Raw genomic sequence first — 84466 nt, 5'->3', positions numbered from 1 at the left:
TGAGAGTAGGTCATCGTCAAGATTAAATTCCAGAACCCCATTTGCGAAAGCAGATGGGGTTTTGTTTTTGCGCGCGGAAAAGCTGTTAAACGGCGGTCCAAAAAAACCACCCGTGGGGTGGTCTTCATTCTCTAACGCTGATCAGTCGCCGCGATACACGCACCCGCTGGTGCATGTCTCGTGAATCCGTATGGCGGACAGCTCTGGCAGCAGCGGCTTCAACTCCTTCCAGATCCACTTCACCAACACTTCACTGGTCGGGTTTTCCAGACCGGGGATGTCGTTGAGGTAGTTGTGGTCCAGACGCTCGTACAGAGGCTTGAATATCGTCTTGATCTCGGAGAAGTCGCGAATCCATCCGGTATGGGGATCGGGTTCGCCTTGCAGGTAGATCGCTATACGAAATGAGTGACCGTGCAGGCGTCCGCACTTGTGGCCGTCTGGCACGTGAGGGAGCCGGTGAGCTGACTCGAACGTAAATTCTTTAAAAATTTCCACGGTGATATGAGCCTTGAGAAGTGGCGATCGCCAGAGCGATAAATGCAAGCGGCGAGTTTATCAGTAATGGTTTCGCGAGTGACAGGCGGAACCTGACCAGATGGTTAAGCCAAGGGCTGCAGGCGTTGAATGAGACGGCCTGTGTCGACGAGCTCCAGGAACTCGTCCCCCAGTCGCCTGCTGCTTTCCATTGCGGTCCGCCAATACCGCTGACGATCCGCATCCCTCCCGACGAACCGCTTGAAGTCGCTTCGATCAGGCAGCTTGCCACAGGGCAGCGTAGCCAGATACTCCTTTGAGGGCGCAAGCAGTACGACGTCTTGAAGCCGAGTCTGGTCGCCTCTGCGCCAGGGCAGTGCCTTGTCAAACCAGCCTGGAATTATTTTGTCGGTAAAGTGCGGATACAGCACGATGTCGCTTCCGCTGTATGGAAGATCCAGATGGTAGTCGAGCAGGCCGCCGTCGCGGAACATCCCTGCGCCGACACCGGGGATCTCTGCAACGCCCTCCATAACCATGGGAATGGAGCCTGACGCCAGCAATGCCTGGCGCAGGTTGAGCGTATTCAGTGGCAAGCAATGAGACGGAAAGTCAGTCATTGGCAGAAGGGGAGGGGCGAGGCGTGGGTCGTGCATGACCAGCCGCTCGAAATGCCGCGACAGGCGCGCGCGCCCGAGCAGGTTATCTGCGATCACGGCTCCCAGTCCCAGGCTCAACCCAGCACGATGATCTCGGGCGAGCAAACCGCGGCTTCTGACGATCATCACGTTGAGCCGATAATGGGCGTTCGTCAGGACGTGGGCATCATCCGCCTGCAAAAGCGCGTCGAGCATCGTCATACAGCTGCGGGTGACTTGAGCCATGGTCACGCCTTTGGCGAAACTCTGCTCATTGTACAGCCGACCAAGTCGCTGGATCCCTGCAACCGGGTCCGGCAAGCATGCGCTTGCAAAGCGCCACGAACCGATGGAGGCGCCAATTAACGAGCGCTCCCGCTGAGCCCGGGGCAGCCATTCGCCGAACAGCGCCAGATCCAGCCCCTGAATCCCCAGCGCTTTCGGTCCACCCGCCGCGCCCGGGATGATGCCGACATCTATCGGCGACAGCCCTTGCTCGCTGATCCGCGTTATCGCGCGCCTGCCGGCCTTGATAGTCAATGCTGGGTATTTGATGTGAATGTTGCTCATGGCCCCTCCGGGGTCTGACAGGGGAGAATCATATCGTGGATCTCGCTTACATCCGCTGGCGGCTCGCCAGGTAGTGGCACGTAGCCAGATGAATTCAGCTTCAATTAAGTTCGCCCGGTTATCGTTGGCTCCGTAAACAACCAGACCACTACGGAGATCCACCATGAAATTCCTGACTGCTTTTATCGCTGCGACTGCACTCACCCTTACAGCCGGTTATGTCCAGGCCCGGGATCTGGGTCCAGATGAGGCGCTGAAACTGCGCGATGCAGGTACTATTCAGTCCTTTGAAAAGCTCAACGCCGTCGCCTTGGCGAAGCACCCGAAATCCACCATCACTGACACCGAGCTGGAACAGGAATATGGCAAGTATGTTTACCAGATCGAACTGCGCGATGCGCAAGGTGTGGAGTGGGACGTTGAAGTCGACGCCGTCAGCGGGCAGATCCTTAAAGACCATCAGGACGCCTGATGATCTCCAGTAAGCGTCCCGCCAAGCGTTTCGTTTACTGTCTGGTGGCCGCGTGTGCGGTCACGCCGAGCCTAGCGTGTCTGGCTCGGGATCTGAATCAGGACGAGGTGCTTGAGCTGCGCAGGAAAGGCGTGATTCTGCCACTTGAGCAGTTCATTGATCAGGCACTGGGACGTTACCCCGGCTCCAAGCTGCTTGAAGCCGAACTTGAGGAGAAACACGGCGTGTTGGTGTATGAGATCGAGCTGCTCACTGCCGATCATGTGGTGCGCGAGCTGAAATTCGATGCCGGTGACAGCCGCCTGTTGCAAGACAAGGAAGACGATTGATGCGTTTGTTATTGGTTGAGGACCACGTTCCCCTGGCGGACGAGCTCATCAGTACGCTTGGCAGGCAGGGTTACGCGATCGACTGGCTGGCTGACGGCCGCGATGCGGTTCATCAAGGAGCTACCGAGCCTTACGACCTGATCGTGCTTGATCTCGGTCTGCCAGGCGTTCCGGGACTAGAGGTCCTGCAGAAATGGCGGTCCGGCGGGCTGTCCACCCCCGTACTCATTCTGACGGCGCGGGCCTCGTGGGCCGAACGTATCGAAGGACTCAAGGCTGGCGCCGACGACTATCTGACCAAACCCTTTCATCCCGAAGAGTTGCAGCTGCGCATTCAGGCGCTGCTTCGCCGTGTCCGTGGTCTGGCCAATCAGCCGAAACTTGAAGCCGCCGGCCTGCACCTGGACGAAGGGCGCCAGTGCGTCAGTCGCGGGGAAGAGGACATCCAGCTGACGGCGGCGGAGTTTCGCCTGCTGCGTTATTTCATGCTGCACCCCGGGCAGATTCTGTCCAAAAGTCATCTGGCCGAGCATCTTTATGACGGGGAGAACGAGCGGGACTCGAACGTGATCGAGGTCCACGTCAATCATTTGCGCCGCAAGCTTGGGCGGGCCGTGGTCGAGACACGACGCGGGCAAGGCTATCGTTTTGCCGGGACGGGCGAGTGAGGTCGATACAGCGACGCTTGAGCCTGGGCCTGATCAGCGTGCTGCTGATTGTGGGACTGGTCCTGGCGCAGATCAGCCTGTGGTTGTTTGAAGTCGGCTTGCAGCGTTATCTCGAGTCTGGCCTGCGCAATGAAAGCGAGCTGCTGCTGGTGGCACTGGTTCGCGGCCCTGACGGCCTGCAGCTCGATGAGCATCGGCTGTCGCCCGGCTATCAACGACCTTATTCCGGCCATTATTTCCGGATTGATTTCGACCAGGGCCATTGGCGCTCGCGCTCGTTGTGGGATCTGGAGTTGCCGCATCCGGGCAAGCCCGGTCTGCACGCCGATCTCGCGCTTGAGAAGACCGACCAATCGCTGTTGCTGCTGCACACCGATTATCGCAAGTTCGGACAGACCATCTCCATCACCGTTGCTCAGGACTACACCCCGGTGCGAGACAGTTTCGCGCTGGTCCAGCGCATCGGTCTCGGGTTGGGGCTGATGGCCCTGATATTGATTCTGGTGTTGCAGCGCGTCACGGTTCGCCGCGCATTGCGCCCGCTGGAAAGGGCCAGAGAACAGATTTTCCAGCTGCAACAAGGGCAGCGCTCGCAACTTGATGAGCGAGTGCCGGTGGAACTTGAACCGCTGGTCGCGCAGGTCAATCATCTGCTGGCCCACACCGAGGACAGTCTCAAGCGCTCCCGCAATGCCCTTGGCAATATGGGCCACGCGCTGAAAACGCCGCTGGCCGTGCTGATGAGCCTGGCCGAAGGCGACAGGCTGGCAGGTCATCCGCATGTGCGCGATACCCTGCGCGATCAGCTGCAGCACATTCAGCAGCGTCTGGAGCGTGAGCTCAATCGCGCACGTTTGTCAGGCGATGCGTTGCCGGGTGCGCGGTTTGATTGTGCTGCGGAGATACCCGGGCTGTTCTCCACATTGCGCATGATTCATGGCGAGCATCTGGAGCTGAGCAGTGAGATCGCTGCGGATCTGTTCCTGCCGTGGGATCGGGAGGACATCCTCGAGCTGTTGGGCAACGTGATGGACAACGCCTGCAAGTGGGCCGACAGCCAGGTCAGGCTGACCATTGCCAAAGGCGCTGATGGCTACTGTCTTTTGATCGACGACGATGGTCCGGGCATCCCCTCGCAGCATCGCGATGAAGTGATCGGCCGTGGCAATCGCCTGGACGAGCAAGTGACCGGCCACGGTCTGGGCCTCGGCATCGTCAAGGATATCGTCGAGGCGTGGGGCGGGCGCATTCAGTTGCTGGACAGCCCCATGGGCGGGCTGCAAGTGCGCATCGATCTGCCCGAGCGACTCAGCCCGCAACTGCCGGGGAGCGAAAGCGCGCCTCATTCCTAGTGACCTCAACTTTTTGTGCGCCGGGCCGTTAACCGTAAAGGAACCCCAACGGCTCAACGCACAAAAACAAAGGGTCATGACTGCCATGCGGCTAAATCTCAAAGCCAAAGTACTTTCGCTTGCCGTGCTTCCGGTGTTGGTGTTCGCACTGATCATCAGCGTCAGCACCGTCATCATGCTGCGTGAGCAGGGCAAGCGCGACGTCGAAGAAACCCGCCAGCACCTGCTCGCTGAGGCCAAAGCCACGTTGCAAAGTTACGTGGCCGTTGCGCTGGGCACCATCAAACCGCTTTATGACGCGTCGGCCCCGGGTGACATGGAAGCGCGGGCGCAGGTCATCAAGATGCTCTCCCAGGTCACCTACGCCAAGGACGGGTATTTCTTCGGCTACGACTCTCAGGCGGTGCGGCTGTTCAAGGGCAATAGCCCGGACGGCATCGGCAAGAGCTTCAAGGATGCCCGCGATCCAAAAGGCGTTTTCGTGAATGCCGGTCTCGTTGACGTGGCGAAAGCGGGTACTCATTACCTGGAATATTCCTCCGCGCTGCCCGGTTCGAGCGATCTGGTTCCCAAACTGGGTTACACCGAATACCTGCCGAAATGGGACATGGCCTTCGGGTCATCGATCAATCTGGACAACATCGATGCCAAGGTCCAGGAGCTGCAGAAGAATGTCGCCGAGCGCCGGCAGAACATGCTGGTCAGCATCATTGGCATCACGCTGCTGGTATTGGTGATTATCGCAGCGGTGGGTTTCTGGATCGCGGGCGGTATTCTGCGGCCGCTGCGTCTGATGAAAGCCAACCTCGATGACATCGCCGCCGGAGAGGGTGATCTGACTCAGCGCCTGGCGGTGACCTCCCAGGACGAACTCGGCGAGCTGGCCGGGTCGTTCAACCGCTTTGTGGACAAGATTCATGGGCTGGTCCGGCAGATCGCCGAAATGACCGCACAACTGACCGGGCTGGTGGGTGAAGTGACCGACCAGGCGCAACGTTCCGAGCAGGCAATGGAGCGTCAGCGTCACGAGACCGATCAGGTCGCCACGGCGATCAATCAGATGTCGGCCGCTGCGCAGGAAGTCGCGAAGAGCGCTCAAGGTGCTTCGGTTGCGGCGCAGCAAACCGATGCCGAAGGTCAGGCCGCCAAGCGAGTGGTCGACGGCAGCATCCAGCAGATTCACGCGCTGGTGAACGACATCCGCGACAGCGGTACTTCACTGGACAGCCTGCAGAATGACGTGTCGTCGATCGTCGGCGTGCTCGGAGTGATTCGTTCCATCGCCGATCAAACCAACCTGCTGGCGCTCAACGCTGCCATTGAAGCTGCGCGTGCCGGCGAAGCGGGCCGCGGGTTCGCAGTGGTGGCGGATGAGGTGCGTGCACTGGCCAGCCGTACGCAGCAAAGCACTCAGGAAATCCAGGGCATGATCGAACGCTTGCAGCAGGGCACACAGGGCGCGGTGCAGGCGATGCGACGCTCGAGCGAGGCGGGCGACGGGACCTCCGCGCGCGCCAATGAAGCCGGCGCGTCGCTGGATACGATCGGTCAACTGATCGGCACGATCAACGCCATGAACGCGCAGATTGCCAGCGCCGCAGAAGAGCAGACGGCCGTGGCGGAAGAGATCAATCGCAGCGTCCACCAGATTGCCGTGGCGGTCGAAAGCGTGGCCGATGAAACCCGCCACGGCGCCTCCACGTCGCGCAACCTCACAGAGCTGAATCAGCGTCTCGGCCAGTTGGTCCGGCAGTTCAGAATCTAGACCGGGGTGGCGGGCCTCGCTCGGGGCTCGCTGTCCGCACCTCCACCATTGACCTTGCACTTCAGCCGCGGCACTCCTGTGGCGATTGACGGACTAAGCATCAGACCGTGTGCTTGGCGCGGTGTAATGACATGGAAGAAACATGAACGAAACCGCGCTACAAAACAAAACCCTGCTGCTGTTATTGATACTGGTGACCATCGCGTTCATCTGGATCCTGCTGCCGTTCTACGGCGCGGTGTTCTGGGCGGTGATCCTCGGGATTATCTTTGCGCCGCTGCAACGCCGTCTGCTGGCCCGCTTCGGTTGGCAGCGCAACCTGACTTCTTTGTGCACGCTGACGATTTGTCTGCTGATCGCGATTCTGCCGGTGATCGTCATCGCGGCGTTGATGGTTCAGGAGGGGGCGACGCTTTACAAGAATGTGGAAAGTGGTCAGCTCGACATCGCCAAGTACCTGGCTGAATTCAAGGTCTTGCTGCCGCCCTATGTGCAGCACTGGCTTGATCGCCTGGGCATGGGAGATTTCAACGGGCTGCGCGACAAGATTGCCAAAAGCGCGATGCAGGGCAGCAACTACCTGGCCACGCAGGCATTCAGTTTTGGGCAGGGTACCTTCGATTTCGTTGTCAGCTTTTTCATCATGCTGTACTTGCTGTTCTTCTTCCTGCGCGATGGGCAGGACCTCACCCGCAAGATCCGCATCGCGATTCCGCTGGCCGAGCCGCAGAAGCGCCGCTTGCAGTTGAAATTCACCCGTGTGGTTCGCGCTACGGTGAAGGGCAATATTGTGGTGGCGGTGACGCAGGGCGCGTTGGGCGGGTTTATTTTCTGGGCACTGGATATCCCGAGCGCGTTGCTGTGGGCGGTGATGATGGCGTTTCTGTCGTTGCTGCCGGCGGTGGGGGCGGGGATTGTCTGGGCGCCGGTCGCGCTGTATTTCCTGCTCAGCGGGATGATCTGGCAGGGCGTGGTGTTGGGGCTGTTCGGGGTGTTTGTGATCGGGCTGGTGGATAATGTGTTGCGTCCGATTCTGGTGGGCAAGGACACGCGGATGCCCGATTACCTGATTCTGATTTCGACGCTGGGCGGGATGGCGGTGTTCGGGTTGAACGGGTTCGTGATCGGGCCGATGGTGGCGGCGTTGTTTATGTCGACGTGGGCGTTGTTTACCGGCGACAAGAAAACCGTTCGATTGCCCGGTTAGCGTGTGCTTCTAAGATCAAGATCTAAAGCGTCGCGTCCATGCGGCTCGGCCCACGGAGCGAGACCGGAGTGAGGGTATTCCGACGAAGGAGGAACCAAACCGAGAGCAAGCACCCTTGGTTACTTGGGGATGGTGCGACTTTCGACTTTTCCAAGTAACTCGACGAAGGCGAAATGTCTGCCGTTAGGCAGACGCTCTTGATCTTGGGAGCCACCCATAAGTAACTCGCCGAAGGCGAAACGATCTGCCGTTAGGCAGACGCTCTTGATCCTGAAGTGTGCCGAAGTACTAAATCAAAGCCATAAAAAAACCCTGCTCGAAGGCAGGGTTTTTTGTGCATCACTCAACCATCACAAACCCGCATGGCCCACCAGCGTCAGCAGCGGTTGCGGATAAACGCCCAGGAAGAACGCCAGCAGCGTAATCCCCAACAGCATCACACCACCTGCACGTTGCGCCCAGTTGAACGGGGCGTCGTGGCGCTGGATCTTCGAGTCTTGCAGGTACAACGTCACCATCACACGCAGGTAATAGAACACGCCAATGGCGCTGCCCACGACCAGGGAACCGGTCAGCCACCACAGGTGCGCTTCGACGCCGGTTGCGATGATGTAGAACTTGCCGATGAAGCCCGTCGTCAGCGGGATACCCGCCAGGGACAGCATCATCACGGTCAGCACGGCCGTAAGGTACGGACGACGCCAGAACAGGCCGCGGTATTCGAACATCGCGTCGGCATCGCGGCCGCTGTAAGGCGACGACATTAGTGTGACCACGCCGAACGCGCCCAGGCTGGTCAGCACGTAGGTGACCAGATAGACGTTGATCGCCTCGACCGCCATGCCCTTGCTCGCCACCATCGCGATCATCAGGTAACCGAAGTGCGCGATGGACGAATAACCCAGCAGACGCTTGAGGTTGTTCTGCGTCAGCGCCAGCAGGTTACCGACCAGGATCGACGCCACGGCGATGACCGACATCACGTCCGTCAGCACGCCACTGGTGGCTGCCGGAGATATCTGGAACAGGCGAACCAGCACGCCGAACACCGCGACCTTACTGGCCGTAGCGAGGAAAGCCGCTACCGGGGCAGGGGCGCCTTCGTACACGTCCGGTGTCCACAAGTGGAACGGCACCAGCGACAGCTTGAAGCCCAGACCCACCAGCATCATGCCCAGACCCAGGCTGGCGATCGGGCTTGGCATGCCGGTGGCGGCGATGGCCTTGCCGATTTCGCTGAAACCCAGGCTGCCGGATTCGGCATACAGCAGCGCCATACCGAACAGCAGGAACGCCGAGCCGGCTGCCGACAACACCATGTACTTGATGCCACCTTCCAGCGAGCGCTTGTTGAAGAACGCGTAGGCCACCAGACCGTAGACCGGCACCGACAGCAACTCCAGACCAATGAACAGGCTTGCCAGGTGTTGCGCGGCGACCAGCACCAGCCCGCCGGCCGCAGCCATGAGGATCAGCAGGTAAAGTTCTTCGCGGTTGCCCGGATAACCCGCCTTGCCTTCACCCAGGTAGGCGTGAGCCAGGGTGACGCAGGCCAGGGTCGACACCAGAATGATGCCCATGTAAAGACAGGCGAAGCTGTCGATCTGCAGCAAAGGCGTGACCACCAGCGGCGCGACTTTCAGCGCCGGGTAGATGGACAGCAAAGCCAGGTTGAGTCCCGCTACCGTCAGCAGGAATGATTGCGAGTGACTGCGACGCCATGCGATGCCCAGCATCACCACCACAACGGTGATGCTGGTAATCAGCAGCGGCGCCAGCGCAATAAAGTGTTGAATCGTCAGGTCCATAGCGCTCTTACCGGGCCGAAGCGAGTTGAGTGAAGGCGGTGCCGAGCCATTGCTGCACGCCATGCATGGTCGCCGAGGATGTGTCGAGGATCGGTTGCGGGTACACGCCCAGCAGAATCAACAACACCGCCAGACCCAGCACCATGATCAATTCCCGACCGTCCATGCCTTTGTAGACCGCGTCGGACTTGGCCGGGCCGAAGTAGGCGCGGTGGATCATGATCAGCGAGTAGACAGAACCGAACACCAGACCGGATGTAGCGATGGCGGTAATCCACGGCGCGCTGACAAAGCTGCCGATCAGGATCAGGAATTCACCGACGAAGTTACCGGTGCCTGGCAGGCCCAGCGACGCAGCGGCGAAGAACAGGCTGATGGCCGGCAGGTACGCGATCTTGCTCCACAGGCCACCCATTTCGCGCATGTCGCGGGTGTGCAGACGCTCGTACAACTGACCGCTGAGGATAAACAGCGCGGCGGCCGACAGACCGTGAGCGAGCATCTGCACGACGACGCCTTGCAGCGCCTGCTGGCTACCGGAGTAGATGCCGATCAGCACGAAGCCCATGTGCGAAACGCTGGAAAACGCGATCAGGCGCTTGATGTCGGTCTGGGCGAAGGCGAGGAAAGCACCGTAGAAGATACCGATCAGGCCCAGCACCATGGCGATCGGCGCGAACTCGGCCGACGCATTTGGGAACAGCGGCAGCGCAAAACGCAGCAGACCATACGCAGCGGTCTTCAGCAGGATGCCCGCCAGGTCCACGGAACCTGCGGTCGGCGCCTGGGCGTGAGCGTCAGGCAACCAGGAGTGCAGCGGCACGATCGGCAGCTTCACCGCGAACGCGATGAAGAAACCCAGCATCAGGATGTATTCGGTGCCGTGGGACAGCTTGGTTTTCAGCAGGTCCGCGTAGCCGAAGGTGATCACGCCGGTCTGGTTGAAGTGCACCAGTACCAGACCCAGGATCGCCACCAACATGATCAGGCCGCTGGCCTGAGTGAAGATGAAGAACTTGGTCGCTGCGTAGATCCGCGTCTTCTTGCCGTCCGCCGAGCTGTGACCCCAGAGCGCGATGAGGAAGTACATCGGCACCAGCATCATTTCCCAGAAGAAGAAGAACATGAACAGGTCGATGGCGAGGAACACGCCGACGACACCGCCCAGGATCCACATCAGGTTCAGGTGGAAAAAGCCGACGTTACGTTGAATCTCTTTCCACGAGCAGAGTACCGAGAGGATACCCAGCAGGCCGGTCAGCAGAATCATCAGCAGGGACAGGCCGTCGAGGGCCAGGTGCACGCTGATGCCGAAGCGCTGGATCCACTGAAGCTTGAATTCAAGGGCCCAGGTCGGATCGGCGCCCGGAGCGGGAGCATAGGTAAACGTACCGGTGCTCCAGACCCACAGGCCCAGAATCGTCTCGAGAGACATGGTCAACAGCGCAATCCAGCGCGGCAGGGTAGGGCCGAAGCGCTCACCTTGCCAGCACAGCAGGCCGCCGATGAAGGGGATCAGGATTAGCCAGGGCAGAATCATGACGGGCTCAATTCCTTTCGCAAAGTCGCAAGGTTCATGTCAGTTCGACTCATCAGACCAGCACAATCGCGCCGAGTACCAGTACGGCACCTGCGGCGATCGAAGCGGCGTACCAACGGAGCTGACCGGTTTCGGTGCGGGTCATCAAGCCGTTGCCGGCTTTGACCAGACGCGGAATCAGGCCGATTGTGTGGTCAAGCGGGTCGCCACGCAGCAGGCGGCTGATTGCCAGGTAAGGTTTGACGAACAGCACGTCATACACCCAGTCGAAGCCCCACGCCGCAAACCACCATGCAGACAGGAAACGACCCGGACCGCTGTTGGCGATGGCCGTGGCCAGACGACGCTTGCCGAGGAACAGCACCGCCGCCAGCAGGATACCGGCCAGAGCGATGGCGCCCGAGGCGATTTCCAGGCTGTGCTTGGCTTCGCCGCCAGCATGCCCTGCGCTTTCCGGCAGCACGCCGGCCAGTGGCGGATGAATCCAGGCGCCAATGAACGTCGACAGCACGATCAGCACACCCAGCGGCAACCAGTGGGAAATCCCGTGGCCGGCGTGGGCTTCGGTCTTCGCTTCGCCGTGGAAGGCGATGAAGATCAGGCGGAAGGTGTACAGCGAGGTCATGAACGCACCGACCAGACCGGCATAAAGCAGGTACTGATGACCGCTGGCGAACGCTTCCCAGAGGATTTCGTCCTTGGAGTAGAAACCCGCAGTGACCAGTGGCAAGGCCGACAGCGCTGCGCCGCCGACGATGAAGCTGGCGTAGGCCAATGGCAGTTTCTTCCACAGACCGCCCATCTTGAAGATGTTCTGCTCGTGGTGGCAGGCAACGATCACCGCACCGGACGCGAGGAACAGCAGCGCCTTGAAGAAGGCGTGGGTCATCAGGTGGAAAATCGCGCCGTCCCATGCACCCACGCCCAGCGCCAGGAACATGTAGCCGATCTGGCTCATGGTCGAGTAGGCGAGGATACGTTTGATGTCGGTCTGCACCAGTGCGGCGAAACCCGCCAGTACCAGGGTCACGCCCCCGACGATGCCGACCAGATGCAGGATGTCCGGAGCGAGGATGAACAGGCCGTGGGTCCGCGCGATCAGGTAAACGCCCGCGGTCACCATGGTGGCGGCGTGGATCAGTGCCGACACCGGAGTAGGACCGGCCATCGCATCCGCCAGCCAGGTTTGCAGCGGCAGTTGCGCGGATTTACCGACAGCACCGCCCAGCAGCATCAGTGTGGCCAGAACGATCCAGAAATCACCGACCTTGAAGTGCTGTGGTGCACGAACCAGCAGTTCCTGAATGTTCAGCGTGCCCAGCTGCTGGAACAGGATGAACAGGCCGATGGCCATGAACACGTCGCCGATGCGGGTCACGATGAAGGCTTTCAGTGCCGCGTTGCCGTTGTTGCGGTTGCTGTAATAGAAACCGATTAACAGGTACGAGCACAGGCCCACGCCTTCCCAACCGAAGTAGATGAACAGCAGGTTGTCGCCCAGGATCAGGAACAACATGCTGGCAATGAACAGGTTGGTGTAGGCGAAGAAGCGCGAATAGCCGTCTTCACCGCGCATGTACCACGAGGCGAACAGGTGAATCAGGAAGCCAACGCCGACCACCACACCGAGCATGGTGATGGACAGGCCATCGACATACAGGGCGAAGTTGGGCTCGAAGCCGTCCACTGACATCCAGCGCCACAGCACCATGGTCAGGTGACCGCCTTCCGGGGGTGAGACGTTGAACTGGAAGATCACGTAAGCGGCCACGATGGCCGACAGGCCAATGGAGCCCACGCCGATCAGGGCTGAGAGGTTTTCCGACCATTTGCCGCGCGAGAACGACAGCAGCAGGAAACCGATCAGGGGGAATACGAAAGTCAGAAAGAGTAGGTTCATCCGCGCATCTCGCTGGCAGCGTCGATATCGAGCGTGTGGAAGCGGCGATACAGTTGCAGCAGAATCGCCAGGCCAATGCTGGCCTCGGCTGCGGCAAGGCTGATCACCAGAATGAACATGATCTGGCCGTCAGGCTGTGCCCAACGGCTGCCCGCGACGACAAAGGCCAGCGCGGCTGCGTTCATCATGATTTCCAGGCTCATCAACACGAACAGAATGTTGCGGCGTACCAACAGGCCCGCCAGGCCGAGGCAGAACAGGATGCCGGCGACCGCCAGACCATGTTCCAGAGGGATTGCTGAGTTCATGGCTTTACTCCTTCGCCTCGTTGCGGCCGACATGGAACGCCGTCACGGCTGCCGCAAGCAGCAGCATCGAGGCGAGTTCGACAACCAGCAGGTAAGGGCCAAACAGGCTGATGCCGACGGCTTTGGCGTCCACCGTGGTGTGACCGATGGAAGCGCCGGTGGAGTTGGCGAACAGCACGTAAATCAACTCCGCCAGGAGCAGGCCGCCCAGCAGAATCGGGCCGAGCCAGATGCCGGGTTTGAGCCAGGCGCGTTCTTGTTGAACCGAGGCCGGGCCCAGGTTCAGCATCATCACCACGAAGACGAACAGCACCATGATGGCGCCCGCGTAAGCGATGACTTCCAGGGCACCGGCAAACGGTGCACCGAGACTGAAGAACGTCATGGCCACGGCTATCAGCGAAATGATCAGGTAGAGCAGGGCGTGCACCGGGTTTGTGTTGGTGATCACCCGAAGGGTGGCCACCACAGCGATGCCGGATGCGAAATAGAAAGCGAATTCCATCTTTCTTCCTTAAGGCAGCAAGCTCTTGACGTTGATGGGCTGGGCTTCGTTCTGGGCATCGCCTTTCGGCTTGCCGGCGATGGCCATCCCCGCAACGCGGTAGAAGTTGTAATCAGGGTTCTTGCCGGGGCCGGAGATCAGCAGATCTTCCTTCTCGTACACCAGATCCTGACGTTTGAACTCGGCCATCTCGAAATCCGGTGTCAGCTGGATCGCGGTGGTCGGGCAAGCTTCCTCACACATGCCGCAGAAGATGCAACGCGAGAAATTGATGCGGAAGAACTCCGGATACCAACGACCGTCGTCGGTCTCGGCCTTCTGCAGCGAGATGCAACCCACCGGGCACGCCACGGCGCACAGGTTGCACGCCACGCAGCGCTCTTCGCCGTCGGGGTCGCGGGTCAGGACGATGCGGCCACGGTAGCGCGGCGGCAGATAGACCTGCTCTTCCGGATATTGCAGGGTGTCACGCTTACGGAAGCCATGGCCGAAGACCATGATCAAGCTGCGCAGCTGGGTACCCGTACCCTTAACGATGTCGCCAATATATTTGAACATGGGTCAAATCCTCACTGAGCCGCCAAGACGACCGCAGCGGTCACCAGCAAATTGATCAGGGTCAGTGGCAAGCAGAACTTCCAGCTGAAATCCATCACCTGGTCATAACGCGGACGAGGGATCGAAGCACGCAACAGGATGAACAGCATGATGAAGAACGCGGTTTTCAGGGCAAACCACATGAACGACAGTTGCGGCAGGATATCGAACGGGCCATGCCAGCCACCGAAGAACAGGGTCACCAGCAGCGCCGAGATCAGGATGATGCCGATGTACTCACCGACGAAGAACATGCCCCATTTCATGCCGGCGTATTCAATGTGGTAACCGTCGGCCAGTTCCTGTTCCGCTTCCGGCTGGTCGAACGGGTGACGGTGAGTCACGGCGACGCCAGCGATGAAGAAGGTACAGAAGCCGAAGAACTGCGGAATGATGAACCACAGGTGATCGGCCTGGTACTTGACGATGTCGCCCATGTTGAACGAACCAACCTGCACCACGATGCCCATCAGTGACAGGCCGAGGAACACTTCGTACGACACGGTCTGCGCCGAGGCACGCAAGCTGCCCAGCAGGGCGTACTTGTTGTTCGATGACCAACCGGCGAACAGCACCGCATAGACCGACAGACCGGCCATGGCGAAGAAGAACAGCAGACCGATGTTCAGGTCGGCGACCACCCAGGTCTGGGTCACCGGGATGACCGAGAACGCGATCAACAGCGCGCTCATGGCCACCACCGGCGCCAGGGTGAAGATCACCCGGTCGACGAAGGGCGGGTTCCAGTCCTCTTTAAAGAACATTTTCAGCATGTCGGCGGCGATCTGGAACATGCCGAACGGACCGACGCGGTTCGGCCCGTAACGGTCCTGCCACCAGCCCAGCAGACGACGTTCGACGAAGCTGAGCAGCGCGCCGCAGACCACCACGGCGAGCAGCACCACGATGGCCTTGACGACGGCGATGATCGAGTCGATCACTTCAGGGGTGAACCAGGTCATTGAGCGGCCTCCTGCAGTGCGTCGACGGTTTTGCCGAACAACGCCGGAGGAATGCCCGCCAGACCGGACGGCAATGCCACCAGGCCTGCGCCCAGTTCTTCACTGATGCGCAGCGGCAGACGCAGTGTCTGTCCGGCAACGCTCAGGCTCAGCAGTGCGCCGTCGTTGACGCCCAGACGGTCCGCTTCGGACTTGGCCAGCGCCACATACGCCTGAGGAATGCGCTCTTGAACCGGTGCGGCTTTGGAGGAAGTCTCCTCGCTGCCGAACAGGTGATAGAACGGCACGACTTGCCAGGTCCCTTGTGCAGGGGAGAAGGCACGCGGGACGTTGGCGAACCAGCCCAGCTTGTCGCCGCTGCTTTCGATCAGGCGCACGCCCGGATCGCCAGCACGCAGGTGACCACCGACTTCGTCCTGGAACTTGTTCCACGCCTGTGGCGAGTTCCAGCCCGGCGACCAGGCGAACGGCACCTGGGAGCGGGGTTCGGCAGAGCCCGAGTAACCTTCCATCGAGAACGCGAACGCGGTGTCTTTGTCCTGCGGCGTACGCGGTTCATGGACGCTAATATTGGCGCGCATGGCGGTCCGGCCGCTGTAACGCAGCGGCTCGCGAGCCAGTTTCAGGCCCTTGATGCGGAACGCAGCAGACGGCGCAGCACCGACGATGCCGGCCAGTTGCGGATTGCTGGCGGCGCAGGCGGCAGTGACGTGGTCGAGCTGAGTCCAGTCAACCGGCTGATTCAACAGGGTAGCGCGCAGGGCATGCAGCCAGCGCCAGCCTTCGTGAACCAGAATGCTTGCGTCCAGGTAAGTTGGATCAAAGACCTGGAAGAAGCGCTGGGCGCGGCCTTCCTGGCTGACCAGCGTACCGTCGCCTTCGGCAAAGCTTGCAGCCGGCAGCACCAGATGCGCGCGGTCGGTGGTGGCGGTCTTCTGGTGATCGGCAACGATGACCACTTTGGCGGCCTTCAATGCAGCCTCGACCGTTGCCGCGTCCACGCGGGTAAACAGGTCGTTTTCCAGCACGACGATGGCGTCGGCCTGGCCGGAAATCACGGCCTGCAGCGCAGCGTCGACCGAGTCGCCACCGAACAGGGTCAGGCCCATGCTGTTGGCTTCCGGCACGATCAGGCTCAGCGAACCCTGCTTGTCGCGCAGCTTCAAGGCTTTGGCGATGTTCGCCGCGGCTTCGATCAGCGCGTTCGAACCCAGCGAGGCGCCGGAGACGATCAGTGGGCGCTTGGCTTCAAGCAACGCGGTGGCAATGCGCTCGGCCAGTTCCAGCGCTTCGCTGTCCAGGCCGACAACGGCCGGAGCGCTCGGGTCGATGGCGTGGGCCACCGCGAAACCGATGCGCGCCAGGTCGTCAGGCGCCGCGTGCACGCACTCTTCGGCGATGTCGTCGAGGCGGGTGTCGGTGAGGCTGGCGATGAACAGAGGGTTCAACTCGTGCTGACCGATGTTCTTCACCGCAGCGTCAAGCCATGGCTGGACTTTCATCGCAGCGGCCATGTCTTCGGCTTTGTTCTTCACCGACTGACGCAAGCCGAGGGCCATGCGCGCAGCGGTCTGGGTGACGTCTTCGCCAAGGATGAACACGGCGTCGTGCTCTTCGACTTCACGCAAGGTCGGGATCGGCAGCGGGCTGTCTTTCAGCACTTGGGCGATCAGGCGCAGACGCTCCAGCTCACCGGCTTCGATGCCCGAGTAGAAATGCTCGGCGCCGACCAGTTCGCGCAGGGCGAAGTTGCTTTCCAGGCTGGCGCGGGGCGAACCGATGCCGACGATGTTGCGCCCGCGCAGCAGGTCAGCCGCTTTATCCAGCGCAGCGTCCAGGCCCAGCTTGATGCCTTCGGCCAGCGGCTGGCGTGGACGGTCCGTGCGGTTGACGTAGCCATAACCGAAACGGCCACGGTCGCAGAGGAAATACTGGTTCACCGAACCGTTGTAGCGGTTCTCAATACGGCGGATTTCGCCATAACGTTCGCCCGGGCTGATGTTGCAGCCGCTTGAGCAGCCGTGGCAGATGCTCGGCGAGAACTGCATGTCCCATTTCCGGTTGTAGCGCTCGGAGTGGGTCTTGTCGGTGAATACACCGGTCGGGCAGACCTCGGTGAGGTTGCCGGAGAACTCGCTTTCCAGGGTGCCGTCTTCAACGCGACCGAAGTACACGTTGTCGTGGGCGCCGAACACGCCGAGGTCAGTGCCGCCAGCGTAGTCCTTATAGAAGCGCACGCAGCGATAGCAGGCGATGCAGCGGTTCATCTCGTGTGCGATGAACGGCCCCAGCTCCTGATTCTGGTGGGTGCGCTTGGTGAAGCGATAGCGGCGCTCGTTGTGGCCGGTCATCACCGTCATGTCCTGCAAATGACAGTGACCGCCTTCCTCGCAGACCGGGCAGTCGTGCGGGTGGTTGGTCATCAGCCATTCGACGACGCTGGCGCGAAACGCCTTGGATTCGTCGTCTTCGATGGAGATCCAGGTGTTGTCAGTGGCGGGTGTCATGCAGGACATGACGATACGACCACGGGTGTCGTTCTCGTCGGTGTACTGCTTGACCGCGCACTGGCGACAGGCGCCAACACTGCCAAGTGCCGGATGCCAGCAGAAATAAGGGATGTCGAGGCCCAGCGACAGACACGCCTGTAACAGGTTGTCTGCGCCATCGACTTCGAGCGCTTTGCCGTCTACGTGGATAGTGGCCATGGTTCAAAGTTCTTCGTTGGCCCGGTGTCAGCGGGCGTGGCTAATGGAATCTCGGTGCCATCCGACTCAAACAGCCTCGCGGCGTCGTCGGATGCAGGGAAGGCGGCCTTGTGAGCCGCCGACCGTTTATTGTGTTATGCGCCGACCATGGTCGGACTGATGACCTGATTGAGGTCGCCCGCACGTGTCGGTGCGATGCCTGCCTCGAATTCCGGCCGGAAGTACTTGATCGCGCTGCCCAGAGGTTCCACGGCGCCCGGTGCGTGGGCGCAGAAGGTTTTGCCTGGGCCGAGGAAGTTGACCAACCCCAGCAGCGTCTCGATATCGCCCGGTTGACCCTGACCGTTTTCGAGGGCGCGCAGCATCTTCACGCTCCACGGCAAGCCATCGCGGCACGGCGTGCAGAACCCGCACGACTCCTGGGCGAAGAACTCTTCCATGTTGCGCAGCAGCGAGACCATGTTGACCTTGTCGTCCACCGCCATCGCCAGACCGGTACCCATCCGGGTGCCGACCTTGGCCACGCCGCCGGCGTAGAACTGGCAGTCGAGGTGTTCCGGCAACAGGAAGCCGGTACCGGCGCCGCCGGGCTGCCAGCACTTGAGCTTGAAGCCGTCGCGCATGCCGCCGGCGTAGTCTTCGAACAGCTCGCGGGCCGGCAGGCCGAATGGCAGTTCCCACAGGCCGGGGTTCTTCACCTTGCCGGAGAAACCCATCAGCTTGGTGCCGTGGTCTTCGCTGCCTTCGCGGGCGAGGGACTTGTACCAGTCGTTGCCGTTGTTGACGATGGCCGGGACGTTGCACAGCGTCTCGACGTTGTTCACGCAGGTCGGCTTGCCCCATACGCCCACCGCAGCGGGGAAGGGCGGCTTGGAGCGCGGATTGGCGCGACGGCCTTCGAGGGAGTTGATCAGTGCGGTTTCTTCGCCGCAGATGTAACGCCCTGCGCCGGTGTGCACGATCAGCTCGAAATCAAAACCGCTGCCGAGGATGTTCTTGCCCAGCAGGCCGGCCGCTTCGGCTTCTTTTACCGCACGGCGCAGGTGCACGGCCGCAGTGGTGTATTCGCCGCGCAGGAAGATGTAACCGCGGTAGGCCTTCAGCGCGCGTGCACTGATCAGCATGCCTTCGATCAGCAGATGGGGCTGTTGCTCCATCAGCATGCGGTCCTTCCAGGTGTTCGGCTCCATTTCATCGGCGTTACACAGCAGGTAACGGATGTTCATGGATTCGTCTTTGGGCATCAGCCCCCACTTCACGCCCGTGGGGAAGCCTGCGCCGCCGCGACCCTTGAGGCCGGAGTCTTTGACGGCCTGGACGATTTCGTCAGGCGACAGTGTGGCGAACGCTTTGCGCGCCGCTGCGTAACCGTCTTTCTTCTGGTATTCATCGAGCCACACCGGCTCGCCGTCATCGCGCAGACGCCAGGTCAGCGGATGGGTTTCCGGAGCGCGGGTGATGAGGTTGGCGGGGCCGAAGGAAGTGATGGTCATACGTAACCCTCCAGCAGCGGGGCGACGCCCGCAGGCTGTAGATTGCCGAAAGTGTCGTCGTCGATCATGACCGCCGGCGCCTTGTCGCAGTTGCCCAGGCAGCAGGCCGGCAGCAGCGTGAAGCGGCCGTCGGCGGTGGTCTGACCCAGGCCGATGCCCAGCTTGCTCTGAATCTCGCTGACGATGTCTTCGTGACCCGCGATGAAACAGACCATGCTGTTGCAGACGCGAATGATGTGGCGGCCTACCGGCTGACGGAAGATCTGGCTATAGAACGTCGCCACGCCTTCAACGTCGCTGGCAGGGATGCCCAGCACTTCGCCGATGGCGTAGATGGCGCCGTCCGGCACCCAGCCGCGTTCCTTCTGAACAATCTTCAGGGCTTCGATGGACGCCGCGCGCGGGTCCTCGTAGTGATGCATTTCGTGCTCGATGGCCGAGCGCTCGGATTCGCTCAGGGCGAAACGGTCTGTCTGGATAAGCGTGCTGTTCATGCTTAGCGGTCCACGTCGGCCATAACGAAATCGATACTACCCAGGTACGCAATCAAGTCCGCGACCATGCTGCCTTTGATCACCGAAGGGATCTGCTGCAGGTGCGGGTAGCTTGGGGTGCGAATCCGGGTACGGTAGCTCATGGTGCCGCCGTCGCTCGTCAGGTAATAACTGTTGATGCCCTTGGTCGCTTCGATCATCTGGAAAGATTCGTTGGCCGGCATGACCGGGCCCCACGAAACCTGCAGGAAGTGGGTGATCAGGGTTTCGATGTGCTGCAGGGTGCGTTCTTTCGGCGGCGGCGTGGTCAGCGGGTGATCCGCCTTGTACGGGCCGGCCGGCATGTTGCGCATGCACTGCTCGATGATTTTCAGGCTCTGGCGCATCTCTTCGACGCGGACCATGCAGCGATCGTAGGCGTCGCCGTCGTGGGCCAGGGGCACTTCGAATTCGAAGTTCTCGTAACCCGAATACGGACGTGCCTTGCGCAGGTCGAAGTCCAGACCGGTCGCGCGCAGGCTGGGCCCGGTGACGCCCCATTCCAGCGCTTCCTTGGTGTTGTACGCAGCGACGCCGACGGTACGACCCTTGAGGATGCTGTTCTGCAGCGCTGCCTTGGTGTACTCGTCGAGACGCTTGGGCATCCAGTCGATGAAATCCTTGACCAGTTTTTCCCAGCCGCGCGGCAGGTCGTGGGCGACACCGCCGATGCGGAACCAGGCCGGGTGCAGACGGAAACCGGTGACGGCTTCGATCACGGTGTAGGCGCGCTGACGGTCGGTGAACGTGAAGAACACCGGGGTCATGGCGCCCACGTCCTGGATGTAGGTCCCCAGGAACAGCAGGTGGCTGGTGATACGGAAGAACTCGGACATCATGATGCGGATGACGTTGACCCGATCCGGCACGGTGATGCCGGCCAGTTTCTCGACCGAGAGCACGTAAGGCAGGTTATTCATCACGCCGCCGAGGTAATCGATGCGGTCGGTGTACGGAATGTAGCTGTGCCAGGACTGGCGCTCGGCCATTTTCTCGGCGCCACGGTGGTGGTAACCGATGTCAGGCACGCAGTCGACGATCTCTTCGCCGTCCAGTTGCAGGATGATGCGGAACGCACCGTGGGCCGAAGGGTGGTTCGGGCCCAGGTTGAGGAACATGTAATCCTCGTTGGTGCCGGAACGCTTCATGCCCCAGTCTTCCGGACGGAAACGCGCGGCTTCCTCTTCCAGTTGCTGCTTGGCCAGCGTCAGGCTGTAGGGGTCGAATTCGGTGGCGCGGGCCGGGAAATCCTTGCGCAGCGGGTGACCTTCCCAGGTCGGCGGCATCATGATCCGGGTCAGGTGCGGGTGGCCCGGGAAGTCGATCCCGAACATGTCCCAGACTTCACGCTCGTACCAGTTGGCGTTCGGCCAGATGCTGGTCACGGTCGGCATGCTCAGGTCGCTTTCGGACAGCGCGACCTTGAGCATGACGTCGCTGTTACGTTCTATCGACATCAAGTGATAGAACACGGTGAAGTCGGCGTCCGGCAGGCCACGGCGCTTGGTGCGCAGGCGTTCGTCGACGCCGTGCAGGTCGTACAGCATCACGTACGGCTTGGGCATCTGACGCAGGAAGGTCAGGATTTCGATCAGCCGCGCACGTTGCACCCACAGCACGGGCATGCCAGTGACGGTGGACTGGGCGCTGAAGGCTTCAGCGCCAAAACGGTTATGGAGTTCAACGACGACCTCTTGGTCGTCAGCCTTGTGAGGCGGGATGTACAGAGCGGTGTCTGCAGTCATAGGTCTCGATCGCTATCGGTCAACGTACAGAATGAACCCAGGTTCAGGCTTCTTTTTGTAAAAGAAAAACTGGATCAGACTTCGTCGGGGCTGCGCAGGTTGGTCACCGCAATACGCTGTTCGCGGCGCTGTTCCTTCTGCGACGGCATCTCGGCGCGATAAACGCCCTGATCACCGACGACCCAGGAAAGGGGACGACGCTCCTGGCCAATGGATTCCTGCAACAGCATCAAGCCTTGCAGAAATGCCTCTGGACGGGGCGGGCAGCCGGGCACGTAAACATCCACAGGGAGGAATTTATCCACGCCCTGAACCACGGAATAGATGTCATACATGCCACCGGAGTTGGCACAGGCGCCCATGGAGATGACCCACTTGGGCTCCAGCATTTGCTCATAGAGGCGCTGGATGATCGGGGCCATCTTCAGAAACGGGGTGCCGGCGATGACCATGAAATCCGCTTGGCGCGGCGATGCCCGGATCACTTCGGCGCCGAATCGCGCGATGTCGTGGGGCGCCGTGAACGCGGTGGTCATTTCCACATAGCAGCACGACAGGCCGAAGTTGTACGGCCAAAGGGAGTTCTTGCGACCCCAGTTGACCGCGCCATTCAGCACGTCTTCGAGCTTGCCCATGTAGATGTTTTTGTGGACTTGGTCTTCTAACGGATCGGAAACGACTTCGCGTTCGCCGATGGGGTACTGCTCGTTAGGAGCATCCGGGTCGATCCTGGTGAGATTATATTGCATTGCCAAAGCCTCATTGTTTTAGCTTCGCCTGCCGGTTACGACGACCAACGGGAGCCCAATCGAGCGCCCCTACCCGCCATAGGTAGACAAGACCTGCCAACAGAATTGCTATGAAAACGAGCGCTTCGGCGAAGCCGGTCCAGCCGCTTTCGCGGACGGACACAGACCAGGCGTACAGAAAGAGGGCTTCAATGTCGAAAATCACGAAGAGCATCGCGACCAGATAGAATTTTGCCGAGAGCCGCAGACGGGCGCCGCCGGTGGGCAGCATGCCGGATTCGAACGGTTCGTTTTTACTGCGGCCCCAGGCTTTGGAACCCAGCAGGCTGGAAAGGCCGAGCATGAAGGCGCAGAGGCCGACGACACCAAGGAGAAACACGGCGAAGCCCCAATTGTGGGCAATCAATCCTGTCGAGTCGGGCATGCTGGCAGTCCTTAACAGAGAGCAAAGGTCTCTGGGCTTGGAAAAGAAGTAGAAGCAGTGACGATATGTCGCAGTGCGATCAATTCCGGGATTTTATGTGCAAAAGGAGGGCAAGTAAATTTTCTGCATCAAATTTATTCGCAGGATTAATGAGATAGGTCACGGTTTTCATGCTTAGCCCCAGCGGGGACGGGCATCGAAGAGGGTTTGGAGAAATATGTTTCTTACGGCGCGGCGACAGTTCGACCTGACTTAAATGATAATAAATATCATTTGGCGGCTGGGTTTGATGTGTGTCACTGGAACGTGACGAAGTTCCCGTTTAATTAGCCGGGAGAGGAAGACGGTTATTGAGTGTGTGGTTAATTAACTTTTAGACGCTGATTTGAGTTGTCTATCGTTAATAGTTGACCAGCAACGTAGGTTTAATCCCTCACTGTCATCAGAAAGCCGCCCGTAGGCGGCCTCTGAATTCCCAATGCGTAGTGGCTTAATGGAACTGTTCTTCTTCCGTCGAACCCGTCAGTGCGGTCACTGAAGACTTGCCGCCCTGAATGACCGTGGTCATGTCATCGAAGTAGCCGGTTCCCACTTCCTGCTGGTGCGCCACGAAGGTGTAGCCCTTGGCCGCGTCGGCAAACTCCTGTTCTTGCAGTTTCACGTAGGCGGTCATGTCGTTGCGGGCGTAGTCGTGCGCCAGGTTGAACATGCTGTGCCACATGTTGTGGATGCCGGCCAGCGTGATGAACTGATGCTTGTAGCCCATTGCCGACAGCTCGCGCTGGAATTTGGCGATGGTCGCGTCGTCCAGATTCTTCTTCCAGTTGAAGGAAGGCGAGCAGTTGTAGGACAGCAGCTGATCCGGGTATTCCTTTTTGATCGCTTCGGCGAAGCGACGGGCCTCGTCCAGATCCGGCTTGGCGGTTTCACACCAGATCAGATCGGCATATGGCGCGTACGCCAGGCCGCGGGCAATCGCCTGGTCGAGGCCGGCTCGTACTTTGTAGAAGCCTTCCGGCGTGCGGGTGCCGGTCACGAACGGCTGGTCATACGGGTCGCAGTCCGAGGTCAGCAGGTCTGCGGCGTTGGCATCGGTACGCGCCAGAATGATGGTCGGCACGCCGGCAACGTCAGCCGCCAGGCGGGCAGCCACCAGTTTCTGTACGGCTTCCTGGGTGGGCACCAGCACCTTGCCGCCCATGTGACCGCATTTTTTCACGGACGCCAGTTGGTCTTCGAAGTGCACGCCCGCTGCGCCTGCCTCGATCATGCTCTTCATCAGTTCGTAGGCGTTGAGCACGCCGCCGAAACCGGCTTCGGCGTCGGCCACGATCGGCGCGAAGTAATCGATATAGCCTTCGTTGCCCGGGTTTTTGCCGGCTTTCCACTGGATCTGGTCGGCACGGCGGAACGAGTTATTGATGCGCTTGACCACGGTCGGCACCGAGTCCACCGGGTACAGCGACTGATCGGGGTACATCGATTCGGCGGAGTTGTTGTCCGCCGCGACTTGCCAGCCAGACAGGTAAATCGCCTGGATGCCGGCTTTGACTTGTTGCACGGCCTGACCGCCGGTGAGGGCGCCCATGCAGTTGACGAAATCCTTGTCGGGTCGGAAGGACGGCTTGGCGCCCTGGGTCACCAGGTTCCACAGCTTGTCAGCGCCCAGCTTTGCAAACGTGTGTTCAGGCTGAACCGAGCCACGCAGGCGGACGACGTCAGCAGCGGAGTAGGTGCGGGTTACGCCTTTCCAGCGTGGATTCTCGGCCCAGTCTTTCTCGATGGCTGCAATTTGTTGTTCGCGTGTCAGTGCCATGGGGTAAACCTCGTTGCTTGGTGTTGTGGGTCTTGAGGTGAAGCTCCTTGCTTCGCCGGCGCCGGGTTTCTTCAAGGCGCACTGATGGCTGCTCACTGAATCGGAAAGCATGGATTCTCAGTCAGATTTTTTCGCCATCAGGATGATGAGGCGATGAAGCTGCCTTTTGGGCGGAAATGACGCTAATCGGCACGAACATGCAGAGTTCGAGCGCGATCAGGAGGCGTTCTGCACGACCTCCGATCAGCGGGAGCGAGGCCATCATGCCTCGCCGATTTTGCCTCGTCAAACACTTTGTAGTGCTTTTTTGAGAGCACTACATTCTTCGTCTAATACGACTTGTCGGTCAGTTTCAGGCGTGTGAGTGCTGAGAAGGGGAAGTCAACGCGGGTACTGGGCGGTCACGGTATGGAGGCAGGATGTAGTGCCGGATTGGGCACTACATAATTGGCGGTATCTAACCGGAATAGCACGGATGGCCACGGTCCATGTGGGAGCGAGCTTGCTCGCGAAAGCCTTTTGTCAGCCACCGGAGAGCCATTGGCTGCACCGGCCTCTTCGTGAGCAAGCTCACTCCCACAATTTTGCGCAGTGGCTAAATCACCCTTGGCTTGGCATTGCGATAACGAGCGGTTCCCCTCAATCCAGGCTATCGACCTTCACCCGCAGCTGCATGTCATTGCTGCCCTGTGTCGAATAGCGTCGGACGACGCCATGCTCGTCGGCGCGGGACTGATCGCTGGCGCCGGCCAGCGTGATCCACTCACCCAGCCGACCACTGACTTGCGTGTCGGTGCTCTGCACTTTGATGGCGTCGGCCTGTTGCTGGCTCATGCGGTCGTTGTTGGTGCTGATGCTCAGGTGGACTATGTCACCGGTGACCGTCGCGGTGACGTAGAAGCCCTGGGTCACGTTTCGATACTGCGTGTTGGTCTGCGGGTAGCCATAGCCATCGGACTGCACCGTGGTGATAGGTATGCTCTGGCCCATCTGAATCAGCGCCGGCGTCCCTTCGTTGGCCTGAACCTGTTGCACGCCACCGTCGCGACTTGCGGTGCCGTAATTCTGGATGCGCGTGCGGCCGTCGGCGCTGATGCGTCCGTCCTGGGAACGCACGGTGCCATTGACCGAGTAACCCTGGTCGCTCTGGACCGTGCTGTCACTGGTGTCGACGCTGATCATGAGTCGCTTGGGCGCGGTATCGAGTTGACCGAGCAGGTCGCGCAGTTCGCTGATCTTGTCTGGTTCGGCGTTGACGATCAGCTTGTTGCCATAGGCATTGACGCTGCCTTCGTTGCCCAGAAACGACTTTACGGTGGGCAGCAGATCGTCGCTGGTGCGGTAATTCAGGGGGATGACTTCAGTGGCGGCCGCGGCCGTGAAGCTGCAAGCCAACAACAGTGAAGCGAGGAGGGTGCGTAATGACATCGATGTGGTCTCCGCGAGGGGCGCGTCTGAACGACGAGTTTGCCAGTTTGTCGGCCCGCGCAGCACCAAGTTGAATCGCAGGCAGCAAAACGCCCCGGTGCTCGCGTTTCAGCATAGACAGCTGAGGCGCGAACGCCGGGGCGCCGGGTGCAGCAATGGGCAATCAGTGCGAGTGGCGCACCATGTCCACGTGGGGCAGGCCGGCTTCGAGGAACTCGTCGCTGACCACGCTAAAACCGAAGCGCTCGTAGAGTGCCGTGGCATGAACCTGAGCGCTGAGCCGCTGCTGTTTCAGGCCGCGGCGCTCTGCTTCGGCGAGGATGGCGGTGATCAGCGCCTCGCCTACGTTCAGCCCGCGCCAGTCTTTCAGCACGGACAATCGGCCAAACTCACCGTCCGGCAACAGGCGCGCGGTGCCCACGGCGTAATCGCCTTCCAGCGCCAGAAAATGCAGAGCGTCTGCATCTTCCGAGTCCCATTCCAGTTCGGGCGGCACCGACTGTTCCGACACGAATACAGCGTCGCGAATGCGCCGGATGTCGGCGTTGTCTTTCTGCCAGTCGGCTACCCGTACGTGGATCTTATTCATCAGCAAACCCCAGACTTCCTTGTTTGACCAGCTCACAGAGCAGGTTACGTCCATCGTCATCTGCCAGCCATTGGCCCAGATTGTCGATATGCAGCGCATCGGCTGCACAGATCATTTTCAACAGTTCGCGCAGATGGCCCGGCAACAGACGGCTCTGACCGCTGGCGAACAACAGCAGGTCGTCGTCGACTTCCGACCACGCCAGTCGCGCGCTCGGGTTGCGGATCAGCACGGCGCCCTGTTCCAGACTGTCGAGCAGCTCGCTCTCGGCCAGTTCCGGGCCGACCACCAGCTCGGGATAACGCGGCTCGGTCATGAACTGGCCGAACCAGGTCAGCAGCAGGCGCTCGTCACCCATGTGCTCGGCCAGCAAGCCCTTCAGGCGATCAAGGGCATCACGCTGAATCTGGTGCGGATCGCTGACCGGTTGCGCGTCGGCATCGGTGTAGCGTTCTTCTTCAGACATGAACTGGCTGAGGAAGTCCGTGAAGTGGGTCAGCACTTCAGCGGCGCTTGGCGCGCGGAAGCCCACCGAGTACGTCAGGCACTCATCCACGGCGACGCCGCAGTGGGCCAGACGCGGGGGCAGATAGAGCATGTCGCCCGGTTCCAGCGTCCACTCGTCGGTACCCTGGAAGTCGGCGAGGATGCGCAGGTCGGCGTGCTCGAGCAGTTGGCTCTCGGCGTCGCACATCTGACCGATCTGCCAGTGACGCTTGCCGTGACCCTGCAGCAGGAACACGTCGTAGTTGTCGAAATGCGGACCCACGCTGCCGCCTGGCGCGGCGTAGCTGATCATCACGTCATCGATGCGCCAGCTCGGCAGGAAGCGGAAGTTTTCCAGCAGTTCGCTGACTTCAGGCACGAACTGATCCACGGCCTGGACCAGCAAGGTCCACTCACGCTCCGGCAGTTTGCTGAATTCGTCTTCGGCGAACGGGCCGCGGCGCAGCTCCCACGGGCGCTCGCCTTTCTCGATGACCAGGCGCGATTCAACTTCTTCTTCCAGCGCCAGGCCCGCCAGTTCGTCGGCGTCGATCGGGCTCTGGAAATCCGGAATGGCCTGACGGATCAGCAAAGGTTTCTTCTGCCAGTAGTCACGCAGGAACTCGCGCGCTGTGATGCCACCTAGGAGCTGAAGAGGGATGTCAGGATTCATGTGTAACCTATTGAAAAAACGAGTTTTTACGACGGGAATAAAAACGCCCGGCTCAGCCGGGCGTTCAGAGCGTGTGCAGTGCGGTCAGATGCGCTTGGCTTGCGCCACGGCGTTGCCGATGTAGTTCGCCGGCGTGAGCTTTTTCAGCTCGGCCTTGGCTTCGGCAGGCATGTCCAGACCGTCGATGAAGGTCAACAGTGCTTCAGGGCCGATGCCCTTGCCGCGGGTCAATTCCTTGAGCTTCTCGTACGGGTTCTCGATGTCGTAGCGACGCATGACTGTCTGGATCGGCTCGGCCAGGACTTCCCAGCAAGCGTCCAGATCGGCGGCGATCTTCTGCTCGTTGAGTTCCAGCTTGCCGATGCCTTTCAGGCTCGCTTCGTAGGCAATCACGCTGTGAGCGAAGCCCACGCCGAGGTTACGCAGCACAGTGGAGTCCGTCAGGTCACGCTGCCAACGGGAGATTGGCAATTTGCTGGCCAAATGCTGGAACAGCGCGTTGGCGATGCCGAGGTTGCCTTCGGAGTTTTCGAAGTCGATCGGGTTGACCTTGTGCGGCATGGTCGACGAGCCGATTTCGCCGGCGATGGTGCGCTGCTTGAAATAGCCCAGGGAGATGTAGCCCCAGATGTCGCGGTCGAAGTCGATCAGGATCGTGTTGTAACGGGCGATCGCGTCGAAAAGCTCGGCGATGTAATCGTGCGGCTCGATCTGCGTGGTGTAGGGGTTGAAGCCCAGACCCAGCTCGTCTTCGATGAAGGCGCGGGCGTTGGCTTCCCAGTCGATGTCCGGGTAGGCCGACAGGTGCGCGTTGTAGTTGCCGACGGCGCCGTTGATCTTGCCCAGCAGCGGCACGGCAGCGACTTGAGCGATCTGGCGTTCCAGGCGGTAAACGACGTTGGCCAGTTCCTTGCCCAGGGTGGTCGGCGAGGCTGGCTGACCGTGGGTGCGCGAGAGCATCGGCACGGCGGCGAAGCGGATCGCCAGCTCGCGGATCGACTCGGCGATTTCCCGCATCAACGGCAGCAGCACGGTGTCGCGGCCTTCGCGCAGCATCAGCGCGTGGGACAGGTTGTTGATGTCTTCGCTGGTGCAGGCGAAGTGGATGAACTCGCTGACCTTGGCCAGCTCCGGCAACTTGGCCGCCTGCTCCTTGAGCAGGTACTCGATGGCCTTGACGTCGTGGTTGGTGGTGCGCTCGATCTCTTTCACGCGCTCGGCATGCTCGAGAGCGAAATCGTTAGCCAGGGCATCGAGGAGGGCGTTGGCCTCGGCGGAGAATGCCGGCACTTCAGGGATTTGCGGGTGAGCCGCCAGGCGTTGCAGCCAGCGTACTTCCACCAGGGCGCGGAAACGGATCAGGCCGTACTCGCTGAAAATCGGGCGCAGGGCCTGGGTTTTGCCGGCGTAGCGGCCATCTACAGGGGAAACCGCAGTGAGCGAAGAAAGCTGCATGGGGTGTTCTCGGACTGTCAGGCGACGAAAAGGGGCGCGTATCATACATGAAAATTCCGGTCAGCCGAGGCTGGCTGACCGTTATGACTCGCGCGATGTCAGGTTCGGAGCGGGCTGAATGGGGTTGGCCACTCAGCGGTGAAGCAATGGATACAGTTCTTTCAATAACTTGCGGCGGCTGATGACCAGTTGCCAGCGGTGGCCGCCCACTTGTCGCCAAAGGCGCGCGCAGCGAATACCGGCGAGTAACAGCGCGCGGATTTTCGAGGCGTTGTTGGGTTGCTGCAGATTGCGCATGTCGCCGTGGACCTGAATCCGCTGACGCAAGGTGCTCAGGGTGTCCTGATACAGCGCGCCGCTGGCGGCAATGACGTTCTCGTGAACGATACCGAAATGCTCGACCTGGGATTTGATCTGCGGCAGGCGCTTGCCGATGGTGTCGAGCATGTCCTCGCGCTTGGACAGTTGACGTTCCAGGCCCAGCATCGCCAGGGCATAACGCAGGGGTTCCCGTTGCAGCGTGGCCGGATCCCGTTCCAGAGCGCTGGCGAGGGCGCGATAGCCCTCGTGCAGATTCAGGTCGTCGCCACCGAACACGTCCAGCGTGTCTTTCGGGTCCATGACCAGCAGCGTGCCCATCAGGCAGCCAACAGCCGCTTCACCGGCCTGGCCGGTCTTGGCGATGCGATCGACCAGCACAGCGGCCTGAAAGACTCCGGCCAGGGCGACAAGTTGTTCCTGAATCGGGGTCATCAACGTGCATCCCTGGTGTGCCACGGCTCGGCGATTTCGATAACGCCGCCGCCGAGGCAGACCTCGCCGTCGTAAAACACCACGGACTGGCCCGGCGTCACGGCGCGTTGCGGTTCGTCGAAGGTGGCGCGATAGCCGGTCTCGGTACGTTCCAGTGTGCAGCTCTGGTCGCTCTGGCGGTAACGCACTTTGGCGGTCAGCTGGCGCGGGCTGCTGAGGTCGATCGGATTGACCCAGTAGATCTCCGACGCGAGCAGGGCGCGGGAGAACAGCCACGGGTGTTCGTTGCCCTGGCCGACGATCAGCTCGTTGTGCTCCAGATCCTTGACCAGCACGTACCACGGCTCATCGCCGGCGTCCTTCAGTCCGCCGATGCCCAGGCCCTGGCGCTGGCCGATGGTGTGGTACATCAGGCCGGCATGCCGACCGATGACCTCGCCCTCGGTGGTCTTGATTTCGCCGGGCTGCGCAGGCAGGTATTGCTTGAGGAAGTCGGTGAAACGACGCTCGCCGATGAAGCAAATGCCGGTCGAGTCCTTCTTCTTCGCGGTCGCCAGCTGGTATTTCTCGGCGATGGCACGCACCTCGGGCTTCTCCAGTTCACCGACCGGGAACAGGGTCTTGGCGATCTGCTCACCGCCGACGGCATGCAGGAAGTAGCTCTGGTCCTTGTTCGGGTCCAGGCCCTTGAGCAGTTCGGTGCGGCCGTCGATGTCGCGGCGGCGCACGTAGTGCCCGGTGGCAATCAGGTCAGCGCCGAGCATGAAGGCGTAGTCGAGAAAGGCTTTGAACTTGATCTCGCGGTTGCACAGGATGTCCGGGTTCGGCGTGCGCCCGGCTTTGTATTCTTCGAGGAAATGCTCGAAGACGTGATCCCAGTACTCGGCCGCGAAATTCACGGTGTGCAGTTTGATACCGATCTTGTCGCACACAGCCTGGGCGTCCGCGAGGTCGTCCATGGCGGTGCAGTATTCCGTTCCGTCGTCTTCTTCCCAGTTCTTCATGAACAGGCCTTCCACCTGGTACCCCTGCTCCATGAGCAGAAGGGCGGAGACCGAAGAATCCACGCCGCCGGACATGCCGACAATGACGCGCTTCTTTTCTGTATCGGAAAAGGCTGAATCAGACATAGGAATTCGATTGGGTAGCAGCAGGAAAGGGCGCGATTCTAGCAGGGAGTCGGCGCCAAGGCTAAAAGCTATTCAGTTGCACAGACGCATGGGATGAGTAGGACCTGCTTCAGCCGGGAAAGGGCCAGTCAGTCGCGTACAACGTCCAGAATGTGAATCGGGCCTGCCAGGTAGTCGTCGATGCAGCGCAATACCAGCTTGCTGCGCCAGCGCTCCGGTTGACGGGCGAGTTCGTCGCGGCTGAACCAGGGCGCGCCGACGATGCCGGTGTCCAGCGCACGTTCGGGGTGGTGCCGCGTTGCTTTGGCCGAAAAGCACACGCGCTGGTAGGTCACGCCATTCGATGGCGCTGTGTACAGGTAAATGCCGACGACGCCCGTCAGTTCGACGTCCCAGCCGGTTTCTTCCAGCGTTTCGCGGATGGCCGCTTCGCGCAACGTTTCATCAGGCTCGAGGTGCCCGGCAGGCTGATTGAGCACGAGCTTGCCGTTTTTCAATTCTTCGACGAACAGGAAACGGCCATCGTCTTCGATGACGGTTGCGACGGTGATGTGGGGGTGCCAAGTCATGGATAGCTCGGAGAATATAAATAAGGTTTCGGAGCATAGCCGCTACAGTGACCTGCCTCAAACCCGTCCTCTTGGCTACCGTTGGTCTTATCCAGCATTTGCTTTTCTTGCCAGGGAAAAATAGTGCTTAACTGAAAGATAAGGTTGTTGTATCAGTGCGCAAGTCCGCATTCATTGAGTGCCGGATATCGTCGCCCGTTATAAATGGAGAAGTACATGAACACTATGGATGGTGATAAAGGCCGGTCGTGCGCCTGTCGGTATGTAGACGTTATTGGATGGCGACCTATCGTTTTCGGGGTGATACTTCTAATTGGATTAATGCAAAGAGGGTGGGCGGGGCCGCTTGAAGTGGGAGGCGAGCAGCGGGGCAGTGCAGCAGCGTCGCCGGAGCTAATATTACAAGCCAAAGACCGCAGTCTTCAGAAACCTGAACCCGACCACGCCGGAGTAGGCAACAGCGCGCCATACATTCGGGATTTTTCCAAGCCCTATAATGAATATGTCTGGGTAACGGCTCATAACGGTTATCTGAATGACCTGGATGAACAGTTGGAGCGAGGTGTTCGCGGATTGATGTGGGACGTTCACCCCTTCAGGCTGGGGGCCTATCCCGACTACTGGACCGAGGCCTATTTGTGTCATGAAACCTTGGGCGGTTATGAGGAGAGTCCGTGCGCTCCTGCATCCAAAACAAGAAAACCATTCAAGGACGAACTGCAAAAAGTCATGCGGTTTCTTGATAAGGAAGAGAATAAATCCGCTGTCGTTACTATATTGCTGCAAGATCGAGTCGAACGCCGATTTATCGAAGAGGCCTTTGCCAGCGTGCCTGGTTTGTCGGACTACGTATTTGATGTAAGAGACTACATTCGCGATGATCATTGGCCAACGTTGCAGCAAATAATCGACAGTCACAAAAGGATCATCTTTTTCGTTGAGAACCTCAACGGTGAGTATCCAACGCCGGCCAAGCCTGTCTACCTGGCCAAGGGTTCAAATTTCAAGGTGGAGAATACCTATGATCTGGGGTCTACAACCTCTGATAACTGGGAGTGTGTTACTCGCTGGTCAGACATCCCGCTGACAACTCCTTACGCCTCGGAAGTCGGGTTTACATCGTGGCCCAGGCTTTTTACCCTGAATCAGTTCCACACGTTGTTTTCCTCCCCCGCCCATGCCGCCCAGATCGACAATAATTTAACGTGGATGGAACACCGGATTGACCGTGCGTGCGCGGTCGCAAATGAGAAACGGTTGATTCCCAACTTCCTCGCTCTGGATTACTCCCAAGTGGGTGATGCGGTCGCCTATGCTGGTGCATTGACCGAGGGCGGCGTCTACTTCTATGAGGATAACAACGGTGTCTCCGAGGCTCATCCAGATTCAACGCTTCACGCAGGTCCCACCAGTGCTTTGAACTCAGACGTCGTCTGCGTCTTGCCCACCAGTGTCGAGTGGGATATTCGCTTAAAAGCTGCAGGGTGCGAGAACGACGAAACACGATCCCTTGCACTTAGGGGTGTCAAGAAAGGCACCAGTATAAAAGTCTTCGATCAACCTAATGCGAGCAAGTCGGACGACTACACCGTCATCAACGTGTTGCGTGACATCGGGCTCAGCGAGCGAGTCGTGGTGGGCAGTTATGAGCGCTCTTACACCAACGCAGATGTAGAGGTGACCTATCACCCTCACAACGGTCTTGATGGCAAGGTCTCACACATCATTATCGAGCCCGAGACAGGCAGCATCATGCCTAAAATAAAATTGGCTGACGACAGCGACAATGACGTTTGCTCTGTTCCGGTGGATGCGGCCATTTCATTTGAGTTGGGCGGCAATGGTGATGCTTATGGATGTTCAAACGATGATGCCCAGTCCTTTGTGCTGACGGGGGCTTTGGCCGGCAGCACTATCACGCTCTTTGGTACTAAAGATGCGTCCGAAACCTGTTCGCAGGGTTGCGTCAGATTATTTGTACGCAAGGACATGACCGCTCCCTTCAGCATTGCCAATCTGGATGGGTTCGGTGCGAGCACGGAAAGTGCTGACGGATCGGTATTGGCTGTTCGATATGGGGGCGATCAGCAACTGGCGGGCAAGGTCTCTTATATGAAGGTGTCACTGGACAGCTTTACGGGCCAGGACGTCGTGCCAACAAGTGCGGAGGCCGATGGCTCTTTTGGTAGTTGGGGGGCTAAAGCTCAGTGCCCGGTCGGCCGGTTTGCCTGGGGGTTCAGTTTGAAAATCGAAAAGAACCAGGGTAGCGGAGATAACACAGGGCTCAACTCAGTCAGAATGTTTTGTTCAGAAGACGCTCAGTCAAACCCGATCGAGAGTGCGGGAGGAAGCTGGGGGGACTGGAGCGCGACGTATAAGTGCACCCCTTCGAACGGGCCGCTCAAGGGTTTTGCCATGAGGACGCTATGGCCCAGAGATCACAGCGACGAGGTGGTCGCAACCGACCTCATCGGCGTCTGCCAGGACGGTACCCGAATTGGCGGAGCCATGCCTGAAGACTGGGGAGTCTGGAGCAGCGATTTTATCTGTCCTGCGGATCTGTACGCCGCAGGGTTTATAACGCGGCTCGAGGGTTATCAGGGGGAGGGTGACGACACTGCCCTGAACGGCATGAGAATGTATTGTGCCCGCACCTTTGACGAGGTGTTGCCCACAAAGCCGGTCATACAGCAAGTGACCCCTGGAACGTCTGTGATCTACTGGGACGATTCCGTAAACCAGGATGGCATCGCCGAATTCGAGATATCGGGTGATGGCCGAGTGTTGGGAAGTACCCACACCAACTTCTATGAATTCAACACGCAAGGCATCAGTGAGGTGTCCGTCGTAGCGGTCGACTTTGATGGCAATCGTTCTGCGCCCTCATCCGTAGCGATTCCGGCGTTCGATGCCACACCGCCTGCCACGCCGACAGGGCTGAAGGTCGTCAATCACCAGGGCGGGCTGTTTGAAATAAGCTGGGATGAGATCGCGGGCTCCGCAAGCAGCCTGGCATATGAGATTTCCTACGATGGACAGGTGCAAGGGGTAACGCCCCAAACGTCGATAGCGATCGACCAAGCTGTAACACCGCTCAACTTCATGCTGGCCCTTCGTGCTCACAAGTTTAATGACACTTATTCGGCGCCCGTATCCCTGTTTATCGACAGGACCCCCCCTCAGTCACCTTCAGACTTGAGTTTCAGTGACCTGCAAAGCCACTCGTTGAAATTGAGCTGGGCCGCGTCGTCTGACGAGACGAAAATGAAGGGGTACGCGGTTTACAGGGATGGCAGCCTGTTGGCCGAGACAGCAGGCACGACATTCACTGTCGAGGGGTTGGAGATCGGTGTGAACTACACCTTCGCTGTCCAGGCCAGGGACGCCGCTGATAACCAGTCAGCTGTTGTTTCTGTGTTCGTTGATCGTGAAGCGCCGTCTACGCCCCGTGACATTGAATACAGCGATGTGACACCGACGTCGCTGAAACTTTCATGGCTTCCCTCACACGACAATGTGGGTGTGGTCGGGTATCGCATTGTGCGGGACGATGGCGCGACCTTCGATACCGAAACCCCCGACTACCACGACACCACGCTTAAACCCCTGACGACTTATCGTTACAGTGTGAGCGCCTACGACGCCAACCTTAACCCATCGCAGCCCACGATGCTTTTGGTGGATCGCGAACCACCGTCAGCGCCGTCCGGGGCCCGATACAGCGAGGACACAGGCACCACGTTGCTTATCCAGTGGACCGCCTCCACCGATGATGTCGGCGTAACGGGCTACCACATTTACCGAGATGATCTGCCTGAGGCGATCGGTGAAACTGATCTGACGACGTTCACTGCATCGGGCCTGACCCCCGCAACGACCTACACCTTTCACCTGGAAGCGTTCGATGCCGCCGGCAATCAATCTGCCCGCGCCCTGCTGCTTGTTGATCGGGTTGCGCCAGTGCTTGCGCCGTTCTTTTATGCCTATGGCGCGAATGGTGCTGAAACAGACACGCCTCTTTTGAAGTGGGAGGATGCGACCGACGACACCGGCGTGGCCGGCTACGAACTATCGGTGGATGGAAACGTAGTACAAACCGCCAGCGAAAGACCCGTCAAGACCGCCGATCTGGGCCTCAGCACTGGCGAAAACCATACCTTTGGTCTTAGGGCCTATGATGCGGCGGGTAACCATTCAGCCCCTAAGGAGCTCGTGATGTATCACGGCCGCCCCTCGATGCCGATAGACTTAAAAGGCACGTTAATGCCAGGTGGTGGGGTCATCTTCGATTGGGACAGGGGTGATCCGTCAACCACCCGGTATTCAATCCAGACAGACGCAGGGGTTGAGACCGAGCAACCTGACGTTCGATTCCCCACATTGGTCAATGAGGCGCTTGACCCCCCTTCGGTCGCCGTGAAGCTAGAGGCCATCAACAGCGAAGGCGCCAAATCGTTAAGTATTTTCTGCAAGAAAACGGATCCAGCCACGCCCACCTTTGACCGCTGTGAGCCCAGCGATTACACGAACACCAGGCATACGCTCAACGTGAAGCCTTCCCGGCCATAGCAATGCCAGGCCGTTTTGCCGGCCTCAGTGACCCGCAAAAAAAGAAACCCGGCGCGAGGCCGGGTTTCTTTTTGCATCCTTGCAGTACTGCGTAGCGCTTACCGCCTTACTTCAACGCATTGATCGCGTCGTTCAGGGTCTTGCTTGGGCGCATCGCGTTGCTGGCCAGTTCCGGGGTAGGGAAGTAGTAGCCGCCGATGTCCAGTGGCTTGCCCTGCACGCTGTTCAGTTCGGCGACGATGGTCGCTTCGTTGTCAGCCAGGGTTTTTGCAAGCTCGGTGAACTTGGCTTGCAGCGCCGTATCGTCGGTCTGTGCCGCCAGAGCCTGAGCCCAGTAGGTGGCCAGGTAGAAGTGGCTGCCACGGTTGTCGATACCGCCGACCTTGCGCGATGGCGACTTGTTGTTGTCCAGGAACTGACCGGTGGCCTTGTCCAGAGCAGTAGCAAGTACCAGCGCTTTCGGGTTGTCGTAGACGTTGCCCAAGTGCTCGAGGGAAGCAGCCAGTGCCAGGAATTCGCCCAGGGAATCCCAGCGCAGGAAGTTCTCTTCGTTCAGCTGTTGAACGTGCTTCGGCGCCGAACCACCTGCGCCGGTTTCGAACAGACCACCGCCACTCATCAGCGGCACAATGGACAGCATCTTGGCGCTGGTGCCCAGCTCCATGATCGGGAACAGGTCGGTCAGGTAGTCGCGCAGCACGTTACCGGTCACCGAAATGGTGTCCTTGCCCGCGCGGATACGCTCCAGGGAAACCTTCATCGCGTCGACCGGCGACTGGATGCTGATGTCCAGGCCTGCCGTGTCGTGATCCTTCAGGTAGTGCTCGACCTTCTTGATCATCGCCGCATCGTGGGCGCGCTCAGGGTCCAGCCAGAAAATGGCCGGGGTGTTGCTCAGGCGCGAACGGTTGACGGCCAGTTTGACCCAGTCCTGAATCGGCGCGTCCTTGGTCTGGCACATGCGCCAGATGTCGCCGGCTTCAACGTTCTGCTCCATCAAAACCTGACCTTTGTCGTCGGTCACGCGGACCACGCCATCGGTTTCGATCTGGAAGGTTTTGTTGTGAGAGCCGTACTCTTCGGCTTTCTGCGCCATCAGGCCAACGTTTGGCACGCTGCCCATGGTGGTCGGGTCGAAGGCGCCGTGTTGCTTGCAGTCTTCGATCACGGCTTGATAGATGGTTGCGTAGCAGCGATCCGGGATCACGGCCTTGGTGTCCTGCAGGACACCGTCGTTGTTCCACATCTTGCCGGAATCACGAATCATCGCCGGCATCGAGGCGTCGACGATGACGTCGCTCGGCACGTGCAGGTTGGTGATGCCTTTGTCGGAGTTGACCATCGCCAGGGCAGGGCGGGTCGCATAGACGGCTTTGACGTCCGCTTCGATCTGCGCTTGCTGGTCGGCGGGCAGGTCTTTGATGCGGGCGTACAGGTCGCCGATGCCGTTGTGCAGGTTGAAGCCGATTTCTTTCAGGACCTCAGCGTGCTTGCTCAGCGCTTCCTGATAGTACTCGGCGACGAACTCGCCAAACATGATTGGGTCCGAGACCTTCATCATGGTGGCTTTCAAATGCACGGAAAACAGCACGCCGAGCTTCTTGGCGTCTTCGATTTCACGGGCCACGAAAGCGCGCAGGGCTTTCTTGCTCATGACCGCGCAGTCGATGATCTCGCCCGCAAGTACCGACGTCTTGTCCTTCAGCACGGTGGTGCTGCCATCTTTGCCGATCAGCTCGATCTTCACGGCGCCAGCGGCTTCGATCAGCGAGGATTTTTCGCTGCCGTAGAAGTCGCCGTTGTCCATGTGCGCCACGTGGGACTTGGAGTCCGCAGACCAGGCGCCCATTTTGTGCGGGTGCTTGCGCGCGTAGTTCTTGACGGAGAGCGGCGCCCGGCGATCAGAGTTACCTTCACGCAGCACCGGGTTCACGGCACTGCCTTTCACTTTGTCGTAGCCAGCCTGGGCAACCTTGTCGGCTTCGGTGACGACTTCATCCGGATAGTTCGGGATGTCGTAGCCCTTGGCTTGCAGTTCCTTGATCGCGGCCTTCAGTTGTGGAACCGAAGCGCTGATGTTCGGCAGCTTGATGATGTTGGCTTCCGGCGTGGTCGCCAGTTGGCCCAGCTCTGCCAGATCGTCGGACACCTTCTTGTCACCCAGGCGCTCGGGAAAGCTGGCGAGGATGCGGGCTGCAAGCGAGATGTCGCGGGTTTCAACGGCGATGTCAGCGGAGGCGGTGAACGCTTCGATGATAGGCAGCAGTGAGTAGGTGGCGAGGGCTGGCGCTTCGTCAGTGAAGGTGTAGATGATCTTCGAGCGGTTGGACATATTCGGGATAACTCTCTTCTTTGCTGAGCGTACACAAAATTTCGAGATGCGCAGGGTAGGCACTTTCGCCCAAAGTATCGATGAGCCGAAAGTCGAGAATTTCGTCGCGTGATAGGGGGTGCATCAGTCGAGCGTCAAACGGTCGGACCCGGGTAGCGGTCCGGCCTGTCGAGGGCTGAAAGCCTGGGTTCAGGTGGTTCGGCCCCCAATGACCCAACGGTCACCGGCGCTGAGTATATCACTGCACCCGGCCATTACTACGGTACTCGTGTGACGGCTTTGCGGTGCCCGGGACGATTGCGCAGGTCTCGGGATGCGTGAGGATTCCCCGGGAAAACCGTGCAGCCCTTGCGCCACGGGGCCTGCGGCAACCTGTCGCAGTTAGCGGGTGTGAATCCGTCCCGACGCGTAACGAGGCGGATTTCGACTAAAGGAGCACCTGGGCCACAGTTGCGTTGGCTCGCTTCCCTATATAGATGCACGATAGATGCGCGCAACGGGGCAGCGAAGGCACAAAAAAAGCCGGCCAACCCTGATGGATTGACCGGCTTATCGAATCTCGCGCTTGAACGGTCCGGCTCAGGCGTGATTGTTGCGCTATGCCCGCTGTTCCTCGGGTTGCCTCTCGTGATGAGGGACGGCCTGATGGTTATCAGCGGAGATCTTCGCGCTGATTTTAATGGCGTGAAGACCTTTCGGTCCCTGGATGATTTCGAAATTTACCGGCTGTCCGGCCTTCAGGGTTTTATAGCCATCCATACTGATCGCCGAGTAGTGTGCAAACAGGTCCTCGGACTTGCCATCTTCGACGATGAAGCCATACCCCTTGGCGTTGTTAAACCACTTGACCTTACCGCTTAGCATAGTCACATCCCTCTGCAAAGGACTCCGATGGGAGTATCATCACCTCTCATCCGCCGGACCTAAAAAATTTTGGTTGACTGCGCGGACCCTTTTTACCCAATGTGGGTTCTATTGTTTGTAACACCGATTGGCCGATAGTCAAGGTCAAGCGGCGGTCCAGTTGAAAACCGGTATCACCGCCACCACTTATTTCAATCACGTCCTCTGTGAACCTTCTTTACCATGCATGCAATCAGCAAGATTCGACTAACATTCAATCAGGATGACCCGCATCCCCATGAGGACGATGCGTCGGGCACCGCTGTACAGGAAGCCAAGCCGATATTGCAGGTGCCGCCTATGTACAAGGTGGTTTTGTTCAACGATGACTACACCCCGATGGATTTCGTTGTCGAAGTGCTCGAGGTGTTTTTCAACCTGAATCGTGAGCTGGCGACCAAGGTCATGCTGGCCGTCCATACAGAGGGACGGGCCGTTTGCGGATTGTTTACCCGCGACATCGCCGAGACCAAGGCTATGCAGGTCAACCAGTACGCCAGGGAAAGCCAGCATCCGCTACTCTGTGAAATCGAGAAGGACGGTTAACGCCGGACACTTGGGTATGAGGTGAAGCTATGTTAAACCGTGAGCTCGAAGTCACCCTCAATCTGGCTTTCAAGGAGGCCCGCTCTAAACGTCATGAGTTCATGACCGTCGAGCACCTCCTGCTGGCCCTATTGGACAATGAGGCTGCCGCCACCGTACTGCGTGCCTGCGGCGCAAACCTCGACAAACTCAAACACGACCTCCAGGAGTTCATCGACTCCACCACGCCGCTGATCCCCGTGCATGACGAGGATCGCGAGACCCAACCTACACTCGGCTTCCAACGCGTTCTTCAGCGTGCGGTTTTCCATGTGCAGAGCTCCGGCAAGCGAGAAGTCACTGGCGCAAACGTGCTGGTGGCGATCTTCAGCGAGCAGGAAAGCCAGGCAGTGTTCCTGCTCAAGCAGCAGAGCGTTGCCCGTATCGATGTCGTCAATTATATCGCCCACGGTATTTCCAAAGTGCCGGGGCATGGCGATCAATCTGAAGGTGAGCAAGATATGCAGGATGACGAGGGCGGTGAGTCTTCTTCCTCAGGCAATCCTCTGGATGCCTATGCGAGCAACCTGAATGAGCTGGCCCGTCAAGGCCGCATCGATCCGCTGGTAGGGCGCGAGATGGAAGTCGAGCGCGTCGCTCAGATTCTCGCGCGGCGCCGCAAGAACAACCCGCTGCTGGTGGGCGAGGCCGGGGTGGGTAAAACCGCCATTGCCGAAGGCCTGGCCAAACGCATCGTCGACAATCAGGTGCCCGATCTGCTGGCCAACAGCGTCGTGTACTCCCTCGACCTGGGCGCACTGCTGGCCGGTACCAAATACCGTGGCGATTTCGAGAAGCGCTTCAAGGCGCTGCTCGGCGAGTTGAAGAAGCGTCCGCATGCGATCCTGTTCATCGACGAAATCCACACCATCATCGGTGCCGGCGCTGCCTCCGGTGGCGTGATGGATGCGTCCAACCTGCTCAAGCCGTTGCTGTCGTCGGGTGATATCCGTTGCATCGGTTCGACCACGTTTCAGGAATTCCGCGGCATCTTCGAAAAAGACCGTGCGCTGGCCCGTCGTTTCCAGAAGGTCGACGTCTCGGAGCCGTCTGTCGAAGACACTATCGGCATTCTGCGCGGTCTGAAGGGCCGTTTCGAACAGCATCACAATATCGAATACAGCGACGAAGCCCTGCGTGCCGCTGCCGAACTGGCATCGCGCTACATCAATGACCGTCACATGCCCGACAAGGCCATTGACGTGATTGACGAGGCGGGCGCCTATCAGCGGCTGCAACCGGTGGAAATGCGCGTCAAGCGCATTGAAGTGCCGCAGGTTGAAGACATCGTCGCGAAGATCGCGCGGATTCCGCCGAAGCACGTCAACAGCTCCGACAAGGAGTTGCTGCGTAACCTGGAGCGCGACCTGAAGCTGACCGTGTTTGGTCAAGACGCAGCCATCGACTCGCTGTCCACCGCGATCAAGTTGTCCCGTGCAGGCCTCAAGTCCCCGGACAAGCCTGTCGGTTCGTTCCTGTTCGCAGGTCCGACCGGTGTCGGCAAGACCGAGGCAGCGCGTCAGCTGGCCAAGGCTCTGGGTATCGAGCTGGTGCGTTTCGACATGTCCGAGTACATGGAGCGTCACACCGTATCGCGTCTGATCGGTGCGCCGCCGGGCTATGTCGGTTTTGATCAGGGCGGTCTGCTGACCGAAGCCGTCACCAAACAGCCGCATTGCGTGCTGCTGCTCGATGAAATCGAGAAGGCGCACACTGAAGTCTTTAACCTGCTGCTGCAGGTGATGGACCACGGGACGCTCACCGACAACAACGGGCGCAAGGCGGACTTCCGCAATGTGATCGTGATCATGACCACCAACGCCGGTGCTGAAACGGCCGCGCGCGCTTCGATCGGTTTCACCCATCAGGATCACTCCTCTGATGCGATGGAAGTGATCAAGAAGAGCTTTACGCCGGAATTCCGCAACCGTCTGGATACCATCATTCAATTCGGTCGCCTCAGCCATGAGGTTATCAAGAACGTGGTGGACAAGTTCCTCACCGAGCTTCAGGCGCAATTGGAAGACAAGCGCGTATTGCTGGAGGTGACCGACGCGGTGAGGGATTATCTGGCCGAGGAGGGTTACGACGCAGCGATGGGTGCACGCCCGATGGCACGTCTGATCCAGGACAAGATCAAGCGTCCGCTGGCCGAGGAGATTCTGTTCGGCGAGTTGTCCGAGCATGGCGGTGTGGTACACATCGACATCAAGGACGGCGAGATCTCGTTCGATTACGAAACCACGGCTGAACTGGCCTGACGCTTCGGTTGATGCAACAAACCTGAAAGGCGCCGATTGGCGCCTTTTTTGTGTCTGGCTGGTTTGTGGGGTTTGGTTTGGGTTGGCTTGAGAATGTTACTTTGAAGCCCTTCGGGCCTTTTTGCGAGCAAGGTGGAGCGCCACCCCGGTCGCTCCCACATCTTTTGCAACGTGCCGCGTTCTGACGGACCGAGTGCTCTGCCTTTTTTGCAACGTGCCGCGGTCTGTGGGATCGAGTGATGCCGCCTCTATATTCCGCGCACACAAAAACGCCCGGCATGGGCCGGGCGTTTTTGTTAAGACCTGTTAGCGGGCGCGGTAAGTGATGCGCCCTTTGCTCAAGTCGTAGGGCGTCAGCTCAACGCGGACCTTGTCGCCGGTAAGAATGCGGATGTAGTTCTTGCGCATCTTGCCGGAGATGTGCGCGGTTACGACGTGCCCATTTTCCAACTCCACACGGAACATGGTGTTGGGCAGGGTGTCGACGACAGTGCCTTCCATTTCGAAGCTGTCTTCTTTCGACATGCAGTAAAGCCCTCGGTATCCAATGAATGGCCCGGTGCAAACGGCAGCCAGGCAAAAGCGGGCTGCATTGTGCCCGAAAATTGAGGTTTAAGCCAAGGGCTTCAGTAAAGAGTGACCCATCTTTGGTTGGTGAGCAGCTCGATGGGGCGATATTGGGTCTTGTAATTCATCTTTTTGCAGTTCTTTATCCAGTAGCCGAGGTACACGGCATGCAATTGCATGCGTGCGGCTTCGGCGATCTGCCAGAGAATCGCGTAACGCCCCAGGCTGCGGCGCTCTTCGGCGGGTTCGTAGAACGTGTAAACGGCCGAAAGCCCGTTGGGCAGCAGGTCAGTGACGGCCACGGCGAGTAGCCGGCCTTCCAGGCGAAATTCGTAAAACCGCGAGAACGGCAGGTCCCGTACCAGGAACGTGGAAAACTGGTCGCGACTTGGTGGGAACATATCGCCGTCCGCATGGCGCTGCTCGATGTAGCGCTGATACAGATCGAAGTACTCCTCACTGAAATGCGGCTTGGTGCTCGTCACTTCGAGGTCGGCGTTCCTTCTGAAAATACGTTTCTGCTGACGATCAGGCACGAACAGCCCGACCGGAATGCGCGCGGGCACGCAGGCGCTGCAGTTCTGGCAGTGCGGACGGTACAAATGATCGCCACTGCGGCGAAACCCCATGTCCGAGAGATCGGCATAGACCTGGACGTCCATCGGCTGGCTGGGGTCGAGGAACAGCGTGGTGGCTTGTTCCTCGGGCAGGTAGCTACAGGAGTGGGGTTGAGTGGCATAGAACTTCAGCCGCGCCAGCTCGGTCATGATCAACCCTCGAGAAAAACCTTGAGTTAAGAGTGTATGCCAGCCGACTCAAACTCGCCTAGGCAGCCAGTCGGCGCAAGTGCTCTTATCCAGATGTTCGCGCAGACAGTCGGCGAAGATCTGCCGTGGAATCGACCGAGCGCCAAGGCTTAGCAGGTGCTCGGTCGGCATCTGGCAATCGATCAGGACAAATCCCCACGTTTGCAAATGTTCGACCAGCGTCGCAAAGCCGACCTTTGAAGCGTTGTCGGCGCGGCTGAACATGGATTCGCCAAAGAACAACTGGCCCATGGCCAATCCATACAAGCCGCCCACCAAGGCGTCGCCGTCCCAGACCTCAACGCTATGGGCGAACCCACGCGCGTGCAGCTCGATGTAGGCCGCCTGCATGGAGTCGGTTATCCACGTGCCGTCTGCGTAGGCCCGAGGTTCGGCGCACGCTTGAATGACCGCCGGGAAGTCCTGATCGAACGTGACCCGATAACGCCCCTGGCGCAGCAACTTGCCCAGACTGCGCGACACATGCAGTTCATCCGGAAACAGCACGGTACGCGGGTCCGGCGACCACCACAGAATCGGCTGGCCCTGCTGATACCAGGGAAAACAGCCATGGCGGTACGCGGCGATCAGGCGATCGGCAGACAAATCGCCGCCGCCGGCCAGCAGTCCGTTGGGCTCGCGCATGGCTTTTTCCAGCGCAGGAAAATCAAGGGTGTCGCGTTGTAACCAGGTCAGCATGGCATCCAGACTTTACGAGAGGGGAGGGGAGTCAGCGCGGGTCGTCATTGCGAATTGCAACTCCGTGCTGCAAACGGGGTCACAAGCCGCCTGATCGAACCGGGATGTCGGACCGCTTGATTTCTTCATTCCAGCATGGCCTTTTGACAGTTCAAGGAACCAGTAGCTACGCGTCATAAGCCTTTGTCGGCAAAGAAAATGCGTGCCGCAATTGTCTGCAGCCGTCGAAGCTTGAAGATCGGCAAGCTCCGCGCCAGACTAACGTAGCGCGCGGCGCGCAAATCCGTACAATGCCGATGTTGTTTAACCTCATTTCAAGTCACCTGTCGAGCGTGCGTTATCGCAGTCGTGTTTTCCCCGGTGGTCATGCTGACCGTCGGACCGATATTCAGGCCGATGTTCGGGAAAGGCACTGCCATTTCGTCAAGGCAGTCGTACACAGTCAATCATCAGATGTTCGCGCTTGCGCGCAGGAATTGAAGCGTTTTGAAGAAATCCACCATAGCACCCACCCCCGTTCCGCTCTGGCGGCAGCACCTGCACTACCGGCTCAAGGAAGGTGCACTGATCGCGTTCGGCGCGCTGTGTCTGTATCTGATCATGGCGCTACTGACCTACGATCAGGGCGATCCAGGCTGGAGCCACACGAGCAGCTCAAGCAATTCTGCCCAGGTTCAGAACGCCGCAGGCTTCGCCGGTGCGTACTCTGCCGACATCCTGTTCATGATCCTCGGCTACTTCGCCTACATCTTCCCGCTGTTGTTGGGGATCAAGGCCTATCAGGTTTTCCGCCATCGCCATGAGCCGTGGCAGTGGAGCGGCTGGCTGTTTTCCTGGCGCATGATCGGTCTGGTGTTTCTGGTACTCGCCGGCGCTTCGCTGGCGCACTTGCACTTTCATTCGGCATCGGGCCTGCCGGGTTCTGCCGGTGGCGTGCTGGGCGAAGTGCTGGGCGATCTGGCCAAGCGCGCGCTGAATGTTCAGGGCAGCACATTGCTGTTCATCGCCTTGTTTTTGTTCGGTCTGACCGTGTTCACCGATCTGTCCTGGTTCAAGGTCATGGACAACACCGGCAAGATCACCCTGGACCTGATCGAATTGTTCACGGGCTCGCTCAACCGCTGGTGGACCGCGCGCAACGAGCGCAAGCAGATGGTGGCTCAGCTGCGTGAAGTCGACATGCGTGTCGACGAAGTAGTTGCTCCGGTTGCCCCGGATCGACGGGAGCAAGCCAAAGCCAAGGAGCGCCTGATCGAGCGCGAACAGGCGTTGACCGAGCACATGGCCGCCCGCGAGAAGCACGTGCCCGCCGTCATTGCGCCGGCACCTCCACGGGCACCGGAGCCGAGCAAGCGCGTACAGAAAGAGAAACAGGCGCCGTTGTTCGTCGACAGCGCCGTAGAAGGCACCTTGCCGCCGATCTCGATCCTCGACCCGGCAGAGAAAAAGCAGCTCAACTATTCGCCTGAATCCCTGGCAGCGGTGGGTCATCTGCTGGAGATCAAGCTCAAGGAATTCGGCGTCGAAGTCACCGTGGACTCGATTCACCCCGGCCCGGTGATTACCCGTTACGAAATCCAGCCGGCTGCCGGCGTGAAAGTCAGCCGTATCTCGAACCTGGCGAAAGACCTGGCGCGCTCCCTGGCAGTGACCAGCGTCCGTGTGGTCGAGGTCATTCCCGGCAAGACCACCGTCGGTATCGAAATCCCCAACGAAGATCGTCAGATCGTGCGTTTCTCCGAGGTCCTGTCGACGCCGGAATACGACGACGCGAAATCACCGGTCACCCTGGCGCTGGGTCACGACATCGGCGGCAAGCCGGTCATTACCGACCTCGCCAAGATGCCGCACCTGCTGGTCGCCGGTACCACCGGTTCCGGTAAGTCGGTGGGCGTGAACGCGATGATCCTGTCGATCCTGTTCAAGTCCGGGCCGGAAGACGCCAAGCTGATCATGATCGACCCGAAAATGCTCGAGCTGTCGATCTACGAAGGCATCCCGCATTTGCTGTGCCCGGTGGTGACCGACATGAAAGACGCCGCCAACGCCCTGCGCTGGTCGGTGGCTGAAATGGAACGCCGCTACAAACTGATGGCCAAGATGGGCGTGCGTAACCTGTCGGGCTTCAACCAGAAAGTGCGCGAAGCGGAGGAGGCTGGCACGCCGCTGTCCGACCCGCTGTACCACCGCGAAAGCATTCACGACGAAGCGCCGCTGCTGACCAAGCTGCCGACCATCGTTGTGGTGGTGGACGAGTTCGCCGACATGATGATGATCGTCGGCAAGAAGGTCGAAGAACTCATCGCCCGTATCGCGCAGAAGGCCCGTGCGGCAGGCATCCACTTGATCCTCGCGACCCAGCGTCCGTCGGTGGACGTGATCACCGGCCTGATCAAGGCGAACATCCCGACGCGCATGGCGTTTCAGGTATCGAGCAAGATCGATTCCCGGACCATCATCGATCAGGGCGGCGCTGAACAACTGCTCGGGCACGGCGACATGCTCTACATGCCGCCAGGCACCAGCCTGCCGATTCGTGTGCACGGCGCGTTTGTGTCGGACGAGGAGGTTCACCGCGTGGTCGAGGCGTGGAAGCTGCGCGGCACGCCGAACTACAACGATGACATCCTGGCCGGCGTCGAAGAGCCGGGCAGCGGCATCGACGGTGGCGGTGGCGGCGGTGATGGCGAAGACAGCGAAAGCGATGCGCTGTACGACGAAGCCGTGAAGTTCGTGCTGGAAAGCCGTCGTGCGTCGATCTCTGCGGTGCAGCGCAAGCTGAAGATTGGCTACAACCGCGCCGCGCGGATGATCGAAACCATGGAAAACGCGGGCGTCGTGACGCCGATGAACACCAACGGCTCGCGCGAAGTGATTGCGCCAGCCCCTGTGCGTGACTGACACTTCCCGGTCATGCGTTACCGGGCGTCGCCACCGCGGCGGCGCCCGGCTTCAACCACACTCAAAGAGGAATCCCATGCGTCTTATCCGCATGCTGTTGGTATCTGCACTGGCTTTTTCCGCTGTCTCGGCCCACGCCGACAGCAAGGACGTGGCGCGCCTGACCCAACTGCTGGAAAACTCGAAAACCTTGAGCGGGCGTTTCTCCCAGCTCACCCTCGACGGTGGCGGCACCCAGTTGCAGGAAACCGCCGGCGAGATGACCTTGCAGCGCCCGGGCCTGTTCTACTGGCACACCGACCCGCCGCAGGAGCAAACGATGGTCTCCGACGGCAAGAAGGTTTCCCTGTGGGACCCTGACCTGGAGCAGGTCACCATCAAGACCCTCGACCAGCGTCTGACCCAGACCCCAGCACTGCTGCTGTCCGGCGATGTATCAAAAATCAGCGAAAGCTTCGACATCACTGCCAAGGAAGCGGGTGGCGTGATCGACTTCGTGCTCAAGCCTAAATCCAAGGACACGCTGTTCGACAGCCTGCGCCTGTCGTTCCGCAACGGCATGATCAACGACATGCAACTGATCGACAGCGTCGGCCAGCGCACCAATATCCTGTTCACCGGCGTCAAGGCCAACGAGCCTGTCGCGGCGAGCAAATTCAAGTTCCAGATCCCGAAAGGCGCTGACGTCATTCAGGAATAAAAGGGGTTCGCCTGTTTCATGGACCTGTTCAGCACTGAACCGATCGCGCAACCGTTGGCCGCCCGCCTGCGAGCGACCAATCTGGACGAGTACGTCGGCCAGCAGCACCTGCTCGCCCACGGCAAGCCACTGCGTGAAGCGCTGGAGCAGGGCGCGCTGCATTCAATGATTTTCTGGGGACCGCCCGGCGTGGGCAAAACCACGCTGGCGCGGTTGCTGGCGAAAGTCTCCGACGCGCATTTTGAAACGGTGTCGGCGGTGCTGGCGGGGGTCAAAGAGATCCGGCAGGCCGTAGAGATCGCCAAGCAGCAGGCGGGTCAGTACGGCCGCCGGACCATTCTGTTCGTCGACGAAGTGCACCGCTTCAACAAATCGCAGCAGGATGCGTTTCTGCCCTACGTGGAAGACGGCACGCTGATCTTCATCGGCGCCACCACTGAAAACCCGTCATTCGAACTGAACAACGCGCTGCTCTCACGCGCCCGGGTCTATGTGCTCAAGAGCCTGGACGAAGGGGCGCTACGTCAGTTGGTCAACCGCGCGCTGACCGAAGAGCGCGGGTTGGGCAATCGGCATCTGACGCTGGGCGACGAGGCGTTCACGACGCTTCTGGCCGCAGCGGATGGCGACGGTCGGCGGATGCTCAATCTGCTGGAAAATGCGTCTGATCTGGCGGAAGACGGCAGCGAAATCGATCCCGAATTGCTGCAAAGCCTGCTCGGTGACAGCCGTCGCCGTTTCGACAAGGGCGGCGAAGCGTTCTACGACCAGATTTCCGCGCTGCACAAATCCATTCGCGGCTCCAACCCCGATGCCGCGTTGTACTGGTTCGCGCGGATGATCGACGGCGGCTGTGATCCGCTGTATCTGGCGCGGCGCGTGGTGCGCATGGCCAGCGAAGACATCGGTAACGCCGATCCGCGCGCCTTGCCGCTGTGCATGTCGGCGTGGGATGTGCAGGAACGCCTCGGCAGTCCGGAAGGCGAACTGGCCGTGGCCCAGGCCATTGTGTATCTGGCCTGTGCGCCGAAGAGCAACGCCGTGTACATGGGTTTCAAGATGGCCATGCGCGAAGCCACCGAGCACGGTTCGCTGGAAGTGCCGTTGCACCTGCGCAACGCGCCGACCAAGCTGATGAAACAGCTCGGCTACGGCGAAGAATACCGCTACGCCCATGATGAACCGGACGCTTACGCGGCGGGTGAAGACTACTTCCCCGACGAACTCGAACCGCGTCAGTATTACCAGCCTGTCCCCCGCGGCCTTGAGCTGAAGATCGGCGAAAAGCTCAAACACCTGTCGGCGCTCGATCGCGCCAGCCCACGTCAGAGGAGAAAATAGTGATTCAGTTGATTCTTGCCGTGTCCGCCGGTGGCGTGGCTGGTACATTACTGCGTTTCGCGACGGCTAACGTGGTCGCTGCGAACTGGCCGCGCTATTTCTACACAGCAACGCTCGCCGTGAATCTGGTGGGCTGCCTGCTGATCGGTTTGCTCTACGGGCTGTTTCTGATTCGCCCGGAAGTCCCGATCGAGTTGCGCGCCGGTTTGATGGTGGGATTCCTCGGTGGTTTGACGACGTTTTCGTCTTTCTCACTGGACACGATTCGCCTGCTTGAAAGCGGCCAGGCTCCTCTGGCCATTGGTTACGCCCTCATCAGCGTACTGGGCGGGCTGCTCGCAACATGGGCCGGCCTGTCTTTGACCCGAATTTAATATACGAGAGACCGATATGCTCGACTCCAAACTGCTGCGTACTCAACTTCAGGACGTAGCGGATCGCCTGGCTTCCCGTGGCTACACACTGGACGTGGGCCGCATCGAAGCGCTGGAAGCCCAGCGCAAGACGGTGCAGACCCGCACCGAACAGCTTCAGGCCGAGCGTAACGCCCGTTCCAAATCCATCGGCCAGGCCAAGCAGCGCGGCGAAGACATCGCGCCGCTGATGGCCGACATTGATCGCATGGCCGAAGAGCTGAGCACCGGCAAGAAAGAGCTGGACGCCATTCAGTCCGAGCTCGACGCCATGGCCCTGAGCATGCCGAACCTGCCCCACGAATCGGTGCCGGTGGGCGCTGATGAAGAAGAGAACGTCCAAGTGCGCACATGGGGCACGCCGGCGTCGTTCGATTTCGCGGTTCAGGACCACGTTGCCCTGGGCGAGAAGTTCGGCTGGCTGGATTTCGAAACCGCCGCCAAGCTGTCCGGCGCCCGTTTCGCGTTGTTGCGGGGCCCTATTGCGCGCCTGCACCGTGCGCTGGCGCAATTCATGATCACGCTGCACATCAACGAGCATGGTTACGAAGAGACCTACACGCCGTATCTGGTCCAGGCGCCTGCGTTGCAGGGCACCGGCCAGCTGCCGAAATTCGAAGAAGACCTGTTCAAGATCTCCCGCGAAGGCGAGGCCGATCTGTACCTGATCCCGACCGCCGAAGTGTCGCTGACCAACATCGTCTCCGGGGAAATCATCGACGCCAAGCAGTTGCCGTTGAAATTCGTCGCCCACACCCCTTGCTTCCGCAGCGAAGCCGGCGCGTCGGGCCGTGATACCCGCGGCATGATCCGTCAGCACCAGTTCGACAAGGTTGAGATGGTGCAGATCGTCGAGCCGGAAAAATCCATGGAAGCACTGGAAAGCCTGACCGGTCACGCAGAGCGCGTTCTGCAACTGCTCGAATTGCCGTATCGCGTACTGGCGCTGTGCACCGGCGACATGGGTTTCAGCGCAGTGAAAACCTACGACCTGGAAGTGTGGATTCCGAGTCAGGACAAATACCGTGAAATCTCGTCGTGCTCCAACTGCGGCGATTTCCAGGCGCGTCGCATGCAGGCGCGCTGGCGCAACCCGGAAACCGGCAAGCCGGAACTGGTTCACACGCTGAACGGTTCGGGTCTCGCGGTGGGTCGTACGCTGGTGGCGGTGCTGGAAAACTACCAGCAGGCCGACGGCTCGATCCGCGTGCCGGACGTCCTCAAGCCCTGGATGGGCGGCATCGAGGTGATCGGCTAAATGGAATTTCTGCCGCTGTTCCATAACCTTCGGGGCGCTCGGGTGCTGGTGGTGGGCGGCGGCGAGATTGCCTTGCGCAAGTCTCGCCTGCTGGCTGATTCCGGGGCGGTGCTGCGCGTGGTTGCCCCCGAGATCGGAGCGGAGGTGCGCGAGCTGATCGAGCGCAGCGGCGGCGAAGAGATTCTGCGCGGCTACACCGAGTCGGACCTCAATGGTTGCGTGCTCATCATTGCCGCCACCGACGATGAGCCACTCAATGCGCAAGTGTCAGCCGATGCCCGCCAGCGCGGTGTGCCGGTTAACGTGGTGGATGCGCCTGCGCTGTGCAGCGTGATCTTCCCGGCCATCGTCGATCGGTCGCCGCTGGTGATTGCGGTGTCCAGCGGTGGCGATGCGCCGGTGCTGGCACGGCTGATCCGCGCCAAGCTCGAAACCTGGATTCCACCGACTTACGGGCATCTGGCCGGTCTGGCCGCGCGCTTTCGCCATCAGGTGAAAGGGCTGTTTCCCAACGTTCAGCAGCGTCGGGCGTTCTGGGAGGATGTATTTCAGGGACCCATTGCTGACCGGCAACTGGCCGGGCAGGGCGCCGAGGCAGAGCGGCTGTTGCAGGCAAAGATTGACGGCGATGCGCCGGCCACGACCGGCGAGGTGTACCTCGTGGGCGCCGGGCCGGGCGATCCTGATCTGCTGACCTTCCGCGCGCTGCGTTTGATGCAGCAGGCGGATGTCGTTCTGTACGACCGCCTGGTAGCACCGGCGATTCTGGATCTGTGCCGCCGCGACGCTGACCGCGTCTACGTAGGCAAGCAGCGCGCCGATCACGCCTTGCCCCAGGATCAGATCAACCAGCAACTGGTGGATCTGGCCAAGCGGGGCAAACGCGTGGTGCGACTGAAGGGCGGTGATCCGTTCATCTTCGGCCGTGGCGGTGAAGAGATCGAAGAACTGGCGGCCCACGGCATTCCCTTCCAGGTCGTACCTGGCATCACGGCGGCCAGTGGTTGCGCGGCCTATGCCGGCATTCCGCTGACGCACCGCGATCACGCGCAGTCCGTGCGTTTCGTGACCGGTCATCTGAAGAACGGCTCTACCGATCTGCCATGGAAAGACCTGGTCTCACCATCCCAGACCTTGGTGCTCTACATGGGCCTGATCGGGCTGCCGGTCATTTGCGAACAGCTGATCAAGCACGGCCGATCGGCCGAAACCCCTGCGGCGCTGATTCAGCAGGGCACCACAGTCAACCAGCGCGTCTTCACCGGCACGCTGGCCAATCTGCCGCAACTGGTGGCGGAGCATGAGGTTCATGCGCCGACCCTGGTGATTGTGGGCGAAGTGGTGAAGTTGCGGGAAAAACTGGCGTGGTTCGAAGGGGCGCAGGCTAGCGTCTGATCACGACATGCGCCTGCCTGGCTTCGCGAGAGCTACACAATTCTTGTGGGAGTGAGCTTGCTCACGAAGACTGCCTTCCAGCCGCTGAAAATTTTGCGGATGCACTGGCCTATTCGCGAGCAAGCTCGCTCCCACAATGATCATGCACCGAGTGACGGGTTTCAGGTCTTTAACTGAAACCCATCAGTCGTTGTGCAAGATCCCTTTTCCGCTCAAACGCCCGCGATCATGCTCGCCGCTAAAGTCCTGCTGCGGGCCTTTTGGCACGATGCCGGTCGGGTTGATGGTGGCGTGGCTTGCGTAGTAGTGATGCTTGATGTGCACGAAATCCACTGTCTCGGCCACGCCCGGCAGCTGGTACATCTCGCGCACCCAGTTGCTCAGGTTCGGGTAGTCGGCAATGCGCCGCAGGTTGCACTTGAAGTGCCCGTGATACACCGCGTCAAAGCGAATCAGCGTGGTGAACAGGCGCACGTCCGCTTCGGTCAGGTATTCACCCGCCAGGTAGCGTTTCTCGCTGAGCAGGCTTTCCAGCGCATCAAGCTCGGCGAACACTTCGTCGAAGGCCTCTTCGTACGCACGTTGTGACGTGGCGAACCCGGCGCGGTAAACGCCGTTGTTCACGGCCGGATAAATTCGGTCGTTCAGCCGGTCGATCTCGTCGCGCAGCGGCTCCGGATACAGATCCAGGTGATTGCCGGTCAGGTCGTCGAACGCCGAATTGAACATCCGGATGATTTCCGATGATTCATTGCTGACGATGCGATTCAGTTGTTTGTCCCACAGCACCGGCACGGTCACCCGACCGGTGTAATCGGCGGTGTCGGCCAGGTAGCGCTGGTACATGAACGTATGGCCATCCAGCGCGTCGCCGGTAGACCCTTTCTGCTTGTCGAACGTCCAGCCGTTCTCGCGCATCAGCCAACTGACCACGGAGACGTCGATCAGACTTTCCAGGCCCTTGAGCTTACGGACGATCAGCGTCCGATGGGCCCACGGGCAAGCCAGGGAAACGTACAAATGGTAGCGACCGGCTTCCGCCTTGAAGCCGCCTTCACCGGACGGGCCGGGCCGACCATCGCTGGTAACCCAGTTCCGGCGCTTGGCTTGCTCGCGCTGAAAAGCGCCGTCTTTGCTGCTTTCGTACCACTGGTCTTGCCAGCGTCCTTCAACGAGAAGGCCCATGTCTGACTCCAAAGTGAGCTGTACCGAAGTACGTTGGAGATCAGTCTAAAGGCAATCGTTCGAACGAATAACGCAAAGACTGGGGGGTAGCTATCGGCTAAATCGATCTGTTTCGGTTCGCCCAATACTGCTCGGCCTGCGCGAAGGCTTCAGTTCGCGGCATCCCGAGGCCCCGCAGTGCCAGCGCCATGGTGGCGATCAGCGCCAGTTGCGGGTAACTGTCCTCGATGTCGCCTTTCCAGATCGCGAGCAGATGCTGCGGATCGAGGGTGGCCGGCTTCACGTGGCGACGGTCCGACAACGCCGGCCATTCCTCGTCCCACGGCTCACCGTCAGTCGTGCCATACAAGTGGCTGATGGTGTCGGGATTGATCTCGACTTCACCGCCGTCGCCCTTGATCACGATGGCGTGGTCGCCGAGCAGGCTGCTGGCGTCGCGGTGTACGCCCTGATAGCCCGGATGGAAAATACTCTGCAGCCCGCAGCGGGCACCCAGCGGATTGAGGATGCGCGCCAGGGAATGGATCGGCGAGCGCAGACCCAGCGTGTTGCGCAGATCGATCATGCGCTGCAGCTGCGGCGCCCAGTCGCCGAGGGGGAAGAACGCAATGCTCTGCTGCTCCAGCGCTTCACCCACCGCCTGCCAGTTTCGGCACAGCGGAATGCCCAACAGCTCCAGCAACTGCTCGCTGTACAGGCGGCCGGCGGTGTGGGCGCCGCCGCCGTGCATCAATACGCGCACGCCGTTCTGTGCCAGGCACTTGGCGGCCAGCAGGTACCACGGCAGATGACGCTTTTTGCCGGCATACGTGGGCCAGTCGATATCGACCTTCAGTTCCGGCGCATGCAGCCGCTCGCGCACCGCTTCGGTGAAACCCGCGAGCTCATCCGGGCTTTCTTCCTTGTGTCGAAGCAACATCAGGAACGCGCCGAGTTGGGTGTCTTCGACTTTTTCATCGAGCACCATGCCCATGGCTTCCCGCGCTTCGGCGCGGGTCATGTTGCGCGCACCACGCTTGCCCTTGCCGAGAATGCGCACGAAGGGCGCGAACGGATGCTCGGCAGGGGTTTCGATGACGAGGGGAGTGAAGTCGGTCATAGGCAATTGGTCGGCTTGGGCAGGCCCGCCAGCTTGGCGGCAAGTTTGGCGGGAGTGCCGTTGAACAGACGATTCAAGTGCAAGCTGTTGCCCTTGTCGGCGCCCAGTTTCAGCGCGGTGTACTTGACCAGCGGCCGCGTGGCCGGGGACAGCTGAAACTCCGCGTAGAACGCACGCAGCAGTTCGAGAATTTCCCAGTGATCGGGAGTAAGGGCGATGTCTTCTTCAAGGGCCAGGGCTTCGGCGACTTCATTGGACCAGTCGTGGAGGTCCTCAAGATAGCCGTCTTTGTCCAGCGCGATGCTGTGCCCGTCGACGATGAGCTGTTTCATAGCCATGTGTTGACCTTGTCGTATTGCACCGAGAGCGCGACGAAGCCGGCGTAGTCGACGCCTTGGACCCAGTCAGGCAGCGCGATGTTTCGAGCGGTGGCGTCTTCATCGAGCACGAACAGTTTCAGGCTGCCCGTTTTCGCGCTCAGTGTCTGGGCGGTAGCGGTGTCTGCGCGCAACGCATAGGTTGCGTCGCCGCACAAAAGGATCGCGTCTTGACTGCCGAGCACGCGCAGGCAACTGCTCAGGCGCGAGTCGGTAAAAGGGGAGTGAGAGAGTACGTGCAGGGTAGCCATCAGATTGTGATCACCTGGTCGTAACGGTCAATGAGCCCAGCGATTTGCGAGTCATCCAGTACCTGAAGGGGTTCGACGCTCAAGCCGGTTGGCTGCATCCCACGCTGATTCAGGCTGGTGTCGCAGGCGAACAGGTCTTCCACACCGAACATCGACAACGCTTGCAGGTTGGCGGTCAGGTCTTTCTGCTGCACCTGGCTGGCGTTCTGCGCCGTCGCCAGCTGAAACACGCCGTCGTCCATGAACAGCAGGGCGACCGGCAGATCGAACGCGCCGCCGGCCAGGGCAATGTCCAGTGCCTCGCGGGCATCCGGACCGGACCAGGGCGCCTGACGGCTGATGATCAACAATGACTTCGCCACGTCACGGCCCTCCGAAACAAATCAAACGGTCGGCCGCCTGGACCGCGTCGTGCAACTGACCCAGCCCCGACAATTCCCACGGTGCAGCAAGGTTCGCCGCAGGTCGCGAATAGCGTTCCGCTTCTTCGCCATTCAATAAGCCCCGGCGCAGGGCCGCTGCGATGCAGACCACGCCATCAAGCTGGTGGGTGGTGACGAAATCACGCCATTGCGCGGCAGTGTCCGACTCGTCCTGAGGCGACACGACATTGCCGGACGCGCTGTGTACGCCGTCCTGATAAAAGAACAGGCGGACGATTTCATGGCCCTGGGCCAATGCGGCTTTGGCGAACAGCAGCGCACGCCGTGAGGAGGGCGCGTGGGCGGGCGAATGCAGGGCGATGGCGAACTTCATGGGCGGCTCGGTGGGGCGCTGGCAGGGAACATGGGCGCAATGATAAAGAATTCATGAACGCCGGACAGCAAAAAGCCCGCCGAAGCGGGCTTTTTGTTTAAGCGGGCAAACTGATCAGTCTTTGCTGCCCATGATGCCGAAGATCTGCAACAGGCTGATGAACAGGTTGTAGATCGATACATACAGGCTGATGGTCGCCATGATGTAGTTGCGCTCACCGCCGTGGATGATCGCGCTGGTCTGAAACAGAATGCAGACCGACGAGAACAGCACGAAGCCGGCGCTGATCGCCAGTTGCAGGCCGCTGATCTGGAAGAACATGCTGGCCACCACGGCCCCGAGCAACACGAAGAAGCCTGCGGTGATGAAGCCGCCGAGGAAGCTCATGTCCTTGCGGGTGATCAGCACGTAGGCCGACAGACCACCGAAGACCAGTGCCGTCATCGCAAACGCGGAAGCAACGACTTCAGCGCCGCCCTGCATGCCGATGTAACGGTTGAGGATCGGGCCGAGGATGAACCCCATGAAGCCCGTCAGCGCGAACGCCGAGACCAGACCCCACGCCGAATCGCGCAATTTGTTGGTCAGGAAGAACAGACCGTAGAAGCCGATTAGTACGACGAAGACGTTCGGGTAACGCACGTTCATCTGTTGTGCAACGAACGCCATGACGCCGCTGAAGGCGAGGGTGAGGGCCAGAAGGCCGTAAGTGTTGCGCAGGACGCGGCTAACCTCTAGCTGCTCGACCTGCACGCGGTTGTTGACTGCGTAATCCTGTTCGCGCATGGCGCTACTCCTGATGGTGAAAACGAAGGGTTTGAAACCTCAAGTTGCAAAGATCATAACAGAGGCGAGGCAGCGCGCTAGCCGGAGAGTTTGACAGCTTGTTTCATTACGGTATTATGGCGCCCGCAAAGCGACGGAGGGGTGAAAAACTTCCGACGCCAGATGCTTCGGGGAATTGGCAGAGTGGTTGAATGCACCGGTCTTGAAAACCGGCGAACGTTAATAGCGTTTCTAGGGTTCGAATCCCTAGTTCCCCGCCAAACACAGTAAAAAGCCCTGCTCATGCAGGGCTTTTTCGTTTTCGGGGTCTGGTTTTTGCTCGGCTGCTTTTGATCGTAATCTATCGGATCATCCAGCCCGCGCTGCCCAAAGTTAGCAGATGCTAATCATGTGGCTGATAGCAGCCCGTCATTTACTGTATGCTAACCCGAAGCGATGATTGGACATGGACATTAACAAGCTTAGAGCTGACGCCCTGAAAGCCCTGATGGCCGGGGCCTCCCAGAAAGATTTCGCCAATCGGCACGGCCTTGATGCGTCGTATCTGTCCCAGATTCTTAACGGGCACAGAAATCTCGGCGAGAAAGCTGCTGCGAATTTGGAAGAGAAGATTGGCCTTCCTTCGGGAAGCCTGGTCAGCCCTGCTGCGTCCGAGACTTCCGCGACAGCAGTGAAGGCCGGGCTTTCGGCACTGGAACAGCTCCAGCAGTCCCTCGCCAAGGTGAAAGGCTTTTCAAATGAGGCGCGGGACCGGATTGTGGCGGCGGCTGCCGACCCGGATGACCAGAGCACAGACGTGCTTCCGGCCAATTACGCCGCGCTTCGTCCTACCCATGAAGAGATTGTGATTCGCCAGTACGACATACGTGCAGCGATGGGTCACGGACAGGTGCCGCCTGATTACAATGAGGTAGTGCGCAACTTGGTTGTCAGAGAGGAGATTCTTCGCGAGAAAGGTGTGACCTACACCTCGAAGACAGCTCTGGCCATGATCAGTGGCTGGGGTCAGAGCATGGAAGGAACCATCAACGATAAAGACTTGGTGATCGTCGACAAAGGCGTGCAGGACTTCATCGGTGAGGGCATCTACGTACTGACCTGGCATCAAGAGCTGTACATCAAGCGCGTGATGCGACTGGACGAAGAGAATTACAGGCTTATTTCAGACAATCAGCATTATGAGAACCAGACGGCAAGGGTCGACGATGTGACGATCCATGCGAAGGTTTTATTGATCTGGAACGCAAGGAAAGCCTAGTTGCGCTGGCCGATGTGGCCGACTAATGGCCGGCACATGGGGTTTCTTGAAGGTACATACGCCCGCCAATCAAGCGGGCTTTTTTGTGCCCTTAGAAAGGCGCGGCTTCCTCCAATACTTCGAATTCGTCCCGCACCTGAACGCGGGGATCGTCATCTGACGGCGCCTCCCACTTCAGCGTGACCGAACGGTGTTCATCGTTGAAAACCATCTCTATCCCATCCACCTCCGCGATCGCCCCCATCACCTCGTCCCACTCCTTTTCGCCGTCAGTCTCCAGCTTATGGATCGTCACCCACATCTGATCCTGAGCGATGGGGTGGTTGATCATGCTCGCGACCCTTAGGTTCAGGCGCTCAAGGCCGGACATGGGCTCGCGCTCTTGAGGCTTGTTCTTCTCTGGCAGGGACATCAGTTTCTCCTTGATTACTGTATATGCGTACAGCTTTCGCAAGCATAACGGCAGTCAGCTGTTTGCAAAACCCCTGTCAGAAATATCGATCTGCTTCGAGCGACCAGCACCCATTCCAAGCGCGGAAATAATTTAGCTTTAGCTATTGACGCTAGATTTAGCGTTTGCTAATTTACGTCCATCGCAGCGACTTACCGCTGCGGTACATGACTGGTGAAGCCGCCAGATAGCCAGGGACCAGCGAAATGGTCTCCCAGCCCCGACAAGGGACCGACTGGATCAAAGCTCTTTAGCAGGACGGAATCACCGATTTCGCTGGCTGGCCTTGGCAACAGGGCCAGACGGGAAATCAACGAAGAAAGAGAGGGCAGTCAGGCGGGTGCACTAACACCCACAGGGATCGCCAGATCGCAGGTTGTACCTGCAAACCAGCCGAGGCCCTTACTCTCCGCGCGAGCGGGGCGGAGCCTGGCAGAATCCAAAAGGCTTCGCAGAATGTTGAAAGATTGCAGATGTGGAAAGTGCAAAAGACTTCTTGCCCGTATCGGTGAGATGACGGAGCTCCAGATCAAGTGTGCCCGGTGCGGGACGTTGAATCATGTGAGGGCCACGTGCCCCGAGCTATCGCCTTTGAGCGACATGAATGCGGAATTCTCCGCTAAAAATCATTCGACTCAAGGTAATCAAAATGTCCAATAGCAGCTCAGTAATCGCCCAGCTCAAAAACATTCCTCTGGTAGGAATCAACCTGGGCTCGGTCGCCAATGCTGGCCAGATCCTTCCAGGTTCGGCCGGCACTCATTATCAATGGCCCACTCGGGACACCATCACTCACTGGGTGAAGAACCTCGGTGTGCGCCTTATCCGTTTTCCGTTCGAACTGCAGCGCGCCATTGAGCTGTCGACAATTGACGGTCTGCCAGGTCAAGGCGCGAACTTGAAGCAGGAGTTCGTGGACAAGTGGAAGGAAATGCTGAAGGCGATCAGCGATGACTCTAACGGTGAAGCCAGGATCATCCCCGATCCGCATCACTACATGCGCCTGCATCGCTACCAGACCGATGCGAATGGCCAACTGACCGGTCAGCTTTACCCAAGTAAAGAGGCGGGTAACCAAGACGGTTGGAAGGTTACGGAGCAGGTTCTGATCCAGGATGGTAACTCCGTCGGTGGTGGCTCTTGGAGTGCGGTCCACTTGGCGAACTTCCACCAGAAGTTGGTTGTTGCGTGCGACGACCCTATGGTTCTTGGTTGGGGTTTGGGCAACGAGCCCTATCCAAACCCCAACGCCGGCGCAAAGGACTACATTACGTCGGGCGATTTGGAAACCCTTTACATCAACACGATGAATACCGTGCTGAAGGCCCTGCGCAATAGCTCCAAAAAGCCAGTCTTCATCTGCGGCCTGCAATTCGCGAGTGCCAAGGACTGGGCGGGTGTCTCGGCGAATCTACAGTCGAAGATTGTGGATCCGGCGAATTCTATCGTGTGGGAAGCGCACGCCTATGCTGACGTCGATGGCGGATCGAGCGGTGCCTACAACGGCGACAACACCCAAATTTCGCCAACGGCGCTACGCGACCAAATCGTGGGTCCGTTTCTGACTTACGCCAAAGCCAACAAGATGGCAGCATTCATCGGCGAGACTGGCATTCCACCAACGGACGCTGGCCGTACCGCGCTGAAGAATCTTCTCGACAAAGCCAAGGCTGAGAAAATCCCCGTCACCCTATGGGTCGCGGGTCCGGGCACTGACGGCGAGAAGATGAGCCTTGAAGCGAGTAACCAAGCGGCAACGGTTACGATGGTGAAGCCATACTTCGCTGAGCGCATCACTCAGTGGGGTTATGCACAAGCGTAGGTCTGGCTAGCAGAGCCTGAGCCTCCCATTCCGGGAGGCTCTCCTTCCCATTCTTCCAGTGACCGCGTGTGTGAACACCCGATCCAGAACGCTATATAACAGCATATGCGCTGCTCCGACGGAGCAGCCTGAACGACATGCACTTATTCAGAGCCTCGGCATTCACCGAGGCTTTTTCGTATTTAGCCCTGCCACGCCTATCGCTCTAAGCCAGGCGTGCTGCGGGGCTGCCCCATTCCCCGAGCCCGAGAGGGCGGACTGTCGGAGGTCGACGAAGATGTCGGAAAAAACACCTGACTTCTGGGCCCACGTCTGGCTGATCATCACGACGCCGCTCTGGCAAGGAGCGATCATGGCCGCAACCATTTCTCTATTGCGCGTGGTCTATGAAGGCAAAGAAGCCAACAAATGGCGCGTTGTGCTTGAGGCGCTGATCTGTGGTGCATTGAGCCTGTCAGCCAGCAGCGTCATCGAATGGATGGCCTGGCCGTCGAGCCTGTCCGTTGCCGCCGGCGGCACCATCGGGTTCATCGGCGTGACGGCGATCCGCGAGCTGATCATCCGGTTCCTCGGACGCAAGGCGGATTCGTTATGAGCCTCGAACCCATTGCCGCAGTAGCCAAAGCTGGCGCCACCTTGCGAGCCGTCGCGGTCGCCATAGTCATTGTCATCGTGATGGGCCTGCTGATTGCCATCCAGCAGATCCGCGTGGTCACGTTGCAAGGGGCCATCAGTGTCGAGGCCAAAGCCAAACAGGAAGCCGTCGACGCCAATAAGGAAAGCCAGGCCACGATCACGACGCTGCGCGCTGAAGCACAGCTTAACGCCGACTACACCGCCGACCTGAACAAGCGCATCAGGGCCAGTGAAGACAAAGCCAAGAAGGCGAGGAAGGAGTTCGATGACCTCAAGCGCACCAGTAAACCTGTTCGTGATTGGGCTGCTCAGCCTTTGCCTGACGGCCTGCGCGGCAAAGCCGCCAGTGGTAACAAAGACCACAGTCATAAGGCTGCAAGCCCCTGAGCTGACTCCGTGCGAGCGGGTCAATGCGGAGGATACCGATCTGCGTGACAACGGCGACGTATGGGAGCTGAAGGATCAGGCCATCAAGCTGCTCGACACATGCGCCGACCAAGTCGATGCGCAGATCGTTCGAAGCAAGAATAAGTAAGCCCGTTTATTGGAGGTGCGTCGAGTCTGGACGCACCCATGAGCGGATTTTTTGCCTGGAGGATAGTCATGACCGTGACTGATAAAGATCGCGATGTTCTCGCTCGCACGGTGTACGGCGAAGCTCGTGGGGAAGGGCTTGCCGGAATGGTTGCCGTGGCCTGGACGATCCGCAACCGCGTGAATGATGGACAAGAAAAATCATGGTGGGGCGAGGGCTATGCCGGGGTATGCCAAAAACCCTATCAGTTCAGTTGCTGGAACAGGGGCGACCCAAACTATCCATTCCTGAGCGGCACGCGACAGATCCCGTTCAGGGAGTTGGCGCAGTGCCAAATCGCTGCTGACCAAGTGATCGACGGGAAGGTGCCAGACCCCACCGGTGGGGCAACTCATTACTACGCGACCACTCTGTCGAAGGCTCCGGAGTGGGCTGCCAGGGCTAAGCGGACTCTGAAACTCGGGGACCACGTATTTTTCAAAGACGTTCCGTGATCTACGGCACGAGCCCGCCGGGCTTTCGCAGCACCTGCGATACAACCACGCTCGAAAAAAGTTCCTCAAGTAAAAAGCCTAATTGTCGACACTTTGATTAAGGTCTGAGCACAGTTCGACCCTGGGCGAGCCTGACTTTCAAACGCGCACTCACGCGCCACCTTAAGCTCAATTATCAGCCAGGGAAGGGCTTTGCCGGGATTTAGATAATGCTAAGTATGCTAAGCATATCTCAAAAGCTGTATTTCAGTTTCTTCGTTATCGTATTGCTAATCGGGATGTTGGTAGGAAGCGCGTACAAGGGGTTTGAAGAGGTTGAAACCGCAACCTGGAGCAATGTGCATAGCTATCAAGTGCTTAGCGGAACACAGGTCGCACTGGAACAGTTGATTAATATTGAAACTGGCATGCGCGGATTCGTCATTTCGTCAAAAGACTCATTTCTAGAACCCACGATGATGGGCGAAAAGCAGTTCGCCGAGGTGCTCAACCTGCTCAAAAGCTTGACCGCCGATAACCCGCAACAGCAACAAAGACTTGCCCAGCTTGGCGAAATTCAGAAACGGTGGATTGACGAAGACGTGCACCCGATCATCGCTATGCGCAGAGATTTGACTCAGCGCAGTGCCCCCGATGACCCTTTGGACCAGCGTATTATCTCAGGGGCTGACAAGGCCAAAATGGACAGCATGCGGGCTGTATTGGGAGACATCACCGCTGATGAGAACAGGTTGCTTGAAGTCCGAAACCAGGCAATGGCGGACGCCAAGCATGATGCGTTGTTGGTTCTGATCTGGGGAGGCATCGCAGCAGCGGTTCTATCCGTCATCTTGGCTACCACGTTGGGCCGTAGTACAACCGCACGCCTGCAACTCGCTATCGACGCAGCCACTGCAATCGCCAACGGTAAGCTGGATACCGTTATTGACACCAGTAGCCATGATGAGCTGCCCAAAGCCTTCTTGCGTATGCAGACTCGGCTAAGAGAGATGATCCAGCAAATCAGCCTCGCTGCCAGTCAGCTAGTTGTCGCTGTGCAACAAATTTCGGGGGCATCCGAGCAACTTTCCGGCGCTATTCAAGAGCAATCAACGTCCGCGTCAATGATGGCTGCAACTGTCGAAGAATTGACCGTCAGCATTCACCATGTCTCCGAAAATGCGGATGAAGCTCACACGTTGGCTACCCGCTCAGGCCAGCAATCGAAGGATGGTGCGCAAGTTATAGAAAGCACCCTGTCCAGTATGATGGGCATCGCAAAAACAGTGCAGATTTCCTCTACACAGGTCGCAGGCTTGGGCCAGCATTCCGAGCAGATTTCTTCAATTATCAGTGTGATCCAAGGTATCGCTGACCAGACCAATTTACTCGCCCTTAACGCCGCCATTGAGGCGGCGCGGGCGGGTGAACAGGGGCGTGGATTTGCAGTAGTGGCCGACGAGGTGCGCTTGTTAGCGCAGAACACTGGCAAATCGACCAAGGAAATCGCAACCATGATCGGAAAGATTCAATCTGGCGTCCGCGAAACCGTAGAAAGCATGCGCAGCGGGGTCCAGGAAGTGAATGACGGCGTGGAAATGGCGGGTAGTGCCGGCACGGCAATAGGCGAGATACGCGACAGCTCGAATAAGGTACTCGAAGTTGTAGACCAGATTTCCCTGGCCTTGCGAGAGCAGACGGCGGCTAGTCAGGATGTAGCTCGGAATGTGGAGCGCACTGCGCAGATGGCTGAACAAAATAATATGTCCATTCAGGGCCTGCTGAAGACGAGCGGCGGGTTGAAAAATCTTGCTACCAGCCTGCAAGTGGAAGTCAGCAAGTTTCAGATGTAGCAAAGGCGATCTCCAGCCGTAACCGTTTAACACTGCCAAGGCTAACTTGGATCTCTTGACCCTGAGCGAGCAAATCAGAGGGCTTCTGTAAATCAGAGGTCTTTCTGTTTAGACAGAGAAAAGCGCAGACCTTTGTCACATTGGGCTGCGCTTCTCGGCACTCCGCAGGGAATGTCTGATTTATTTGCCCAGCTTTTTACGTACGTCCACCACCATTGGACCGACTGCCTTTACTGCGGCTTTGAGTTCTTCTTCGGTCACCCCAAACTCGTTAGTCCAGTACTGCAGCTCCCAGGCTTCAGAAATATTCACTCTGGCTCTGTCCTGTGGTCCGCGATTACCTAAATTGTCAGCCATTTTCTACGCCCTTATGAAATAGCCTGGCTATTCCAGGCCAACGAAGCATAGGCCATCCTGAGCGTCTGACATGGGCGCAAGACATCTACCGGAGCGGCATCTGTGAGCGGTAGAAACCAGTGGTGTTGAAAGCCGGCGAGGGTTGAGACCGTTTCCGGGGTTCAAATCTTCAGGTCCGCCAAACACAGTAAAAAGCCCTGCTTATGCAGGGCTTTTTTAGTTTCCGGGGTCTGGTTGGAAATGGGCTCTGAAGTCCGTGCTTCAGGCCGCGGTGGGCTAAAGCCGGAACTTGCCGACCATGTCATTGAGCCGGACCGCCAGCTTCGACAGCTCGTTGCTTGCTTCCAGTGTCTGTCTCGCGCCCTCGGTGCTCTGCATTGCCAGGTCCCGAATGCTCACCAGGTTTCTGTCCACATCGCGGGCAACATGGGCTTGCTCCTCCGACGCCGTCGCAATCTGCATATTTCGTTCATTGATTTCCAGGACCGCATCGGTGATCAGGCGCAGGGACGAGCCGGCGTCTTTCGCAGAGGTCAGCGTGCTGTAAACCTCCTGCCTGCTTTTGTCCATGGACTCCACGGCAGCGGCAGACCCTGACTGGACCTTGGTGATCATCTGCTCGATTTCCTGCGTGGACAGTTGGGTCCGGTGCGCCAGTGCCCGAACCTCGTCTGCCACCACAGCGAATCCTCGTCCCTGTTCCCCGGCGCGCGCCGCCTCAATCGCTGCGTTCAACGCGAGCAGGTTTGTCTGCTCGGCAATGGCCCTGATGACGCTCAGCACTTTTGTAATATCGTCCGCCTGACTGGCCAGGGCCTTGACCTGAACCACTGAGTTGTCCACGAGGTCGGCGAGGCTCGTCATGGCCGTCACCGTGTTGACGACCCTGCGGTTGCCCTCTTCGGCGGATGTGCTGGATGACTTCGCGGCCTCGGAGGTTGAGTTCGCATTTCTCGCCACTTCCTCCACTGCCGCACTCATTTCGGTGACCGCAGTGGCCGCCTGTTCGATCTCGCTGTTCTGTCTTTGAAGTGTCCGATCTGCGCTTTCGGTGATCGATGTCATTTCGACGGAGGCGGTGCTCAGTTGGTCGGCTGCTCCCGATATCTCAGTGATCGTGGTCTTTAAATTGCCGGCCATGACATTGAGCGCAATCATCAAACTGGATACCTCATCTCGCCCCGTCACGGCGAGGACACCGGAGAGGTCGCCCGTCGCGATTTGCTCCGCGAAGGTCAATGAGCTGGCAACCGGCCTTACGATGCTTCGGGTCAGGGCATACGCCAGGCCTATGGTGAGCACCGATGCAACCAGAACAACCGAGATAAGAACCATGATGCTGTGGCTGTAAACCTCTGCAGCGCGATGCCCGGCGTTAACTGCGTTCTGTGAATTAAGGTCACGCAGCTTTGTGAGCTCTGCCTGATACTGCGTCGCGGTCTGCGCCTGTTCGTTGTTGGCATAGTCCAGCGCGCTTTGATGGTCGGTTTTATTCAACGAAATAATGTTTTTGACGCCAGCTATGTATTTCTCCATCAGGCCGTTCGCGGTCTGAAACTGCTTGTTATCCTCTTCGTCAGTAACCAGGTGTGCTCGGTAGTAACCCGTCTTGTCTTCGAGCATGGCAATGTCCTGAAAAATACTATCGGTGACCTTGCGTTGTGCGTCTGAGCCCGCAACCGCCAGCGATCGTATGCTTTCCAGACGGGTATGCAGCAGGGCGATCTGGATATCGTCAATCACCTGAATGCTGGGCACCACGTCGGTTTCCAGCTTTTGTTCAGTGGTACGCATTTCATCAATTTGAACGTAGGCGAACAGGCCAAGGCCTAGCAGAATGAGCGTAATCAGACCAAAGCAGAGCAGCGCTCTGGTCGAAATCTTAAAGTTTTGTAGTTGCATGTGGGTCTCTCCGGAGCTCCAAAGGAATGCTGAGGTCCGTTCCAGCTATTAACGTGTCTGCCGGATTTTCGATTACTTAAGGTACGTCCAGCGGAAAGGCAGGCCTATAGCTATCATGATCGCGTGTTTGCTCAGTGCTAAATAATCAATTAACTAATTCTTCATTTAACACTGCCAATGGGTTTGCAAACGCGGCGAGCGTGAGGCGATTATTGCTTCTCGGGATCGCCCCGAAATACCTGCCAACTATTAAGGAACACTATGCCGTTTAAAGACCTTTGCCTGGCATTGCTGGTCATCATTGCGTGGGGTTTGAATTTCATCGTGATCAAATACGGCCTGGATGGCCTGCCGCCGATGTTGCTGGGCGCGCTGCGGTTCACGCTGGTCGCGATTCCCGCGGTGTTTTTCATTCGCCGTCCGCAGTTGCCCTGGTTCTGGCTGCTCGCGTATGGAGCGACCATTTCCTTCGGTCAGTTCGCCTTTCTGTTCGAGAGCATGGCCCATGGCATGCCGCCGGGGCTGGCCTCCTTGCTGCTGCAGGCGCAGGCATTCTTCACGCTGCTGTTTGCGGCGATATTCATCGGTGAGAAATTACGCGTGTATAGCGTGGCGGGCTTAGTCATTGCTGCTGGCGGACTGACCCTTATCGGCATGGGCACGGGGGCTGCGACCCCGCTTCTGGCGGTGTTGCTGGTGTTGTGCGCGGCCTCGATGTGGGCGCTGGGCAACATCATCACGCGCCGGTTTGGGAACGTCGATCTCGTCGCCCTGGTGGTCTGGGGTGCGATCGTTCCGCCGCTGCCGTTTCTCGCCATGTCGCTGTGGCTGGAGGGGCCAGCGCTCATTGAGCATTCGTTGCTTAATCTGGGATGGAGTTCAGTGCTGTCGCTCGCTTACCTGGCTTTCGTCGCCACGCTGTTCGGCTACATCAGCTGGAGCAAGCTGCTGTCGCGCTATCCAGCGGGCAAGGTCGCGCCATTTTCTCTGCTGGTGCCGGTGGTCGGCCTCAGTTCCTCAGCGTTGGTGCTGGGCGAGCGACTCAGCGTGCTGCAATGCGCGGGGGGTGTGCTTGTGATGTTGGGTCTGACGGTAAATCTGCTTGGGCCCAAGTTGTTCAGCCGTGGGCGACAAGCGACCGCTTGATGCGCGGGGATCAGGGTTTCGCGATTCAAACCCGATTCAGGCAAGTGCGCCGTCGAGGACGGCGCACTTCCGATCAGCTTACAGGGGAGCCGGCCCGAAGCGGTTATCGCCTTTCTGACCTTCTGTAGCCAGGAACACGATGTTGGCGAAAGGCACAATGAGCCACCAGCCGCTGCGATCAGTGTCGTGCAGTCGGCGAACGCCAACGGCGAGGCCGGGTATCAATAACGCAAGGCTATACACATTCGAGAGCATGGAGTTGGTGCCGATGATGGCGTCGACAACGGCAATCGCGATAGAGATCAGGACGTTGATCAGGAAAAACATCCAGTACTCCTTGCGCCGCGCCCTCCCGCTGAACACCGCGTATTTCTTCAGAACGTCCACATACCAGTGAAAAAAACCTGGCTGGGCGACAACGGCAGCGCTATTGCCGCCGCCTGCGTACGCCAGCTGCGGCGCGCCGCACTGCGGGCACGTGACAGCACCATCACTGATTTCCTTTGCACAACCACGACAAAATGCCATTTGAATCTTCCTTTGATTAATTAACACACAGTCCAACGAAAATAAGCAGCGAGACACCGGATAACACAGTCCCGGCGATGGCCATGCCATAGCCCGGTCTTTTGGTGTTGATAGTGATGATCCCCAGAATCAGGGCGATGACAGAGAACAGGCCCAGGCCCTGAATCGTCTCTGTGTCCCATTCACTGTCGTCAAAGAGTGCAAGCGTGCACACGATACTGAGCACGAGCGAAAGGATTGCCATCCAGGGGGAGCCAGCGTTTGCAGGGGGGATTGGGAGCGTTGCTGAGGTGATTTGACTCGCGCCACATTGTGGGCAAGTGACTGCCGTTTCATGCAGCTCCTTTGCACAGCCACGACAAAATACCATCGCCATCTCATTTCCCTATAGTAGAAAGGCTTGTAGGTGCGTGTCGGCAGCGCGGCTGAAATCTTTAGAAAAGATTTTGTAGGCATCCCTCCCGGCCTGTCTCGAACCTCGCGCGACCGTAATCACAGAGCATCTGGCTGCCTTTTAGTCCTTTCAAAATACCATGCGTGGCAAGACGAATCAGAAACCTTAACAGCTGATAACGCTTTGCATTACCAATTTATAAAAAAGTTGTTACGATCCGCGTCCTCATAGCTTTTCGCCATGCGGAGCGTCCCTCGTCAGGGTGCCGTGCCGCAGATCAGCACGCCTTCGTCCTCTCCAGGAAGCACCCGATGCTACGTCCCGCCCTGCCAGCCTTGTCGGCACTCGTCGCCCTTGGTTTCTCCAGCCATTCCCTCGCAGCGCCGGCGCAGCAGGATGTAGCCGATCAGCCATCGGTCACGTCGCCCGCTCAACCGGGCAGTGCCAGCGGCAACCCGGCACCGGGCGCGGTCGCGCTGGAAGGCTTGAGCATCAACGCCGATTACGGCATCGCGGGGCAAGCGACCACGGAGAATTCGGGCTCGTACACAACGGGTTCCATGAACACGGCAACCAAGCTGCCGCTGTCCATTCGCGAGACGCCGCAGTCGGTGAGTGTGATTACCCGCCAGCGCATGGACGATCAGGGCATGAACGACCTGAACGACGTGGTGAAATACGCGCCCGGCGTGACGTTGCACCGAACCGCATCGGACCGTCAGGAGTTTCTGGCGCGCGGTTTCAAGATCGACAACATCATGTACGACGGGCTGCCGAGCAGCATCAGCGCTTACACCCAGGATGTGATTTCCGGCGCGGATCTGGCCATGTATGACCGCGTCGAAGTGGTCCGCGGTGCGACGGGGCTGATGACCGGCGCGGGCAGCCCGGCGGCGACGTTGAACCTGGTGCGCAAGCGCCCGACCGCCGTGCCGCAGGTCAGTGTGACCACCAGCGCCGGCAGTTGGGACCGGTATCGCACCGAGGTCGATGCGTCGAACAAGCTCAACGATTCCGGCACCGTTCGCGGCCGTGTGGTCGCAGCGTACGAAGACGACAAAAGCTTCTCCGACATCCGCAAGAATCAGCGCCAGACCTTTTACGGCATCCTCGAAGCAGACCTGAATGATTCGACGACCTGGACCGTCGGCGCGTCCAAACAGCGTGATGACAACACCTCGGACTGGGGCGGTCTGCCCAGCGGTCCGAACGGCGAAGACCTGCACCTCAAGCGCTCGACATTCCTCAGCAACGACTGGTCGTACTGGAACAAAGACAACATCATGTTCTTCACCGACGTCACGCACCGCTTCGACAACGGCTGGTCGGCCAAGCTGGCGGGGCAGAAGATCTGGGCCGAGGCGGACACGTTTTCCAGCTACGTCGGCAACTACGACGGTCTGGGCTTTCAGCAGTACCACGGCAAGTACCGCGACGACGACGACCAGACCAACCTTGACGCGTCCCTCAGCGGGCCGTTTCAGATGTTCGGTCGCGAGCATGAACTGGTCGTGGGCGTGAGCCATCGGCAAGAGAAGTTTCACCAGTGGGGCGGCTGGACCGACGGCACGCCGATTGATCTCTACAACCCGACCCACTCAGTGATCAAACCTGACGTCGACACCAGCCTGTACGAAACCCGCAACGCCGCCACCGAAGAAGGCGTGTACGCCGTGGCGCGCCTGAACCCCATCGACCCGCTGCACGTCATCCTTGGCAGCCGCGTCAGTTGGTATGACTTCGACAACCGCGTCGGCAGTGGCGATTACAAGGTGGTGCGCGAAGTCACGCCGTATGCTGGCGTCATTTATGACCTGAACGACACGTACTCGGCCTACGCCAGCTACACCGAAATCTTCAAGCCGCAGACCGAAGTGGATTCCTCGCGCTCGGTGTTGAAGCCCATGACCGGCAAGAACTACGAGATCGGCCTGAAGGGCGAATACTTCGACGGCGCGCTGAATGCATCGGTGGCGCTGTTTGAGATGGAGCAGGAAAACCGCGCCTATCTGCTGCAGGACCAGAATTCCACCAATTGCCCGAGCTTTCCGGCTTCCAGCTGCTACGGCGCAGCGGGCAAGGTGCGCAGCCGCGGGATCGACACCGAGTTGAGCGGCGCGCTGACGCCGGACTGGCAGTTCTCGGCGTCCTACACCTACGTGCTGAGCCAGTTTGTCGAAGACGGTACCAAAAGCAACGAAGGCAAATTGTTCGCCCCCGAGCAGCCGAAGCACCTGTTCAAAGCCGCGACCAGCTACACCTTGCCGGGCGAGCTGCACAAATGGCGAGTGGGCGCGGACGTGCTGGCCCAGAGCAAGACCTTCAATCGCGTCGGCGACGGCCAGGCGGATCAGGACGCTTACGGCATCGTCGGCCTGATGGCCGGTTACAAGCTGAACGAGCACTGGGACGGCCGGGTCAACGTCAATAACCTGTTCGATACTCGCTACTGGCAGGGCATCCCGACGAACTCGGGCACCGGCGTCTACGGCGATCCGCGCAACCTGATGTTCTCGGTGAAGTGGACGCTCTGATCACTCGCCGCACCCGGCACATCGTTTGATCGCAACGCACTGCGATCAGACGTCCTTGTCCTGATCCTCCGTCAGCAAATCGAGCCCGGCCAAGGGCTCGATCAGCTTCGCGCCTTCGTTGCGCACGTTACCGACCTCCTTGCCCACGGCATGCCAGTGGAAATCGCTGACCGGCCGGCAGCCTTCCTGGGCGATTTGCGCAAGCCGTGACGCCGGCGTCTGCGGGTCGACCCATTCCCGGGCGAGCTCGGGCGTCAGCACCAGCGGGCGGCGATCGTGGATGTCGAGCATGCCGGCATCGCTGGCGGCGGTGATGATGACGAAGCCGTCGCGTTCGTCCGGCTCCAGGCCGGGCCTGACTTGGCCCAATGCGGCGAAGTACATCGGTCCCTGGTCTTTCAGATGAATGAAGTACGGCTGCTTGCGCTTCGCATCGTTGGGGTCTTTGACCCATTCAAACCAGCCGTTCGCCGGGGCCAGGGCGCGACCGTTCGGCCACAGATCCTTGAAAAACTTCCCGGTCATCACCGTTTCGACCCGCGCATTGATCGGGTCGGGCCGTTTGCCTTTGGCCCAGTAGGGCGACCAGCCCCAGCGCACCTTATCGACGCTCAGGCCGTCAGCCACCGGGCGGATGATCTCGACGCGGGTGGTCGGCGCCACGTTGTAGCGCTCGATGGGCCAGAGATCGTAGCCGTTGATCACCAACTGCTCTGGCGCGAGCGTCTTGAGGTAATGGTCCATTGGCTCGTAGATCGAGTAGCGTCCGCACATATGTCACCCGTCGAATTTTCCTGCTTACCAGATTGACCGCACGCGGCTGAGAACGTTAACTGTATATACGTACAGTTAACAAACACAAGGTCAGTCCCATGAGTGTCACCATCCTTGGCCGGTTATCGGCGGCGGGCGAGCGGTTTCCCCTTTATGCCTTTCAAGTGCCCGCAGGTTTTCCTTCGCCGGCGGCCGATCACATCGAGCGGCACATCTCGCTGGACGAGCTGTTCGACATCCGCGCGCCCCATGTCTATCTCGTGAAAATAGAGGGCGACAGCATGCAGGGCGCGGGCATCTATTGCGGCGATCTGGTGATCGTCGACCGCAGCCTGTATGCCGAGCACGGCGACATTGTCATCGCCGCCTTGAATACCGAGCCAGTCTGCAAGCGCCTGCACATGCGGGGTAACGAGGTCATCCTCAAGTCCGAGAACAGCAAATACCCGCCGCGCTATGTCATGGAAGGCGACGAGTTGCTGATCTGGGGCGTGGTGAAATACAGCGTTCGCGATCACGACAAGGTGATGCATTCGTGATTCAGAGGCTTTCTATATAAGGAGGCGCGGAGGAGGGGGTGACAGCACGGGCGTATTGGAACCATTCAAGCGCCCGTGCCACACAGCATAAACCTCTCAGGATGACCTCCGATGCCGCCTGCCTTCCGCCTGTATTCGGGCGCTTTGCGTGTCGTTCGACCGATGCGCCTCGCTTCACTGACTGTTGCGATGTTGTGTGCCGGTTGCCAGTCTTACGGCCCGCCCGAGGCGAGCACCGAACGCACGCCGCGCCTGGTGGCAGGGCTCCATCGCAGCGAAGAGCCGGTGGCTTATTCGCGGTCGACGCAACCCTACGACGGCAGTGATATCTGGCAACGGATGGGACAGGATTTTCGCCTGGCCGACGACAACGGCGTCAACGAACGCATCGTGCGGCAGCGCGACTGGCTGCTGGGCAACGCAGGCTTCATCCGCAATGCCAGTCAGCGGGCCAGCCCATATTTGCATTTCATCGTCGAAACCCTCGACCAGCGGGCGATGCCGGCCGAGCTGGCCTTGTTGCCGATCATCGAGAGTGCCTACAACCCCAAAGCCAATTCGATCCGTGACGCGGCCGGCCTGTGGCAGTTCATGGCGGCCACCGGGCGCGATTTCAACCTGCGCCAGACCGCCTGGTATGACGGCCGGCGGGACGTCGTGGCGTCCAGCAAAGCGGCGATGGATTACCTGACGCGCCTGCACACCCAGTTCGGCGGCGACTGGCTGTTGGCGATGGCGGCCTATAACGCAGGGGAGGGCACGGTGAGCCGGGCCATCGACGCGAATCAGCGCCGAGGCCTGCCTACCGATTACTGGCACCTGAGCCTGCCAAAGGAAACCCAGGATTACGTGCCGCGACTGCTGGCGTTGTCGATGCTGGTGCGCGAACCCGAGACCTATGGCGTGAAGCTCAGCCCGGTGGCCAACGCGCCGTATTTCACGGTGCTGGAGCTGGCGCGGCCGGTGGATCTGGAGCGCCTCGCCGCCAGTGCCGGCATTGATCGCTCGGTGTTGTTGAACCTCAATCCGGCGTTTCTTCGCAAAAAAACCGCCGACGGGCCCTCCCGCGTGCTCGTGCCTCGCGACCAGTTCGAGCAGCTTTCTGCCACCCTCGGCAAAATGACCGACGACGTCATGCCCGGTAACGAGGCACTGGCGGTGACCACTGCCACGGCGTCAGCGGGGATTGTGCGTCCCTGAAGCGACACTCCAGTCACCAATTTGTCCGCTTCGGGCCCACTTTTGGCAGCAATGGGCTCGTCGTGTGTCGGCACGGACACAATCCGGCCGTGTGCTTTTCACATCCCGATCGCCCCGGATGAGCCGGGTCAGACTTATTCATAGAACCAATTAACAAAAATTTCACCGAACTTTTCAGACGCGTTGTAAAAACGCCGATACATCATGGCCAGTCGCCTCCGAAGACACAATTAGAAACATCCACTGCCATAGGTTGATGAGTGCTCAGGTCCGGTGAGCGGTGCCGGACAAGTCGTACTCAACGGCAATGAATAGTTGGATCCCATTATCGAATCAGCACTGATGCGCAAACCTTTGCTTTGCATTTAATAGTCGAAAATAAAATGACCGCCATGCCCGACCCTCTAAATTCAAGGGGTTTAGACCTATACGCGGGAGTACAGTAAAGCGTGTTCGGAAAACCGAGTTGGAGCAGTCGGATTTCCGAACGTAGTTAAACTAATGGTCCTGAGAACTAGCAAGCAATACGCAAGTTGTTAAACAACTTATAAAGTTCGCAGAGAGTTATATAAGTTCTCGGGGCCGACAGTTCATAAGTGCAACAAGGCATTTAGTTCTGATTAATGTCAGGCGCGGGCGGGTAGTTAATAGTCGTCGGTGAGGCAGGCTCGATGAATGTTAGCGAGTCGTACGCGGCATTAATAAGAGCGTTCGATGGTTAACGGTTACGCAGAGGGAGGATCGATCGTGCAGGGCGGGATGAAATGCACCATGGCAGAGCATAACCCGATGATTGTTAAGCTATTGTGATGCAGGCGCCAGGCCGGCCGTGCCCTTGGACGCCCCCAATGACTCATTGTCCAGTCGGGGGCACCGGAAGATTTTAAATAGCCGTTTGAATGTTTTGCAGATAATTAGTTAACTCCGTCAATAAAGTCAAAGTGCTATCACGTTGGCGGTGTGAAGTATGTCTCACGACGTTGGGGAACTAAATTTAATTATTGCTGCCTTTGAAATGCGTGGTATTAATAAATCGCTTGCTCCCACTACGAGAGGTATCGATGAAAGAAGAAATCGATGTAAGCGACTGTTCGTGTCAGCCTGAAAATGTGGCGCTGGATATCCAGCAGATAGCATTGAATACCGCCAACCTGAGTATGGATTTGCTGCTCTGCGGGGAGACTGGAACAGGCAAAGACACGCTGGCCAAACGTATTCATGACTTGTCCGGTCGGACAGGTTCTTTCATCGGTATGAACTGCGCCGCCATTCCGGAATCGCTGGCGGAAAGTCAGTTGTTCGGTGTTGTGAATGGCGCCTATACCGGTGTCAGCCGGTCCCGGGAGGGGTACATCGAAGCGGCCTGCGGCGGCACGCTGTACCTGGACGAGATCGACAGCATGCCGCTGAGCCTGCAGGCCAAGCTGCTGCGGATTCTGGAAACCCGGGGCATCGAGCGATTGGGCTCGACCGACTTCATTCCGGTGGACCTTCGGGTCGTCGCGTCGGCGCAGCGCCCTCTGGATGAACTCGTGGAACAAGGGCTTTTTCGTCGCGACCTGTTTTTTCGGCTCAATGTGCTGACCATTCAAATGCCAGCCTTGCGCAAGCGTCGCGAACAGATCCTGCCGTTGTTCGACCAGTTCACCCAGGAAGTCGCCGCCGATTTCGGCTGCCCGGTCCCCGAGCTGGACAACCGCCTGGTACAACTGCTGCTCAGCCATTCATGGCCCGGCAACATTCGCGAACTGAAGTCTGCCGCCAAGCGTTTCGTGCTGGGCTTCCCGCTGCTGGGCGGCGATGCGCCTCCGGATCGCGATCTGGAAACCGGCCTGAAGACCCAGCTGCGTGTCATCGAAAGAATGCTCATCGAAGACGCGCTCAAGCGCCACAAGCACAGCCTGGAAGCCGTGGTGCAGGAGCTCGAAATTCCCCGGCGCACGTTGTATCACCGGATGAAAGAGTTGGGCATGAACGATGCGGAAGAAGCGGCGATTTCGTAGGACCGGTTTCAGGCGGGAAGAGGCCAGTGTGTTCCGTATCAATCGTGTGGTGTAGAGCCTGACGCCTTCCCGGCTAACGCCGGTCCCACGAAAGCGAGTCCTGCCCAGAGTCCCACACATACCTGCCGCACCAGGCGCGCTGTTTCGCAATGGACGCCTCGCAGCCAATCTCGCGCAGCCAATGTCGCGTAACCCTGAAATACCAGAGGTCGTGGATGAGTGTGTACGAGTTATTCGATGAGCAACTGGAGGACGACCATCAGGTGCCGAACCTGCGCGTGGTGGCCCGAAGTCTCGGTCAGTTGGGGATCGACCTGCTGCTGTCAGGGGAAACCGGCACCGGCAAGGACACCGTCGCCAGCCGGATCCACACGCTGTCCGGACGCAAGGGCCGGCTGGTCGCGATGAACTGCGCCGCCATTCCGGAATCCCTGGCCGAGAGCGAATTGTTCGGCGTGGTCAGTGGCGCCTACACCGGCGCGGACAAGGCGCGAGTCGGCTACATCGAAGCGGCCCAGGGCGGCACCTTGTACCTGGACGAGATCGACAGCATGCCCCTGAGCCTGCAAGCCAAACTCCTGCGGGTGCTGGAAACGCGCTCGGTCGAGCGGCTCGGCTCGACGACACCCATCGCTCTGGATGTCTGCGTCATTGCCTCGGCTCAGCGCTCCCTCGACGAAATGGTCGAGCAGGGTCGTTTTCGCCGGGATCTGTATTTCCGCCTGAACGTCCTGACCGTCACGCTGGCGCCCCTGCGCGAACAGCGCGCCCGTATCCTTCCGCTGTTCACCCGCTTCGCTGAGGCGGCGGCGCAGGAGTCGGGTATTCCGGTGCCCGAGACCACCGGCGTGCTGCGTCACGTCCTGCTCAACCATGACTGGCCGGGCAACATCCGCGAACTGAAATCAGCGGCCAAGCGTCACGTCATGGGCTTTCCGCTGCTGGGCGGCGAGTCCGGTGAGGACGGCGAGTCATCGGGCCTGAAATCGCAGTTGCGGGTGATCGAAAAAGCACTGATTCAGGCGGCGCTCAAGCGCCACAACAACAGCGTCGAAGCGGTGAGTCAGGAGCTCGACATCCCCCGTCGCACGCTCTACCACCGCATGAAAGAACTGGACGTCTGACCTCCCGTTCACCTCGCTGCTTCTGGCGACACCTGCTCGTCCACACGTCCATATCCGCAGCTTCCGTGAACATCCCGAATTTTATTGAGCCCCATGCGGAACCGATCCCGAGGTCGGTGCCACCCATTGGCACCAAGCACTTTCGCTGGTGATGACTCAGGAGTGTTCGACATGAATCCAATCTCAATGGTCGGTGGCCTCGCCAACAGCGCGATCAACGCGGGCGGGCAAATGACTCAGCAGGCAGCCAGCGCTGTGACCAACGTCAAGCAGGAAAACCAGATCACCGAATCTGCCGCTCCTTCCAAGGCCGAAGCCGCACAAAACGCCGCCACCGAAAAGGCCGATGCCAGCCAGGCGCGCCTGATTGCCATGCAGACCGAAGCCGACATCCGCAAGCAGACCAACGATGTCCTCAGCGCTATCCGTTCCGGCAAGGAAGACAGCGCCAACAAGGCGATCAGTGCCGAGGCGCAGAACGCCAAAGGCATCAGCTACTGATCGGTCCGAGCGCCCCCTGAAAAAGGGGGCATCCACCTGAGGATGGAGGTTTCATGCTAAGTCTCAATGCCAATACCAATCCGCTGCAAAACCTGCACATCGGCACCGTGGTGTCCCAGCCGACGCTGGGCGGCGACAAGACCCCGCAGTCGCTCAAGGACGTGATCGATCAGCTCGCTCAGGCGCTGACCAAAGGCGGGCACCTGGACAAGGAATCGCCGCTGGGCCAGATGGTCGGCAAGCAAATGGAGAAGAACAACCCGTTGGCGTCGTTGATTGGCGGCAATCCGGACATGATCAAGGCTGCTTTGGGTGACCTGATCAAAGACAAACTGGGGGAAAACTTTGGTGCTGCCGCCGATGCAGGCCAGGCAGGTGCCGGCGCGCCGGACCTGATGTCGCAGACCCTCAACGGTCTGGCCAAGGCCTCGCTGGATGACCTGCTGACCAAAACGGATCAAGGCACGACCTTCTCCAAGGGCGACATGCCGCTGCTGGAAAAAATCGCCGAATTCATGGACCAGCGCACCGCCCAGGATCCGCAGAAGTTTCCGGCGCCGGATTCGGGCTCCTGGAAGAACGAACTCACGGCTGAGGGCGACAATTTCCTCGACGGCAAAGAAACGGCTGCCTTTCGTTCTGCACTGGACTCGCTGGGCAGCCAGCTCGGTCAGGAACAGAACGGCCTCAGTGATGCCGGCAGCGGATCGCCACTGAGCAACCTGTCACCGACCGACCCGTCGGGCGGCGCTGCGCAGACCCCGAACAGCGTCAATCAAGACCTCGGCCAACTGCTGGGTGACCTGCTGCAGAAGGGCGTCAACGCCAGCGTCGGCGGCGGCCTCGGTACGCCGATGAACGATGCGTCTCAGTCGGCTGGTGCCACCAATAGCGTGACCCAGGACCTGGGGCAACTGCTCAGCGGCCTGATCAAGAAAGGCCTCGAAGCCGAACAGAACGGAGCCGGCGTCAACGGCGCAGGCGGGCAAACCAATCCGTTCGCCCAGCAGGATCAGCAAAACATGCTGGCCCAGGCCGCCACTGCCCTTGTCTCGGCCCTGGTGGGTGGCGGCAACAACAGCAACAGCCTTTCCTGAAGCCAACCGTACGCATCGACACCGTCTGCCGGAGAACGCCCGTGACCCTTTCCAATGTCAACCAACTCAAATCGCCGTCCACCGATCTTGAGCCGCGCCTGGATCAGGGACTGGTCAGCGGGCCTTCGCAGGCGGACGTCGATCTGTTCAACGCCGCCATGCGCCCCGAGCTGTCGATGCAGCAGAGTCATTTATCCGAACAGATCGCCAGCGCGCTGTCGGACCGCCTTGGCGCCACCGACAAGCTGTCGCAGCAAGCCGCGCGGAAGATGAAACGGGCGTCCACCACTGACGACCCGCTGGAAATTTCCCAGATGAGCCGGTCGCTGTCGCAGTACTCACTGCAGATGGCGCTGACCACCAAAGTCGTCAGCAAGAGCGCCCAGGCCCTCGATAAACTGACCAACCTGCAGTAGAGGCATACCGTGAACTACCTGACTGCGGGACTGATCTGCCTGATGCTGCTGCTCAGCGGGTGCAGCGACGACACGGACCTGTTTACCGGGCTGTCCGAGCAGGATTCCAACGACGTGATCGCCAGCCTCGCCGACCAGCACATCGACGCGCGCAAGCGCAGCGAGAAGACCGGCGTGGTCATCAGCGTGCCGACGGCCGAGATCAATCGCGCCGTGCGGATCCTCGATGCCGCCGGCCTGCCACGGCGATCGCGCACCAGTCTGGGCGAAATCTTCAAGAAGGAAGGGGTGATTTCCACGCCGCTGGAAGAGCGCGCGCGTTACATCTACGCCTTGTCCCAGGAGCTGGAAGCGACGCTGTCGCAGATCGACGGCGTCATCGTCGCCCGCGTCCATGTCGTGCTGCCTGAACGCATCGCGCCGGGTGAGCCGGTGCAGCCTGCGTCGGCGGCAGTGTTCATCAAACACACATCGGCCCTCGACCCCGACAGCGTGCGCGGGCGTATTCAGCAAATGGTCGCCAGCAGCATCCCCGGCATGTCCGGCGAGCCGCTGGATTCGAAGAAATTCGCCATCGTGTTCGTGCCGGCGGCGGAATTTCAGGACACTGAACGTCTGGTGAACTTCGGGCCCTTTCTGATCGACAGCGCCAACCTCGACTTCTGGAATCGCATGCTGTGGCTCGCGCCGTTTGCCGCGCTGCTGCTGATTGCCTTGATCGTGTTGATCCTGCGCGGCGACTGGCGCAATGCGCTGTTGCAACGCATCGGCCTGCGCCGCAGTGCCCGGACGAGCATGCCGGTGCGGGCGTAATGCTCAGCGTTGAGGAGCACTGGATTCGCTGGTGGTGCGCGCCCTGGGAGTGGGCCCACGCCGACTGGATCGACGTGTTCGCCGACCATTGCGGCATCACCCGCGAGGACTGTACGGAACTGCTCGGCACTCGCCACGACGTGTTTCTGCACAGCGTCGGCGTGGTCCCGAGCCAACCGCCGCCGCCTGTTGATTCGCTGATGCAGTGGCTGCGACTGGATGAAGCGCAGCAGCACCGGGCGCTGTCCCTGGCGGGCCGAATCTGTTTCGGCCAGGCCGACCGCGCTGGCGCCGATGACGCCGGGCACGTGCATGAGCCCTGGTGCCGCGCGGTGGCCAAAGCGTTGCGGCCCGGTTTATGGCTGGACGCCTCGGTGACGGATGCGCGGGTTTTGCTGGCGGCGTGGGCGGGTGAGCCTTGCTGGTCGCGGCTGCGGCTGTCCTGGGCGCCGGATGCCCTGCCGCCGCCCTGCGCCGAGCTGCCCGAGAACAAGCTGCACACCCTGTGGCACTCGGTGTTATGGCGGGTGACGACACCTTGATGAGTGCGGTTACCCCATTGTCCTTCAGGAGCTGAACATGCTCGCCAAGCGTCGTCTTGTGTTGTCTTCCTCTGCCGTGCTGGTCACCGACATTCTGCGTCGCGAAGACCTGGCCGGTACCGTGCTCGCCGCTGAAGTGCTGGACAACGCCCGCGCTGAAGCCGAGCAGATTCTTGCCGATGCACATACCCAGGCGCAGCAGGAAAAGGATCAGGCGCTGGCGCAGTTCTGGGACAGCGCTAACGGTTTGCTGCAGCAGCTGGAGCAGCAGCGATCGGCGCTGGCGCAGGAATCCATGGAGGCTGTTGAAGCCCTGCTTAATGAGGCCCTCGCCGAGTTGCTCGACCAGACGACACTCGCTGAACGCAGTCGCGCGCTGATGAGGAATCTTGCCGCCGGCCAGACCGTCGAAACCAGGGCCGTGCTCAGCGCCCATCCCGACATGCTCGACAGCCTTGGTGAGTGGCTGTCGGCCAGTCGCTTTGCCGATCACTGGCAGCTAAAAGGTGACCCGGCGCTGGCGCCACAGACCTTGCGCCTGAGCGATGCCAATGGCGCGTTCGACATCGACTGGGACAGCCTGCGCCGTGGGCTCGCGGGGCCGACGGCGCATTCATGAGTTTTTCTTGACCCGGTTGTGACGGTTCATGGAACCGGAGCGGCCGCAGGTTCCACTCAGGGGTTGAATCCCTCAGTTGGAGCCACCGGCATGATCAGTTTCAAATCCCTGCAAAACCACCTCGATCACTCCTATTCCCGCGCCCAGGACGACATGCAGGACGCCGCCGAAACCGCCTCGGAAAGCGGCACCATGGAAGATTTCCAGGCGTTCAGCGATGCCTCGCAGCAGACCAACGTCGCCAACATGATTCTCAACGAAGGGCTGCGCGCCAAACACGGCATCACCAAAGCGATCATCGATGGAATTCAGTGAATTCAGCGCGATCCTCGCCCAGTGGTGCGAGCGCCGTCCGCTCGCGCCGCTGGACTGCTGGATCGATGACGCCAACGCGCGGCTGGCGGCGTCGGGCAACGGCATTCGCCTGAGCCTCGATGTGCTCGATCCCTACGACGGCAGCGACCCGCAACGCCTCGACGCGTTACTCGCTCAGGGCGGTGCCGGCGTGGCCTGTGCCTGTGAGGGCGGGCTGGCCATCGACCCCGACACCCGCTGCGTGGTGTTGGTGAGCTGGATTCCCGACCCCTGCAACCCCACGCAACTGCTCGAACGTCTGGAGCGCCTGGCCAATCAGCGCGCCGCGATGCTCAGCCTCATGCAAACCTCGATTCGCAGCGCGACCGCCTCGTCGTCCCGCTCGACCCTCAGAACCTGGCAACCGGGAGTGTGAAATGCGCAAGGCCTTAATGTGGTTGCCTTTGCTGATGATCGGCATCAGCGCGCCGGCGCTGGCCGCGGTGCCTGACGCCTGGAAACACACCGCCTACGCCTACGACGCGCGGCAGACCGAACTGGCGACTGCGCTGGCAGACTTCGCCAAGGAGTTCGGCATCGGCCTGGACATGCCGGCGATACCGGGCACGCTGGACGGGCGCATTCGTGCGCAGAACCCCCAGGAATTCCTCGACCGGCTGGGTCAGGAGCATCACTTCCAGTGGTTCGTCTACAACGAAACCCTGTACATCAGCCCGACCAGCGAGCAGACCTCGGCGCGCATCGAAGTGTCGCCGGAAGCGGTCGATGACCTGCAGCAGGCGCTGTCCGATGTCGGCCTGCTGGACAAGCGCTTCGGCTGGGGCGCATTGCCCGACGAAGGCGTGGTGCTGGTGCGCGGCCCGGCCAAGTACGTCGACTTTGTGCGCAGTTACAGCAAGAAGGTCGAGGCGCCGGAAAAAGCCGAGAAGCAGGACATCGTGGTCCTCCCGCTGAAGTACGCCAACGCCGCCGACCGCACCATTCGTTATCGCGATCAGCAACTCACTGTGGCCGGCGTCGCCAGCATTCTCCAGGAGCTGCTGGAAAGCCGCTCCCGTGGCGAGTCCATCAACGGCGTCAATCTGCTGCAAGGGCAGGGCGGCGCGGGGGGATCTGCAGGTGGCGGCGCCACGTCCTCAGGCCTGAACTACGGCGGCATGCAAAGCCAGGGCTTTGACACCGGGGCCATCGAACAGGGGCTGGATCGGGTGCTGGGCTCCAAGGGCAAACGCGGCGGGTCGTCCAGCGAATCGGCGAGCCGTTCCAAGATCCGCGTCAGCGCCGACGTGCGCAACAACTCGGTGCTGATCTACGACCTGCCCAAGCGCCGGGCAATGTACGAGAAGCTGGTCAAGGAACTGGATACGCCGCGTAACCTGATCGAGATCGACGCGGTGATTCTCGACATCGACCGCAACGAGCTGGCGCAGCTGTCCAGCCGCTGGAACTTCAAAGGCGGCAGCGTGAGCGGTGGCGCCAATCTGTTCGAGCAGGGCACCAGCACCACGCTGTTCATTCAGGATGCCGGCAAGTTTTCCGCAGACCTGCATGCCCTCGAAGGCAACGGTGCGGCGTCGGTGATCGGCAATCCGTCGATCCTGACCCTAGAAAACCAGCCGGCGGTGATCGACTTCAGCCGCACCGAATACCTCACCGCCACGTCCGAGCGCGTCGCGGACATTGTCCCCATTACGGCGGGCACCAGCTTGCAGGTGATTCCGCGCTCCCTGGACCAGAACGGCAAATCCCAGGTGCAATTGATCGTCGACATCGAAGACGGCCAGATCGACACCTCGCAAATCAACGAAGACCAGCCGGCGGTGCGCAAGGGCAACGTCAGCACCCAGGCGGTGATCGCTGAGCACGGGTCGCTGGTCATCGGCGGATTCCACGGGCTGGAAACCACCGACAAGGTCAACAAAATCCCGCTGCTGGGCGACATCCCGGTCATCGGCAAACTGCTGTTCCAGTCCCGCAGTCGCGAGCTGAACCAGCGTGAGCGCCTGTTCATTCTCACGCCGAGGCTGATAGGCGATCAGATCAACCCGGCGCGTTACGTGCAGAACGGCAACCCCCACGATGTTGATGACCAGATGAAACGCATCAAGGAACGCCGCGACGGTGGCGAACAACCGACCCGCAGCGACTTGCAGAACGCCTTCACCCAGTTGCTCGACGGCGTCACCCCGCTGGGCTTCAACAGCGGCGAGACCCTGCCGTTCGAAGCCGACAGCCTGTGTGATCCGGGCATCGGCCTGACCATGGATCGCCAACGTTCCCAGTGGTTTACACGCAAGGACTGGGGCATCGCGGTGGTCGTGGCGCGCAACACCACCAGCAAACCGGTGCGCATCGACGAAAGCCGCTGTGGCGGTCGCTGGGTGATGGGTGTCAGCGCCTGGCCCCATGCGTGGCTGCAGCCGGGGGCGGAGAGTGAAATCTACATCGCCCTGCGCCAGCCGCAGGTGTCGAGCAAGGCCAAACAGAACCGACCTTCGCTGCTCAAGGGGGCTACACGATGAACCTGCGCGGTTTGCTTTTGCTGTTTCTGGTGACCGCCACGCTGGCGGGGTGCGCCACCCATGGCTGCTCGGGTTATTCATGCAAGCGGCCCGATTCCAATGACCGGGAGCTGGTGATCTGGTGGCCGCCGGACATGCGTCAGGGGATTGATGAGCGTGACCATGAGCAGGATTTTACTGTGGTGCCATTGAAGGACTGAGCATGATTCGGGTATCGGAAAAATCAGCGTTTTACGCCCACGTCGCCGCCGAGCGTGCGGCGATCTGGCCGGTGGCGACGGGTGTGGCGTTTGTCAGTCGACGTGAGCATCGGGACTGGGGCATCGCGCTGCATATCGAGGGCCGGGCCTTGCGCCCGGAGCAGTTGCGCGATGCACTGGAGCGGCGGTTTTCGCAGGCGGAGTTGTTTAACGATTTCTTTCTGTTTCTGGATGTGCAGCGGGATTTTGTGGTCTGGCACGCGGTGCCCGATGCGCAGGGGGCGGCGGTGAGTCTGGACAGTATTCGTCGGCAGGAGCTGGAGCTGGCGGGGTTGGGGCATCTTAGTGATGCTTTGCAATAGCGCGCTCGCGGGGCTCGCTTTCAAGATCTGGATCAAGAGCATCTGCCTAACGGCAGACATTTCGCCTTCGGCGAGTTACTTGGAAAAGTCGAAAGTCGCACCATCCCCAAGTAACCAAGGGTGCCTGCTCCTGGTTGGGCCCTTCGTTCCTCAGGGTTCCTTCACTCCGGTCCCGCTCCGTGGGCCCGCCGCCATCCGCCATCCATGGCGGGGGGCGGCTCTCGCGGCATCCATGCCGCTCGGCCCACTCCGCGAGACCTCCGTTCAGCCTGCACCAAAGTCGCGATTGGCGGTGACTGAGCCTTTTGCGCAGTAAGATCAAAAGCGCGCTTACGCTTAGTAGGACCGGCTTTAGCCGGGAAGAGGCCCGTCCAAATGCTGACATTCGATCGTCCCCACGCTCCGTGTGGGAATGCATCCCGCGACGCTCCGCGTCACCCCCAAGCCTGAATCCGCGTTGGAAATCCGGGATCGGACACCATCCCTGTGGGAGTCGAGCTTGCTCGCGAATGCTGCATTTCAAACACCCATTATTCGGCGGATGTACCAATGGCTTCGCGAGCAAGCTCGCTCCCACAAATACGCGGCGTGTGGGAACGATCAGAGGCACCGCAAAACTTATGGCGCACCCACCGTGAGCTGGCCTAATGACCCCGGACACCTCAATGGGGGAAACTGTACCCATTGAGGAACGATCATGACCAAGAAATACAGAAA

General features: G+C 59.7%; 80 protein-coding genes, 1 tRNA gene and 2 pseudogenes. 41 read left to right on the top strand and 42 right to left on the bottom strand.

Annotated elements, in window-relative coordinates; translation table 11 throughout:
• Positions 1-141: 141 nt before the first annotated feature.
• Together queD and IFT47_RS25425 are read right to left on the bottom strand one after the other, a co-directional pair.
• Positions 142-498, bottom strand: coding sequence for a 6-carboxytetrahydropterin synthase QueD (gene queD, locus IFT47_RS25430; RefSeq protein WP_172611443.1), 357 nt, complete (start codon positions 496-498; stop codon positions 142-144).
• 104 nt (positions 499-602) lie between these two features.
• Positions 603-1685, bottom strand: a complete 1083-nt coding sequence (locus IFT47_RS25425) for a patatin-like phospholipase family protein (RefSeq protein WP_192174856.1) — start codon at positions 1683-1685, stop codon at positions 603-605.
• 163 nt (positions 1686-1848) lie between these two features.
• Between IFT47_RS25425 and IFT47_RS25420 the strand changes: the two genes are divergently transcribed.
• From IFT47_RS25420 to IFT47_RS25395, 6 genes are all read left to right on the top strand, one after another.
• The gene (locus tag IFT47_RS25420; RefSeq protein WP_192174855.1) at positions 1849-2157 is read left to right on the top strand and encodes a PepSY domain-containing protein; all 309 of its coding nucleotides are present in this window, start codon (positions 1849-1851) and stop codon (positions 2155-2157) included.
• A complete protein-coding gene (locus tag IFT47_RS25415) occupies positions 2157-2486 on the top strand; it encodes a PepSY domain-containing protein (RefSeq protein ID WP_192174854.1) in 330 nt (109 codons plus the stop codon). Before IFT47_RS25420 ends, IFT47_RS25415 begins: the two co-directional genes overlap by 1 nt.
• Positions 2486-3154, top strand: coding sequence for a response regulator transcription factor (locus IFT47_RS25410; protein WP_192174853.1), 669 nt, complete (start codon positions 2486-2488; stop codon positions 3152-3154). The genes IFT47_RS25415 and IFT47_RS25410 overlap by 1 nt, the downstream gene beginning before the upstream one ends.
• The gene (locus IFT47_RS25405) at positions 3151-4506 is read left to right on the top strand and encodes an ATP-binding protein (RefSeq protein ID WP_192174852.1); all 1356 of its coding nucleotides are present in this window, start codon (positions 3151-3153) and stop codon (positions 4504-4506) included. Before IFT47_RS25410 ends, IFT47_RS25405 begins: the two co-directional genes overlap by 4 nt.
• A gap of 85 nt (positions 4507-4591) precedes the next feature.
• Positions 4592-6271: a methyl-accepting chemotaxis protein gene (locus IFT47_RS25400; RefSeq protein ID WP_192174851.1), complete on the top strand. Its 1680-nt coding sequence runs from the start codon at positions 4592-4594 to the stop codon at positions 6269-6271.
• A gap of 142 nt (positions 6272-6413) precedes the next feature.
• Complete coding sequence (locus IFT47_RS25395; protein ID WP_192174850.1) at positions 6414-7478, top strand: AI-2E family transporter; 1065 nt, start codon at positions 6414-6416, stop codon at positions 7476-7478.
• A 350-nt stretch (positions 7479-7828) separates the two neighbouring features.
• Here IFT47_RS25395 and nuoN read toward each other — a convergent pair whose 3' ends face one another.
• The 21 genes from nuoN to IFT47_RS25290 form a co-directional block, all read right to left on the bottom strand.
• Positions 7829-9286: an NADH-quinone oxidoreductase subunit NuoN gene (gene nuoN / locus IFT47_RS25390; RefSeq protein WP_192174849.1), complete on the bottom strand. Its 1458-nt coding sequence runs from the start codon at positions 9284-9286 to the stop codon at positions 7829-7831.
• 7 nt (positions 9287-9293) lie between these two features.
• A complete protein-coding gene (nuoM, locus tag IFT47_RS25385) occupies positions 9294-10826 on the bottom strand; it encodes an NADH-quinone oxidoreductase subunit M (RefSeq protein WP_108122799.1) in 1533 nt (510 codons plus the stop codon).
• A 52-nt stretch (positions 10827-10878) separates the two neighbouring features.
• The gene (gene nuoL / locus IFT47_RS25380; RefSeq protein WP_172611451.1) at positions 10879-12726 is read right to left on the bottom strand and encodes an NADH-quinone oxidoreductase subunit L; all 1848 of its coding nucleotides are present in this window, start codon (positions 12724-12726) and stop codon (positions 10879-10881) included.
• The gene (gene nuoK / locus IFT47_RS25375) at positions 12723-13034 is read right to left on the bottom strand and encodes an NADH-quinone oxidoreductase subunit NuoK (protein WP_065989117.1); all 312 of its coding nucleotides are present in this window, start codon (positions 13032-13034) and stop codon (positions 12723-12725) included. The genes nuoL and nuoK overlap by 4 nt, the downstream gene beginning before the upstream one ends.
• Before the next feature lie 4 nt (positions 13035-13038).
• Positions 13039-13539 carry an NADH-quinone oxidoreductase subunit J gene (nuoJ, locus tag IFT47_RS25370; protein ID WP_037008804.1) on the bottom strand — a complete coding sequence of 167 codons (501 nt, stop codon included), beginning with the start codon at positions 13537-13539 and terminating at the stop codon, positions 13039-13041.
• Positions 13540-13548: 9 nt separating this feature from the next.
• The gene (nuoI, locus tag IFT47_RS25365; RefSeq protein WP_037008808.1) at positions 13549-14097 is read right to left on the bottom strand and encodes an NADH-quinone oxidoreductase subunit NuoI; all 549 of its coding nucleotides are present in this window, start codon (positions 14095-14097) and stop codon (positions 13549-13551) included.
• 11 nt (positions 14098-14108) lie between these two features.
• A complete protein-coding gene (gene nuoH, locus IFT47_RS25360) occupies positions 14109-15098 on the bottom strand; it encodes an NADH-quinone oxidoreductase subunit NuoH (protein ID WP_037008811.1) in 990 nt (329 codons plus the stop codon).
• Complete coding sequence (nuoG, locus tag IFT47_RS25355; RefSeq protein ID WP_192174848.1) at positions 15095-17806, bottom strand: NADH-quinone oxidoreductase subunit NuoG; 2712 nt, start codon at positions 17804-17806, stop codon at positions 15095-15097. Before nuoG ends, nuoH begins: the two co-directional genes overlap by 4 nt.
• A gap of 134 nt (positions 17807-17940) precedes the next feature.
• Positions 17941-19299 (bottom strand): NADH-quinone oxidoreductase subunit NuoF, encoded by a 1359-nt coding sequence (gene nuoF, locus IFT47_RS25350; RefSeq protein WP_192174847.1) that lies wholly within the window; start codon positions 19297-19299, stop codon positions 17941-17943.
• A complete protein-coding gene (gene nuoE / locus IFT47_RS25345; RefSeq protein ID WP_065989124.1) occupies positions 19296-19793 on the bottom strand; it encodes an NADH-quinone oxidoreductase subunit NuoE in 498 nt (165 codons plus the stop codon). The genes nuoF and nuoE overlap by 4 nt, the downstream gene beginning before the upstream one ends.
• A 2-nt stretch (positions 19794-19795) precedes the next feature.
• A complete protein-coding gene (gene nuoC, locus IFT47_RS25340; RefSeq protein ID WP_192174846.1) occupies positions 19796-21577 on the bottom strand; it encodes an NADH-quinone oxidoreductase subunit C/D in 1782 nt (593 codons plus the stop codon).
• Positions 21578-21651: 74 nt separating this feature from the next.
• Entirely contained in the window at positions 21652-22326 is a 675-nt protein-coding gene (locus tag IFT47_RS25335) for a NuoB/complex I 20 kDa subunit family protein (protein ID WP_065989126.1), read from the bottom strand.
• Positions 22327-22336: 10 nt separating this feature from the next.
• Positions 22337-22750, bottom strand: a complete 414-nt coding sequence (locus IFT47_RS25330) for an NADH-quinone oxidoreductase subunit A (protein ID WP_037008823.1) — start codon at positions 22748-22750, stop codon at positions 22337-22339.
• A gap of 490 nt (positions 22751-23240) precedes the next feature.
• Positions 23241-24566 carry an isocitrate lyase gene (gene aceA, locus IFT47_RS25325; protein WP_192174845.1) on the bottom strand — a complete coding sequence of 442 codons (1326 nt, stop codon included), beginning with the start codon at positions 24564-24566 and terminating at the stop codon, positions 23241-23243.
• 639 nt (positions 24567-25205) lie between these two features.
• A complete protein-coding gene (locus IFT47_RS25320) occupies positions 25206-25994 on the bottom strand; it encodes a secretin N-terminal domain-containing protein (RefSeq protein ID WP_192174844.1) in 789 nt (262 codons plus the stop codon).
• Between the two features lie 163 nt (positions 25995-26157).
• A complete protein-coding gene (locus IFT47_RS25315; protein WP_192174843.1) occupies positions 26158-26583 on the bottom strand; it encodes a GNAT family N-acetyltransferase in 426 nt (141 codons plus the stop codon).
• Positions 26576-27742 (bottom strand): ribosomal protein uL16 3-hydroxylase, encoded by a 1167-nt coding sequence (locus IFT47_RS25310; protein ID WP_192174842.1) that lies wholly within the window; start codon positions 27740-27742, stop codon positions 26576-26578. Before IFT47_RS25310 ends, IFT47_RS25315 begins: the two co-directional genes overlap by 8 nt.
• An 84-nt stretch (positions 27743-27826) precedes the next feature.
• A complete protein-coding gene (gene purB, locus IFT47_RS25305; RefSeq protein WP_192174841.1) occupies positions 27827-29197 on the bottom strand; it encodes an adenylosuccinate lyase in 1371 nt (456 codons plus the stop codon).
• A gap of 132 nt (positions 29198-29329) precedes the next feature.
• The gene (hflD, locus tag IFT47_RS25300; RefSeq protein ID WP_192174840.1) at positions 29330-29950 is read right to left on the bottom strand and encodes a high frequency lysogenization protein HflD; all 621 of its coding nucleotides are present in this window, start codon (positions 29948-29950) and stop codon (positions 29330-29332) included.
• On the bottom strand, positions 29950-31080 hold the full coding sequence (gene mnmA, locus IFT47_RS25295) for a tRNA 2-thiouridine(34) synthase MnmA (RefSeq protein WP_192174839.1): 1131 nt from the start codon (positions 31078-31080) through the stop codon (positions 29950-29952). Before mnmA ends, hflD begins: the two co-directional genes overlap by 1 nt.
• Before the next feature lie 128 nt (positions 31081-31208).
• The gene (locus IFT47_RS25290; RefSeq protein ID WP_192174838.1) at positions 31209-31649 is read right to left on the bottom strand and encodes an NUDIX hydrolase; all 441 of its coding nucleotides are present in this window, start codon (positions 31647-31649) and stop codon (positions 31209-31211) included.
• A 216-nt stretch (positions 31650-31865) separates the two neighbouring features.
• On the opposite strand from IFT47_RS25290, the gene IFT47_RS25285 reads away from it, so the two are divergent.
• Positions 31866-36218: a fibronectin type III domain-containing protein gene (locus IFT47_RS25285; RefSeq protein ID WP_192174837.1), complete on the top strand. Its 4353-nt coding sequence runs from the start codon at positions 31866-31868 to the stop codon at positions 36216-36218.
• 106 nt (positions 36219-36324) lie between these two features.
• Here the strand turns inward: IFT47_RS25285 and IFT47_RS25280 are convergent, their stop codons facing one another.
• Positions 36325-38550: an NADP-dependent isocitrate dehydrogenase gene (locus IFT47_RS25280; protein WP_192174836.1), complete on the bottom strand. Its 2226-nt coding sequence runs from the start codon at positions 38548-38550 to the stop codon at positions 36325-36327.
• 597 nt (positions 38551-39147) lie between these two features.
• The gene (cspD, locus tag IFT47_RS25275; protein WP_192174835.1) at positions 39148-39414 is read right to left on the bottom strand and encodes a cold shock domain-containing protein CspD; all 267 of its coding nucleotides are present in this window, start codon (positions 39412-39414) and stop codon (positions 39148-39150) included.
• A gap of 222 nt (positions 39415-39636) precedes the next feature.
• On the opposite strand from cspD, the gene clpS reads away from it, so the two are divergent.
• Both clpS and clpA read left to right on the top strand, forming a co-directional pair.
• Positions 39637-39999, top strand: coding sequence for an ATP-dependent Clp protease adapter ClpS (gene clpS / locus IFT47_RS25270; RefSeq protein ID WP_122536342.1), 363 nt, complete (start codon positions 39637-39639; stop codon positions 39997-39999).
• A 29-nt stretch (positions 40000-40028) separates the two neighbouring features.
• On the top strand, positions 40029-42299 hold the full coding sequence (gene clpA, locus IFT47_RS25265; protein ID WP_192174834.1) for an ATP-dependent Clp protease ATP-binding subunit ClpA: 2271 nt from the start codon (positions 40029-40031) through the stop codon (positions 42297-42299).
• 306 nt (positions 42300-42605) lie between these two features.
• On the opposite strand, the gene infA is transcribed toward clpA, so the two are convergent.
• The 3 genes from infA to aat form a co-directional block, all read right to left on the bottom strand.
• Complete coding sequence (infA, locus tag IFT47_RS25260; RefSeq protein ID WP_002553999.1) at positions 42606-42824, bottom strand: translation initiation factor IF-1; 219 nt, start codon at positions 42822-42824, stop codon at positions 42606-42608.
• Positions 42825-42925: 101 nt separating this feature from the next.
• Positions 42926-43633, bottom strand: a complete 708-nt coding sequence (locus IFT47_RS25255; protein ID WP_192174833.1) for an arginyltransferase — start codon at positions 43631-43633, stop codon at positions 42926-42928.
• 48 nt (positions 43634-43681) lie between these two features.
• Positions 43682-44371, bottom strand: a complete 690-nt coding sequence (gene aat / locus IFT47_RS25250) for a leucyl/phenylalanyl-tRNA--protein transferase (protein WP_192174832.1) — start codon at positions 44369-44371, stop codon at positions 43682-43684.
• 486 nt (positions 44372-44857) lie between these two features.
• Here aat and IFT47_RS25245 point away from each other — a divergent pair, with 486 nt between their 5' ends.
• The 6 genes from IFT47_RS25245 to cysG all read left to right on the top strand — a co-directional run bounded on the left by IFT47_RS25245 (position 44858) and on the right by cysG (position 52379).
• Positions 44858-47272, top strand: a complete 2415-nt coding sequence (locus IFT47_RS25245) for a DNA translocase FtsK (protein WP_192174831.1) — start codon at positions 44858-44860, stop codon at positions 47270-47272.
• A 76-nt stretch (positions 47273-47348) separates the two neighbouring features.
• The gene (gene lolA, locus IFT47_RS25240) at positions 47349-47972 is read left to right on the top strand and encodes an outer membrane lipoprotein chaperone LolA (protein ID WP_192174830.1); all 624 of its coding nucleotides are present in this window, start codon (positions 47349-47351) and stop codon (positions 47970-47972) included.
• A gap of 18 nt (positions 47973-47990) precedes the next feature.
• Positions 47991-49313, top strand: coding sequence for a replication-associated recombination protein A (locus IFT47_RS25235; RefSeq protein ID WP_192174829.1), 1323 nt, complete (start codon positions 47991-47993; stop codon positions 49311-49313).
• A complete protein-coding gene (gene crcB / locus IFT47_RS25230; protein ID WP_065989163.1) occupies positions 49313-49687 on the top strand; it encodes a fluoride efflux transporter CrcB in 375 nt (124 codons plus the stop codon). Before IFT47_RS25235 ends, crcB begins: the two co-directional genes overlap by 1 nt.
• A gap of 16 nt (positions 49688-49703) precedes the next feature.
• Complete coding sequence (serS, locus tag IFT47_RS25225; protein WP_192174828.1) at positions 49704-50984, top strand: serine--tRNA ligase; 1281 nt, start codon at positions 49704-49706, stop codon at positions 50982-50984.
• Positions 50985-52379, top strand: coding sequence for a siroheme synthase CysG (cysG, locus tag IFT47_RS25220; RefSeq protein ID WP_192174827.1), 1395 nt, complete (start codon positions 50985-50987; stop codon positions 52377-52379).
• A gap of 183 nt (positions 52380-52562) precedes the next feature.
• Here the strand turns inward: cysG and IFT47_RS25215 are convergent, their stop codons facing one another.
• The 7 genes from IFT47_RS25215 to IFT47_RS25185 all read right to left on the bottom strand — a co-directional run bounded on the left by IFT47_RS25215 (position 52563) and on the right by IFT47_RS25185 (position 56833).
• Positions 52563-53564, bottom strand: a complete 1002-nt coding sequence (locus tag IFT47_RS25215; protein ID WP_192174826.1) for a glutathione S-transferase family protein — start codon at positions 53562-53564, stop codon at positions 52563-52565.
• A gap of 97 nt (positions 53565-53661) precedes the next feature.
• Positions 53662-54663 carry a glycosyl transferase family protein gene (locus IFT47_RS25210; RefSeq protein WP_192174825.1) on the bottom strand — a complete coding sequence of 334 codons (1002 nt, stop codon included), beginning with the start codon at positions 54661-54663 and terminating at the stop codon, positions 53662-53664.
• Complete coding sequence (locus IFT47_RS25205) at positions 54660-54995, bottom strand: TusE/DsrC/DsvC family sulfur relay protein (protein WP_192174860.1); 336 nt, start codon at positions 54993-54995, stop codon at positions 54660-54662. The genes IFT47_RS25210 and IFT47_RS25205 overlap by 4 nt, the downstream gene beginning before the upstream one ends.
• Positions 54992-55291: a sulfurtransferase complex subunit TusB gene (tusB, locus tag IFT47_RS25200; protein ID WP_192174824.1), complete on the bottom strand. Its 300-nt coding sequence runs from the start codon at positions 55289-55291 to the stop codon at positions 54992-54994. The genes IFT47_RS25205 and tusB overlap by 4 nt, the downstream gene beginning before the upstream one ends.
• The gene (tusC, locus tag IFT47_RS25195; RefSeq protein ID WP_192174823.1) at positions 55291-55653 is read right to left on the bottom strand and encodes a sulfurtransferase complex subunit TusC; all 363 of its coding nucleotides are present in this window, start codon (positions 55651-55653) and stop codon (positions 55291-55293) included. The genes tusB and tusC overlap by 1 nt, the downstream gene beginning before the upstream one ends.
• Position 55654: 1 nt before the next feature.
• On the bottom strand, positions 55655-56047 hold the full coding sequence (tusD, locus tag IFT47_RS25190) for a sulfurtransferase complex subunit TusD (RefSeq protein ID WP_192174822.1): 393 nt from the start codon (positions 56045-56047) through the stop codon (positions 55655-55657).
• A gap of 114 nt (positions 56048-56161) precedes the next feature.
• Positions 56162-56833 carry a Bax inhibitor-1/YccA family protein gene (locus IFT47_RS25185; protein WP_133777231.1) on the bottom strand — a complete coding sequence of 224 codons (672 nt, stop codon included), beginning with the start codon at positions 56831-56833 and terminating at the stop codon, positions 56162-56164.
• A 169-nt stretch (positions 56834-57002) separates the two neighbouring features.
• On the opposite strand from IFT47_RS25185, the gene IFT47_RS25180 reads away from it, so the two are divergent.
• Together IFT47_RS25180 and IFT47_RS25175 are read left to right on the top strand one after the other, a co-directional pair.
• Positions 57003-57093: transfer RNA gene (locus IFT47_RS25180), tRNA-Ser, on the top strand.
• A gap of 185 nt (positions 57094-57278) precedes the next feature.
• Complete coding sequence (locus IFT47_RS25175) at positions 57279-58091, top strand: XRE family transcriptional regulator (protein WP_192174821.1); 813 nt, start codon at positions 57279-57281, stop codon at positions 58089-58091.
• Positions 58092-58182: 91 nt separating this feature from the next.
• Here IFT47_RS25175 and IFT47_RS25170 read toward each other — a convergent pair whose 3' ends face one another.
• Positions 58183-58503, bottom strand: a complete 321-nt coding sequence (locus IFT47_RS25170) for a DUF1654 domain-containing protein (RefSeq protein ID WP_192174820.1) — start codon at positions 58501-58503, stop codon at positions 58183-58185.
• A gap of 495 nt (positions 58504-58998) precedes the next feature.
• Between IFT47_RS25170 and IFT47_RS25165 the strand changes: the two genes are divergently transcribed.
• The 7 genes from IFT47_RS25165 to IFT47_RS25140 all read left to right on the top strand — a co-directional run bounded on the left by IFT47_RS25165 (position 58999) and on the right by IFT47_RS25140 (position 63861).
• A complete protein-coding gene (locus IFT47_RS25165) occupies positions 58999-59202 on the top strand; it encodes a Com family DNA-binding transcriptional regulator (RefSeq protein ID WP_192174819.1) in 204 nt (67 codons plus the stop codon).
• A complete protein-coding gene (locus IFT47_RS25160; RefSeq protein ID WP_192174818.1) occupies positions 59192-60364 on the top strand; it encodes a cellulase family glycosylhydrolase in 1173 nt (390 codons plus the stop codon). Before IFT47_RS25165 ends, IFT47_RS25160 begins: the two co-directional genes overlap by 11 nt.
• Before the next feature lie 277 nt (positions 60365-60641).
• The gene (locus tag IFT47_RS25155) at positions 60642-60959 is read left to right on the top strand and encodes a phage holin, lambda family (protein ID WP_192174817.1); all 318 of its coding nucleotides are present in this window, start codon (positions 60642-60644) and stop codon (positions 60957-60959) included.
• A gap of 41 nt (positions 60960-61000) precedes the next feature.
• Positions 61001-61387, top strand: a complete 387-nt coding sequence (locus tag IFT47_RS25150; protein WP_192174859.1) for a hypothetical protein — start codon at positions 61001-61003, stop codon at positions 61385-61387.
• Positions 61296-61535: an Rz1-like lysis system protein LysC gene (gene lysC, locus IFT47_RS27475; protein ID WP_342345398.1), complete on the top strand. Its 240-nt coding sequence runs from the start codon at positions 61296-61298 to the stop codon at positions 61533-61535. The genes IFT47_RS25150 and lysC overlap by 92 nt, the downstream gene beginning before the upstream one ends.
• 68 nt (positions 61536-61603) lie before the next feature.
• Positions 61604-62029 (top strand): cell wall hydrolase, encoded by a 426-nt coding sequence (locus tag IFT47_RS25145; protein ID WP_192174858.1) that lies wholly within the window; start codon positions 61604-61606, stop codon positions 62027-62029.
• Positions 62030-62238: 209 nt separating this feature from the next.
• A complete protein-coding gene (locus tag IFT47_RS25140; protein WP_192174816.1) occupies positions 62239-63861 on the top strand; it encodes a methyl-accepting chemotaxis protein in 1623 nt (540 codons plus the stop codon).
• Positions 63862-64041: 180 nt separating this feature from the next.
• Here IFT47_RS25140 and IFT47_RS25135 read toward each other — a convergent pair whose 3' ends face one another.
• The 3 genes and pseudogenes from IFT47_RS25135 to IFT47_RS28335 form a co-directional block, all read right to left on the bottom strand.
• Positions 64042-64218, bottom strand: coding sequence for a DUF3606 domain-containing protein (locus tag IFT47_RS25135; protein WP_192174815.1), 177 nt, complete (start codon positions 64216-64218; stop codon positions 64042-64044).
• Positions 64219-64494: 276 nt separating this feature from the next.
• Positions 64495-65283: a methyl-accepting chemotaxis protein gene (locus IFT47_RS28340; RefSeq protein ID WP_407073265.1), complete on the bottom strand. Its 789-nt coding sequence runs from the start codon at positions 65281-65283 to the stop codon at positions 64495-64497.
• Between the two features lie 69 nt (positions 65284-65352).
• Positions 65353-66120, bottom strand: a pseudogene (locus IFT47_RS28335) (MCP four helix bundle domain-containing protein); the annotation flags it as partial.
• A 261-nt stretch (positions 66121-66381) separates the two neighbouring features.
• Between IFT47_RS28335 and IFT47_RS25125 the strand changes: the two are divergent.
• Positions 66382-67266 carry an EamA family transporter gene (locus IFT47_RS25125; protein ID WP_192174813.1) on the top strand — a complete coding sequence of 295 codons (885 nt, stop codon included), beginning with the start codon at positions 66382-66384 and terminating at the stop codon, positions 67264-67266.
• Positions 67267-67344: 78 nt separating this feature from the next.
• Here the strand turns inward: IFT47_RS25125 and IFT47_RS25120 are convergent, their stop codons facing one another.
• Together IFT47_RS25120 and IFT47_RS25115 are read right to left on the bottom strand one after the other, a co-directional pair.
• The gene (locus tag IFT47_RS25120; RefSeq protein WP_192174857.1) at positions 67345-67794 is read right to left on the bottom strand and encodes a DUF805 domain-containing protein; all 450 of its coding nucleotides are present in this window, start codon (positions 67792-67794) and stop codon (positions 67345-67347) included.
• A gap of 16 nt (positions 67795-67810) precedes the next feature.
• Positions 67811-68170 (bottom strand): DUF4190 domain-containing protein, encoded by a 360-nt coding sequence (locus IFT47_RS25115; protein WP_192174812.1) that lies wholly within the window; start codon positions 68168-68170, stop codon positions 67811-67813.
• Between the two features lie 329 nt (positions 68171-68499).
• Between IFT47_RS25115 and IFT47_RS25110 the strand changes: the two genes are divergently transcribed.
• Positions 68500-70722 carry a TonB-dependent siderophore receptor gene (locus IFT47_RS25110; RefSeq protein WP_192174811.1) on the top strand — a complete coding sequence of 741 codons (2223 nt, stop codon included), beginning with the start codon at positions 68500-68502 and terminating at the stop codon, positions 70720-70722.
• A gap of 45 nt (positions 70723-70767) precedes the next feature.
• Here the strand turns inward: IFT47_RS25110 and IFT47_RS25105 are convergent, their stop codons facing one another.
• Positions 70768-71496, bottom strand: coding sequence for an SOS response-associated peptidase family protein (locus IFT47_RS25105; protein ID WP_192174810.1), 729 nt, complete (start codon positions 71494-71496; stop codon positions 70768-70770).
• Positions 71497-71594: 98 nt separating this feature from the next.
• Here IFT47_RS25105 and IFT47_RS25100 point away from each other — a divergent pair, with 98 nt between their 5' ends.
• The 15 genes and pseudogenes from IFT47_RS25100 (at position 71595) to IFT47_RS25030 (ending at position 83749) form a co-directional block, all read left to right on the top strand.
• Positions 71595-72035, top strand: coding sequence for a LexA family protein (locus IFT47_RS25100; RefSeq protein WP_122625290.1), 441 nt, complete (start codon positions 71595-71597; stop codon positions 72033-72035).
• Between the two features lie 111 nt (positions 72036-72146).
• A pseudogene (locus IFT47_RS25095) lies at positions 72147-73232 on the top strand (transglycosylase SLT domain-containing protein); the annotation flags it as partial.
• 1064 nt (positions 73233-74296) lie between these two features.
• The gene (locus IFT47_RS25090) at positions 74297-75238 is read left to right on the top strand and encodes a sigma 54-interacting transcriptional regulator (RefSeq protein WP_192174808.1); all 942 of its coding nucleotides are present in this window, start codon (positions 74297-74299) and stop codon (positions 75236-75238) included.
• A 215-nt stretch (positions 75239-75453) separates the two neighbouring features.
• Positions 75454-76362 (top strand): sigma 54-interacting transcriptional regulator, encoded by a 909-nt coding sequence (locus tag IFT47_RS25085; RefSeq protein ID WP_192174807.1) that lies wholly within the window; start codon positions 75454-75456, stop codon positions 76360-76362.
• 171 nt (positions 76363-76533) lie between these two features.
• Positions 76534-76863 (top strand): hypothetical protein, encoded by a 330-nt coding sequence (locus IFT47_RS25080; RefSeq protein WP_108122843.1) that lies wholly within the window; start codon positions 76534-76536, stop codon positions 76861-76863.
• 53 nt (positions 76864-76916) lie between these two features.
• Positions 76917-77960 (top strand): harpin HrpZ family protein, encoded by a 1044-nt coding sequence (locus IFT47_RS25075; RefSeq protein WP_192174806.1) that lies wholly within the window; start codon positions 76917-76919, stop codon positions 77958-77960.
• A gap of 41 nt (positions 77961-78001) precedes the next feature.
• Complete coding sequence (gene sctI, locus IFT47_RS25070) at positions 78002-78376, top strand: type III secretion system inner rod subunit SctI (RefSeq protein ID WP_192134532.1); 375 nt, start codon at positions 78002-78004, stop codon at positions 78374-78376.
• Between the two features lie 9 nt (positions 78377-78385).
• Positions 78386-79189, top strand: coding sequence for a type III secretion system inner membrane ring lipoprotein SctJ (sctJ, locus tag IFT47_RS25065; RefSeq protein ID WP_192174805.1), 804 nt, complete (start codon positions 78386-78388; stop codon positions 79187-79189).
• The gene (locus tag IFT47_RS25060) at positions 79189-79731 is read left to right on the top strand and encodes a type III secretion protein (protein ID WP_192174804.1); all 543 of its coding nucleotides are present in this window, start codon (positions 79189-79191) and stop codon (positions 79729-79731) included. The genes sctJ and IFT47_RS25060 overlap by 1 nt, the downstream gene beginning before the upstream one ends.
• A gap of 37 nt (positions 79732-79768) precedes the next feature.
• Positions 79769-80350 carry a type III secretion system stator protein SctL gene (gene sctL / locus IFT47_RS25055; protein ID WP_192174803.1) on the top strand — a complete coding sequence of 194 codons (582 nt, stop codon included), beginning with the start codon at positions 79769-79771 and terminating at the stop codon, positions 80348-80350.
• 90 nt (positions 80351-80440) lie between these two features.
• Entirely contained in the window at positions 80441-80665 is a 225-nt protein-coding gene (locus IFT47_RS25050; protein WP_065989219.1) for a type III secretion protein, read from the top strand.
• Positions 80652-81080, top strand: coding sequence for a type III secretion protein (locus tag IFT47_RS25045; protein WP_192174802.1), 429 nt, complete (start codon positions 80652-80654; stop codon positions 81078-81080). The genes IFT47_RS25050 and IFT47_RS25045 overlap by 14 nt, the downstream gene beginning before the upstream one ends.
• A 1-nt stretch (position 81081) precedes the next feature.
• Complete coding sequence (gene sctC, locus IFT47_RS25040; protein WP_192174801.1) at positions 81082-83187, top strand: type III secretion system outer membrane ring subunit SctC; 2106 nt, start codon at positions 81082-81084, stop codon at positions 83185-83187.
• Positions 83184-83387, top strand: coding sequence for an HrpT family type III secretion system protein (hrpT, locus tag IFT47_RS25035; protein WP_074891941.1), 204 nt, complete (start codon positions 83184-83186; stop codon positions 83385-83387). Before sctC ends, hrpT begins: the two co-directional genes overlap by 4 nt.
• A 2-nt stretch (positions 83388-83389) precedes the next feature.
• Positions 83390-83749, top strand: coding sequence for a type III secretion protein HrpV (locus tag IFT47_RS25030; protein WP_192174800.1), 360 nt, complete (start codon positions 83390-83392; stop codon positions 83747-83749).
• Positions 83750-84466: the final 717 nt, after the last annotated feature.

Origin of the sequence: Pseudomonas sp. CFBP 13711, assembly GCF_014842265.1 — a bacterium.
Taxonomy (GTDB): domain Bacteria; phylum Pseudomonadota; class Gammaproteobacteria; order Pseudomonadales; family Pseudomonadaceae; genus Aquipseudomonas.
This window is presented reverse-complemented; position numbering and strand designations above follow the sequence as displayed.

Excerpts from the sequence above, each read along its gene's own strand:
- serS (WP_192174828.1), top strand. The coding sequence starts at position 49,704 with ATGCTCGACTCCAAACTGCTGCGTACTCAACTTCAGGACGTAGCGGAT.
- IFT47_RS25170 (WP_192174820.1), bottom strand. The coding sequence starts at position 58,503 with ATGTCCCTGCCAGAGAAGAACAAGCCTCAAGAGCGCGAGCCCATGTCC.
- IFT47_RS25160 (WP_192174818.1), top strand. The coding sequence starts at position 59,192 with ATGTCCAATAGCAGCTCAGTAATCGCCCAGCTCAAAAACATTCCTCTG.
- IFT47_RS25090 (WP_192174808.1), top strand. The coding sequence starts at position 74,297 with ATGAAAGAAGAAATCGATGTAAGCGACTGTTCGTGTCAGCCTGAAAAT.
- IFT47_RS25335 (WP_065989126.1), bottom strand. The coding sequence starts at position 22,326 with ATGCAATATAATCTCACCAGGATCGACCCGGATGCTCCTAACGAGCAG.
- IFT47_RS25120 (WP_192174857.1), bottom strand. The coding sequence starts at position 67,794 with ATGGCATTTTGTCGTGGTTGTGCAAAGGAAATCAGTGATGGTGCTGTC.
- IFT47_RS25085 (WP_192174807.1), top strand. The coding sequence starts at position 75,454 with ATGAGTGTGTACGAGTTATTCGATGAGCAACTGGAGGACGACCATCAG.
- IFT47_RS25080 (WP_108122843.1), top strand. The coding sequence starts at position 76,534 with ATGAATCCAATCTCAATGGTCGGTGGCCTCGCCAACAGCGCGATCAAC.
- IFT47_RS25185 (WP_133777231.1), bottom strand. The coding sequence starts at position 56,833 with ATGCGCGAACAGGATTACGCAGTCAACAACCGCGTGCAGGTCGAGCAG.
- IFT47_RS25410 (WP_192174853.1), top strand. The coding sequence starts at position 2,486 with ATGCGTTTGTTATTGGTTGAGGACCACGTTCCCCTGGCGGACGAGCTC.
- IFT47_RS25060 (WP_192174804.1), top strand. The coding sequence starts at position 79,189 with ATGCTCAGCGTTGAGGAGCACTGGATTCGCTGGTGGTGCGCGCCCTGG.
- IFT47_RS25320 (WP_192174844.1), bottom strand. The coding sequence starts at position 25,994 with ATGTCATTACGCACCCTCCTCGCTTCACTGTTGTTGGCTTGCAGCTTC.
- IFT47_RS25155 (WP_192174817.1), top strand. The coding sequence starts at position 60,642 with ATGTCGGAAAAAACACCTGACTTCTGGGCCCACGTCTGGCTGATCATC.
- clpA (WP_192174834.1), top strand. The coding sequence starts at position 40,029 with ATGTTAAACCGTGAGCTCGAAGTCACCCTCAATCTGGCTTTCAAGGAG.
- nuoH (WP_037008811.1), bottom strand. The coding sequence starts at position 15,098 with ATGACCTGGTTCACCCCTGAAGTGATCGACTCGATCATCGCCGTCGTC.
- IFT47_RS25135 (WP_192174815.1), bottom strand. The coding sequence starts at position 64,218 with ATGGCTGACAATTTAGGTAATCGCGGACCACAGGACAGAGCCAGAGTG.
- IFT47_RS25215 (WP_192174826.1), bottom strand. The coding sequence starts at position 53,564 with ATGGGCCTTCTCGTTGAAGGACGCTGGCAAGACCAGTGGTACGAAAGC.
- nuoI (WP_037008808.1), bottom strand. The coding sequence starts at position 14,097 with ATGTTCAAATATATTGGCGACATCGTTAAGGGTACGGGTACCCAGCTG.
- IFT47_RS25145 (WP_192174858.1), top strand. The coding sequence starts at position 61,604 with ATGACCGTGACTGATAAAGATCGCGATGTTCTCGCTCGCACGGTGTAC.
- IFT47_RS25115 (WP_192174812.1), bottom strand. The coding sequence starts at position 68,170 with ATGGCGATGGTATTTTGTCGTGGCTGTGCAAAGGAGCTGCATGAAACG.
- cspD (WP_192174835.1), bottom strand. The coding sequence starts at position 39,414 with ATGCTAAGCGGTAAGGTCAAGTGGTTTAACAACGCCAAGGGGTATGGC.
- sctC (WP_192174801.1), top strand. The coding sequence starts at position 81,082 with ATGCGCAAGGCCTTAATGTGGTTGCCTTTGCTGATGATCGGCATCAGC.
- IFT47_RS25140 (WP_192174816.1), top strand. The coding sequence starts at position 62,239 with ATGCTAAGTATGCTAAGCATATCTCAAAAGCTGTATTTCAGTTTCTTC.
- nuoN (WP_192174849.1), bottom strand. The coding sequence starts at position 9,286 with ATGGACCTGACGATTCAACACTTTATTGCGCTGGCGCCGCTGCTGATT.
- nuoC (WP_192174846.1), bottom strand. The coding sequence starts at position 21,577 with ATGACTGCAGACACCGCTCTGTACATCCCGCCTCACAAGGCTGACGAC.
- tusD (WP_192174822.1), bottom strand. The coding sequence starts at position 56,047 with ATGAAGTTCGCCATCGCCCTGCATTCGCCCGCCCACGCGCCCTCCTCA.
- IFT47_RS25235 (WP_192174829.1), top strand. The coding sequence starts at position 47,991 with ATGGACCTGTTCAGCACTGAACCGATCGCGCAACCGTTGGCCGCCCGC.
- IFT47_RS25100 (WP_122625290.1), top strand. The coding sequence starts at position 71,595 with ATGAGTGTCACCATCCTTGGCCGGTTATCGGCGGCGGGCGAGCGGTTT.
- nuoE (WP_065989124.1), bottom strand. The coding sequence starts at position 19,793 with ATGAACAGCACGCTTATCCAGACAGACCGTTTCGCCCTGAGCGAATCC.
- IFT47_RS25285 (WP_192174837.1), top strand. The coding sequence starts at position 31,866 with ATGAACACTATGGATGGTGATAAAGGCCGGTCGTGCGCCTGTCGGTAT.
- IFT47_RS25310 (WP_192174842.1), bottom strand. The coding sequence starts at position 27,742 with ATGAATCCTGACATCCCTCTTCAGCTCCTAGGTGGCATCACAGCGCGC.
- IFT47_RS25415 (WP_192174854.1), top strand. The coding sequence starts at position 2,157 with ATGATCTCCAGTAAGCGTCCCGCCAAGCGTTTCGTTTACTGTCTGGTG.
- IFT47_RS25255 (WP_192174833.1), bottom strand. The coding sequence starts at position 43,633 with ATGACCGAGCTGGCGCGGCTGAAGTTCTATGCCACTCAACCCCACTCC.
- hflD (WP_192174840.1), bottom strand. The coding sequence starts at position 29,950 with ATGACCCCGATTCAGGAACAACTTGTCGCCCTGGCCGGAGTCTTTCAG.
- tusB (WP_192174824.1), bottom strand. The coding sequence starts at position 55,291 with ATGGCTACCCTGCACGTACTCTCTCACTCCCCTTTTACCGACTCGCGC.
- IFT47_RS25425 (WP_192174856.1), bottom strand. The coding sequence starts at position 1,685 with ATGAGCAACATTCACATCAAATACCCAGCATTGACTATCAAGGCCGGC.
- nuoL (WP_172611451.1), bottom strand. The coding sequence starts at position 12,726 with ATGAACCTACTCTTTCTGACTTTCGTATTCCCCCTGATCGGTTTCCTG.
- aceA (WP_192174845.1), bottom strand. The coding sequence starts at position 24,566 with ATGGCACTGACACGCGAACAACAAATTGCAGCCATCGAGAAAGACTGG.
- IFT47_RS28340 (WP_407073265.1), bottom strand. The coding sequence starts at position 65,283 with ATGACATCGATCACCGAAAGCGCAGATCGGACACTTCAAAGACAGAAC.
- IFT47_RS25205 (WP_192174860.1), bottom strand. The coding sequence starts at position 54,995 with ATGAAACAGCTCATCGTCGACGGGCACAGCATCGCGCTGGACAAAGAC.
- cysG (WP_192174827.1), top strand. The coding sequence starts at position 50,985 with ATGGAATTTCTGCCGCTGTTCCATAACCTTCGGGGCGCTCGGGTGCTG.
- IFT47_RS25030 (WP_192174800.1), top strand. The coding sequence starts at position 83,390 with ATGATTCGGGTATCGGAAAAATCAGCGTTTTACGCCCACGTCGCCGCC.
- nuoG (WP_192174848.1), bottom strand. The coding sequence starts at position 17,806 with ATGGCCACTATCCACGTAGACGGCAAAGCGCTCGAAGTCGATGGCGCA.
- clpS (WP_122536342.1), top strand. The coding sequence starts at position 39,637 with ATGCATGCAATCAGCAAGATTCGACTAACATTCAATCAGGATGACCCG.
- hrpT (WP_074891941.1), top strand. The coding sequence starts at position 83,184 with ATGAACCTGCGCGGTTTGCTTTTGCTGTTTCTGGTGACCGCCACGCTG.
- nuoJ (WP_037008804.1), bottom strand. The coding sequence starts at position 13,539 with ATGGAATTCGCTTTCTATTTCGCATCCGGCATCGCTGTGGTGGCCACC.
- IFT47_RS25395 (WP_192174850.1), top strand. The coding sequence starts at position 6,414 with ATGAACGAAACCGCGCTACAAAACAAAACCCTGCTGCTGTTATTGATA.
- IFT47_RS25165 (WP_192174819.1), top strand. The coding sequence starts at position 58,999 with ATGTTGAAAGATTGCAGATGTGGAAAGTGCAAAAGACTTCTTGCCCGT.
- IFT47_RS25330 (WP_037008823.1), bottom strand. The coding sequence starts at position 22,750 with ATGCCCGACTCGACAGGATTGATTGCCCACAATTGGGGCTTCGCCGTG.
- nuoF (WP_192174847.1), bottom strand. The coding sequence starts at position 19,299 with ATGACCATCACTTCCTTCGGCCCCGCCAACCTCATCACCCGCGCTCCG.
- IFT47_RS25075 (WP_192174806.1), top strand. The coding sequence starts at position 76,917 with ATGCTAAGTCTCAATGCCAATACCAATCCGCTGCAAAACCTGCACATC.
- IFT47_RS25050 (WP_065989219.1), top strand. The coding sequence starts at position 80,441 with ATGATCAGTTTCAAATCCCTGCAAAACCACCTCGATCACTCCTATTCC.
- infA (WP_002553999.1), bottom strand. The coding sequence starts at position 42,824 with ATGTCGAAAGAAGACAGCTTCGAAATGGAAGGCACTGTCGTCGACACC.
- IFT47_RS25290 (WP_192174838.1), bottom strand. The coding sequence starts at position 31,649 with ATGACTTGGCACCCCCACATCACCGTCGCAACCGTCATCGAAGACGAT.
- IFT47_RS25105 (WP_192174810.1), bottom strand. The coding sequence starts at position 71,496 with ATGTGCGGACGCTACTCGATCTACGAGCCAATGGACCATTACCTCAAG.
- mnmA (WP_192174839.1), bottom strand. The coding sequence starts at position 31,080 with ATGTCTGATTCAGCCTTTTCCGATACAGAAAAGAAGCGCGTCATTGTC.
- purB (WP_192174841.1), bottom strand. The coding sequence starts at position 29,197 with ATGCAGCTTTCTTCGCTCACTGCGGTTTCCCCTGTAGATGGCCGCTAC.
- IFT47_RS25210 (WP_192174825.1), bottom strand. The coding sequence starts at position 54,663 with ATGACCGACTTCACTCCCCTCGTCATCGAAACCCCTGCCGAGCATCCG.
- IFT47_RS25400 (WP_192174851.1), top strand. The coding sequence starts at position 4,592 with ATGCGGCTAAATCTCAAAGCCAAAGTACTTTCGCTTGCCGTGCTTCCG.
- sctL (WP_192174803.1), top strand. The coding sequence starts at position 79,769 with ATGCTCGCCAAGCGTCGTCTTGTGTTGTCTTCCTCTGCCGTGCTGGTC.
- IFT47_RS25280 (WP_192174836.1), bottom strand. The coding sequence starts at position 38,550 with ATGTCCAACCGCTCGAAGATCATCTACACCTTCACTGACGAAGCGCCA.
- nuoM (WP_108122799.1), bottom strand. The coding sequence starts at position 10,826 with ATGATTCTGCCCTGGCTAATCCTGATCCCCTTCATCGGCGGCCTGCTG.
- IFT47_RS25110 (WP_192174811.1), top strand. The coding sequence starts at position 68,500 with ATGCTACGTCCCGCCCTGCCAGCCTTGTCGGCACTCGTCGCCCTTGGT.
- lolA (WP_192174830.1), top strand. The coding sequence starts at position 47,349 with ATGCGTCTTATCCGCATGCTGTTGGTATCTGCACTGGCTTTTTCCGCT.
- IFT47_RS25420 (WP_192174855.1), top strand. The coding sequence starts at position 1,849 with ATGAAATTCCTGACTGCTTTTATCGCTGCGACTGCACTCACCCTTACA.
- aat (WP_192174832.1), bottom strand. The coding sequence starts at position 44,371 with ATGCTGACCTGGTTACAACGCGACACCCTTGATTTTCCTGCGCTGGAA.
- IFT47_RS25315 (WP_192174843.1), bottom strand. The coding sequence starts at position 26,583 with ATGAATAAGATCCACGTACGGGTAGCCGACTGGCAGAAAGACAACGCC.
- nuoK (WP_065989117.1), bottom strand. The coding sequence starts at position 13,034 with ATGAACTCAGCAATCCCTCTGGAACATGGTCTGGCGGTCGCCGGCATC.
- IFT47_RS25125 (WP_192174813.1), top strand. The coding sequence starts at position 66,382 with ATGCCGTTTAAAGACCTTTGCCTGGCATTGCTGGTCATCATTGCGTGG.
- IFT47_RS25045 (WP_192174802.1), top strand. The coding sequence starts at position 80,652 with ATGGAATTCAGTGAATTCAGCGCGATCCTCGCCCAGTGGTGCGAGCGC.
- IFT47_RS25175 (WP_192174821.1), top strand. The coding sequence starts at position 57,279 with ATGGACATTAACAAGCTTAGAGCTGACGCCCTGAAAGCCCTGATGGCC.